Below are 110,941 nucleotides of genomic sequence, written 5' to 3'. Positions count from 1 at the left end.
CCTCGCGCACCTGCCGGCTGCGGTCCGACTCGAACGCCATGTCGCGGTTGGTGACGATGCCCAGCAGCTTCCCGGCGCCGTCCGTGACCGGCACACCGCTGATCCGGAACCGGCCGCACAGCTCGTCGGCCTCGCGCAGCGACGCGTCGGGACGGATGGTGATCGGGTCGGTGACCATGCCCGACTCGGAGCGCTTCACCCGGTCCACCTGGGCGGCCTGCTCCTCGATGGACAGGTTGCGGTGCAGCACGCCGGCCCCGCCCTGCCGCGCCATGGCGATGGCCATCCGCGCCTCGGTGACCTTGTCCATGGCCGCCGACAGCAGCGGGACGTTCACCCGTACGTTGCGCGAGATCAGCGACGAGGTGTCGATGTCGCCGGGGGCCATGTCGGCGGCGCCCGGCAGCAGCAGCACATCGTCGAAGGTCAGGCCGAGCGCGGCGAACTTGTCCGGGATTCCCTCGGTGTGATCACTCATGTCTGCCCTCTCCACGCTCGCGGCTCACGCGCTGCTCGATCACGCACGCATCCATCCGGCCTACGCACCCTTGCCCAGCCTGGCTGTCCATGCTAAGCGGAACCGGCGGTGTCCTCTTACCGCCCGCTTATCCCCCGGACGTGATCCTGGTGACGTCCGGGGATCCGGACGGGACGGCCGGCGGACGGCAGGCCGGTGCGCTCACCGCCCCGCGAGCGCCCGCAGCCGGCTGAGCGCACGGTGCTGTGCCACCCGTACGGCGCCGGGTGACATGCCCAGCTTCTGCCCGGTCTCCTCGGCGGTCAGTCCGATCGCGACCCGCAGCAGCACCAGCTCGCGCAGATGATCGGGGAGGTTCGCCAGCAGCTTTCTGGCCCACTCGGCGTCGCTGCTCAGCAGCGCCCGCTCCTCGGGCCCCAGCGAGTCGTCCGCCCGTTCGGGCATCTCGTCGGAGGGCAGGACGGTGGATCCGGGCCCGCGCATCGCCGCCCGCTGGAGGTCGGCGACCTTGTGCTGGGCGATGGCCACCACGAAGGCGTCGAAGGGCCGTCCGGTGTCGCGGTAGCGGGGCAGTGCGTAGAGCACCGCCAGGCACACTTCCTGTGCCAGATCGTCGACGAAGTGTCTGGCCTCGCCGGGCAGCCGGGCCAGCCGGGTGCGGCAGTAGCGCACCGCGAGTGGGTGCACATGGGCCAGCAGGTCATGAGTCGCCTGGGCATCGCCCTCGGCGGCCCGATGGACGAGGGCGCCGATCGCCGTGGTCTCGTCATCGCGCATCGGTCCATGGTGCACCGTCGCACCACGGTCCGGTGCACCGTGTGCGGAGTTGTGCACCGAAGCGTTATGTGAAGTGCGCGGAGTTGTCTTCGGAGCGTTCGAAGTGTTCGGAGCGGGAGTGCCGCTGCCCGTCATGTCCCGGGCCCTCCCCTCGCGCGTGGCCGGCTCGTCCCCAAGGAGCGTCATGCCTCAAGCATGCGGCACCGGGAAAAGTTTCAGGCCCGCTCCGTGCCGGACGGGGCGACAGACTCGGGCCGCCCCTCCCCGTCCGGTTCTCGTGGCCCGGCCGGCTCAGCGGACCAGGCCCCAGCGGAAACCCAAGGCCACAGCATGTGCGCGGTCGGAAGCGCCGAGCTTTTTGAACAGTCGGCGGGCGTGGGTTTTGACCGTGTCCTCGGAGAGAAAAAGCTCACGCCCGATCTCGGCGTTGGACCGTCCGTGGCTCATTCCCTCCAGCACCTGGATCTCCCGGGCGGTAAGGGTGGGGGCGGCTCCCATGTCGGAGGAGCGCAGCCGGCGCGGGGCCAGCCGCCAGGTCGGGTCGGCCAGCGCCTGGGTGACGGTGGCCCGCAGTTCGGCGCGCGAGGCGTCCTTGTGCAGATAGCCGCGGGCTCCGGCGGCGACGGCGAGGGCCACGCCGTCGAGGTCCTCGGCCACGGTGAGCATGATGATGCGGGCGCCCGGGTCGGCCGACAGCAGCCGCCGTACGGTCTCCACCCCCCCGAGTCCGGGCATCCGGACATCCATCAGGATGAGATCGGAGCGGTCGGCACCCCAGCGGCGGAGGACTTCCTCGCCGTTGGCCGCCGTGGTGACCCGCTCCACGCCGGGCACGGTGGCGACCGCGCGGCGCAGGGCTTCCCGGGCGAGCGGGGAGTCGTCGCAGACAAGAACGGACGTCATGGCCGGCCTCCGCAGCTGATGCGCATCACGTTGAGCCTCCAGGCTGTTGTGTGTCGTCACCTGTGCGATTGACAGCCCCGGACCCTGGTCCGGGCGGTGGTCTCTTCCGTCAACCGCCTCCGCCCTCTCAACGACGGTCACCCGAAAGAGTTACGGCTTCCGCACTTCACCTTCGATCGTCGTTGGGCTATCAACCCCACAGCCTTCAGCACTCTACGTGACGCTTCCGTCACGCGATAGGTGCTTCCATCCAACACGCCGAACATTCGTTTTTGCCCTATTTAGACGCGCTTGTTCATTTTGAGAGGTTTCCGGATATATTCGGCTGGTAGTCATATTTACATCTGCCCGACGGCGGCGGATGTGGACTGACCGAGCCAGGCCAGCACGACAGCTCGTATCCGATGGGACACTCTCATGGCAGATTTCTCCCGCCTCCCGGGCCCGAACGCCGACCTGTGGGACTGGCAGCTGCTCGCCGCCTGCCGGGGCGTGGACAGTTCCCTCTTCTTCCACCCCGAGGGCGAGCGCGGTGCCGCCCGCAGCGCCCGCGAGACGCAGGCCAAGGAGGTGTGCATGCGCTGCCCGGTGCGCTCGGAGTGCGCCGCGCACGCGCTGGCCGTCCGCGAGCCGTACGGCGTGTGGGGCGGACTGACCGAGGACGAGCGCGAGGAGCTGATGGGGCGGGCCCGCAGAGGTCTCGTCGACGCGAGCACGCCAACCCGCCGGGACTGAGCGGAGGCGACCGACTACCGTCTCCGCTTATGACAACTGCATTGGTGACGGGAGCCACCGCCGGGATCGGGGCCGCCTTCGCACGGCGACTGGCGCGCGACGGCCACAATCTGGTGCTGGTGGCACGGGACGCGCAACGGCTGCGGAGCACGGCGGCGGAGCTGCACGATCTGCACGGGATCGAGGCGGCCGTGCTGGTCGCCGACCTGGCCGAGGACGAGGGGATCGAGGCGGTCGAGGAACGGCTGGGCGACCGCCGCCACCCTGTGGACCTGCTGGTCAACAACGCCGGCTTCGGCCTCAAGGGGGTCTATCCGGAGGTCCCCATGGCGGACGAGCTGCGGATGCTGAAGGTGCACTGCGAGGCGGTGCTGCGGCTGACGACGGCGGCCGTCACCACCATGCGGCTGCGGCGGCGCGGCGGGGTGGTGAACGTGGCGTCGGTGGCGGCGTTCGTGCCGCGCGGCACGTACGGGGCGTCCAAGGCGTGGGTCGTCCAGTTCACCCAGGGCGCGGCCCGGGACATGGCGGGCAGCGGGGTGCGGCTGATGGCGCTGTGCCCGGGGTTCGTGCGCACCGAGTTCCACCAGCGGGCGCGGATGGGCACGAAGGCCATTCCGGAGTGGATGTGGCTGGACGCCGACAAGGTGGTGGACGCGGGGCTGCGGGACCTGGCCCGGGGTCGCACGGTCTCGATCCCCGATCCCCGCTACAAGGCCCTGATGGGCGCGGCCAAGCTGGTGCCGCGCGGGGCGCTGGGCGGGATCACGGGCCGGGCGGGGCGGAAGTACGGGCCGCGGCGGGAGGGCCCGGATACCCCCGGGGCGTAGGAGGAAATGACCATCCTCCCGGTTTTACGCTGGCAGTGTGAAGTGAATGCACTCTCCCGAGGGAATCCACCCATGACATTCGTGCAGGTAATTGATCTCAAAACCACACGGGTCGGTGAGATGAACCGCCTGATGGATCGCTGGACCGAGGCGACCCGCGGGAAGCGAACGGCCACTCACTCGATCGTCGGCAAGGACCGGTCGGATTCCACTCACGTCGTGGAGATCGTGGAGTTTCCCTCGTACGAGGAGGCGATGAGGAATTCGAAGCTCCCGGAGACCGACCGGATATTCAAGGAGATGATGGAACTGTGCGACGACGTCCCGCGCTTCACCGACCTGGACGTCGTCCGCGACGAGCAGCTCAACAAGCGAGCGGTACGCGCCTTCTTCGAGACCGTGATCAATGACCGGGAGCTGGAGGCGGCGGACGGGTTCATGAGCCCGGACTACGCCGACCACGACCCGGGCAATCCGGCCGATCCCCACGGGCTGCGGGAGTTCAAGGAGCAGGTGGGCATGTACATGAGCGCCTTCGAACCGGTGATCGTCATCGAGGACCAGATCGCGGAAGGGGATCTGGTGACGACCCGGTGGACGGTGACAGGCACCCACTCCGGTGAGTACCTGGGGCTCGAACCCACGGGCCGGGCGCTGACCATCACCGGCCACACCACTTTCCGTTTCGCGGACGGGAAGATCGCCGAGGGCTGGTGGAACTGGGACCAGCTCGGTGTGATGAGCCAGCTCGGCCTGGTCGAGACCTAGCCGGTCGCGGCCTGGCCGGTCGAAACCTGGCGAGCCGTATCGGGCGCGCCGCCGCTGTCACGGGAGAAGGCCCCCACCCCGCCCGGGAAACGGGCGAGCCGGGGGCCTTCCGTACGCACTGGTACCGGTGTCAGTGGCTGTGGCCGTGACCGCCGGCGGCCTCCGGCTCCTCTTCCTTCTTCTCCACCACGAGGGTCTCGGTGGTGAGCAGCAGGGAGGCGATGGAGGCGGCGTTCTCCAGCGCGGAGCGGGTGACCTTGACGGGGTCGATGACGCCGGCCTTCACCAGGTCGCCGTACTCGCCGGTGGCGGCGTTGAAGCCCTCACCCTTGTCCAGGTCGGCGACCTTGGAGGTGATGACATAGCCCTCCAGGCCGGCGTTCTCGGCGATCCAGCGCAGCGGCTCGACGACGGCGCGGCGGACGACGGCGACACCGGTGGCCTCGTCGCCCTCCTTGCCCAGGCCGCCTTCCAGCACCTTGGCGGCGTGCACCAGCGAGGCGCCACCACCGGGGACGATGCCCTCCTCGACCGCGGCGCGGGTCGCGGAGATGGCGTCCTCCAGACGGTGCTTCTTCTCCTTGAGCTCCACCTCGGTGGCGGCACCGACGCGGATCACGCACACGCCGCCGGCCAGCTTGGCGAGGCGCTCCTGGAGCTTCTCGCGGTCCCAGTCGGAGTCGGTGGACTCGATCTCGGCCTTGATCTGGTTGACGCGGCCGGTGACGTCGGCGGTGTCGCCGGCGCCGTCCACGATGGTGGTGTCGTCCTTGGTGATGGTGACCCGGCGGGCGGTGCCGAGCACGTCGAGCCCGGCCTGCTCCAGCTTGAGGCCGACCTCCTCGGAGATCACGGTCGCGTTGGTGAGGGTCGCGATGTCACCGAGCATGGCCTTGCGGCGGTCACCGAAGCCGGGCGCCTTGACGGCGACCGCGTTGAAGGTGCCGCGGATCTTGTTGACGACGAGGGTGGAGAGCGCCTCGCCCTCCACGTCCTCGGCGATGATCAGCAGCGGCTTGGAGGCCCCGCCGGCCTGCATGATCTTCTCCAGCAGCGGGAGCAGGTCCTGGATGGAGGAGATCTTGCCCTGGTGGATCAGGATGTACGGGTCGTCGAGGACGGCCTCCATACGCTCCTGGTCGGTGACGAAGTACGGGGAGAGGTAGCCCTTGTCGAAGGCCATGCCCTCGGTGAAGTCCAGCTCCAGGCCGAAGGTCTGGGACTCCTCGACGGTGATGACACCGTCCTTGCCGACCTTGTCCATCGCCTGCGCGATGAGCTCGCCGACCTGCTTGTCCTGGGCGGACAGCGCGGCGACGGCGGCGATGTCCTCCTTGGAGTCGATCGGACGGGCGGTGGCCAGCAGGTCCTCGGAGATGGCGCGGACCGCGGCGTCGATGCCCTTCTTCAGGGCGGCCGGGGAGGCACCGGCGGCGACGTTGCGCAGACCCTCGCGGACCAGCGCCTGGGCCAGGACGGTGGCGGTGGTGGTGCCGTCACCCGCGATGTCGTTGGTCTTGGTCGCCACCTCCTTCACGAGCTGGGCGCCGAGGTTCTCGTAGGGGTCCTCGATCTCCACCTCACGGGCGATGGTGACGCCGTCGTTGGTGATGGTCGGGGCGCCGAACTTCTTGTCGATGACCACGTTGCGGCCCTTGGGGCCGATGGTCACCTTCACCGCGTCGGCGAGCTGGTTGACACCGCGCTCGAGGGCGCGCCGGGCGTCCTCGTCGAACTTCAGGATCTTCGCCATGACGTGCGTATCCCTCGTAAAAGTGTGTGGAAGCTGGAAAGCCGGAGCGAGCTGGCTGGCTCAGCTCGGACGAAAAGGCAGCCGCGCCCCTACTTCCCGGCTTGTCGATGACGGGGGAGCCGGGGCGCGGCCGGGTGAAGCGAAGCGCTGGGGCTTACTTCTCGATGATGGCGAGCACATCGCGGGCGGAGAGCACCAGGTACTCCTCGCCGTTGTACTTCACCTCGGTGCCGCCGTACTTGCTGTACAGCACGATGTCGCCGACCTTGACGTCGAGCGGCAGGCGGTCGCCGTTCTCGAAGCGGCCCGGGCCCACGGCGAGGACGGTGCCCTCCTGGGGCTTCTCCTTCGCGGTGTCCGGGATGACCAGGCCGGAGGCCGTGGTCTGCTCGGCATCGAGCGGCTGGACGACGATGCGGTCCTCGAGCGGCTTGATGGCAACCTTGGAACTGGTGGTGGCGGTCACGTCCGACCTCCCCCTTCGGAGAGCTCTTGAGGGTCTGCTGTCTTGTGATAGCGCCCTGGAGGACCCGTCGTCGCGGGTGCCGGATCCGCCCGTCGCGCATGCTGGCACTCGCCGGTGGAGAGTGCCAGTCTTGAGAGTAGGCGGCGATTAGCACTCAGTCAACCAGAGTGCCAACACGCGCCCCTGCCGCGTCCCGTGGGCGTTCCCCGTGACCGACTCGGAGGGCTCAGAGATAGTCCTCCAGGCGGGCGACGGCGAAACCCTGGGAGGTGGCGGTGTCCAGGACTCGGCGGATCATGTCGGGCATCGTGCCCGCCCATTCCGAGCTGCCGCGGAAGTGGGTGAGGATGATGTCCCCGGGGTGGAACTCGCGGTCGGGGCGGCCCCATTCGATGCGGTCGGGGAATGCCTCCTCGGCCCACAGCGGGACCACCTCCACGCCGCAGGAGGCCGCCGCGCGCAGCGTCTCGCGGTCGTAGGCGCCGTAGGGCGGGCGGAACATCACGGGGCGTTCGCCCATCTCCTCCTCCAGGGTGTCCTGCTGGTCGCAGATCTCCTCGCGCTGCCCGGACGCGGAGAGCCGGGGCAGCTCACGGTGGTTGACGGTGTGGTTGTGGATGCCCCAGCCGTCGTCCCGGGCCTCGCGGAAGTAGTCGTAGTCGTCCCTGGCCACGTAGTCGGAGAGGAAGGCGCTGACGGGGACGTCGAGCTCGCGGAGCATCTCCAGCAGGCCGGGGTCCTTGTGGGCGCCGTCGTCGATGGTGAGGAAGACGACCTTGTCGTCGGTGGGCACCCGGGTGATGACGGCGGGCAGGCCGTCGCCGGTGATGTGCCCCGGCTCGGTGACGGGTTCGGCCTTCTTCGCGGGCGGGGCCGGCGGGCGCAGCGGCGCCTTGCGCAGGCCCCAGCTCTTGGCGGCGGCGAGCCGCTTGGCCTCGGCCTTCACCAGGCCCTCGGCGTAGGTGGCGAGCGCGTCGGCGGCGGTGCGGGCCTGGGCGCGCTGCGGCGTGCCCAGGGCGGCGACCGGGGCGGCGGCGTCCGCGCCGGAGGAGGAGGCGGTGGTGGCGGTGCCGCAGGACAGGAGGGTGAGTCCGAGTATGGCGAGACCGGTTCCGGTGACTCCGGTCCAGAAAAAAGACTTTTGTCTTACTTGTCTGATAATCCTCATGGAACGGATGCTGACACCGGCCGCCAGGGACACGCGGCACGACCTTCCGGCCCGCCAGGGAGAATGACCCACGTGGCCGCACCCGATTCCTCCGCCCGATCGACCTTCGACGCCCTGCTGAGCAGCGAGGGCCGGCAGTTGCTGGCCGAACTGCGGGACTTCGACCCGGCGGACGAGCTGACCCTCGCCACCCGGCTGCGCCGCGACCACCCCGCCGGGCTGGTGTCCGCCGCGCTCGGCCAGGCCCGGCTGCGGCAGCGCGCGGTGGCGAAGTTCGGGGCCGCCGACGCGGCCCGCATGTACTTCACGCCCAACGGCGTGGAACAGGCCACCCGGACCACCGTCGCGACCTGGCGGGCCCGGCGGATGGCGGGCCTGGGCATCCGCCGGGTGGCCGATCTGTGCTGCGGCATCGGCGGCGACGCGATCGCGCTGGCCCGGGAGGGTATCGAGGTCCTCGCCGTCGACCGCGACCCGCTGACCTGCGCCGTGGCCGAGGCCAACGCCGAGGCGCTGGGCCTGGACGGACTCATCGAGGTGCGCCGCGGCGATGTCACCGAGGTGGACACCAGGGGGTACGACGCCGTGTTCCTCGACCCGGCCCGGCGCGGCGGGCGCGGCCGGATCTTCGACCCCGAGGCGTACTCACCGCCGCTGTCCTGGGCGATCGCGGCGGCCACCGCCGCCCCGTACGCCGCGGTGAAGATCGCCCCCGGCATCCCGCACGAGGCGATCCCGGAGCAGGCCGAGGCGGAGTGGGTCTCGGACCGCGGAGAGGTCAAGGAGGCGGTGCTGTGGTTCGGCACCGGCGGGGCCGGCGTACGCCGCGCCACCCTGCTGCCGGCCGGGGACACCCTCACCGGCGACACCGGCCAGGCGCCTTCGGGGGCGCCGGGGCGCTATCTGTACGAGCCGGACGGGGCGGTGATCCGCGCCCATCTGGTGGCGGAGACGGCCCGGCGGCTCGGCGGCCGGCTGCTGGACCCCACCATCGCGTACATCACGACGGACGAGCCGGCCGGGGGCGCCGGGCCGGACGCGGCGGGCTCCCCGTACGCGAGCGGGTACGAGATCGACGAGGTGCTGCCGTTCCACGTGAAGCGGCTGCGGGCGCTGCTGCGCGAGCGCGGGGTGGGGACGGTCACCATCAAGAAGCGTGGCTCCGCGATCGATCCGGACGAGCTGCGCAAGCGCCTCAAGCCCAGCGGCCCGGGTCGGGCCACGGTCGTCGTCACCCGGCTCGCCGGCGCCCCGGTCATGCTGCTGGTCCGTCCGCTGCCGCGTCCTCCAGCGTGAGCAGGGCGCCCAGCAGGGCCGCGCAGCCCTCGGGGCCCAGCGGTGCCACCAGATGGCGGCGGAGCGCGCCGGCCAGGGCCCGGGCGGCGGCGGTGGCGGTGGCGGCGCCCTCCTCGGTGAGCACGGCGTAGACCACCCGGCGGTCGGTGCGGGAGGGGCGGCGGTCCACCAGTCCCTGCTGGGCGAGCCGGTCCACGACCTTGGTGGTGCCGGCGGTGGAGAAGCCCAGGGTCTCGGTCAGTTCGCGCATCGGGGCGGACCGTGAAGGGGCGGCCAGCAGATGCCACAGCACCTGGAACGAGGAGGCGGCGACGCCCGTACCGGCGGCGACCTCGGCCAGCAGCCGGTCGTTCAGGCGGCGGAAGCCGCTCTGCATGGCGTGCCAGTGCTGGAGGAGTTCACGATCCTCGGCCCCGGGGCAGTCCTCCTGGGGTCGCTCCGCCGGGGGATCCACCGGGGAGCCTTCGCCCTGTTCCGTCCGCATGCCGAACTCCGTCCTCTTGCGGAAGGATAACCGGCATCGTTAATATCTCGCTAGTTACCTAATAACCAGCAAGAGGATTGTCATGTCAGATGATCTTTCGTCCGGGCTGCTGGCCGGCCGCTGGACACTGGACGCCGCCCACTCCACCGTCCACTTCGCCCGCAAGGGACTGTGGGGGCTGATCACCGTCACGGGCACCTTCGGCGAGATCGCCGGTCACGCCGACGTACTGGCGGACGGCACCGCGCGCGGCACCCTCACCGTCGGCGCCGGATCGCTCGACACCGGCAACGCGCGGCGCGACCGGCATCTGCGGTCCGCCGACTTCTTCGGCGTCGCGGTGCACCCGAAGATCCTCTTCGCCGCCGAGCGGATCGCGCCCGAGGGCGACGCCGGGCAGGTCCGCGTCAGCGGCGAGCTGACCGTCACCGGCGTCACCCGGCCGCTCACCTTCACCGCCCGCGCCACCGAGGCCGCCCCCGACGGCGTCACCCTCACCGCGGAACCGGAGATCGACCCGGCGGCGCACGGCATGACCTGGAACCTCGCCCGGATGATGCGGGGCCCCGCCCGGCTCGCCCTCACCCTGCGCTTCGTGCACACACCGGCGGCGTCCGAGACGGCCGGCACGGCCGACACCACGAAGGCGTCGGACGCATAATCCGCCCGTGTCCGGGGCACCCGGCCGTCCGTACCCCATCCGCATCCGGAACCACGGAAACGAACACGATCCCGGAACACGGAACACGGACAAGCCGAAAGGATGTGACCGACGTGCGCGTCGCCTTCCTCATGGCGCCAGAAGGCGTGGAGCAGATCGAACTCACCGATCCCTGGGACGCCCTGCTCGCCGCCGGCGGCGAACCCCGCCTGATCTCCACCCACGGGGGCCGGATCCAGGCCTACAACCACCTGGACGCCGCCGACACCTTCGCCGTCGACGAGACCGTCGACGACGCCTCGGTGGACGACTACGACGGCCTGGTCCTGCCCGGCGGCGTGGCCAATCCGGACGCGCTGCGGCTCAGCAGCCGCGCCCTGGCGTTCATCAATGGCTTCTTCGCCACCGGCCGCCCCGTCGCCGCCATCTGCCACGCCCCGTGGACGCTGGTGGAGGCCGACGCCGTGCGGGGCCGGACCCTCACCTCCTGGCCCAGCCTGAAGACCGACATCCGCAACGCGGGCGGCAGTTGGGTGGACGAACAGGTCGTCATCGACAACAACGGCCCCAACACCCTCATCACCAGCCGCAAGCCCGGTGACCTGCCGGCCTTCGACGAGGCGTTCCTCGCGCAGTTCGCCGCCGCCACCAGCTGAGGTGAACGCCCGCCCGCGCGCCGGTGGCTGACATCCTCACCACCGTGTTGACGTTCCGTACCGGCTCATAAGATCGTCGTCGATTGATCGACACAACGATCAGCACGGAACTCAACGGATACATGGGGTGGGCGCATGCGCGGCCGGAGCCGGAAACACACAGTCGCGGTCGCGGTCGCCGTAGCGCTCAGCGGCACGCTGGCGCTCGGCGGCTGCACCGCCGAGGACTTCACCGACGCGGCGGACGGCGACCCGGCCCCGTCCGCGCCCCCGGCCGACGGCGCCCCGCCGGCCACCGACTTCATCGTCACGGCGCTCCCCGGTCTGCCCACCCCCGAGGACGCCAGGACCCAGCTCGGCGAGCTCACCGTGGCCGAACAGCGGCCCATGACGGGCTACGACCGGGACAAGTTCCCGCACTGGGCCTCCCAGGACGGCTGCACGGCCCGCCAGCAGACGCTGCTGCGCGACGGCGAGGACGTGGTCACGGACGACAAGTGCCAGCCCACCTCGGGCAGCTGGTACAGCGCCTACGACGGGGAGACCCTGAACGAGGCCAAGGACGTGGACATCGACCACATGGTGCCGCTCGCCAACGCCTGGCGCTCGGGGGCGGACAGCTGGGACAACGACCGGCGGGCCGCCTTCGCCAACGACCTGACCCACCCGCAGCTGCTGGGCGTCAGCGCCTCCTCCAACCGCTCCAAGGGTGACCAGGGCCCCGAGGACTGGCAGCCGCCGCTGGAGGAGTTCTGGTGCGAGTACGGGCTGGCCTGGACCCGGGTCAAGCACGAGTACGACCTGACGGTCACCCAGGACGAGCACGACGAGCTGAGCGCCATGCTGAACACCTGCCCGGCCTGAGGCCGGGGACCGGCGGCGCGGGGGACCGGCTCACCGGCCGGAGCGGTAGTTCTCGGCCTTGTCGAGAATGGCGGTGAAGCGCCGCCACTGCTCGGCGCCCTCCGCCGTGGGGCCCACGGTGAAGTCCTCCGGGTCGAGGAAGTCCATCCTCGCCCGGGTGGCCGGGTCCAGGTCCTGCCACGCCGCCTCGTCCTGTGGTGATCGCGCCACTGGGCGATGCTATCCCCTGGAACGGCCACCGGCCCCGTACCGCGCGGTACGGGGCCGGTCCGGTTCCGGGGGCCGTTCGCGGGGGCGCGGGTCGGCGGGGCGGATCAGCCCAGCCGGCCGAGCCTGGCCGTGAAGCCGGGCTCCGTCAGATCGTGTCGCAGCGCCACCGGGACGGTGGTCTCGCTGCCCCCGCTGCCGTCTCCGACGGTGAGCGTGCCGACCTCGGTACCGGCGGAGGCGGTGTGCGGCAGGGCCTCGTCGCCCTCGCCGCCGTTCAGCTCCAGCGTGAGCTTCAGGCCCGGCCAGCCCGCCGCCCGCACGTCCTCGGTGACGGTGACCGGGGTACGCCCGCCGAGCCCGTCGTCCACGTACCCGACGACATCGCCGGCGCTCAGCACCGTCTCCTCGATCAGTTCCTCCTGGGCGAAGGAGATCAGTTCCCTTCCAGCGTTGAGCGCCCCGGTGAGGATGGACAGGTCGACGGGGTCCGGCGGCTGGCGCAGCACCGCGCCGATGATCAGGCGGGTCTCCTCGCCCACGGTCTGCTCGGCGGCGAAGAGGAGGTTGCCCAGGGCGGTGGTCGTGGTGCCGGTCTTGATGCCGACCGTGCCGTTCATGGGCACGAGGTGGTTCCAGTTGCCCTGCCGCTCACCACTGCTGTCGTAGTACTCGGGCAGCCGCACGACCTGCCGGAAGACCGGGTCCTCCATGGCCGCCTTGCCCAGGATGACCTGGTCCTCGGCAGTGCTGACCGTGTCGGGGCTGAGGCCGGACGGGTCGGTGTAGGTGGTGTTCTTCATGCCGAGTTCGGCGGCGGTCTCGTTCATCTTGGCGACGAAGTCGGCCTCGGAACCGGCGTCCCAGCGGGCGACGAGACGGGCCACGTTGTTGGCGGAGGCGATCATGATCGCCTGCAGGGCCTCGCGCTGGGTGAGGACTTCGCCGCTGGTGACGGAGACGACGGACTCGTCGTCCGAGTCGCCCAGGGCCACCTCGTCCTCGGCCTTCTGGTCGACCGGGATCTCCGCGCCGGTGGACTCGGGATCGGACTCCATGGGGTGGTCCCGCATGAGGATGTAGGCCGTCATGACCTTGGCGACCGAGGCGATCGGCACCGGTTCCTGATCGCCCGAGGTGCCGAACGTACCGATGCCGTCCACGTCGAGCGCCGCCTGGCCGGAGGCCGGCCAGGGCGCTGCGGGCACCTCGCCGTCGAAGGTGAAGGACTCGGCGGCGGTGAGCCGGAGGGTGGGTTCCGGCAGCGGACGCAGGGACTGCGCCACGGAGAAGATCACCAGGAGCAGGACGACCAGGGGCGTCCAGATCTTGACCCGCCGCACGAAGGTGCGCAGCGGCGTGGGCGGCGGCGGGGGCGTGTTGGTGAGTGCGGCGAGCAGTTCGAGGGGCTCCCGCTCGGAGTCCGCCACGGGCGGCGGACCGGCGGGCGGCGGCGGAGCCGTGACGGGGGCGGCGGGCGCGGCCGACGCGGCAGGCTGAGCCTCGGGCTTCGCGGGCGCGTCAGCGGGCTTCGCCGGGGCGTCGGTGGGCTTGGCGGGGGTCGCGGGTCGTGCGTCGGGCTTGGCCGGTGCCTCGGTCCGGACGGCGGGGGACTTCCGCAGATCGGCCCCACCGCGGCCCGGACCGTCGCCACCGGAGGCGGGGGCGGGTTCGCCCGGGGTGTCCGGGCCGGAGTCGTCCTTCGGGGGCACGGCGCCCGAGGCGGAACGGGGGTCCTCCTTCGGAGCCTTGCCACCGGCGGCTGGCGCCGTGGCGGGCTTCGGCGGGACCTGGCCGGCACCGTCCGCCGGGCCCGGGGAGTCCTCCCCGGCGGCACCGGCCGGCTCCGCCGGTATGGAACGCGCGGCGTCCTTGTCCGGCGTGTCCTCCTCCGCCCCGGCGGGGGACTCGTTCGTGCCGGGAGCGGAACGGGGCTTCGGCGGCGGGGAATCCCCACCGTCCACGGCCCCGGCCGCCGCTGGCGCGGCGCTCGGCTTCGCCGGGGCGGGCTCCGAGCCGTCCGCGGCCTTCGCCGGGACGTCGCGACCGTCCGCGGTCGCGGCCCCGGCCGAGAACACCATCGTCGCGTCCGAGCCGGCGGGGGCACGGTCGTCCCGCTGCTCCGGCTCCGACGGGGTACCGGTGCTGTCCGTGGCGTCCGAGCCGGCGGGCTCGTCGTGCTCAGGCCGCACCGGCCCGGACGACTTTCCACCGGCGGTCTTCCGCCCGGCCGCGCCGGGCTTCGCCGGAGCGTCGCCGGCCTCGTCGGCGGACGCGTCGGAGCCCGCCGGTGTCGCGGCGTCCTTGTCGCGCGGCGCGGCAGCGGGCGAGAAGTGCAGCGTCGCGTCCGAGCGGTCGGTGCCCGCACCGGTGCCCGCTTCGCCCGCGTCGCCGCCGGACTTCGCCTCCTCCGAACCCCGCACGTCCGGCTTCGGCTTCGGCTTCGGCTGCTTCGGCGGGACCGGGCCCGCACCGTCAGCCGTGGCCGTCCCGGCGTCCTCGGCCTCGTCCGCCGGGGACGGCTCCCGCTCCGTGTCGGACGTCGGCGAGAAGCTCAGGGTCGCGTCCGGCGGAGTCGTCGCGCGGGGGTCCTCCGGGGTGGGAACTGTTTCCGGGGGGCCGGACGTCTTTCCCCCTGACTCCTGCTGATCCTGCTCCCGCTCCGCGATGTCCGGGGACTCGCCCGCCACCGTGCCTCCCTAGCAACCTGATCTTCATGTCGTTCGCCGCTGGCCCTAACAGTCTGCCGGGTGCTGTGCACCATGGCTGACCACTCCCGGGGTGGCGGAAAAACGCTCTCCCTCCCCTTTGACGGCGCCGACATATCTACGGGTTCCATCACAAATCAACCACGCACTCTCGACAGCAGCATGTGAGAGGCGTCACCCTGTCTTTCATCCACGCGGGGAGGCATGGATGAGCAGGAGTCGTAGGACCATTCCGGAGGAGCTGCTGCTGCTCGCTCTGGACCCGGCCACGGGTACCACCGCACAGCCGCAGTCACTCGACCTCGGCCTGGCCGGGGCCCAGCTTGTAGAGCTGGCTCTGGCAGGACGGATAGCCCCAGACGGGGACCGCATTGCCGTGGTACTGCCACGGCCGACTGGAGATCCCACTTTGGACTCCGCCCTGGAGCTGCTGCGCCGCCGTGGCAGCCCCGTGCGGGCGGTCAACTGGATCGGCGGGCCCCGCCTGGGGCTGCGCCAGACGTACCTATCGCATCTCGAACGCTGCGGCATGGTGCACGCGATCGAGAACCAGATGTGCGGCGTACTGCCGACGACCCGGTATCAGGCGACGGACACTGCCGTCAGCCGGCAGATCCGGGCGCGGCTGGACACCGCCATCCGCACCGGTACGCCGCCGGATGCCCGGACCGCCGCGCTCGCGGCGCTCGCGCATGCGGTGGGCCTCGGCAAGCATCTGTATCCCGGGAACGAGGGGCGGTCATCCCGCTCCCGGTTGCGGGATCTGATCCGGCACGACCCGATGGGCGGGCTGGTGGCTCACGCGGTGATGGATGTGCAGAACGGAGTGGCGGGCCAGGCCGCCGCCCGGCGCCAGGCACAGCAGCAGCAACAGCAGGTGACGGAGCGGACCCCCGCCACCGTCGGCCCTGCGCCGGCTGCCGCTGCCGCGGGCGCGGGCAAGGGCGCGGCGGCCCACGGCGGCGGCGTCCGCGTCCGGTCCCGTTCGCTCTCCCACTAGACCTACCGGGAGCCGCATTCGGCATGGGGTGCGACAGGGTGCAGACCGCACCCTGTCGTACCCCATGCCGGTGTTTCCCAGCGGGCGCACCTCCGTAGATGGCAGGCTGCTGAGCACCGGTCATATTGATCCACGTGATCGACGTGATCCACGCGATCTACGCAACGGAGGTGCACCGTCAGTGGCGGGCAATGTCAATCCCACTGTCCGGCGACGCAGACTCGGGCAGGAACTGCGGCGGCTTCGCGAGGACAAAGGCATGACGGCCGAGGAGGTCGCCGACCGTCTGCTGGTGTCGCAGTCCAAGATCAGCCGGCTGGAGAACGGCCGCCGGAGCATAAGCCAGCGCGATGTGCGCGATCTGTGCGGCGTGTACGAGGTCGATGACAAGAAGCTCATCGAGTCCCTCATGCAGATGGCCCGCGAGTCGCGGCTCCAGGGCTGGTGGCACGCGTTCGCCGAACTGTCGCCCACCTACAGCGTGTACATCGGCCTGGAGATGGACGCGTCCTCGTTGCGCGTGTACGAGCCGCAGGTCGTTCCCGGGCTGCTCCAGACGCACGACTACGCGGCGGCCGTGATCGCCGGCGCGCTGCCGGAGGTGGCGGCGGAGGAGGTGGACAGCCGGGTGCAGGTGCGGCTGCGGCGCCAGCACCGGATCCACGAGGACCGGGTCCCGTTGCGGCTGTGGGCGGTGGTGGACGAGGGCGCGCTCCGGCGCGCGGTGGGTGGCGCGGAAACGATGCGCGGTCAGGTCGAGCATCTGCTCGACTGTTCACGGCTGCCGCACGTGACACTTCAGGTGATGCCGTTCTCGGCGGGCGCGCATCCGGGGGTGAACGGGCAGTACACGATCATGGAGTTCCCGGAGAACTCGGATTCCACGGTGGTGTATCTGGAGGGGGTCACCAATGATCTTTATCTGGAGAAGCCCCATGACGTGCAGCATTACAGCGTGATGTACGAGCATCTGCGGGCGCAGGCGCTCAGTCCCGAGCAGACCAGGGACTTTCTGGAGGGGCTGCTCGAGGAGTTCGTCAAGCAGGCTTCGTAGCGCACCGCGATCGAGCGGGCGCATATTGTAGTGTCAAAACCCTTTTCAGTAAAGGGAATTACGCGCTCATCATTCGGTCGGGTGAAGGTCTCCGTCAGGTGTCCGGCCGGACGAGTACGGTCGCTCCGATGCGCCGCCGCATGATCACCCGGCGGCGCTCCCACCCCCACCGGGAGAGAGAGCCGGAGCAGCCATGGCAGTGAAGCAGGGCACCACCCCCACCTGGACGAAATCCTCGTATTCCGGCGGCAACGGCGCCTGTCTCGAGGTGAGGTCCGACGCCCCCGCACTGCTGAGCGTCCGGGACTCCAAAGTGCCGTACGGGCCACGGCTCGGGTTCGGTGCCGGACCCTGGACCGTGTTCGTCGGCGCGGTGACACGGACCACCGGGTTCCCGCCGCGCTGAGCCGCGCCACCGTGCCGGCACGGCACACCAGCGGTACGGGTGCCCTCCCGTTCTCTCCCACCACGCCGGGAGGGCACCCCCGGCCGGTCAGCCGCGCGGGTAGCGCTCCAGCCACGCCGCGGACGACTCCCCCGGGCCGTGCAGCGCCGGGCCCTGCGTCATCTCCAGGGCGAAGTCGTCCGCAAGTTCGGCGATCGCCGCCCTGCCCTCCAACTCCACCAGCCAGCCGGGCGGCAGCGCGGTCTCCCCGTGCAGCGCGCCCAGCAGATTGCCGCACACCGAGCCCGTGGAGTCCGAGTCACCGCCGTGGTTGACCGCCAGCAGCAGCCCGTGCTCCATGTCCTCGGCCACCAGCGCGCAGTACACGCCGATCGCCAGCGCCTCCTCGGCCACCCAGCCCTCGCCCAGCGACGCCACCCGTTCCGGGGACGGCAGCCCCTGCCGTACGGCGCCCAGCGCCCGTTTGAGGGCGTCCGTGGTCTCCTCGTGGTCCGGCCAGCTGCCGAGTTGCACCAGCGCCTTCTGCACCGCCGCGTCCAGACCCTCGCCGCGCACCAGCGCGTGCGTGATCGCCGCGAACGCCCCGGCCGCCAGCCGCCCCGTGGGATGCCCGTGCGTCTGCGCGGCGCACTCCACCCCCAGCTGGAACACCAACTGCGGCTCCCAGCCCACCAGCAGCCCGAACGGCGCCGAACGCATCACCGTGCCGCAGCCCTTGGAGTCGGGGTTCTTGGGCTTCTCCACCGTGCCCATCGCCTCGTCCGCCAGCCCGCTCAGACACGCGTTGCCCGGCGCCCGGCGCGCGTACAGCCACTCCTCGCGCGCCAGCCAGCCGTCCCCCTCCCGCCGCTCGTCGGGCCCCCACTCGTGCTGGGTGCGGTACCAGCGGCGGTACGCGGCGTGCACGTCGGTGGGCGGGTGCCAGGCGCCGGTGTCCCGCCGCACATGGGCACGGATCAGGCCGTCCACCGTGAACAGCGTCATCTGCGTGTCGTCGGTGACCGCCCCGCGCCGCCCGTACGCCTGGACGTAGTCGCCCACCCCCTGCGGGCCGTGCGTCGCGCGGATCGCCTCCAGCGAGTCGAACTCCACGCCCGCGCCGAGCGCGTCGCCGATCGCACCGCCCAGCAGACAGCCGCGCACGCGGGAGCGGAACTCCTGCTGCTCCGCCCGCCCCCATATGGCCCCGGCGACCGGCGCCGTCACCGGCCACCGCCGGTGCCCGTGCCCAGGACCGGCAGCAGCTCCGGCAACTGCCCGTCGCCCGCCCGGGCGGCCTCCGTACGCTCGGCGCCGACCGGCCCGTACAGCGTGGTCCGCAGCCGTGAGGGCCGACCGGCCGCCTCCGCGATCGCCCGCAGGTCCTGCACCGAGCGATAGGAGCCGTAAGCCGACCCGGCCATACGGGAGATGGTCTCCTCCATGAGTGTGCCTCCCAGGTCATTGGCGCCCGATCGCAGCATCTCGGCGGCGCCCTCGGCCCCAAGTTTCACCCAGCTGGTCTGGATATTGGTGATGTAGGGGTGAAGGAGCAGCCGGGCCATCGCGGTGACCGCGCGGTTGTCGCGCGCGGTGGGCCCGGGGCGGGCGATGCCGGCCAGGTAGACGGGGGCGTTGGTGTGGATGAAGGGGAGGGTCACGAACTCCGTGAAACCCGCCACACCCTTCTCCTCGTTGGCCCGCTGGATGCCGGCCAGGGTACGGAAGTGGCCCAGCCAGTGCCGGGGGCTGTCCACGTGCCCGTACATCATCGTGGAGGACGAGCGCAGCCCCACCTCGTGCGCGGTGGAGATCACCTCCACCCAGGTGTCGGCCGGCAGCTTGCCCTTGGTGAGGATCCAGCGCACCTCGTCGTCGAGGATCTCCGCCGCCGTGCCCGGGATCGAGTCGAGTCCCGCCTCCTTGGCGGCGATCAGCCACTCGCGGATGGACAGGCCCGTACGGGACGCCCCGTTGATGACCTCCATCGGGGAGAAGGCGTGCACATGGATGCCCGGCACCCGCTGCTTCACCGCGCGCACGATGTCGAAGTAGGCGTCGCCCGGCAGATCGGGGTGGATGCCGCCCTGCATGCACACCTCCACGGCGCCCACCTCCCACGCCTGGGCGGCGCGTTCGGCGACCTGGTCCAGGGAGAGGGTGTACGCGTCGGCGTCGGTGCGGCGCTGCGCGAAGGCGCAGAACCGGCAGCCGGTGTAGCAGACATTGGTGAAGTTGATGTTGCGGGTGACGATGTACGTCACGCCGTCCCCCACCACATCGCGCCGCAGATCGTCGGCGGTACGGCACAGCGCGTCCAGCGCCGGGCCCTCGGCGTGCAGCAGCGCCAGCGCCTGGGCGTCGGTCAGCCGCGTCGGATCGGTGGCCGCCACCGACAGGGCCTCCCGTACGTCCGCGTCGATCTTCTCCGGCACCATGCCGGGGGCCGCCGCCTCGCGCAGCGCGGACCAGTCCCCGTACACCTCGTCGAAGTCGGTACGGCGGTCCCCGGTCCGTCCCGCCGTGTCGATCTCGTGGTGCAGCGCGGTGCGGCCGGAGGCGGTCAGCGGCTCGTCCGGCTCCTGCCACGGCAGCCCGGCCGGCAGCGCGTCCGCGCGGGCCAGGCCGGTGTCCGGGTCGGCCAGCGCGCGGACGTGCGGCAGCAGTCGCGGGTCCAGCCACGGCTCCCCGCGCCGGATGAACTCCGGGTAGATCGTGAGCCGTTCGCGCAGCTCGAAACCGGCCGCCGCGGTCCGGGCGGCGAGTGCGTCGATCACCGGCCAGGGGCGCTCGGGGTTGACGTGGTCGGGGGTGAGCGGGGAGACGCCGCCCCAGTCGTCGATGCCGGCCCGGACGATGAGCGCGTACTGCTCGTCGACGAGGTTGGGCGGCGCCTGGATGCGGGCGGCCGGGCCCAGCAGCAGCCGGGCGGTGGCGATGGTGGCGGCCAGCTCCGCCACCTCGGCGTCCGGGGTGCCGCGCATCGCCGTGTCCGGCTTGGCGCGGAAGTTCTGCACGATGATTTCCTGGATGCCGCCGTACGCGCGGGCGGTGCGGCGCAGCGCGAACAGCGCGTCCGCGCGCTCGGCGTACGTCTCGCCGATGCCGATGAGAATCCCGGTGGTGAAGGGGACGTTGGAGCGCCCGGCGTCCTCCAGGACGCGCAGCCGCACGGCCGGCTCCTTGTCGGGCGAGCCGTGGTGCGGGCCGCCCGGCTCGGACCACAGGCGGGTGGCGGTGGTCTCCAGCATCATGCCCATGGACGGGGCGACCGGCTTCAGCCGCTGGAAGTCGGTCCAGGTCAGCACGCCGGGGTTGAGGTGCGGCAGCAGCCCGGTCTCCTCCAGGACCCGGATCGCCATCGCCCGGACATAGGCGAGGGTGTCGTCGTAGCCCTCGGCCTCCAGCCACTCGCGCGCCTCGGGCCAGCGGTCCTCGGGGCGGTCCCCGAGCGTGAACAGCGCCTCCTTGCAGCCGAGGGCCGCTCCCCGGCGGGCGATGTCCAGCACCTCGTCCGGGGACAGGAACATGCCGTGGCCCTCGCGGCGCAGCTTGCCGGGCACCGTGACGAAGGTGCAGTAGTGACAGCGGTCCCGGCACAACCGGGTCAGCGGAATGAAGACCTTCTTGGAATAGGTGATGACCCCGGGGCGGCCGGCGGCTTCGAGCCCCGCGTCCCGCACCCGGCCCGCGGCGGCCGCCAGCCGTTCGAGGTCCTCGCCACGGGCCTGGAGCAGCACCTCGGCCTCGGCGGCGTCCAGGGCCACCCCGTCGTCCGCCCGGCGCAGCGCGCGCCGCATCGCGTTCACTGTCGGTCCCTGCCCGGGTCCCTGCGCGCTTGTCGTCATTCCTCGAGCATACGAGCGTGAGCTGGACGAATCGCTGGGAAACCCCTTGCGCCCTCAGCGGATGTCTAACCCACTCTTTATCGGGGAGAGTTCAGACCGATAGACTCCAACGTTCGCCCGAGCAGCGGTTCACGAGCGGTTGAGAAGCAGAGGACACCATGGCCGAAGGCAAGGGGATCCCGGTGCGCACGCCCGCCTTGCGGTTCGCCGTGCTGGGCCCGGTACGGGCCAGGAACGGGGAGACCGAACTGCCCACCGGAAGCCCTCAGCAACGCGCCCTGCTGGCCGCGCTGCTGCTGCGCGGCGGGAGCACCGCCACCGCGCAGCAACTGGTGGACGCGATATGGGGGGAACAGGCGCCGCAGCAGGCGGTGGCCGCCCTGCGCACCTACGCCTCGCGGATGCGCAAGTCGCTGGGCGACCGGGTGGACGTCCTCGTCAGCGAGTTCGGCGGGTACGCGCTGCGGCTGGGGCCGCACGACGAGCTGGACCTCGACCACATGCGGCAGCTCGTCTCCCGGGCGGACGCCGCCGCGTCCGCGGGAGACCTGGACAAGGCGCTGGAACTGTACGGGACGGCCCTGGAGTTGTGGGACGGCGAGCCGCTGGCCGGGGTGCCGGGCCCGGACGCCGAGCTGCACCGGGCACGGCTGGCCGAGGAACAGGCGGTGCTGCTGGAGAACCGCCTCGACCTGGCGCTCCAGGCCGGGCTGCACGCCGAGTCCGTCTCCGAGCTGACGGCGCTGACCACCGTGCACCCGCTGCGGGAGCGACTGCGCGAGCTGCTGATGCTGGCGCTGTACCGCAGCGGCCGGCAGGCGGAGGCACTGGCCGTGTACGCGGACGCGCGCCGCATCCTCATCGACCAGCTGGGCGTCGAGCCGCGCGCCGAACTGTCCGACCTCCAGCAGCGGATCCTGAACGCCGACGCCTCGCTCGCGCAGCCCGCGGAGCCGGGATCGAGCGGCCCGCCGCTGGTGCGCCCCGCACAGCTCCCGGCCGCCGTACCGGACTTCACCGGCCGGGCCGCGTTCGTCTCCGAGCTGGGGCGGCAACTGGGAACGTCGGGCGGGCGGGTGATGGCGGTCTCGGCAGTGGCCGGGATCGGCGGGGTCGGCAAGACCACACTGGCGGTGCAGGTCGCGCACGAGGCGCGCGAACAGTTCCCGGACGGGCAGCTGTACGTCGACCTCCAGGGCTCGGGGTCCGCCCCCAGCGATCCGGAGGCGGTGCTCGGGGCGTTCCTGCGGGCCCTGGGGGTCGCCGACTCGGCCATTCCCAGCGGGGTCGCCGAGCGGTCGGGGCTCTTCCGTTCCCTGCTGGACGGGCGGCGGGTGCTGACCCTGCTGGACAACGCGCGCGACGCGGCCCAGGTGCGCCCGCTGCTGCCGGGCACTCCGGGCTGTGCGGCCCTGGTGACCAGCCGGATCCGGATGGTGGACCTGGCGGGCGCGCATCTGGTGGACCTGGATGTGATGAGCCCGGAGGAAGCGCTGACGCTGTTCACCCGCATCGTGGGGCGCGAGCGGGTCGGCGCGGAGCGGGACGCGGCGATGGACGTGGTGGCGGCGTGCGGCTTCCTGCCGCTGGCCATCAGGATCGCGGCGGCCCGGCTGGCGAGCCGGCGCACCTGGACGGTGTCGGTACTGGCCCGCAAGCTGAGTGACGAACGGCGCCGGCTCGACGAACTCCAGGCGGGCGACCAGGCGGTGGCGGCCACCTTCGAGCTGGGGTACGGGCAGTTGGAGGCGGAGCAGGCCCGGGCCTTCCGGCTGCTGGGTCTGGCCGAGGGCCCGGACATCTCGGTGGCGGCCGCGGCCGCTCTGCTGGACCGGGAGGCGCACACCACCGAGGATCTGCTGGAGTCCCTGGTGGACACCTCCCTGCTGGAATCGGCGGCCCCCGGCCGCTACCGCTTCCACGACCTGGTGCGGCTGTTCGCGCGTGCCTGCGCGGAGCGCGACGAACGTTCCTCGGGCGAAGGGGAGTCCGCGCCGACGCGGCTGCTGGACTTCTACCTGGCGACGACGGCGAAGGTGTTCGCCATGGAACGGCCGGGCGACCGCATGGTGGAGCATCTGGAGACCACGCACCAGCAGCCGGTCGCGTTCGCCGGCAACCAGCAGGCACTGGACTGGCTGTTCGCGGAGGCGGACTGCCTGCTGAGCGCGGCCCGCCAGGTGACGCGCATGGGCCGGGTGCGCTCGGGTGCGGATCTGCTGCTGATGGCGCGGGATCTGGCGGAGTCGGGAACGTACGCGCGTCAGTTCCTGCTCAGTTGCGAGGCCGTCCTGGCCGCGGCGCAGAAGTCGGAGGACGCGCTGGCCCAGGGGCGCGCGCACGTGTCGCTCGCCAGCGCGTACAGCCTCTCCGGGCGCTTCCGGGAGGGGGACGAGCACGCCCAGCACGCGATGCTGCTCGGTGTGGTGGCCGAGGACCCGGTGGCGGCTGCCCACGGGCTGCAGGAGCGCGGCATCATCGCCCACTACCACGGCCGTGCCCGGGACGCAGAGGAGTTCTTCCACCAGTCCCTCGGGGCGTTCCAGGAGGACGGCAATCAGGCGGGTGAGGCGAGCGCTCTGAGCAACCTGTCCCGGGTGCAGTCCCGGGGCGGGCAGAGCGCCAGCGCCGTGGAACTGGCCGGCCGGGCGCTGTCGATCTATCAGCGGCTCAATTCGATTCTGCGGCTGGCCAACGGGCATTACGCCCTGGGCGTGGCCCTGACCGAGGACGGCAGGCCCTCCGACGGCATGCGGGAGCTGTCCGCGGCACTTGCCATCTTCCGGGAGAACCGGCAGCCGTTGTGGGAGGGGATGACCCTGCTGCGGCAGGCCGAGGCGCTGCTGGCACTGGAGCAGCCGGCGGAGTCCGCGGCGAAGGCCGAGGACTCGCTGGCACAGTTGCGGGACATAGGCGGGCCGTGGCGGCGGGCCAAGGTGCTGACCGTTCTGGGGCGCGGACTGCACATCATCGGGCACTCCGACCGGGCCCGGGCCTGTTGGGAAGCGGCGCTGGAGGCGTTCGAGGAGAACGGGAGTCCCGAGGCCCAGGAGGTCAGGAACCTCCTCAGCCGGGTCGACGTCTGACACCGCGAATAAAAATCGGCCGGTCCATTCATCAAACGTTTATCGTGCTCTGGAATGTTCCGACCCGGCAGCCGCTAAGGGGGACTGCCGGGTGGTCGGCCGCGGGGAACTGGGGAAACGCGGCCTGGCTCGTCCGACCACCACCGCACTTCTCAAACGGGAGGGTTCCACCATGACCGACGTCAAGCCGCTGGGCGACACCCACATCACCTCCGAGCCGGCCCCGGCCGAGGACACCCACATCACCGGCGAGCCCACGAAGACCAAGGCCAAGCGGAAGGGTGCGGTCAAGCCGCTGGGCGACACCCACATCACCTCCGAGCCGGCCCCGGCGGGGGACACCCGCACCACCGGCGAGCCCGTCAAGTAAGGGAATCCGCGGGCCCGGACCTTCACGAGTGGAACCGGCTGCGCTGCCGCGAGACGCGACAGGCAGCCGGTTCTTGCTGTGCGGGACTGGGCATCTTTCACCCACAGCGGGCGCCGGCACCGTCCGTGTGCCGGTGCCTTTCAGGTCCCCGCACCAGCGGGGATCTCCTTCGTCATAGGAGGCACACATGACCCTGTCCAGGAGACTTCTGCCGGCGCTGGCGCTCGCCGCCGTGGTGGTCGGAGGGGCCGCGGCACCGGCGATCGCGGGTGGCGGTCAGCCGGCCGACGCGCCGCTCGGCGACGGCCACATAACCGATGTGACCCCGCTGGGCGACACCCACATCAGCTCGGAGCGCCCGCTGGGCGACACCCACATCAGCTCCGTGCGGCCGCTGGGCGACACCCACATCAGCTCCGTGCGGCCGCTGGGGGACACCCACATCAGCGACAGCTCCATCACCAGCACCCCGACCGCCGGGGACGCCCACATCACCGGCGCGGAATGACGGCCGGTACGGAGGTGAGGCCGGTCCCTTGACCGGCTGAGACGTCCGTGCGGACGGCAGGGGGACGGGCCCTTCGGGGCCCGTCCTTCCGCGTTTAGCAGTCGTTTATGCCGGGCTGTCATGCTCATCAGTGTCCGGCCGCACAGGGGTGCGCGGCCGGTCTCCAAGGGGGGATCTGTTCGGCGGACGCGGGGGAGCTGCTGAACAGATCCGGTGCCGATCGGCCCGGGTGGCGTGGAGGGGGCGCCATCCGGGCCGTTCTTCGTGTGCGGGCCGATCGACCGAGCCGACTGACCGGGCCCGTTGACCGGGCCGGAACCTAGGGGACGTAGACCGTGGCGGCCGGGGGGCTGGTGTCCGCCGGGCCGAACTCCAGCAGCTCGCGCGCGAAGATCCGGGACTCCCCCGCCGGGTGGAAGCCGGAATCCTCCGGCGAGGACACCCCGGCCCGCGGCAGGGCCAGCACCTGGGGTTCCTCCCTCAGCAGCGCGCCGAGCCCCGTACCGGCACCGACCCTCGAGGGCTCGCCGTCGGTCAGGGTCACCGTCAGCACGGCGTACGAGGGCCCCGCGGCGGTTTCGCTCACCGGCAGGCTCGTGAGGACCAGGGTTCCCGTCTGCCGGTCCCCCTCGTCCGCCGCCCACACCGCCTCGGCCGACAGCCGCTTCTCCAGCCACGCCGGAAGGTCGAGGCCGCCCGAGGCGACGGTGCCGCGCGGCACGCCGTGCAGGACGACCACGTGTGCGCCCGATTCCTGGATGCCGGTCAGCACCTCGGGGGGCGAGGCGCCGGCCACGTCCCAGTTGAGGACGCGGTACATGCCGCCCGCCGTGTCCACCGGCAGCGGGTCGGCCGCCGGGCGGGCGGCCCCGGCCAGCGGCGGCACCGCCAGCAGCACGCTGGCCGCCACCACCGGTCCGAACGGCCGCAGCAGCCGGGCCGGACCGGCGGCCTCCCCGGCCGCCCAGCCCAGCCCGATCGCCCCGGCCACCACCGGCCACGGGCTGGGCAGCAGCACCAGCGCACAGCCCACCCCGCACCCCGCCCCGGCCAGCGCCAGGTCGGCCAGCGCGCCGTGCCCGGTGGCCGCCGTGCGCTCCCAGGCGGTCAGCGCCCGGCGCACCACGTACGGCAGGACGGCCAGCGCCAGCAGCACGGCGGGGGCCGCGAGCGGCGAGGGCAGCAGGGCGAAGGCGACGGCCAGCGGCAGCACGATCACCACGCCGCGCGGCAGCGGTACGGACAGCGCCGCGACGCCGATCGCCGTGCCCATCGTGATCCACACCCCGGCCAGCGTGACCGGGATCCCGGCCCACACGGCGAGGAACGCCGGGGAGCCGAGCAGCGTGTACAGGCCGAGCGCCGGGCCGAGCAGCGCCACCTGGACGCCGCCGCCGACGGCGGGCGGCGGGGTGCCGAGGGTGGCCACCCAGGCGCCGGCGGCGAGCAGGGCGGTCAGCGCCAGGGAGAGCAGGACGGCGAGCGCCCCGCCGTGCCACAGCGGGTCCCACAGGTCGCCGAACAGACGCAGCGTCACATCGGCGGCCACCGCGAGCGCCAGCGCCCGCGCCAGCCGTCCCGCACCGTCCTCGGCGACGGCCGACAGCCGCCGCACGACCAGGACGAGCGTGGCCAGCGCGACGGCGAGCACCAGGCCGACGACGGGCGTGACACGTACCGGCTCGGCCAGCAGCAGCGTCCACAGCACGGCGAGCGTGCCGAGTGCGGCGGGCAGCGCGTGCCGCGGGCCCAGCCACCACACCAGCGGCCCGGCGACGGCGGCGCAGGCGGCGGCCGGCAGCAGAGCGGGCAGATCGGCTATGGAGGTCCCGATCACGGTCCCGGCCAGCCGCAGCAGGTGCAGGGTGACCAGGGAGACCACGGCGGCGACGAGCGTGAGCGCGGTGGGGGTGGAGCGTACGGCTACGGCCGGAAGGGGCACCATGGCCGCTGACCCTAGCCGGTGCCCCCGGGTGCGGATCAGCCGAGGTCGGGCAGGGGCGGGGGGCGGTGCGGCGCCGCGCGCGGGAAGCGGTGTCCGGCGGGGCGTCGCCGGTCCCGGCGGGCGGGGTGGAGATGCGGGGTCACTCGAACCGGCTTACGGTCGAGGCATGGTACGTAACGCATTCGGGGCCGTGCTCGCCGTCCTCGGGGCGGCGGCGGCCCTGCTCGGAGTCTTCGCGGACTGGTACGGGTCCCGCACCGGCCGCTCCTTCCGGATCACCCAGTTGTTCACCTCGACCGGGATCACCGGGGACAAGGCGGCACTGTTCAACGGCCTGTTCCTGGTGATGCTCGTGGCCGCGGTCGTCGCGGCGCTGGCGATCGTCCTGCGCTCGGGGTGGCTTTCCCTGCTCTCCTCGGTGCTCGTGCTGGGCTTCACCATCCTGTGGATGGTCCGCCAGTACCAGGTCGCCGACAGCCTCCTGTTCGGCCGGGGCGGTCTGGGATGGGGCTGGGCGAGCACCATGATCGGCGGCTTTCTGCTGCTGCTCTCGGCGGCGGCCATGGCCGGCCGGTCGGGACAGGGGCGGCACGCCCGGCCTCGGCACGAGCGGTACCCGGAGGAGCCGTCGCACGGTGAGGTGGTGGAGGGGCCCTGGGCGGCGGGCGACGCGCCGGGCACCGGCGCCGCTCCCCCGCCGCCCCAGGACCGCAGACCCCGGTGGCGGCCGGGCGACGAGGGTGAGGACGAGGGCGGCCGGGGGCGGGACGCCGCTTAGGCGGTCTCGTCCGGGACCCGGCCGTTCGCCCGGCACGCCGCCGCGCCGCCCCTGGGGGCGGCGCGGCGCTCTCCCGGGGCACGCGCCCGACGGACAGCGCCGGACCGCCCGGTGGGGGCGGTCCGGCGGCGGGTCCGGTTCCGGGGCCCGGTCAGCCGACGCGGATCATGCTGTCGATCATGCCGCCCCAGGCCTGGCCCTCCCAGCCGATGAACAGGCGGTTGCCCTCCTCGTTCAGCTCCAGGGTGCCGCGTACCCGGTTGGGGTTCTCGACGTCGCAGGCCAGCTCGATGACCGGCTCCGGGTCCGCCGCGCCTGTCACCGTGCCGGGACAGCTCAGCGGTCCGGTGGTCTCCACCGTGTCACCGGTGATGGTGAGGGTCTCGATGTCGTTGTCGTCGACGATGGACTCCCACACACCGTCCAGGCCCTCGCCCGTGATCGAGCGGGCCTCGTCCTCCGCGATCCGGTCGCGCGACTCCTGATCGCGCGCCTCATCGTCCGAGGCGGAGCCCTCCTCGTCCCCGTCGTCCCCGTCCCGCGCGTCCTGCTGCTCTTCCTGCTCCTGCTGCTTCGGCTCCTCGCCGGCCCCGTCGTCGCTGCCGCAGCCGCTCAGCACCAGCAGTGCCGCCACCGCCGCCGCTGCCGCCGTCCGCGCCGATCCCCGTGTACGCATGGTCATGCCGTCTGTGCCCCGTTCCCTCGATTCCCTGATGACCGTGTCCGGGCCCCTCTTCGGCGGACCGGCACGTCCGGCAGAGCGGGTCAGCCCTGCCGGGTCCCCCGCGCGGCGTCCAGCGCGTACACGCAGTGGTCCTTGCTGCACGCGAACACGACGCCGCCCGAGACCGCCGGGCTGCCCGTGATGGCGCCGCCGGTCTCCAGCTTCCAGGTGAGCCGGCCGCTGCTCGCGTCCAGCGTGTACAGACAGTGGTCCTCGGACCCGAAGTGCACCCGGCCCTCGCTCACCACCGGGCTGCCCACGATCGAGTCGCCCGCCGCGAAGCGCCAGCGCGGGGTGCCGCTCACCGCGTCCAGCGTGTACATGGCCGTCCCGCTGCCCAGATGCACCAGGCCGTCGGCCACCACCACCGCCTCCGTGGACTGCCGCGCCTCGGTCGCGATCCGCCAGCGGTCGTCACCGGTGGCCAGGTCCAGCGCGTAGACGGTGCCCAGGTAATCCGTGAAGTAGATCCCGGCCGCCCGCGAGGACGGCGGTTCGTAGGCGGGCGGCGCGAGGATGGCCGCCGGGGTGTCGAAGCGCCAGCGCTCCGCGCCGGTCGCCGTGTCCAGGGCGAGCACGCGCGAGCCGGCCGTCACGTACACCACCCCGTCGTCGGTGGGGCATATCCGCACCGGGACGCCGCCGGTGGCCGTGGCGTCGCCCACCGGGTACCGCCACAGCTCGCTGCCGGTGCGCGCCTCCAGGACGTACAGCTGGCCCTCTCCCCACGCGTAGACCGCGCCGCCGTGGATGAGGGGCGCGGTCTCACGGGTCTCGAAGTCGGTGTGCGCCCCGGACAGCTCCCACAGCTGCTCGCCGGTGCCGGCCTCCCACACCTGCACGCCGCCGCCCCGGGTCGCGGTCAGCACCGTGCCGCGTTCGGCGCGCAGGCCGTAAATCCAGCCCTCGGTGGGCACCCGCCAGCGGTCGGAGCCGTCGGTGGCGTCCAGCGCGTACAGGCTCGGGCCGTCCGAGGCCAGCACCCGCCCGCCGGTGACCGCCATCGACCAGGCGACCTCACGGGTCTTGAACTGTCTGCGTCCGCTGGCCACATCGAGGGCGTGCACCTCGAAGGAGGTGACGTACAGCAGCCCGTCGCGGACCAGCGGGGTGCCCCACAGGTCGTTCGTCATGCGGAAACGCCAGGGGCGCCAGTCCGGCGGCACCGTGACGGGGGCCGGAGCCGGCGTGGGGGCGGGCGCGGGGACGGCGGCCGGGCGCGGGCCCGGGCCGATGGGCAGCTGGGAGCCGGCCAGCCGGACGGTGGCCTGTTCCTTGATCTGCACCTGCACCTGCGGCTCCTCGGCGCGCGGCACAGGCGGCGGCGGAGTCGGAGGAAGGGGCGGCGGCGGGGTGGGCGGTGCCTGCGGCTCATCACGGCGCGGCGGCGGGGGCGGGGGCGGCGTCCCGCCCGGTGCCGGCGTACCGCGCCCGCGGTGCCGCCGCTCCTCGATCAGCGCGACGGCCCCCGCGGGCAGCCACGCGGACGCCGAGCCGCTGTCGTCGCCCGAGGAGGCGAACAGGTGCGGCGCCAGCCGCGCCTGGAGGTCGGCCGGGGTGGGCCGCTCCTCGGGCTTCTGGGTCATGAGGGAGTCGATCAGCGGGCGCAGCTCGTCGGGCAGCCCCTCCAGATCGGGGCCCTCGCGCAGCAGCATGAACACCGTCTCCACCGGGTTCGCGCCGTGGTACGGGGCGTGCCCGGTGGCCGCGAACACCAGCGTGGAGGCGAGCGAGAACACATCGGAGGCGCCCGTCACTCCGCGTGAGTCCCGGGCCTGCTCCGGCGACATGTACGCGGGCGTCCCGACCGCGACGTTGGTGAGGGTCAGCCGGGTGTTGGAGACCCCGGAGGCGATGCCGAAGTCGATGACCCGGGGCCCGTCCTCCACGACCAGCACGTTGGACGGCTTCAGGTCGCGGTGCACCAGGCCGGCCCCGTGGATGGACTGGAGCGCCTCGGCGATCCCGGCCGCCAGCCAGCGCACGGCCTGCGGGGGCAGCGGCCCGCACTCGCTGACGATCTCCTCCAGCGAGGGGGCGGGAACGTAGGCAGTGGCCAGCCACGGCACGGCGGCCCGCGGGTCGGCGTCCACGACGGCGGCGGTGTAGAAGCCGGAGACCGCGCGGGCCGCCTCGACCTCGCGCGTGAAGCGCACCCGGAACAGCTGGTCCTCGGCCAGCTCCGTGCGCACCGTCTTGATCGCCACCCGGCGCCCGGACGCCGAGCGGGCCAGGTAGACCAGCCCCATGCCGCCGGACCCGAGCCGCCCCAGCACCTCGAACGGCCCGATCCGCCGCGGATCGTGCTGCGTCAGCTGCTGCACCATCGTGCTGGACACCTCCCCGTCAGGACGCTCGTTCGTTCATGCCGCCCCCCGAGCAGCATCTCATTGCTCACGGCACCGGCGGACCGTCGAACCGATTCTTCCCTCCGCCACTGACAGTCGCGAATCCGGGGCCGGGTATGCCCCACTACCACCCCGCTACCCGTTCGGACGCGGCCGGATCGCGCCGTTCGGATACGTCGATAAGCTGACGGCATGACAGGACATGTAACGACTGTGGACGGCCGGGTCGCGGGCCGCCGCGGGCAGGCCACTCGGCAGAAACTGCTGGACTGCCTGGGCAAGATGCTCGCCAGCTCGCCGTACCGCGATGTCAAGGTGATCGACGTGGCCCGCAAGGCGGGCACCTCACCGGCGACCTTCTACCAGTACTTTCCGGACGTCGAGGCGGCCGTGCTGGAGATCGCGGAGGTGACGCTCCGCGAGTCCGCGGCACTCTCCGAACTGGTCGCGGGCCGCTCGTGGACCGGCAAGGCCGGCCGGCGCACGGCGGAGGAACTGGTCGACGGCTTTCTCGCCTTCTGGCGCCGGCACGACGCGATCCTGCGCGTCATCGACCTGGGGGCGGCGGAGGGCGACCGCCGTTTCGTCCGCATCAGGACCCGGATCCAGGGGGCGATCGTGAAGCCGCTGACCGAGTCCATCGACACGCTCCAGGCCAAGGGCCGTGGCGGCACGGCCATCTCCTCGGCGGCGCTGGCCGGTTCGCTGGTCACCATGCTCGCGGCGGTCTCGGCGCAGCCCAAGAGCCTGCAGTCGCTGGGCGCCAAGCAGAACGATCTCAAGCCCGCGCTGACGCAGTTGGTGCACCTGGGCGTCACCGGCAAGAAGCCGGCCGCCTGACCGGCGCCAGGGCGACTTTTCCACGGCGCGGGGGCGCCGGCGAGCCGGTTCCTGTCTCCGTCGGACCCGGTGTCCCCGCGGGCCGTTCTGCGTATCCTCAACGCCATGTCCACGTCCGAGTCCGCATCAGCCGTGTCCCTCCCCCCGGTCCATGTCATCGGCGCGGGTCCCGGCGGGCTCGCCGCCGCCGCGGCGCTCAAACAGCGCGGCATACGCGCCGTCGTGGTCGACAAGGCCGGTGATGTCGGCGCCTCCTGGCGCGGGCACTACGACCGGCTCCATCTGCACACCACCCGGCGCTGGTCCTCCCTGCCGGGGCTGCCCATCCCGCGTTCCGCCGGGCGCTGGGTCTCCCGCGACGACTTCGTGCGCTATCTGGAGCGGTACGCCATCCACCACCAACTGGACCTGGCGGCGGGCGTCGAGGTCTCCCGGGTGGAGAACGGCGGGGACTCCCCCGGCGAGTGGGTGCTGCACGCCAACGGCGGGCGCAAGCTGCGTGCCTCGGCCGTCGTCGTGGCGACCGGCTTCAACCACACCCCGTGGATACCGCCCTGGCCGGGCCGCGAGGAGTTCGGCGGGGAACTGCTGCACGCGCACCGTTACCGCAACCCGGGCCCGTACTCCGGCAAGGACGTCCTGGTGGTGGGCATCGGCAACACCGGCGCCGAGATAGCCGCCGAACTGTCCGGCAAGGGCGGCGCCTCGCGGGTGCGGCTCGCGGTGCGCACCCCGCCGCACATCCTGCGCCGCTCCACGCTGGGCTGGCCGGCGCAGGCCAGCGGGGTGCTGTTCCGGCGGCTGCCGGTGGGGATCGTGGACCGTGCGGCGCGCCCGGTGGCGCGGCTGCTGCCCGATCTGGCGCCGTACGGGCTGCCCCGCCCGTCCACCGGCCTGTACACGCGGGCCAGGGCGGGGGCCATCCCGGTGCAGGACGTGGGGCTGGTCCGGGCGGTGAAGAAGCGCAGGGTCGAGATCACCGGTGCCGTCGAAGGCTTCGAGGGGAACCGGGTCCTGCTGGCGGACGGCACCGCCATCACCCCGGAGGTGGTGATCGCGGCGACCGGCTACCGGCGCGGGCTGGAACCGCTGGTGGCGCATCTGGGGCTGCTGGACGGGGCCGGGCGGCCCCTGGTGCACGGCAGGGAGACCCATCCCACGGCACCGGGGCTGTACTTCACCGGCTTCACCAATCCCATCAGCGGCATGATCCGTGAACTGGCCAGGGACGCCCCGCGGATAGCCGCCGCGATAGCGCGCGGCCGGCGTTCCTGAGCCGTCGCCGCGACGGGGGCGCGGGCCCGCACGGGCAACCGCGCCCGGCCGGCTCCGGCCACCGCGCCGCGTCCGCAGCTGGCCGGATTCGTTCGGCGGCGCGGCGGGGGCCGTACGGTGGTTGGCCGTGCGGTGGAGGGCCGTGCGGTGGAGGGCCGTGCGGCCGGCGGTCACAGCCCGCTCGGGCAGTCCACCTCGCACCACACCCGCTTGCCGGCCGGCTCCTGCTGCCAGCCCCAGCGGTCGGCCAGCAGGTCCACCAGTTCCAGGCCGCGCCCGCAGGTGTCCTCCTGGGCGGCGCTGCGCGGCCGGGGCGCCAGGGCGCTGCGGTCGGCCACCTCAAGACGTACCGGATGACAGCAGGGCCCCTCGCGCACCACCAGCCGCAGCACGGCCGGGCGGCCCGTGTGCACCACGGCGTTGGTCACCAGCTCGGAGACCAGCAGCGTGAGCGTGTCGATCTGCTCCCCGGCCATGCCGGTGCGGGCCAGCCGCTCCCGCAGCCACTGCCGCGCGCGCCGCACCTCCGACGGCTGGGGGCCGACCTCCAGCTGGGTCCGTAGCACCTGCTCCTGTACCTGCACCGTTCACACCATTCCCACCGGCGGACAAACTCGGTGCAGCACAGCATGGTTGAGGGCGAGTCGGGCAACAAGCACTTCCCGCTTATTCCGACGCAAAGGAGTACGGGGTACTGCTTCTGTACGAGATCCGGGCGTTTTTATCGCACACCGGTCCGCACATGGCCGCACACAACAGAGCGGAACGGACCGGAACAGCGCGGAATCCCCGCTCAGGCGGGCAGCGGCTCGGCGGTCGCCGACTCCAGGTCGGGGTAGCAGTCGAACAACCGCCGCACCCCGAGCGCGGCCAGCACCCGGTTGACGTGCGAGCCGTCCTCCGCGCCCCGGTGCGGCAGGATCAGCCGCAGCTGCCCGGCGCACGAGCGCATCAGCCGCCGCGAGGCGACCAGCACCCCCACCCCCGAGGAGTCGCAGAACAGCACCTGCGACAGATCGAGCACCACACTGCGGCGCCCGTCGGCGACCGCGTCGTGGACGTGCTGGCGCACCACGGGTGAGGTCACCAGGTCGAGTTCGCCCGCGACCCGCAGTACGGCCCACTCGCCCCGCGACTCCGCATCCACCGTCAACGTCACGCCTGCGGCCTCTTCCCTCGGTTTTTCGGTTCTTCGGTCTTCCCTCGATCTTCCCTTGACACCCACATCGGCGTCTCCCCAGCGCCCCTGCCCACTTTCCGGCGTCTCAAGCGTCCCGGTGCTGCGTCGCCCGTCCGCCCCCGGTCATCCGGCCATCCGACCCGGACCGGATCCGGCGCGAACGCCCTCCTCCTGGAAAGAGCGGGCGCATACTGCCGTTCGGGGGCGCGCGGGAACAGTTCCTCGCACTACATTTGACGTACGCACGGGGTCGGAGGTTGTGCCGAGTGTGAGAACGCTTGGGGGCAGGGATGGCACATGAGACACCGCCGGAGTGGGATCGCGCCATGCGCCGGCGGCTGGAGCGCGGCGAGGCCGCGGCCCTGGCCGAACTGTATGACCGCTTCGCCTCCCTGGCGTACGGCATCGCCCAGCGCGTGCTGAGCGACGAGGACGCCACGGCCCGGGTGACCCGCGAGGTCTTCGGCCGGATCTGGGCGACCCCCGACAGCTTCGACCCCGAGCAGGGGCCGATGCGCTCCTGGATCGCCGACGAGGCGCACCGGCTGGCGGTGGCGCGGCTGCGCCGCCGGGAGGGCACGGGCGCCGGTTCGGCCGAGCGGATCCGTACCGCCTCCACCCTCGCCCGGGCCGACTACATCGTGACGGCCATGCCCGCGCCGCTGCGCGAGGCGCTGGAACTGGCCAGGGGCGGGCGCACCGACTACCGCGAGGTGGCGAGGGAGCTGGGCATCTCCGACGCCGAGGCGCGGCGCAGGCTGCGGCTGGGGTTGCAGTTGCTGTCCTCAGCCGCTACCTATCCGGATGGCGGCGCCGACGACGTACGACGGGAGCACCGCGGATGACGGCCGCACGGCCCGGTGGCCGGGAGCCCGGTGATCAGGAGCCGGCCGGCGGCGGCGCCGGGTCCACCGGGGCGCCCCGGGTGCCCACGCCGCGCGGCGGGCCCGGCGCGGGCGGCGGCAGCGGCGGCGGTGGCGGCCCCGGGGTGGGCCCCGCCCCGGTGAACCCGGCACGGCGGAGCACCGCACCGCGGCAGCGCACCGGGCCGCGCACCCCCAACCCCGTAGCAGCACCGGGTCCGGAAGGAGACGGGCGGCTGACGCATCAGGAGCTGATGTCGCTGCTGGGGGTGTGGGCGCTGGACGCCTGCTCCCCGGCGGAGACGGCATGTGTGGAGGCGCATCTCAACGAGTGCGCCCGGTGCGCCGAGGAGGCGCTGCGGCTGCGGGACGCGGTGACGCTGCTGGAGCCGCCGCGCAGTCTCGATCTGGATCCGCAGCTGCGGCCCCGGGTGCTGGAGAGCGCGCTGGCGCGCCGCCCGCCGGTGCTGCCGGTGCCGGGGTGGGCTGCCCCGTACGACGCCGAGGCGGCGCGACTGGACGCCCTGCTGCACGACATCAACGCGAATGAATGGGACATCCCGGTGCGGGTGCAGTGGTTCGCGGGGATGAACGGGCGCGCCGGTCGCTGACGATCGCGCAGGTGCTCGATCACCTGGTGGCCATGGACGGTCTGCTGGCCCGGGCCGTGGGGCTGCCCGATCCGCTGGGCGAGGGCGCGCCGGGCGATCCGCTGGAGCGGACCGAGGCGACGTGGCGGCTGGTGGCCGCCACCGCCGGCGGGACGGCGGCGGAGCCGGAGCGGCTCGCGGCGGCCCGGGCCTGGACGCGGTGGCGGGAGCAGAGCCGTGAGCTGGTACGGACAGCCGCGCGGCAGGGCGGGCGCACCGGGGAGCGGATGCTGCCGGCGACGGCGTGCGATCCGGGTCTCTTCCCGGGGCTCGGGGCGGCCACCGAGCCGCAGATCCCGCTGTCGGACGCGTATCTGAACCGGGCGTTCGCGTGCTGGACGCACGCCGGTGACATCGCGCGGGCGGTGGACTACCCGTACGAGCCGCCGCTGGGGTCGCATCTGCGGCTGCTGGTGGATCTCACGGCGCGGCGGCTTCCGGGGTCGATCGCCGGGCGGCGCCGGGCCGGGCTCGCCACCACGCGGGCGCGGCTGACGACGGCGGGGAGTCCGGGCCGTACCGTCCATCTGGAGATCGAGGGCGCGGGCGGCGGCGACTACTGGATTCCGCTGGACTCGCCGACCGCCGCCGTGACGCGGGTGGCGGCGCGGGACGCGGTGGCGCAGGTCGCGCTGGAGGATGTGGAGTTCTGCCAGCTGGCGGCGGGCGGCTGTCGCCGGCCGAGGCCGCGGCGGGCGGGGAGGGCGATCAGGCGGCGATCACGGATGTGCTGAACGCGCTGACCGCCCTCTCTCGGTTGTAGGCCGGGTCCGGGTCCGGGCCCTGGCCCCGGCGGTCAGTCGAAGACGACGGTGCGGGTGCCGTTGAGCAGGACGCGGCGCTCGCTGTGCCACTGGACGGCGCGGGCCAGGGCCTGGCACTCCACGTCGCGGCCGATGGCGACCAGTTGCTGCGGGGTGACGCCGTGGCCCACCCGGGCGACCTCCTGCTCGATGATGGGGCCCTCGTCCAGTTCGGCGGTGACGTAGTGGGCGGTGGCGCCGATGAGCTTCACGCCCCGGGCGTGCGCCTGGTGGTAGGGCTTGGCGCCCTTGAAGCTCGGCAGGAAGGAGTGGTGGATGTTGATGATCCGCCCCTCCAGCTTCTTGCACAGGTCGTCCGAGATGACCTGCATGTAGCGGGCGAGGACGACCAGCTCGACGCCCTCCTCCTCGACGATCCGCAGCACCCGCGCCTCGGCCTCGGCCTTGGTGTCGGCGGTGACCGGGATGTGGTGGAAGGGGACGCCGTAGGAGGCGGCGAGTTCGGCGAAGTCGGTGTGGTTGGAGATCACGGCGGCGATCTCGACCGGCAGGGCGCCGATGCGGGTGCGGAAGAGCAGGTCGTTGAGGCAGTGGCCGAACTTGCTGACCATCAGGACGATGCGCGTCCGCTGGTCGGCGCGGTGCAGCTGCCAGTCCATCTGGAACGAGTCGCCGATGGCGGCGAAGGAGGCGCGCAGCTTCTCCGGGGTGGAGGCGGCGCTCTCGGCGGTGAAGTGCACCCGCATGAAGAACAGGCCGGTGTCGCGGTCGCCGAACTGCTGGCTGTCCTCGATGTTGCAGCCGGTCATGAAGAGATAGCTGGACACGGCGTGCACGATGCCCGGTTTGTCCGGGCAGGAGAGCGTCAGCACATACTCATCGGGGGCGGCGGCGGCAGCAGCGGCATTCATACTGCCCAAGCGTGGCACATTCCGGGGCGGCGGCCCGACCGTGTCCGGACGGCGGTCGGGCCGGGCCGGCGCGGGCCACTGCGGCCTCCGGGTCAGACGGCGGCCACCGTCGCCGTCAGCTCGTCCAGGGATGTCGGCCGCACGTCCGGGTTGTCGCCGTCCGCCGTGGCCAGCCGCACGTGCGCCTCGCGGGCCGCCCGTACCGCCTCCGGCCAGCCGTGGTGCTGGAGGTACGCCGCCACCGGGGCGTCGGCGCCGACCTGGTGCATGATGCGCAGCACGCGCAGCACCGCCACATCCACCAGCGCGGCCTCCTGGGTGTCCCGGAAGACGGTGCCGATGTACTTCTCCGCCGACCAGTTGTCCAGCCAGGTGTCCTCGACCAGCCGGTAGACGGCGTCGGTGACGTCGCCGTAGCCGGGGAGGCCGGGCAGCCAGCACTCCTGGTGGAAGGCGGGGTCCGAGAGCATATGCAGCGCCGAGCGCACATTGGCGCGCCAACGCCACCAGGGCATGTCGTTGAGCGGCATGCCGCCCATGGTGGGGGAACGACGGGGGCGACGGGAAGGGGTTTCCGAATCTGACACAGGAGAGATCGTATGTTTGTGGGCTCGGCGTGCGGTCCGGGGGACCGTACGGCTCCCGCTCCCCCGGCGGCTCGCGCCCGCTCCCGCCGACCGGGTCAGAGCTGGCTCGCGTCCCGGGTGGGCAGCCCGTACTGGCCGGCCACGGGGTTCCACAGCGTGGCCGCCCGCTCCTTGGCGGAGGTGGCCTGGCCGCTGGACTGCTCGGCCTGCGAGGCGTTGTCGGTGTGCCGCGGCGACCCGCCCCGGCACGCCTTGCGGTTGTCCTTCAGCTCCTCGGCCCACGCGGCGTACGAATAGTCGGCGGCGGCGGACGCCTGCCACGCCTCGCGCAGCGCGTCCGAGAGCGACTGGTGGTCGGGCAGCCGGTCGAGCGCCAGTTCGTCGAGCCGGGTGACCAGGCCGTTGCGCTCCTCGCCCGCGGCCCGCAGGTCCTCGGCCGCCTCGCCGAGCCGGTCGCACGTCTTGATGTGGTCCACGGCGGCGATGACCGACTCGCGGCTTCCGCTGCTGTCCTCCAGGAGGTCGGACAGCGCCTGCGCCTGGGCCTGGGCCAGCGCGTGCTCGTCCTCGGGCGCCCCGGCGCCGTCCTCACGGGTGCCCTCGGCCTCGGGGCCGCCGTTGAGGATGCCGTCCTGCTCCGTGCTGCCGGGGCCGTCGTCCCCGGAGCCCTCACCGCCGCCGAGCAGCGCGCCGGCGGCCAGGCCCACGATCGCGCAGCCGATGACCACGGCCGCGATCAGCAGGGCGGGAGAGTTGCGTGCCGAGGGTGCCGGTCCGGCGGCCCGCCGCGCGGCGGCCCGGCCTCCGTGGGGAGGCCCCGCCGGTCCCGCGGGCGCCGCCCTTCTGCCGTGCGGGGCCGGCGGAGGGCCGGCGTCGGTGATCGGCGGCATCATCTGGGTGGCCTCGATGCCGGAGGAGGACGCCGGTCCGGCCGGCGGGGCCGCGTGGCCGGCCGGGCGGCCGTGCCGCCCGCCCCCTCCGGCGGGCCTGGTCACCGCGCGCAGCCGGGTCGTGGACTCCACGTCCTTGATCGGCGGGATGAGCTGGGTGGCGCCCTCCGAGTCCACCGCGCCGCCCGGCGCGGGCAGCTGACGCAGCTTGGCCGTCGAGGTGTCGGCCACCACCGGGGGTATGAGCTGGGTGGCGGCGCCGTGCGGGTCCGCGTCGGTGATCGGCTGGATGAGCTGGGTGGCCGCCTCGTGGTGCTGCGGGGGCGGCGGGGTGTCCCCGGTGATCTGCGGCACGAGCTGGGTGGCCGGGTGGTAGTCTCCCCCAGCCTCCGGCCGGGAGGTGCCCCCGGTGATCGGCGGGATCATCTGGGTGGCCGCCTCGTCCGGACCGGCCGGCGGGGTGCTGGGCATCGGCGGCGTGGCCTGCTGCGGCAGCGCGTGCCGCCCGGCGCCCGGCTGCTGCCGGGGTGGCTGCGACGGGTACTGCTGGTGCGGCTCGTACGGCTGCTGGGACGGGTGCGCCTGGTGTCCGGGCTGCGGCTGGTACGGGGCCTGCTCCGGCGGGTGGGCGGGCTGCGCCGTCACCGGGTTGCGCTGGTCGGGGCCCCACGGCTGTCCCCAGGGCTGCCCCACGGTCGGCGCCGTCACGGTCTCCGCACCCGGGTCGTCCCACGGCCCGCGATGCGAGGGCAGCACCACGCCCTCGCGGGCTTCATCGTCCCGACCGTTGCGGCTGGTCACCAAGGAACTCCTGTTCGCTGAACGCCGATCGCCGGTCACGCTACCGGTTCCGCGGCGCCCCTCACCACGATCCCGCCCCCGCACCGCTCGGATTGAGAAACCCGGGGGGTGATGTACCCCACGGAACCACGCGGCGCCGGGGCGGGACGGGGCTGTTCCGGGTCAGAAGCGGTACGGCTCCGGCTCGCTCGGCCGGACTCGCCGCCGTGGTCGTCGACGATCAGGCGGGGGACGGAGGCCGGGAAGGGGCGGTCGCGGAAGCCGGCCGGAGCGGCGCCGGCGGCCGTGCGAGCGCGCCGGGTCACCGCTCCCCTTCCTCCCCCCCGGCGAACGGGCCGTCCTGCGAGCCGCACCGGGAACGCGCGGCTACCCGGCCAGATCCCAGCGCAGGGTGAAGTCACGGACCTTGGGATCGTGCTGATGGGGATCCAGTCGGGTGCGGAAGTCCTCGAAGTACGTCGCGCCCCGGCCCGAACGCAGCGAGGACAGCGTCGTCACCGCCTGGTCCGCCGTCGCGCAGGCCGCCTCCAGCTCGCCCTCCTGAAGGTGCCCCGTCGCCAGCAGCACCAGCCCGATCGCCCGTCGCCTCGCCCGGCTCTCCGGGTGGGCCGCCAGCGCCTGTGTGGCCCGCTCCCGCAACCGTCCGCCCTGCCCCAGATCCCGGTGGCAGTGAGCCAGTTCGTCCGCCAGATAGGCCTCGTCGAAGTGCCGGATCCACTCCGGGTCCACGCCGCCCGAGGACCCGGCCCGCTCCAGCGCCCCCTCCGCGAGACCGGCCGCCCGGTGACAGCTCGCCGCGTCGCCCAACTGCGCGTGCCCGCGCGCCTCCGCCGCCAGGAACATCGCCTCCGCCCGCGGCCCGCACCGCCCCCGGGTGCCTTCCTGCGCCGCCCGCGCCAGCTGGATCACCTCACGCGGATTGCCCAGTTCGGCCGCCAGATGACTCATCCCGGCCGCCAGGACGTACCCGCCGAAGCCCCGGTCCCCGGCCGCCTGCGACAGCCGCAGCGCCTGGATGTAGTACCGCTGGGCCAGGCCCGGCAGCCCGCTGTCCACCGCCATGTACCCGGCCAGCTCCGTCAGCCGGGCCGCCGCACCGAACAACTGGCGCCCCACCGACTCCCGGTAGGAACCGGCCAGCAGCCCGGACACCACGCTGTTCAGGTAGTGCACCACCACGGGGCGCACATGCCCGGCCCCCCAGCGGCGGTCCAGGTCCACCAGCGCGGCCGTCGTCGCCGTCACCGCCGCCACGTCCGAGGAACCCACGCGCGGGCCGCTGGCCCGCGCCACCTCCGGGTCCGCCGGGGTGATCAGCCAGTCCCGGCTCGGCTCCACCAGCGCGGCGGGCGCCACATGCGCGCTGCCCGCACCGTACGCGCCCCCCGGGCCCCCGGCACCCACGCTCTCCCGGCGCGCCACGTCCGAACGCCACAACTCCGCCGCCTGCTCCACGCCTTCGGCGAGCCCGGTGGCGAAGTGCAGCCCGACGGCGGACGCCAGCTGGCGCGCGGTGCCCATGCCGATCTCGTCGACCGTCACCGTCCGCCCCAGCTTGCGGCCGATCGCCTCCGCGATGATGTCGGGGGCCCGGCCGCGCGGCTGCTGGCCTCTGATCCAGCGCGCCACCGAGGTCTTGTCGTAACGGAAATCGAGGCCGCGCTCGGCGGCACACACATTCACCCGCCGTGCCAACCCCGCGTTCGAGCAGCCCGCTTCGCGGATCAGCGACAGCAGACGCTCGTTCGGCTGCCGTGAATGGGGCAACCCTGGGGTCAGTCCGGGGGACACTGTTCTGGCAGTCATGACGTGGCTCCCTCGCTGGCCTGCACCCTGCACCAGGGAAGATCAATGCCCGGCCCCCGCCGGGTCCATCCCGTACGCCCCCACTGATGCTCCGATGCGCCCCACATGCCCGGGTCCCCCCGGGCGGACTCCGGGCGGGCATCGTCATCACCCAGGGTCGCTACCCGGACACGGGGAGCCCGTTACCCCCCGTGGAGAAGGTAGTTGTGATCAACGTGGAAGAAAAGATCAGCGTTACTTCAGCACCTGGCGTTCCGCAGCCGCGCGACGGCGGGATGGTCGACCATGCCGTCCGGTACGCGGACGAGCGGCACTGGGACGTGCTGCCGGGCACCTGGCTCGAATACGCGGACGGTGTGACGCGCTGCTCGTGCGCCCTCCCCGCCTGTGATGCGCCGGGTGCCCACGCCACCCGGACCAACTGGGTGGGCCACGCCACCGGCAGCGCCACCTCCGCCCGCCGCATGTGGGCGAAGGAGCCGCGCGCCTGCGTCCTGCTGCCCACCGGCCGCACCTTCGACATCATCGAGGTGTCCGAGACCGCAGGCTGCCTGGCGCTGGCCCGCATGGAGCGGATGGGCACCAACCTGGGCCCGGTCGCCAGTACGCCGCTGGGCCGGATGTACTTCTTCGTGCTCGCCGGCAACGCCGCCAAGGTGCCGGCCCTGGTACGGCAGCACGGCTGGTCGCCCGAGGCGATCGACCTGATCGCGCGCGGCGAGGGCGAGTACGTGCCGGCACCGCCGACCCGCATCGGCGTGCGCGGCTCGGTGCAGTGGGTGCGCCGGCCCACCGACGCCAACCGCTGGCTGCCGGACGCGGACGAACTCATGCCGCAGCTCGCGTACGCCTGCGGGCAGGAGAGCCGGTTCCGCCGCTGATCCACGGCACCCGGGGGCACCATCCGGACGAGGTCCGGGCAGAGGGGCGGGTTCTTTCCCGCCCCTTAGGGTGGGTTCATGACAGATACGGGGAATGCGGCGGCCGCTCCGGCCGCCGCGGTACGGGTACGGGGGCTGTGGAAGACCTTCGGGGAACAGGTCGCGGTCTCGGGAATAGATCTCGACCTGCCCGCGGGGCGGTTCATCGGCCTGGTCGGGCCGAACGGAGCGGGCAAGACCACCACCTTGTCCATGATCACCGGCCTGCTGCGGCCCGACGCGGGCACCGTGGAGATCGTCGGGCGTGATGTGTGGCGGGACCCGGTGGACGTGAAGTCCAGGATCGGCGTCCTGCCCGAAGGGCTGCGGCTCTTCGAGCGGCTGACCGGGCGCGAACTGCTCAGCTACCTGGGCCGGCTGCGGGGGATCCCGGCCGCCGAGGTGGAGCGGCGCGCCGACCAGCTGCTGGACGTCCTGGACCTGGCCGGCGCGCAGAACAAGCTGATCGTCGACTACTCCACCGGCATGCGGAAGAAGATCGGGCTCGCGGCGGCGCTGCTGCACAACCCCGAGGTGCTGTTCCTGGACGAGCCGTTCGAGGGCGTGGACCCGGTGTCGGCGCAGATCATCCGCGGGGTGCTGGAGCGCTACACCGCCTCGGGCGCCACCGTTGTCTTCTCCAGCCATGTGATGGAGCTGGTGGAGTCGCTGTGCGACTGGGTCGCGGTCCTGGCCACCGGAAGGATCCGGGCGCACGGCCCGCTGGCCGAGGTACGGGGCGAGGCGGACTCGCTGCAGAGCGCGTTCCTGGAGCTGGTGGGAGCCCGGGCCGGGGGCGGCGCGGACGACCGGCTCGACTGGCTGGGCGGAGACCGGGCGCGATGAGCACTCTCACCGAACCGGGGCCGGCACCGGCGAACGGGAACGGCGCCGGCGGCGGGAGCGACCCGGTGACCGCAGGCCCCGCCGGGGCCGCGGCGGCACCGCGCGGCACGTACGCCGACACCGCCGTCATCACCGCCACCTTCGTCCGACTCAAGCTCTCCCTGATCCGCAACGGACTGCGGCAGACGACCGGGCGCAAGGCCGGATTCATCTCCACCGCCATCACCGCCGCCCTGTTCGGCGGGCTCGGCATGCTCGGACTGCTGGCGCTGAGCGGCAACGCCCACATCGCGGCCCTGAGCACCGTCGTCGTCGCGATCACTGCGCTGACCTGGGCGTTCATGCCGCTGTTCCTGGGCGCGAGCGACGAGACGCTGGACCCGGGCCGGCTGGTCATGCTGCCGTTGAGCCCGCGTTCCCTGATGACGGCGCAGCTGGCCGCCTCGGTGGTGGGAGTCGGCCCGGTCTTCACCGTCATGCTGGTGGCGGGCGCCGCGCTCGGCACGGCGCGGGGCGCGGGCGGCTACGCGCTGGCGGTGTGCGCGATCGCCCTGATCCTGCTCACCTGCACCGTCGCCTCGCGCGCCATCGCCACCGCCAACGCCCGCCTGCTGACCAGCCGCAAGGGCCGCGACCTGGCGATCCTGTCCGGTGTCGTGATCGCGCTGGGCGTCCAGGGCATCAACCTGCTGGTGCAGAAGGTCGCCGGGGACGGCGGCTCGGCGCCGCTGCACACCATGGCCGACATCCTGCGCTGGCTTCCCCCGGCCACCGCGATCGAGGCGGTACGGGCGGCCTCGGCCGGCTCGTACGGCGTGGCGGTGGCCGCGCTGGCCGGCACCGTGGCGGCGCTGTCGCTGCTGGTGTGGTGGTGGCAGCGGACGCTGACCCGGCTGATGACCTCGCCGGACGGCTCCACGATCATGGCCCCCGAGACGGGCGGCAAGGAACGGCGGGGGCGCGCGGCGGGGGAAGGCGGCGGCCTGCTGACCCGGCTGCTGCCCGCCGGCCGCGACGGCGTCGTGATGGAGCGTGCCCTGCGCTACGCCTGGCGCGATCCGAAGGCCAAGATGAGCTGGGCGGTCGCGGTCGGCATGGGCGTGATGTTCCCGTTCATCTGGGCGGCCCAGGGCTCCGCCACCGTCTACCACGCGTGCTGGGGCGCGGCGCTGCTCGGACTGCAGATGTACAACCAGTTCGGGATGGACTACGGCGCCTTCTGGCTGATCACGCAGACCATCCACACGAAGCGGGACGCCTACCTGGAGTTGCGCGGGCGGCTGCTGGCGATCGCGCTGATCGGCGTGCCGTTCACGTGCGTGGTGGTGCTGGTGTCGGCGGCGGTGCTGGACGAGTGGGCGCGGCTGCCGGACGCCATGGGGCTGGCGCTGGCGCTGCTGGGCGTGCTGCTGGGCGGCGGGGCGGTCGCCTCGGTGCGCTTCCCGTACTCGATCCCGCAGGACAACGCGATGCGCAATGTGGCGGCCGGTCAGGTCTCGATGGTCTGGTACGGGGTGATCGGCGGGATGGTGGCGGGTGCGCTGCTGTGCGGTCCGCTGATCGGGCTGACCATCTGGCTGAACGTTTCGGCGGCCGGGTGGGCCTGGATCGTGCTGCCGCTGGGCGCCGGTTACGGCCTGGCGATGGCCTGGGCGGGACTGCGCTGGGCGGCCCCGCGGGCGGCGGACCGGCTGCCGGAGATCCTGGCGGCGGTCAGCAAGCCGTGACGTACGGGGTGGGGCCGACCGGTCGCCGTACCGGCCGGGCCCGCCCCTGCCGTAAGCCGGCGGTGCGGGTGTGCGTGACGGGCTCAGAACCCGCCGGGGGCACCGCCGTTGGCCAGTTCCTCCAGGTCGAGGACGAGATGGGCGGCCGGCTCGTCGAAGTCCACCGGGACATCGAAGTCGCTCATGGAGATGGCGTTGGTGGTGCCGCGCTCGGTCTGCTCCATGTGCATGAGGTAGGGCTCGCCCTCGGTGGCGATCAGCAGGGTGCTCTCCCGGGAGCTGCCGGGCTTGGGCACCTCGTGCAGGGCGATCACCGGAACGTTCAGGTGCGTGCTCTCCTCGCCCACGGAGACCTCGTCGGACGTCATGCCACTGACGTCACCGAAGTTGCCGAGGAACCCCTCCAGGTCGCACATCTCCGCCATGGCCCCGGCGTCCGGGTTGTCGGTGGTGCCATAGAGATACATGCCCGACAGCTCGGTCATGTCCGATCCGGTGACGGCCTGCCAGAACTCCGTGTCCGGCTGGTACCAGAGCTCGTTGCCGCGCTTGAGCAGTTCGAAGGAGCCCTCGCCCGCGACCGCGACGGTGCCGGCGCAGTCCCCCCGGACATCCATCAGCATGTCGATCTCCATGAGCTGACCGGGGCTCTCCTCGATGGTTCCGGACAGCCGCAGTGAGTCCGCCCCGGTCACCGCGTCCATCGCGCGGCTGACCATCTCCGGGGGCGGCAGATCGGTGACCCCGTTGCCCCCGGCGGCCGGTTTGTCCTCGGCACCGTCCCCACCGGTGCCCTCCTCGTCCTGCTCCCCACCGTCCGTGGGGATCCCCTCGCCGATGAAGGAAGGCCGTTCGCGGTCGGATCCGCACCCCGTGAGCGCCACCGTTCCGGCCAGCGCCGCCGCCACGAGGGCTGTCGTGCGCGTACCGCGTCTCATGTGCAACTCCCCCGTCTTTTCCCCGTTTGCTTGCGTGCGGGAAGACGCGACGGTCAGACGTACAGTTCCCCGAAGAAGTCGAAGAGCAGATCATCGGGCCCGTAGACGAGTTCCGGCGACGGCGCCTCGATCTCCACGGGGACGCCGAAGTCGCTCATCCACAGTTCCATGACACCCTCGGGCCCCGAGTCCACCAGCAGATGGCGCATGTAGGGCTCCCCCTCGGTGGCCACCAGGGCGCTGATCCAGCTCTCCCCGTCATTCCCGTCGATGGGAATGACCTCGGCCCCTTCATGGGTGGTCGGCTCACCCTTCTCGGCCCAGCGCCCATAGCCCCCGTCGGCGCCCGCGTCGTTGATCACGTCCATGAGGTCCAGGAACTCGTCAGACCGGCACATGGTGAGCAGTTCATCGGCTCCCGGCTCACCGGGGGTGACGTGCCGGTACCGGCCCTCGATCTGCTGCCGTATCAGGTCCGCCCATTCCGGTTCGGAGGCGATCAGGCTCTCCACGAACTCGCTGTCGGGCCTGACCCAGGCCTCGTCCCCGGTGACGATGAACTCCATACCCCCGTGGCCGTGCTCACTGAAGGTGGCCACGCAGCGGCCGGAGAGGTCGTAGTGCATGTCCATCTCGTACAGCCCGTCCTGGTCGTCGATCACCATGACGGCGCGCAGCGACTCCGCCGCGAAGGCCGTTTCCATCCCGGCGAAGAAGATCTCCTCGGCCGACCGGTCGAGCAGTGGGATCTCCTGCGGCGTCTCCGGTTCACCGTCCCGCTCCGCCGCCGTCTCCGAGAGCACCACGGTGCTGTCGTCCGGACGGCTCTCGCGCGCCTGCTCCTTGAAGAGGGTGGTCTGCGCGCATCCCGTCAGCAGCATCCCCGTCATGGAAGCGGCCAGCGCGGCATGCCATCGAACCGGCTTCATGTGCCCCCCACATGTCTCACACGATCGAAAAGAGATTCGTCAAGTCTAGTGTTCGACCTGAAGATCCGTCGGTCGAGTGACATACGGGCAGGCGTGATCCGGCCTCGTAACGGGGAGACATGGGGCAGGAGGAATGACCCTGGGAGCTCGGGGCTCCGGGTCGTCCCGCGGGGGGTGGGCGGTGGGCCGCCCGCCGGGGCGGGCGGCCCACCGCTCCCTGCCATCGACGCGCCGCGCGCGCCCACGGTGGAGTCCGGCGGAGCCGGTGATCAGCGTGCGCTCAGACCCGTCCGGCCGGAGCGACGAACACATGCATGGCCACGTCCGCCGACAGCTCGGCGGCCTCGCCACCACTGCCGACCTGGACGCCGCCGCCCGCCCCCGGGGTGACGCTGACCGACGCCCCCGGCTGCACCCCGGCCCGGCGCAGTGTGTGCATGACGGAGGTGTCCGTCTGGATCGGCTCCCCGATCCGGCGGACGATCACCGTCTTGCCGCCGCTGGTCTCCATGTCGGTCAGCGCGACCAGACCACGCCCGAGGAACGCGTCCGGCTCGCTCACCTTCTCGCCCAGCTCGGCCAGGCCCGGGATCGGGTTGCCGTACGGCGACTCCGTCGGGTGGTTGAGCAGCTCCAGCACGCGGCGCTCGACCGCGTCGCTCATCACGTGCTCCCAGCGGCACGCCTCCGCGTGCACCTGCTCCCACTCCAGGCCGATCACGTCGACCAGGAGACACTCGGCGATGCGGTGCTTGCGCATGACCCGCTCGGCGAGCAGGCGCCCCTCCTCGGTGAGCTCCAGGTGCCGGTCGCTGGCCACCGACAGCAGGCCGTCCCGTTCCATCCGGGCCACGGTCTGGCTGACGGTCGGGCCGCTCTGCTCCAGTCGCTCGGCGATACGGGCACGCATCGGGACCACGTTCTCTTCCTCAAGCTCCAGAATGGTGCGGAGGTACATCTCAGTGGTGTCGATGAGTCCGGACATAAGTGCCCCTCGATAGCTCGTGCGGTGGCCCTGAACCAATTCTGACGTATGGCGCCGACAATCGAGCCCACTGCGCGTTACCGCAGCCCTACAAGACCGCTGCCGCCGTATTGACACGGGCGTGCCCATGACCTCACCGTGACGCGTGACCGGCACCCACCCGGAAATGTACATCGTACGCGTACGGGGTGACGGCCTCGTACGACCGCGACGGGCACCCCGTCGCGCGCTGTACGCGGAGCACCGCACCACAGGGCACCGCACATCACCACACCGCACCCACGAGGGGACAGCGCAGATGAGCCCGCAGGCAGAGCAGCAGGACGCGCAGGACGGGATAGGCACCGGCGCCGACAGCCGGACCACTCTCGGTGACCAGTTCTTCGACGCCGCCGTGCGCCTGCTGCGCCGCGTCCAGGAAGAGGAACGCGCCGCCATCGGACAGGCCGGGGACCTGATCGCCGACACCATCACCTCGGGCGGGAAACTGTTCGTCTACGGCGCCGGGCACTCCGCGCTGCCCGCCCAGGACATCGTCTACCGGGCCGGCGGCCTGGCCCTGGTCAACCTGCTCGCCGTCCCCGGCACCACCGGCGTCAACGTCAGCCCCGCCCTGCTGGGCAGCGCCCTGGAACGGGTCAGCGGCCTCGCCCAGGCCACCCTCGACGCCAGCCCGGCACACGCCGGCGACCTGCTGATCGTCATCTCCCTCTCCGGCCGCAACAGCCTGCCGGTCGAGATGGCCGCGCACGCCAGGACCCGCGGACTGCGCGTCATCGGCGTGACCTCCCTCGTGTACACCGAGGGCACCGAGCCCAGGAGCGCGTCCGGCACCTTCCTCAAGGACCACTGCGACCTGGTCCTGGACAACAAGATCCCGATCGGCGACGCCGAGCTGACCACCCGCCGCATCGGCGCCCCGTTCGCACCCGCGTCCACGGTGGTGGTCTCCGCGCTGCTCCAGGCCGTGATGGCGGACACCGCGGGCAAGCTCTCCGACCAGGGCATCGAGCCGCCGCTGCTGCGCTCGGCCAACGTGGACGGCGGGCAGGAGTGGAACGAGTCGGTGTACGCGACGCACGCCGACCGCATCCTGTGGCGCCGGTAACGGCCCGCTGAGCGGCGGGGACGAAAAACATTTGCCGCCGCCCCGGACCGGTATTACGGTCGCAGGTACACAGAAGGGAGGTGGTTCGGCAGATGTATCAGATCCGGACGCGTGAGGTGGCTGCGGCCTAGAGCCGTCGTCCCACGGAAACGTGGCGCCGGCTCCGCCGGCCAATCCCAAGCAGTCACCCGACCCGCGAGCCGCCGGTAACGTCCGGCCGGCTCCCCCAGACGCCCCAGCGGCGCCGAGGGGAACCAGGCTCGCGGGTCGTTCCGTGTGCGGACGCGCGGGCGCGACCGCCCCCGGGCTGGGCGGCCACCCGCACGCCCCCGCCCACCCCTACGGGCAGAGCCGCTCGATCGTCCAGCCGGCCCCGCCCCCGGCGGCCCGTACGTACCGCAGCCGGTCGTGCAGCCGGTTCTCCCGCCCCTGCCAGAACTCCACGGTCTGCGGCACCACCCGGTACCCGCCCCACTGCGGCGGCGCCGGCACGTCCTCCCCCTCCGGGTAGCGCTCGGCCAGCTCCGCGTACAGCTGGTCCAGCTCCGCGCGCGAGGCGACCCGCGAGGACTGCTCACTCGCCCAGGCCCCCAGCTGGGACCCGTGCGGGCGGGTGCGGAAATACCCCACCGTCTCGTCCCGCCCGGTCCGCTCGGCCAGCCCGTTGACGATGACCTGCCGGGCGATGCCGTGCCAGGGGAAGAGGAGCGAGACCTGCGGGTTCGCCTCGATCTCCCGGCCCTTGCGGGACCCGTAGTTGGTGAAGAAGACGAAGCCCCGCTCGTCGAACTTCTTCAGCAGGACGGTCCGGGAGCTGGGGCGGCCCGCCGGGTCGGCGGTGGCGAGGATCATGGCGTTCGGCTCGTGCAGCCCGCTCTCGGCGGCCTGCCCGAACCACGCGAGGAACTGCGCGAACGGGTCGGCCGCGCTGTCCTTCTCCTCCAGCCCGGCCTCCCGGTAACGGGCCCGCATGACGGCGGGGTCGAGCTGCTCGGCGGCGGACGGCGTGGCGCTGGTACGTCGGGTGACATCGTCGGCGTGGGACACGCGCCATATCTTGCAGCATCCGTCCGACAGCCGTGGCCCGATCGGGGCGGTGCGCCGGGAGCGTGCTCCGGGATCAAAGCGGGTGATAGGAGGAGCGAGCGGGCGGGGAATATCCCGGCGGCGAATGCTTATCACATGAGCGATGACCGGCGGGAGAAATTCGCCGCTTCCCGGCAGGGAAAACCCTCGCTACGCTGCCTGCCATGAGCGATCGGGCCCCGCAGGGAATCCTGCCTTTCACCGTGCCACGCCATGCGTTCATACCGCGGCAGGCATGGGCCAACCCCGAAAAAGGGGAACGAGCGCTCTGGATCGACCGGGATATCGACCCTGATCTCTGGTGGAGCACGGTGTATTCGAACGCTGTCATCATCACGCAGATCGATGACGGCCGGACGGAACTCACACCGGAATCTGTGCGCACCACCTACAATTTCACCTGTTCTTCCTCCGCTCCGGCCCTCGTTTTCGCGTTTCTGGAGTCTCTTGAGGCGCGGCCGGGTGACAAGGTGCTGGAGATCGGCACGGGCACCGGTTGGACGGCGGCCCTGCTGGCCGAAGTGGCGGGCGACGAGCGGGTCTTCTCGATCGAAGTGGACCCGGCCCTCGCAGTGACCGCCGAGAAGAACCTCGCGGCCGCCGGCCGCTCCCCCCGGCTCATCGTCGGTGACGGCTCGCTGGGGGCTCCCGAGCATGGCCCGTTCGACCGGGTCCATGTGACCTGCGGGGTGCAGAACATCCCGTACACCTGGATCGCCCAGACACGGCCTGGCGGTCGCATCGTGCTTCCCTGGATGGCCGTCTACCGGATGGCCGCGCTCACGGTGGGGGAGGACGGTACGGCCTCCGGCCGGTTCCACGACAGTTGCGCTTTCATGATGCTGCGCTCTCAGAGGAGGCTGCCGGACAGCGAGGTCCCGCCCGAGGCGGAGGACGAGGAGTCCGGCACCACCGCCGATCCGCGCGCCGTGGCCGGAAACTCGCCCGGGCACAGGGCCTATCTGGCCGGAGCATTGCCAGGAATTCGTATCACCGGACACGAGAAAAAGGACGGCACTTACCGGGCGATTCTCCATGGTGGCCATTCCCATGCCCGTGTGCAGCATGACGGATATCGCACCATAGTGGAACAGCGGGGCCCTCGGAGGCTGTGGGAAGAGGCCGTGTCCGCCCACGAGAACTGGGTCGACCAAGGGTCCCCCGAGATTGATCGATTCGGCCTGACCGTCACACCTGAAGGCCAGTATGTCTGGCTCGATTCTCCCGAGAATCCACTGGAAGAAACGCGATGACGTGAGGAAATCTTCTCTTGGGAAAGCATGAGAAAGAGCGGCCCGACTGTCCCGTCTGCGGTGGGGAGGGTGAGGTGCCCGTCTCCGGTGATGGTTCCGCCGGCGGTAAGCCGGACATCGTGAGCTGCACGGTGTGCGGCGGCAGCGGCAAAAGCTGACCGGTGTTCCCCGGGGCGGGCCGCCCTATCGGGTCGTGCCAGCCGCGTGCCGTCACCATCGCCTCCGCCTCCGTCTCCGTCGCCGGGAAGGCGGCGCGCTCCGGTGCGGGCCGGTGAGGCACGGGCCGGAACGGGTGCGCACGGTGCCACCGGTGGGAAGCCGGTAGCGTACAAACACATGAGTGACACGTGGCCGCGGACCGTGCCCGATCTCGTACGCGCGTGGGTGCCGGGGTACGCCCTCTCCCGTGGGCTGCCGCCCGCCGTGGAGGAGCCGTGGGGCGCGCGGCTCGACGTGGGGCTGCCGCACCACCGGGCCCGGCACGTGCTGCCGGACGCCGACGAGATCACCGTCCGCAAGGCCGCCGCGCACATCGAAGCCGCCGGGGAGCCGTGCGTCTGGCTCAAGACATGCCTGCCGGACGAGACGGTGGCCGGCTGGCTCGGGGCGCAGTGGACCAGCAACAGCCCCGGATTCCTGATGAGCACCGCCGTGGAGCCCCGGGAGGCCACCGCCGCCGTCCCGGTACCCGCCGGGTACGCGCTGGTCAGCGGCTCCCAGCACGGGGTGACCGAAGTACGCCTCGTCACGCCCGACGGCACGGTCGCCGCGACGGGGCAGATGGCGCTGGGGCGGGGCGCGGCCACCGCCGTGATCGACCAGATCGAGACCGACCCCGACCACCGGCGGCGCGGTCTGGGCTCGGTGGTGGTCCGCACCCTGATCGGCGCGGCGGCCGGGGCCGGGGCAACCGACGCGGTGCTGTGCGCGAGCGTCGAGGGGCGCGGGCTGTACGAGGCGCTGGGGTGGCGGACACGGGCGCCGTTCACCAGCTTCATCCACCGGGCGATGTAGCCGAGCAGCCCAGTAGCCCAGTAGCCCAGTAGCCCAGTAGCGGAGTACCCGAAGGTCGGGCGGGACGCTACCTTCGGCCACTGCGCCCCACGGAGGCGGCTGCCTAGCCTGTGGGGGTGGACGAGACGACGACGAAGCTGGGCTTCCCGCGCGGTGAACTGCGGCTGATCCTGCTGGGGTTCCCGGCGCTGGGCCTCGCGCTGGCCTGGCTGCTGCCGGGGGCGGCGCGCTGGGCGACCGAGACGCTTCCCTGGATGCCGTTCGAGGGCCCGCTCACGTTCGTCGCCGGGCTCGACCAGCTGTGGCAGCGGGCCCTGTTCCTCGCGGTGGGCGTGGTGGCGGGGCTGGTCGTGGCGTTCATCGCGGTCGCCGAGTCGATGAAGCTGACGCTGACGGACGACGAGCTGACCGTCGAACGGGACGACACCACGCACCGCTTCGCGCGCGCCGACATCTCGGCGGTCTTCCCGGACGGCAAGGAACTGGTGGTGCTGGACCGCACCACCCGCCCGCTCATCCGAGGCGAACACCAGGCCCCGCTCGCGGCGGTGGCCGCCGCCTTCCAGCGGCACGGCTACCCCTGGTCGAAGGCCGACCCGCACGCGGCGGACTTCCGCCGCTGGGTGCCGCACGCGCCCGAACTGCCCGCCGAGGTGCACGTCGTGTTCGCCGCCCGCAAGGAGGCGCGGCGCCGCGACGCCAAGGAAGAGGCCCGCGATCTGACGGAGACCCTGGGGCAGTTGGGGTATGTGGTGCGCGATCACGAGGGGCAGCAGCACTGGCGTGCCGTCCCCGGCTGATCCGTGGCAGGGTGCGGTGTCATGCCGTTCGACCACAACGATCACTACCACCGGTGGCTGCTGCGCACCGCGCGCCGGCTGAGCGGTCCCGGCCCGGCCCTGGACGTCGGGTGCGGCACCGGCGCCTTCGCCCGGAAGCTGGCGGCGGCCGGGTACACGGTGGAGGGCATCGATCCCAGCCCCGAGGTCATCGCGGCGGCGCGCGCCGCCACCGTGGGCCCCAACCCGCGTTTCCGGGAGGGGGACATCACCACGGCCGCGCTCCGCCGGGACCATTACGCCGTCATCACCGCGCTGGCGAGCCTCCACCACGTGCCGTTCGAGACGGTCGCCAGGCTGCGGGACGCCCTCGCCCCCGGCGGCACCCTGCTGATCCTGGGCTGCGCCCCGGACCGTACCGCGCTGGACCACGCGTACGGCCTCGTCTCCGTCCCGCTGAACGCCGCCGCCCGCCTGGCCTGCTGGGCCCACGACCGCGCCACCGGCCGCCGGCCGCCACCGAAACCCCCGGTCAGGGACCCGACTGTCCCGCTCCCCGTCATCCGCCGCCGGGCCGCCGAACTCCTGCCCGGCGCCCGCGTCCGCCGCCGCTTGTTCTGGCGCCACACCCTCGTCTACCGCCGCCCGTGCGAGCCCGGCCCCGGCTCGCCGGCATGAGGCGCGGGCCGGGGCCGACTGTCAGTGGCGTCCGTCATCCTGAGGACGAGCACCACCCCGGCCGACTTTCCCGTTCCTCCCTGGAGCCCTGATGCCACGCTCCGCGCGACCGGCCCCGACGCCGCGCGAACTGTCCGACCTGCCGTACGCAGCGTTCCTCCAGCCCTTCGAGGGCGCGCTCGGACGGGAGGAGAACCTGGACACCGTCCACCTGGAGGGGCGGACCTTCGAGGAGACCGAAGCGGGCGGCAGCCTGTTCACCGAGTCCGCGCTCAGCTCGGTGACCTTCACGGAGGGGCGGCTGCGCAAGGCGCGGTTCGCCGATGTGTGGATGGACGCGGTGCGCTGGGTCGCCACCGATCTGGCCGAGACGAACTGGATGGACGTGGAGGTCAACACCAGCTCACTGGCCGGGCTCCAGCTGTTCAGCGCCCAGCTGCGGCGGGTGGTGTTTTTCCACTGCAAGCTGGACTCGGTGAACCTGCGGGCGGCGGCGCTGCGGGACGTGGCGTTCGTGGACTGCGTCCTGCGCGACGTGGACTTCGGCGGCGCCACACTGAACGGGATCACCTTCCCCGGTTCCACCCTGGAGGGCGTCCGGTTCGGCAAGGCCCGGCTGACGAAGGTCGACTTCCGCCAGTCCCAGCGCCTGGGCATCGCCGAGGGCCTCGACTCCCTGACCGGAGCCACCATCAGCACCCTCCAACTGATGGAAATGGCCCCCGCCCTGGCCCACTCCTACGGCATCACGGTCGCGGACGACTGAGCGGAACCATCATGCACGGAACGGCCCCGTCTCGTGAGCGGTCAGCCAACCTCGCTTCGCAACCGGTGACTTCTGTCGATGGAGAAGGCTGTTATTCCCACTGCCAGGACCACAACGGTCACGGCGAAAGCAGGAAGGTGGTCACCGGATTCCGGCAGGATCGCCCACGGCCGGGGCTGGCGGGCGGCGTCGTAGCCCTCCATGACTACCAGCAGAACATAGGCAATCGGCACCATAAGCGCTCTCGCTCCGATCAGCGGAAAGGCCAGGAGCATGAGGCCCGTCAGGAGGGCACTGTTGCGCCCCACGGCTGCAGCCGCCGGGGAATCGAGGATCAATCCGGAGGTCAAGCCGATCACCAGCGCCACCATTACGGTCGCACTCACGAGAAGCACATCACGGACCACGACGTTTCGCAGGGCGGACAGTTCCGCTTCCGGCAACCGGGAGGCCAGAGTCAGCATCAGGGCCACACAAACAGGTAGCGGCGCGAACAGCATGAGCAGTACCTCCGTGCCACCCGTGAAGGAAGGCATGCCCACCAGGAGTTCGCGAAATGTCCACACCAGAAGAGTAAATACTGCGAGACCGGCTGGCACGTAAAGATGAATCCTGCGGGCCTTGAACCACCACAACACGTCGGCCTACCTCGCGCAATCCGCAGCGGCGGCCATGGTGCCCCCAAACCACTCGCGCTGCTCCTCAAGGGGGAGCTCCATCAGTTCCCGAGCCGCCCGCACCAGCGGGTCGGAGCCGTAGCTCTCCGGGTCCACGCCTGCGGTGAGGGCCAGCCAGGTCTGGAGAAGCGCCGCCTCCTCGTACGGGAGGCAGAGCAGGGTCTCTTCAGGCATCGCAGCAAGGCCGACACTGCGCACGAGCTCTTGTTCGTCCGTGTGCGAGACGAACCACACGCGCCAGACGTCCGATTCCCCGCCGTCGGACATGCTCTCGTGGGTGACCTTGCGCGGAGCCGGAACACCTGCGCTTTCCAGGCGGCCGACTGCCTGTCGGACGACTCGGTCCACTCCAGGCAGACTTTGGGCGTACAGCTCCGGAACACAGACGACAAGCGAGGCCTGGCTGGTGCACTTCTCTTCCATTCCGGAGGAGGCCATCGGTGTGCGGTATTCCCAGTCGCGTGCCGTGGCCCAGGAGACACCCCCTCCCCCCAGAGCGACGGCCGTGGCCAGCAACACCCCGATCAGGCGTCGGCGTACACCCCACAGCAGCAGTCCGGCGCCGGCCAGCGCGCTGGTGAAGAGGAGAGGCACCACCAGCGCCGCCGGACTGACGACCTGGCTCAAGTCGGGGGTGCCCATCGCGTACGCGGTGGCGTGGCGCGTCCACACCATGCCGGGCACTTCGATGGAGCTATTGCCGGCGAAGCCAATCCAGAACCAGACACTCACCAGCACGAGCGGAGCCGACACCAGACGCGAAGGGATGAAGCATCCGACGGCGAACCCGAAGATCGTGTAGGGAATCGGCAGCGCCAAGACCACCAGGATCGATGGCATGGAAGCGGCATTCGGCCACACCGATGCGAGGACATGGAGCTGGACCACCGAGACCGTCATCAGGAGAACGCCCACTGCGGCGACCGGCGTCAGGGTATCGGCGGCAACACGGTATTGGCTGCGCCAGGCCCCCAGACTCCACACTCCGGCCTTGCGCAGCGTCCCGGCTTCCCATGCGGCGCATCCTGCGGTGATCGCGGCGACGAAGACAAGGAAACGGAAGGAATCGACGGCGACCGCCGGAGCGTACTGAGTTCTGTACTCTGGCGGAAGGCTGTTCGATGCGCCTGCCATGAGGGTCAGGACGAGAGTCGGAAGGGCCAGCCATGTGATCACCGATGTACGCATCAACGCGGCCAAGCGCATCACTCATCACCGCACAGCACCGCGTAGGCCATCTCCGCACGGCGGCCGATAACCACGTCTTCTGGAGCGTGTTCCAGAAATCCCGCGACGTCACCGTGGTAAACGATGCCGCCTCTGTTCAGAACAGTCACGTGTTCGGAATCTTCGGCCAGATCCGCCACATCGTGGGTGGAGATCAGCACGCTCACCTCGGGTGAAAGCGCTGCCAGCGTGTCACGAAAAACTCGCCGTTGGCGCGGATCCATCCCTGCGGTCGGCTCGTCGAGCAGCAGCACCTCGGCTTCGTGCACAAGAGCCTGCGCGACCCCGACGCGGCGTACCTGACCGCCGGAGAGCCTGGTAACTCTCTCGTCCTGCTTGCCGCTCAACTCGACCCGGGCCAATGCCTCAGCCGCCGCCGACCACGCGGCAGTCCTGGTCATGCCCTTCAACCAGCCAACGTAGGCGACCTGCTCGCGGGCTGTGAGACCGGGCATAGCGGTGACGTGTTGCGGCAGCCAGGCTACCCGCCGGCGATACTCCCGGTCAGAACTGTCGATGCCGCGATAACTGATGCTTCCGCGTTGCGGCCGACGCACGGATGCTGCGAGGGACAGGAGAGTGGACTTTCCGGCGCCGTTAGGCCCGAGCAGCACTGTGCGCTGCTCGGGTAAGACGTAGTCCACGCCCCGCAGGACCGGCCGTTTCCGATAGGCGAACCAGCAGTCGGATATCTCGACAGGCATTCATCTTTCCGTTCACCATCCGACCGGCAGGAGCCGGGTACAAACTGAGCATGACCTGCGGGGCGCATGTCAACTACTCGCTGACGACGACCTTATCAACTGACAGGCGACTGCCCGAAACGTCACCGTTGATGCGCGCTATCCTGAAATACACCCTCGCGCCGGTGCTGATGTCTCGCGAGAAAGTGGACGTGCTCCGATTGAAGCACGCAGTGAGTCGCGCATCGTTCCCGATTCGCACGTCCGGCTGAAGAGTGAGGTCCTGCCAGATACCCACGTGCGTCGAGTTGAGATCGGACCCGTACTCGGTCGACTGACAGCCCGTGAAATTCACCGTCGACGATCCACCCACCACGGTCCAGCGACGGGATTCGAATCCCGTAAGGGCGCCCGTTATGTGACTTTCCCACTGGACCGTGAAGTCACCCTGAGGCGCGGCGTCTGCTGCCGAAGCAGTCGGCGCGGTGATGAGCGACCCTGTGGCCGCGAGTGCGACGATTGCAAGGTGTAGCCCTTGCGCATGTCTCCCCTACTTGAAGGTAGTAGCGAACGTGTGACTGCAGCCGAGCATTTGAACCGGGCACAACTTAGTCACGAGTCGTTCAAACTTTCAAGCAGGCATTCTCCCTCTGCGCACTTGATTCTTTACTCCGAGTACCGTATAGCGTTGCATTATTTACCTTTTGACCCCCATGGGTAGATAATCACGCTCCCCGTACACTCCCAGCACGTCACACCATGAGCACGTTTCAGCCGGACCGGGGAGGAGTGTTTCACAGTTGGAATTCTTCTTCCGCCTCCGGACCGGTGGTTGCATCCGGTGGTCACAGGGTGGTGCGGGCCCAGGATGCGAAGGGAGTGGTGGGGAGGCCGAGGGTGCGGGCCGCTTCGGGGTGGGCCGGGGCGGAGTGGAGGCCCACGTACTCCTGGGAGGCGATGAACGCCTCGTGAAGGCCGGCGGCTCGTGCAACTGGCCGACACCCACTCCCCCCGGGACGCGGTCACCACCTGGCTCGACGAGCTGACCACCTACACCTCGACCACGCGCGGGGTGACCACCGCCCTCATGGCGGACCCGGAGGGCGGCATCGCCGTCGAGGACAGCTGCCACGGTCTGCTCCACGGCGCGGCGGCGCGGCTGGTCGCGGACGCGGCGGAGGCCGGCGTGGTGCGCGACGAGGTGACGCCGCTGGATCTCATCACCCTGGCCAACGCCCTGTCCCTGGCCTCCGACGGTGACGCCGATGCGGCCCGCCGCCTGCTCCATCTCGCCCTGGGCGGGGTGCTGTCGCGGACCGAGGCCGACTGAGAGACGGGGGCCGCTTCCTCCGGTGACAGCCAAGGGTTCCGAGGGTGCCGCAGGCGCCCCGGGTCTGTGGCGAGGGACAGCGGGAGGGTGCGCGGGCCGCGACCGGCGTTCGGCGCTTTCCCGTTGGGCTCGCGCCGACCGGCCGGGCGCAGGTCAGCCGTCCTGTTCGGGGGCGTCGACGTAACCGAGGCGCCGGTTCATCTCGATGGCGGCGGTGTTCGCCGGATGGTGGACGGTCCGGATGCGGTCCACGCCGCACCGCGCGGCGAAGCCGATGCCGAAGGTCTTCATCGCGAGGGAGATGCCTCTCCCCCGGAAGGCCGCCCGGACGCCGGTCATCTCGTTGAACACAAAGCCGGACGACCGGTGATCGGACGTCGCCGACATCCCGATCCATCCACCGTCGCCGTCCAGCGCGATCACCACCCCGCGAGGGTCGTACGAGGCGACCTCGATCCGCTGCCGGAGGTACGCCTCGTACGTGTAGAACTCCCCGCGCTCCGGGATGTCGGCGGCGCACTCCTTGTTGAGTGCGTAGAGCGCCCGCCGGTTCCGCGCCGTGTCCCCCAGCTCGTCCAGCGTGACCAGGCGGATCCCGGCCCCCAGGCACCGCTCCACGTACGGCGCGAACCGCTCGGCCTCGAAGCCGGTCACGTCCAGTTCAAGCCTGACCCACCGCGTCACCATGCCCGCGCCCTTCCCTACCGGTTCCCCGCTGTCGCGCCTGACGGCGATCTCCGGCAACCGTACGCACGGCAGGCGTCGGCGTTCGGCACGGGCAGGGAGGCTACGCGATCACACCGGCTGGAGCCGGGTGCGCAAAAGGCAGAATTCGCTACCTTCCGGGTCGGCCAGAACGTGCCAGCTCTCCTCGCCGGTCTGGCCGACATCGGCGGGCCGGGCGCCGAGGGCGAGGAGCCGTTCCAACTCGGCGTCCTGGTCGCGGTCGGTGGCGTTGACGTCCAGGTGCAGCCGAAGTTTGTGGGGCCGGGGGTCGGTGGTGGGACTGAGGACGAGGGTGGGCTGCGGGCCGCCGAAGCCGGTGTCGGGCGGCCCGATCTCGATGCTTCCGTCGTCCTCACGGCCGAGTTCGACGTAGCCGAGGACCTCGCTCCAGAACGCGGCGAGGCGCTCGGGATCAGCGACGTCGAGGACCAGTTCACTGATGCGGCATGCCATGGCCGGAGAGTGTAGGGAGGCTGGGCCGCACTCGCGACGGTGTTTTCCCAGACGGTACGGACCGGTTCGCACGGGTTCCGTACGGTATGAGAACGGCCCCCCATCCCTTGGAGTGGAGGGCCACGAAGTGCATCGGTCTCAGCCCAGTCGGCCGAACGTCCCCTGCTTGACCGCCAGAAGCAGCGCCTGAACACGCAGGGAGTCAGCCGCCGAGACCACATCGGGGTGATCGCTCTCCCGAAGGAGCAGTGCGCCACTGTAACGCCCCAACTCTATGCAGTCATTGTCACCCTGCGTCGAGTAGGAGGATTTCTGCCATGGAATATCCGACATCTTCCGCACTCTCAGAGTTGTTTCGAAATTTCGCGGACAAAATCCCGTGTCTTTTCCACAGGTAGAGACAGCTCTTCGAGTCTATCCATCATGCTGCGGTACTTGTGTGTGGCCGTTGGCGCATCGAGGAACTGGACGCCGGTGGGTGTGTCGAAGTGCACCGTGTCCAACTGCGACACCGCGCCCGACACGTAGGTGATCGATGCGCCGATACCCGGCAGGCCACCGAGGGAGAAGGGCAGAGCGCGGATGGTGACATTCTCCCGCTCCGAGGATTCCAGGATGCAGGTCAACTGCTCGCGCATGACAGCCGGTCCGCCGAACCCCAGGCGCAGAGCCGCCTCATGAATGAGCAGCGTGCACTGCGGCGCGTCTTCCTTGTCCAGGACATCGCGGCGGCGCATCCGGAACGACACCTTGCGGCGCAGATCCGTTGGGTCGGGTGCCGGGACGTCCGTGGACAGCACGGCCCTCGCGTAGGACTCGGTCTGGAGCAGTCCGGGCAGATGAGTCACTTGCGTGCCACGCAGGTGATCTGCGCGCTGTTCCAGTTCCACGAGGTCCAGCAGGGCAGCGTCGAACTTGCCCCGGAATTCCTCCCACCAGCCTTTGCCGCGCTCCTCGGCCATCATCCCGAGAGCGTCGACGTAGGCGCGATCCGCGCACTGATACACACCTGCGAGTGAACTCACGCTGTCGTGACTGAGACCGGTTCGCCCTGCCTCGATGTTGCTGATGCGGGTCCGATCCCACCCGAGTTTGAGCGCGGCGTCCGCCACACTGAGCCCCGCCGCCTGCCGCAGCCTGCGCATTTCGGTCCCCAGCCTGCGCTGCCTGGCTGTTGGCGCCGACCTCGCTGGCATCCCCCTGCTCCCCTCGCTCGGACGCCCTGTTTCGCGGACTATCTCATAGTCCAACTCACGAATCACGCATGATTCACCGTTCGATTCACATATGAGTCACAACACCCTATGGTGGCGGACAGTGACTCGGCGAACACGCTTCCCCGGGAGGGAACATGACGCTGCCCGCCATCCGCTCGTACCGCCTCACCGCGCCCAACGCGCCCGATACGCCGCGGCTCGCCCGCGACCATGTCGCGTACGTCCTGCTGGGCAACCGGCTGCTGGGGCTCGCCGACACCGCGCGGCTGCTGGTCAGTGAGGTGGTGACCAACGTCTACGAGCACACGGCCACTTCCGTCGTCGCCGTCGAGACCACCATCCGGCCGGGTCAGGTACTGGTCGCCGTGCACGACGCGTCGCCCCGGGGGATTCCGCCGCGCCGGGCGCTGCCCGAGGGCGAGGAGGAGTGCGGACGCGGGCTGTCGCTCGTGGAGTTGCTGGCCCGGTCCTGGGGCGTGACGCAGCTCGGGTACCCGGAGCCGGTCGGCAAATCGGTGTGGTTCGAGCTGCGGGACGCCTGATGGAGGACGCGACGCTCGGGCTCATCGGTCTCGCCACCCTCCTCGGCGGGACGGTCGGCGCCGTCGGTATCGCCGTGGCCCTGACGCCCCGCCCGCCGCGCGGCTGTCTGCCGCCGCCGCTGGAGCGGCCTGGGACCGTGTACACCTGCCGCTGCTGGCTCTACCCGGTGCGGGTCGGCGTGCTCGCCGAGGACGGGAACGGGGATTGTCAGACCCCGGCCGTAGGGTCCTGACCATGAACGGAGAAGTGCGACTGGTGCCCTGGAGCGACGAGGACTTCTGGGTGTTGGAGGCGTGCAACACTCCGGCCATGACCGCGAATCTCGGCGGTCCGGAGAGCGCGGAGAAGCTGGCCGACCGGCACCGCAGGTACGTCGCCCTGCGCGGTCCCGGGCGAATGTACCGGGTGGAGCTGGCGGCGACCGGGGAGACGGTGGGCTCCATCGGGTACTGGGAGCACCAGCAGGACGACGGCGAGACCGTGTGGGAGACGGGGTGGTCGGTGCTGTCCGCGTTCCAGGGCCGAGGACTGGCAGCGGCGGCGGCCCAGTCCCTCATCGAGGTGGTCCGGGCCGCCGGGGGGCCGCACCGCACGCTGCACGCCTACCCGCGCACGTCACACGGCGCCTCCAACGCCGTGTGCCGCAAGGCGGGGTTCCAGCTCGCCGGGACGCTCACCTTCGAGTATCCGAAGGGGCACTGGGAGACCTCCCACGACTGGTGGGTCGACGTGAGCGCCACGGCGCGGCCCACCGCCGCTACGCCGTGACCCTGCGGACCACCGCCAGCAGATAGTCCTTCCTGTTGAGCGGGTTGTGGTCCGTGCGCTCCCGGTGCGGTGGCGGCCCCTGGACGGGCCGGTGGTGGTCGAAGTCCGCCTCCAGGGACGCCTCGCCCCGGGTCAGTCCGGGGAGTTGCTGTTCCAGGCGGTGCACGGCCGCCGCCGGGATCGCGCCCTCCAGTACGCATCCGGTGTGCTGCGTGCGCGGGTTGTCCGGCACCGCACGCAGCCGGGCCAGGACCGACATGACGGGGCCGAGCGTGTCGGCCGGCAGGTCCAGGCGGAAGCGGTGCATCGGCTCGTGCGCCCGTGTTCCGGCCCGGCGCAGCGCCGCCATCAGTACCAGCGGGGTGAGGTGCCGGAAGTCCGCGCCCGTACTCGACATGCTCTTGTCGAAGATCGCGTGCGCGTGGCTCTGGCGCGGGGAGTACCCGGAGTGCGTCATGGTGACGACCACGTCGGGGATCTCCCAGCCGTACAGGCCCTCCCGCAGGGTGGACCGTACGGTGTCCTCCACCGCCGCCATGAAGGCGTAGGGCATGGAGCCGAGTTCGACGCCGAGCCGGTACGTCACCCCGCTGCCCACGGGTGCCGGCTCCACGCGCAGGCCGACCGTGGCCAGGAAGGGGTTGCCGTTCTTCTTGTTGAACTCGACGGCCTCGCCCGTTCCCGTGAGGCGTTCCACGTGGATCGTGGTCGTCTCGCGGAAGGTCGCCGCCACCCCGTACTCGTGCGCCAGGGTGGCCTGGATGACCTCCTTCTGCACCTCGCCGTACAGCGACACGGCGATCTCGCGGCGCAGGTCGTCCTGGCGCAGGTTGATCAGCGGGTCCTGTTCGGCGAGCTGGGCGAGTGCGGCGTGCAGCGTGCCCTTCTCGCCGGGGCGGCACGGCTCGACCACCGTCTCCAGGGTGGGGGCCGGGAAGTGGCCACCGGCGGCGCCCGCCGGGACGGTGCCGATGGGGTCGCCGACGCGTACCCCGCTCAGGCCCCACAGCTTCGCGATCTGCCCGGCCGTCACGGACGCGCGGCGGATGTCCGTGCCGCGTTCGCGGTCGAAGACGCCGATCGCCGTCACCTTCTCCTCCGGGCCGCCGGGCAGCCGGTCGCGGACGGCCAGGGTGCCCGCGAACAGCCGCGCGTACGCGATCCGTTCCCCCGCCGGGCCGCGTTCGACCTTGAAGACCCGGCCGGAGACGGGTGCCCCGGGGTCGCCCGCGCTCGCCGGGAGGAACTCCCGGATGCCGCTGAGCAGCGCGTCCGTGCCCTCCCCGGTGATGGCCGAGCCCTGGTACACCGGGTGGACGCGGGCGCGGCCGGTCTGGGCGGCGAGGGCGGCGCGCAGCCGGGCACGCGGGAGGGGCCCGTCCGCGTCGAGGTAGGCGGCGAGGAGGTCGTCGTCCCGCTCGGCGAGGATCTCGGCCAGTTCGTCGTCCGGTGCGGTGGGCGCGACGACAGCCGGGGTGAGCCGGGTGCGCAGTTCGTCCAGGACGGCTTGCGGCCGGGCGCCGGAGCGGTCGGTCTTGTTGATGAAGACGAGGGTGGGGATGCGCAGCCGGCGCAGGGTGCGCATCAGGACGCGGGTCTGCGCCTGGACGCCCTCCACGGCGGAGACGACGAGCACCGCGCCGTCGAGCACGCCGAGGACCCGTTCCACCTCGGCGATGAAGTCCGGGTGTCCGGGGGTGTCGATGAGGTTGACCGTGGTGTCCTCGTCGAGGGCGAAGGCGACCACCGCGGATCTGATGGTGATGCCGCGCTGCCGTTCGAGGGACATCGAGTCGGTCTGGGTGTTGCCGTCATCGACGCTGCCGATCGCGTCGATGACTCCGGCGGCGTACAGCAGCCGCTCGGTCAGGCTGGTCTTTCCGGCGTCAACATGGGCGAGGATTCCCAGGTTCACCATACGCACTGAGCGTCATGTCCTCCGTGTAGGCGGTGATGAGCTGCTGGGGCGTGCGCGTTGTCCTCATGGTGGTCTCCTCGCGTGGTGAGGGGTCGATGTGCCGGTGCAGAAGTGCAGCAGACGCCCGCCGGGCGGGCAACCGGTTTAGGGGCGGGCGCGGAGCAGCCTGACTCCGGTCCGGAGCAGGTCGACGAGCATGATGTACGTCCAGATCTTGCCCGCGCCGTAGATCCAGCCGGGGGCACCGTCGTCCGGGGTGCCGCCGTTGAGGGTGGTGAGCAGGTCCTCGGTGAACAGGTCCTGGATCCAGGACAGGTCCAGGGCGAGGAGGACGAGCTGGGCGGCGGTGAACAGGGCGAGGTGGCCGACCAGGGCGCGGGTGGAGGGCGGCGGTTTCGGGGCGGGTGACGGCTCGGGCTCCGGCTCCGGGTCGGGTGCGGCGTCCGGTACGGGGACGGGGACGGGTGCGGGCGCGGGCGCGGGTGGCGGGGTGTCCGCGACGCCCATGCGGCGCACGGCGGCCGGGGAGATCACCGCGCCGGACAGCAGGATCGCCGCCGCGACGAGGCAGCAGGCCGTCCAGCCGGCCCGCTCGTACAGCACGCCGGCCGCGAGCGCGCCGAGCAGGGCGCCGAACAGTCCGGCCGACTCGTACACCCCCATGCCGCGTCCGACGCGCGCCCCGGACGCCTCGGCGACCACCGCCTGCTGGATCGGCATGACGGCGGCCCAGGACAGGCCGCTGAGGATCCACAGGGCGGCGATGACGTACGGGTTGGGCGCCCAGGCCAGGCCGGTGGCGAAGGCCGTTCCGGACAGCGAGGCGGCCATCAGGACGCGGGCGCGGCCGAACCGCACCACGTACGTGTGCATGCGTTCGGCGGCCAGGCTCATGGCGATGGCGCCGGGGAGGAAGACGAAGGCGATGCTCATGACGTCCAGCCCGAACTCGCGCTGGAGCAGGAACAGCAGGAGGAGCGAAAGGGCGGCCTCTGCGGTCGTGGTCAGCGCGACGGCCAGCAGCATGGGGCGCAGCCGGCGGCTGACGGCCCGGATGCCGCCGTGGGCCGCGTCCGTCTCCCCGGGCGCGGTCGGCGGGCCGCCGGGGGCGCGCAGCAGCAGGACGGCCGCTGTCACGCAGGCCGCCGCGCACAGCAGGAAGACGCCGGTGTAGTCGATCCTGACGAGCAGCACGAAGCCGGTCACGAAGGCGACCCAGGAGCCGGTCTCCTGGGCGGAGAACAGGCGGGGGAAGACGGCGGAGTCGGCGGCGAGGCGTTCGCTGACGATGGCGCTGACCGCGACCCACAGCAGGGCGCCGCCGATGCCGCCGAGCGCGGCGGCCAGGTAGGCGGGGGCGGGGCCGGTGGCGAGGGCGTAGCCGGTGGCCGAGGCGGCGTACAGCAGGGCGCCGGCGGCGGCGACGCGGCGGCGGTCGCGGGTGTCGGCGAGGACGCCGGCGAACGGGCGGGCGACGAGCGAGGACAGCATCTCGACGGCGAGCAGGACGCCGACCTCGGTGGCGCCGAGGCCGAGGGCGGCGCCGGCCCACAGGGGCAGGAGGAAGTCGAGGAGTTCGGCGGGTCCGCTGGTGAGGGTGGCGGCGAGCAGGGTGAGGCGTTCGCGGCGGGGTCCGCGCGGGTGGTCCGCCGCCTCCGTTCCGGTGTCGGTGGTCATGGCTGCCGTCCCCGCCCCCTGTCGCGTCCTCGTCCCGTCCCCACGGGATACGCCGAACGTCGTTCGATGATATTACGCCGAACGATAGCCTGAGCGTCGAGATGAGTGCGAAGGACAACCAGCGGCGCATCCTGGGGCTGCTCTGGAACGACCCCGCCACCGCGCCGCGCGGTGCGCGCGGGCCCGAGCGCGGGCTGACGCTGGACCAGATCGTGGCCGCCGCCATCGAGGTGGCCGAGGCGGAGGGCCTGGCCGCGCTGTCCATGCGGCGGGTCGCGGCCGAGGTGGGCGTGGGGACGGCCTCCCTGTACACCTACCTGCGCGGCAAGGCGGAGCTGGAGGCGCTCATGCTGGACGCGGTCGCCCTCGGCCCGACGCTGCCGCACGAGTGGCCCGGCGACTGGCGGGCGAAGCTGGAGGCGTGGGCCCTGGACGACTGGGAGGCGATCCGCCGCCACCCCTGGACCCTGCACCTGCACGGCGCCGACCGGGTGCCGGGGCCCAACCAGCTGCGCTGGCTCGACTCCATGCTGCGGGTCTTCGAGGGCACCGGGCTGACGGAGGCCGAGAAGCTGGCCGCGATCGAGTCGCTGGACGCGTACAGCCGGGGCCTGGGGCTGCTGCGGGCGGAGATCGAGCAGCCGGCCGGGACGGAGGCACAGGCGTACGACGTGGCCGACCGCAACGCGGGGCTGCGGGAGCTGGTCGACTTCTCCGCCTACCCCGCCCTGCGCACCGCGATCCTGGCCGGCGCCGCCCCGTACTCCGGCGACCCGTTCCGCTTCGGCCTGCGCCTGCTCCTGGACGGCATCGAAACCCTGATCGCCGCCCGCCGCGCCGCGCCGCCCGGGGACGCGTGAGGGCGGGCCGGACACGGCATCGATCAGCGCGGGCCGGTGGGCACCTCGGTGAGGAAGAAGAGGACGGCCATCCCGGTCGGCGGCGCCTCAAAAGCAGTGCTGGTCCGATCCCTCAGCCCGTACCGCCTACCAGTGCCTCGCCGAGCGGGGTGCGCCGGTAGAGCACCGACCGTCCGGACCGGGCGCGGACGAGCAGTCCCGCGCCTCGCAGGATGGCGAGGTGGTCTCCCACCGCGCCGGTTGTCATGGCGAGGCTTCGGGCGAGGTGGCTGGTACTGGCCGGGGCGTCCAGCGCCAACAGCAGCCGGGCTCGGGACCGGCCGATCAGAGCGGTCAGCGTGTCCGGCCGGGGGACGGCCTCCTGTTCGCCCCACAGGGCGGCGGTGCCGCGGGCACGGTAGACCAAGGTTCTGGGCCAGGGCCAGGGGTCTGAAAGGTGGGCGGCGATATTCGCGACGAAGACCGAAGGGATCAGCAGGAGTCCGTCGCCGGTGAGGTGGACCGGTTCGACGTGGGCGAAGTGGCCGATCTCGATACCGCCGGCTTGCCAGGTGATGCTCGGGTGCAGGCTCTCGATGGTCGTGACCCATCCGTGTTCGCCGATCGCCCCCACCCGGTGCACGACGTCGCGCTCACAGATCGCGCGCAGTTGCGGCCAGTCCGCGGCGAGCAGCTCGTGCCAGGCCCGGTCCATCGCCTCGGCGATCCTGGAGACGGCGTCCGGCGAGTCCAGCACCGCGCGTACGCGGGGATCACGGGCGGACGCGCCGGTCGCGTGGGTGGTGATCTCGTGGCGGGCCGCTTCCAGCGGTGTGGCCCGGATCGTGGCCAGGTCGTCTGCCCAGGTCTGGTTGAGGCCGCGAGGGGGCGGAGCGACGAAGCTCGGTCCGGATCGCGGGTTGTGCAGGGCGAGGGCGGCGTTCAGTTCACTCTCCCGGCGAAGCCGTTCAAAGGCCGGGAGGAGCCGGGAGGCCCAGGCTCGCGGCAGCGGTCTGTCCTGGCCGGCGAGTGAGCGCAGCAGCAGGCAGAGGTCCAGCGCGGGCGACAGCGCGAAGCGGCTGCGCAGCAGGTCCTCGACGGAGACTTCGAAGCGGAGCACCGCGCCATGCTAGCGAGGGATGTCTGTTCCGATTCGTCCAGCGACGAATCATTGGTGAGTGACGTGGGAGCACGGTGAGGCTGGGCGGTACCGAACAGCGTGCGTGCGGTTCTCCCGCGCGGCGACCGTCGCCGGTCGGGTCGGTGGAGAGCGGTCACGCACCCCGCCCTCACCCCACGTCTCCCTGACAGAGAGTCATCCCCACGGGCCTCGGCTCTGCCGGCCGTCGCGGACCACGTACGGGATCTTGAGACCACGAACAGCCCATGAAAGGTTCATGCCACATGATCGATGAATTCGCGAAGGACAACAGCGAGCGCCAGGAGCTTGTGATGTCCGTCAGGCTGGCCTCGCCGGCCGCGGTGGGTGTGGATCCGCCGAAGGTCAATGATTACAACAGCTTCGCCCAGGCGTACGCGGCCGTGAACGAGACCAACCTGGTGAATGCCTACTACGAGCGTCCGGCGATGCTGGCCCTGGTCGGGGAGGCGGCCGGGCGGCGGATCCTCGACGCCGGCTGCGGATCGGGGCTGCTGTGTGCCGCGTTGCGCGATCGTGGTGCCCTGGTGAGTGGCTTCGATTCGAGCGCCGAGATGCTGGAGCTGGCCCGGCGGCGGCTCGGCGACGGTGCGGACCTGCGGGTGACGGACCTGGGTGGCCCGCTTCCTTACCCTGATGACGCGTTCGACGATGTCGTCGCGTCCCTGGTCCTGCACTACCTGGAGGACTGGGGGCCCGCTCTGGCCGAGCTGCGGCGTGTCCTCAGGCCCGGCGGTCGGCTGATCGCTTCGGTCGACCATCCCTTCGCCGTCACCCTCATGCACCGCGAGGTCGGCCGGGAGGCCGAGTGCGACTACTTCGACACCACCAACTGGACCACGGAGTGGACCATAGGCAGCCAGACCGCCCTGGTGAGTCGCTGGCACAGGCCGCTGCACGCGACGATCGAGGCGTTTACCGGCGCCGGTTTCCGGATCGAGGTCATCAGCGAGCCGGATCCTGATCCCGCCGCCCACGAACGGTTTCCCGAGGCCATCGCGGCCATGCCGCGCTTCCTGTCCTTCCTGTTCTTCGTCCTGCGGTCCGAGTAGCCACCGGAACAACCAGTTGCTGCGGAACGGTCAGCCGTCCTCGTCGTCGGCCGCCAGGCCGCAGAGCCTCGCGCTGCCGGTCCTCCACCAGCTCGACCGGGCAGACCTCCAGGGACCGGCGGAGGGAAAGGGCGGGTAAGTGGTCAGACATACGCCTTGCACCTTTCCTTTGCTTTCACATCAGGTCGGTAGAGAACATGGGGGTATGTGACAGGCCCGGATGGGCACATCTTCCGCTGTGCCGCCCGTAACGGGGGACGGCATCCACAGCGGAAGAAAGCAGTGAGCACATGCGCAACAGCTGTACGAAGGTGCTGATGGCGGTCGCCGCCGGTCTCCTCCTCACCGGCGCCTCCGTCGGGCCCGCCGTCGCCGCGCCGCAGAGCGCGCCCGCCGCCCCCGCAGCGGCCACGATGGCCACCGGCAACATCACGACGTGGGTCCAGGGCAACGTCCGCAAGGGCGCCTCCACCAGCTACAACATCGCCTACACCGTCAAGGCCAACCAGCAGCTCATGGGCGTGTGCTGGCTGACCGGCGGAACGGTGGACGCCAACGGGATCAGCCACAACAAGTGGGTGAAGCTCTCGGACGGCAACTACATCTGGGGCGGCCTGCTGAAGGGGAACGAGACGGGCGGGATCTCCACCAAGTGCTGAGCCCCTGACCCAACGCTCCGACCGGGAAACGGGGGCAGGCGCGCCCTCGATCAGGTGAATACGGGGAAAAGTCCACTCCGGGCGGTCTGATCGGTTCTGACGCTCCGCGTCGCTCCATCCGTTTTCCGTACTGGAGAGAACATGCGTATTCGTACCACCATCGCCGCCACCGCCCTGGCGGCGGCCGGTGTCCTCGGTTCCGCCGGTGTCGCCTCCGCCGACGCCGAGGCCTTCGGCGTCGCGTCCCACTCCCCGGGCGTGCTGTCCGGCAACGTCGTCCAGATCCCGGTCGAGCTGGGCGTGAACCTCTGTGGCAACACGATCAACGTCATCGGGCTGCTGAACCCGGCGTTCGGCAACGTCTGCGTCATCGACTGACGTTCTGCCCCACGCATGCGGCCGCCCGCACCCTCACGGGTGCGGGCGGCCGTTCGTGCGGACGGGTTACGCGACCAGCTGCCGCGTCGCCTTCCCCTTGCGCGCCTTGCGGATCCGGTTCACCGTCGTCAGGGCGATGGCCGCCGCCAGCAGCGTGTACAGCGTCACGGCGATGCCGCTGTCGAACAGGATCCCGACGCTGCCCTCGCTGACCGCGAGCGCCCGCCGCAGCTCCGTCTCGGCCAGCGGGCCCAGGATGACGGCGATCAGCACCGGCGCCAGCGGCAGCTCGTAGCGCCGCATCATGAAGCCCAGCAGGCCGATGCCCAGCAGCAGCATCAGGTCGAACGCCGACGCCGAGGTGGCGTAGATGCCCAGGCCGCAGAAGACCGTGATGCCCGCGTACAGGTAGTGGCGCGGCACCAGCAGCAGCTTCGCCCACATCGGGGCGAACGGCAGGTTGATGATCAGCAGCACGATCATGCCGATGAACAGCGAGGCCAGCAACGTCCACACCAGCTCGGTGTTCCGCTCGAACAGCAGCGGGCCCGGCTGCATCCCGTACTGCTGGAACGCGGCCAGCATGATCGCGGCCGTCGCCGATGTCGGCAGGCCGAGCGCCAGCAGCGCGCCCATCGCCGAACCGGCGGTCGCGTTGCCCGCCGCCTCGGGACCGGCCACACCCTGGATGGCGCCCTTGCCGAACATCTGCTTCTTGCGCCGCTTGTCGAGCTTCTTCTCCGTCGCGTAGGAGAGGAAGGTCGGGACCTCGGAGCCGCCGACCGGGATCACACCGAACGGCACACCGAAGCCCGCGCCGCGCAGCCACGCCGGCCAGGCCAGCTTCACATCGCCGCGGCTCAGCCACGGACGCCCGGTGAAGGCCACCCGCGCCGTGGGCGGGTCGCGGTGGATGCGGGAGGCCACGAACAGCACCTCGCCCAGGGCCAGCAGACCGACCGTGATGACGACGATCGACACCCCGTCGAACAGCGGTGGCAGATCCATCGTGAAGCGCGAGGCCCCGGAGGAGCCGTCAATGCCGATCAGCGCCAGCGACAGGCCGATGACCAGGGATATCGAGCCCTTGATGACGGAGTCGGCGACCACTGTCGCCGTGGCCGCGAAGGCGAAGACGGCCAGCGCGAAGTACTCGGCCGGGCCGAAGAGCCCGGCGAGGTCGGCCAGGCGCGGGGCGAAGAACACCACCAGGGTGGTGGCGATGATGCCGCCGATGAACGCGCCGATGGCGGAGGTGGCCAGTGCCTGTGGCGCGCGCCCCGCCTTGGCCATCTTGTGGCCCTCGATGGTGGTGGCGATGGCCGAGCTGTTGCCGGGTGTGTTGAGCAGGATGCCGGTCGTCGAGTCGCCGAACAGGCCACCGTAGTAGACGCCGGCGAACATGATGAACGCGCCGGTCGGGTCCAGGCTGAAGGTCACCGGCAGCAGCAGCGCCACCGCCATCGCCGAGCCCAGGCCCGGCAGCACGCCGACGGCCGTGCCGAGCATGGCGCCGACGACGACCCACAGCAGGTTCATCGGGGTGAACGCCCCGGCGAACCCGTCGAGGAGATGCGATATCGGGTCCATCACAGCACCCCTCCCAGAATGCCGGCGGGCAGGTTGAGGCCGAGCCCGGCGGAGAAGGCGAGCTGAACGATGGCGGAGAAGGCGAGCGACAGGCTCATGTCGAACAGCGGGCGCTTGCCGTCGAGGGCGTAGGCCACTCCGAAGAAGAGGAGGGCGGCGGAGAGCAGCCAGCCGACCGGTTCGAGGGCGACGGTGAACAGCACGAAGGTGCCGATGATGATGCCGACGCTGCGCCAGTCGGTGTGGGTGCGGTGCTGCGGCGTCGTGGTGCGGGGCCGCTGCGCGGGTGCGGGCGCGGGCGCGTCGGTGTGCGCGGCGGCCTCGGTGTCAGGGGCCTCGGTTCCGGTTGCGGCCTCGTCGCCGGGCGCCTCCGCGCCCGGCGGCAGCGGCGGCGCGCTCGGGTGGCGGATGACCTTCCAGGCGAGGACGGCGGTCAGCAGGTAGGCCAGACCCGTGACGATCCACGGGAAGAACTGCGGCCCGGGCGAGCCGGCGGTGGGGGGCACGGTCATGGTGAGCGTGCCGTGGGTGAGGAAGACGGCGAGCGCCAGCAGCACGGCCACGACGATGAATTCGCTGCGGCCCTTCCAGAAGGACGGTGTGTCCGGCGCGGCGGACGCCGGCGTCCCGGTTCTCTCGGTCGTGGTGGTCACAGTCCCAGCTCCTCCACGATCTGGTCGATGCGGGCGGTCTCGGTGGTGAGGAACTCCTCGAACTCCTCGCCCACCATGAAGGTGTCCTTCCAGCGGTTGCGGCTCACCGCGTCCGTCCACTGCTCGGAGGCGGCCATCTCGGTGACGATGTCCCGCAGTTCCTGGGTCTCCTCCTCGCTCAGGCCGGGGGGAGCGACCACGCCGCGCCAGTTGGGCAGTGCCACCTGCACGCCCTGCTCGATGAAGGTCGGCACGTCGATGCCGTCGATCGGTTCCTCGGCGGACAGGCCCAGGGCGCGGAAGCGGCCGGTCTGGATCTGGTCGGAGAAGTCGTTGTAGCCGCTGATGCCGGCGTGCACGGTGTGGGAGAGCAGCGCGGTGGTGACCTCGCCGCCGCCGGAGTAGGCGAGGTAGTTGAGCTGCCCGGGGTCGATACCGGACTCGCGGGCGAGCAGCCCGGCCAGCAGGTGGTCGGAGCCGCCGAGCGAGCCGCCGCCGATGGTGGTGCCGCCGGGGTTCTGCCGCCACGCCTCCAGCAGGTCATCGATCGTCTGGAACGGCGAGTCGGCGGGCACCACGACGACGAGGTAGTCGTCGGCGAGCCGGGCGATGGGGGTCACGTCGCTCATGGCGTAATCGGAGCCGGTGACGTTGATGGCGCCCAGCATGACGGTGCCGGTGACCATCAGCAGCGACTCGTCGCCCTCGCGGCCCACGGTCTGGCTGAGGCCGATGGTGCCACCGGCGCCCGGCACGTTGACCACCTGGACGTTGTTCACGACGCCGGAGGAGCGCATCGCCTGCTGCGATTCGCGGGCCGCGAGGTCCCAGCCGCCGCCGGGGGCGGCCGGGGCCATCAGCGTGAGGTTGGTACGGGCGCTGCCGCCGCCGGCGTGGGAGGAGGCGTCGACGACGGCCAGGGCTACCAGGGCGAGCACGACGACCCCGTACAGGCCGGCGAACACCGGCCGTCGGGGGCGCCGGAGGCCCAGTCGGCCCTGCCACACCTCCCTCGCGGCGCTGCGCGGGTGGTGTTCCGGATTACTCATGTGCACCTCAGACAGTTCAACGCGTCGCGCCGCTGTCCCACAGTCCCGTTCGTGGGGGCGGCGTAAGCGGTCATGCTGCCTGCCGGGTCAGCGCCTGTCTGCGGTCTCGGGGGTTAGGTCAGTTAGTGAGGGTTTTGGTCTTTGTGTTAGGCGGCTCGGGGTCGGGGTCCGTGTTCAGGGAGTCGATCAGGGCGTCACGTTCCGCACTGGGTTCGGGGCGCAGCAGCCCGACGACGGTGTACAGGACGAGGGAGGTGGCCAGCGGCAGGCCGACGATCGCGGACTCGCTCGCGCCGTCCACGACGTAGCGCACGACGTACCAGACGCCCAGGCCGCCCGCCCACGAGACGATGGCGGCGGTGGGCCCGACCCGGCGGAACCAGGGCAGCAGGCCGAGCATGAGCGGGATGGAGATGGGTCCCATGGTGGCGGCCACCAGCTGGACGACGGTGTCCAGGACGAATCCCTCGCCGCCGGTGGTGATGGCGATGGTCATGCTGAGGGTCACGAACAGCACGGTGGTGACGCGGGCCATCACCAGCTGGGCCGCCGCGCCCAACCGCTTGACGCGGGGTACGAGGACGGGGGCGATGTCGCGGGTGATGACGGCGGTGATGACGTTGCAGTCGGAGCCGACCATCGCCATGGTGTGGGAGAAGAACCCGGCGAGCATGAGGCCGATGAGTCCGGCCGGGAGGAGTTCGACGGCGAGCGCGACGTAGGACTCCTCGCCGTTGGTGAGGCCGGGCACGATGAGCGGGGCGGCGAACATCGGCAGGAAGAGGATGAAGGGCCACACCAGCCACAGGGCGCTGGAGAGCAGGGCGGAGCGGCGGGCGGCGGAGCCGGAGGGGGAGGCCATGTACCGCTGGGCCAGGTTCCACATGCCGCCGTTGTACTCGAACGTCTTGACCAGCAGGAACGCCAGGATGAGGGTGGTGGTGACGGGTCCGGCGATGGGGTCGCCGTGGCCGTCGGGGAGGTCGCCCCACATGGCCCAGGGGTAGTCGAAACCCAGGCGTGCGCCGACGGCGACGAGCATGACGAATCCGGCCACCGCCTGGATGACGAACTGGCCCATGTCGGTGAGGACATCCGCCCAGATGCCGCCGATGGCGACGTACGCCATGGTGCCGATGCCGGCGATGACGATGCCCCAGACGAGGGGGATGTCGGCGAAGCCCTGGAGGAGGACGGAGATCGCGACCCATTTGGCGGCGATGTCGACGACCTTGAGCGCGGCGCCGCTGTAGGCGAGTACCTGCTGGGTGGGCAGGTTGTAGCGGCGGGCGAGGTATTCGAGCGGGGAGTTGACGCCGTGCTTGGCGCGCAGCCGGTTCCAGCGGGGTGCGAAGACGAACGCGCCGATGCCGATGCCGAGTCCGATGGTGAGCGCCCACCACACGTACACGGTGAAGCCGTAGTCGTAGGCGACGGCGGCGAAGGCGACGAACATGACGGCGCTGTAGCCGGACATGTGGTGCGAGATGCCCGAGAGCCACCAGGGGATGCGCCCTCGGGCGGTGAAGAAGTCGGCGACATCGTGCACGCGGTTCTTGGACCACCAGCCGATGCCGACGATGACGAGGAAGTACGCGGCCACCACGGCCCAGTCCAGAACTGACATAGAGGCGCCCTCATTCACGGATATAAACGCGGGACATTGTCATGAACGGATCGGCGCAACCGTAGTGCCGGACGTGGGCGCTGAAAAGCCCCCGCGGTTCCTGTTGTTGTGCCGGAACCGCGGGGGCTTCCCGCAGGCGGTGTGTCAGTCGCGCGTTCCCCGGTGGAAGAGGGGGATGGCGATGGCGGCCACCGCCGTGTGCATCAGGGCGAGGGTGGCCTTCGTACCGCCGCTGGCGTCGAGGAACACCAGCGGTAAGAAGGAGGCGGCCAGCACGCTCAGCGCGACGATCGTCCATATCCGCAGGGCGCGGGGGGTCCGGCGTTCCAGGAGCACCAGCAGGCCCCAGCCGAGCGCGGCGCCGAGCGCGCCGAGGGCGATGGAGCGCGGCCAGGTGATGGTCAGGGGGTCACCGCCGTTGGACGGCATAACGGCCAGCGCGGCGCCGCCCGCGTTGGCGATGATCCAGATCAGGGCGGTGGAGAGGCCGGCCGCCGCCACCGCAAGCGCTCGGGGCTTCCAGGGGCCGGTGCGTGCGGCGGCGGGGGCGGGGGCGGACGCGGGGGTCGGATGGGCGTCGGTCGTCATGTGTCCTCTTCCTCGATGGGTGGAGTGGACCGCGGGCCGGCCGCCGGCCGGGCGGGCGCGCCGGGACCGGGGGTGCGGCGGGGGCGGGGCCGGGAGCCGGGGCACGGAGGGGCGGCGGGCGCGCGGCCGGGGCGGGCGGGGCCCGGGGCATCGGCGCGGCGGGGGCCACCGCGATCGTCTGTCACCTAAGGGCTCGGCGGCACGGTCGCGCTCCCGCGCGGGCGAGCGATCGCACGGACGGGCTCGGACATGCGAACGCCTCCTGGGGGTCTCCGCGGCCGGGTGGGACCGTACCATGCCGTCCCGTTCGGCATCATCTATTTCGGAACTATTCGCATGCGGAACAACTCCCCTGCCAATGAGGGGAGTTGATCGCAAAGGCAATCGTTCCGCGCCGAGGCTTTCCCGGCCGGTGGCATCTGCCTACGATGGGCGGCGTGAGCGACACCGCACCGGACACCACCTCATCCGGCGCCGACCTGATGTCCCTGCTGTCCTGGAGCGATCGCGCGCTGTCGGCGGAGCTGGCCGCGAACCTGGCCGACCTCGGCATCACCCCCCGGGCCCACCGCGTACTCGCCAAGGCACGCCCGGGCGAACTGACGCAGTCGCAAATCGCCGAGGCCACCGGCCTCGACAAGACCACGATGGTGGTGCTCACCGATCACCTGGAGCGGGAGGGACTGGCCGAGCGCACCCCCTCCCCCAGCGACCGGCGCGTCAAGATCCTGGTCCTCACCGACAAGGGGCGCCGGCTGGTGCGCCGCTCCCAGGAGATCGTGGACCGGACGCACCGCGACGTACTCGACTCCCTGTCACCGGAGTTGCGGACCGGCCTGGTGGAGGCCCTCACCCGGCTCACCACCGGCCGGCTGTCCACCTTCGCCCCCTCCGAACAGCCGCCCCGGCGCCGCCCCGTGCGGCCGTGACCCGGCGGCCGTGACCCGGCGGGCGTCACCCGCCGGGACCGGCGAGCGCCCCGGTCACAGGCCGTCCGCCAGGAGTTCGGCGAGATGGCGGGCCTTGCGGCCGGCCAGCTGATCCAGCTGGGTACGGCAGGAGTAGCCGTCCGCGACCAGCTCGGCGTCCTCGGGGGCGCGGCGTACGGCGGGCAACAGCTGGTCCTCGGCACAGGCCACCGACACGTCGTAATGGCCCTTCTCGAACCCGAAGTTTCCGGCCAGCCCGCAGCAGCCCGCCGACAGCTCGCCGCTGAGACCGGCGCGTTCGCGCAGCCGCCGGTCGGCGGCGTCGCCCAGGATCGCGCTCTGATGGCAGTGGGTCTGCCCGGCCACCGGCCGGTCCAGGCGCGGCGGCTCCCACCCCGGCGCACACTGCTCCAGGGTCTCGGCGAACGTACGGACGGCGTCGGCCAGTTGCCGGGCGCGCGGGTCATCGGGCAGCAGCTCGGGGATGTCGGTGCGCATGGCGGCGGCGCACGGCGGCTCCAGGACGGTCACCGGCAGCCCGGCGTCCAGCGCGGGGGCGAGGTGGTCCAGGGTGCGGCGCATCACCGTGCGGGCGGTGTCGAGCTGGCCGGTGGTCACGTACGTCAGCCCGCAGCACACCGGGCGCGGCGGGACCGTCACCTCCACACCGGCCGCGTCGAACACCCGGACCGCCGCCCGGCCCGCCTCCGGGGCCAGGTAGTTGGTGAAGCTGTCGGGGAACAGCACGATCCGCTCGCGGTCGCGGTTCCCGTCGGCTCCCCGGGCGGCGGCGGGCAGCCGCCGGCCCTGCGCGCGCCACCAGCGGGTGAACGGCTCGGTGGCGATCGCCGGAATGGGACGTTCGGGGGCGATGCCGCCCAGCCGCTTGGCGAGTGCGGCCAGCGGCGGCACCTTGGCGCCCGCGTTGGCCAGCGGTGCCGCGCGCAGCGCCGCCGTCAGCCGCAGCCACTGCGGCAGCCGGCCCATGGCGTAGTGCGCGGCGGGCCGCCGCCGCCCCCGGTAGCGCTGGTGCAGGAACTCCGCCTTGTAGGTGGCCATGTCCACCTCCACCGGGCAATCGCCCCGGCAGCCCTTGCACGACAGGCACAGGTCGAGCGCGTCGGCGACCTCGGAGGACTGCCAGCCGTCCGTGATCACCTCGCCCACCAGCATCTCGTGCAGCAGCCGGGCCCGGCCACGGGTCGAGTGCCGCTCCTCCCCCGTGGCCCGGTAGGAGGGGCACATCACCTGACCCGGACTCGCGGTGGATTCGCGGCACTTGGCGACGCCGACGCAGCGCCGTACGGCGGCCGAGAAGTCCCCGCCGTCGTGCGGGTATCCGAACGCCACCGGCACCGGCTCCTTGGGCAGCCCCGTGAACCGCAGCTGATCGTCCAGCCGGTCCGGGCGGGCCAGCACACCGGGGTTCAGGCCGCCGTCCGGATCGCACAGATCCTTGAACGCGTGGAAGGCGTCCACGAGTTCGGTCCCGTACATGACGGGCAGCAGTTCGGCGCGAGCCAGCCCGTCACCGTGCTCCCCGGACAGCGAACCACCGTGCGCGGCCACCAGCCGCGCCAACTCCGTGCTGAACTCCCGGAACCTGGCGATACCCGGCGCGGTCAGCAGATCGAAGTCGATCCGCACATGGATACAGCCGTCACCGAAGTGCCCGTACGGCAGCCCGCGCAGACCGTAGTCACGCAGCAGGGAGCGGAACTCGCGCAGATAGCCGGCCAGCCGGGCGGGCGGCACCGCGCAGTCCTCCCAGCCCGGCCACGCCTCGCCGCCGTCGGAGAGCCGGGTGGCGGTGCCGGAGGCGTCCTCGCGGATCCGCCACAGGGCGCGCTGCCCGGCCGGGTCGGTGATCAGGGTGTGGCCGGTGGCGCCGTCGGCCACGGCGGCGTCGATCAGCCGGCGGGCGGCGGCCCCCGCCTCGGCCGGGTCGGCGCCGCCCATCTCGACGAACAGCCAGGCGCCGCCGCGCGGCAGGGCGTCCCGGGCGGCCGGGCTGGTGACCAGGTCCTTGGCCATGCCCTCGACGGTGAGCGGACCGTGCGGGAGCAGACCGGCCGCCGCCTCCGCCGCACCCGACTCGTCGGGGTAGCCGAGCACCGCGAGCACCCGGGCGGCCGGGGTCTCCACCAGCCGTACGGTGGCCTCGGTGAGCACGCCCAGGGTCCCCTCGCTGCCGGTGAAGGCGCGTGCCCAGTCCCGGCCGCGCTCGGGCAGCAGCTCGTCCAGGGCGTACCCGGAGATGCGGCGCGGCAGTTCGGGGAAGCCGGTGCGCAGCAGCGCCAGTTCGCGGTTGACGAGGTCCTCGGCGGCCGTCCGCAGGTGGTGCGGCAGGTCGCGTCCGCCCCGGGTGAGCGGCAGCCGTTCGCCGCGGTAGGTGAGGGCGTCCAGGGCGTGCACATTGTCGGCGGTGGTGCCCCAGGCGACGGAGTGCGAGCCGCAGGAGTTGTTGCCGATCATGCCGCCGATGGTGCAGCGGGAGTGGGTGGAGGGGTCGGGCCCGAAGGTCAGCCCGTGCGGCGTGGCGGCGTCGCGCAGCGTGTCACAGATGACGCCGGGCTGGACGACGGCGGTACGGGCCCCGGCGTCCAGGGAGAGGATCCGGTTCATGTGGCGGGTGAAGTCGAGGACGACGCCCACCCCGGTGGCCTGTCCGGCGATGGAGGTGCCGCCGCCGCGCGGGACGACGGGCACGCCGTGCTCGCGGCAGACGGCGAGCGCGGCGGCCACGTCATCGGCGTCGTACGGGGCGACCACCCCGACCGGCACGCGCCGGTAGTTGGAGGCGTCCATGGTGGTCAGGGCCCGGGCGGCGGCGTCGAACTCCACCTCACCGCGCATCACCGCCCGTAGCCCCGCCGCGAGTTCCGTTGTCCCGGTGCTGTGCTGGTGTGCCATGCACCCCAGCGTGCACCGTCGCACCGCACACCGGGAACCGCCGCACCGGCCGGAGGTGACCGACCACCGCCCCGCCGGGTCACAGCAGGAGCAGGGTCTTGCCCAGCGCGGTGCGGTCCTCCATGGCCGCGTGGGCGGCGGCGGCGCGGTGCAGGGGGAAGGTCTGGCCGATGACGGGGCGGATCTCGCCCGCCGCCGCGCGGGTCATCATCCGCCGGGCCCAGCGGCCGGTGTGCGGTCCGAAGCCGTACAACTGCTCGATGCCGATCACCTCCACGCCGCGCCGCCGTGCCTCGTCCGGGCCGATGACCGTGGCCTCGCCGCCGGCCGCGCCGTGCACCGAGAACCGGCCGCCGCGCGCCGTGACTGTGAACGCCTCCCGTCCGATCCGGCCGCCCACCCCGTCGAAGACGAGGTCGGCCCCCGTACCGCCGGTGGCCTCGCGGACCCGTGCCGTCCAGTCCGGCGCGGTGTAGTCGACGGCCACCTCCGCGCCCAGTTCGCGGGCCAGCGCCAGCTTGCGCCCGCCCCGCGCGGCGGCGATGACGCGCGCGCCCGCCGCACGGGCGAGCTGCACCAGCAGGCTGCCGACCCCGCCGGCCGCCGCCTCCACCAGGACCCACTCGCCGCGGTGGAGACCGGCCCGCTCGGCCAGGCCCTGGGCGGTGGCGCCGTCGCTGTACAGGGCGGTGGCCTCGGGCAGGCCCAGCCCGTCCGGCACCCGGAAGAGGTCCCGCTCCGCCACGGCCGCCCGCTCGGCGAAGCCCCCGGTCTCGCCCGTGCCGGCCAGCACACGGCGCCCGCGCCACCGCGGGTCCACTCCCGCGCCGACGGCGCCGACCCGGCCCGCGACGAGGCCGCCGGGGATGTACGGCAGCCGCGGTGTGGCGTGCCAGGGGTCGGTGCCCTGCCGGATCCGCGTCTCGACGAACGTCATGCCCGCCACGGCGGCGTCCACGACCACCTGCCCCTGCCCGGCCACCGGGTCGGGTGCCTCACCGGTCACGAGTACCTCGGGGCCCCCGAAGCGGACCACCCGCACCACTCTCATCGCACGTGCTCCCGTCCGTTGTGTCCTGCGCTGTCGTTCTCCGGCCGAGCGTGCGACATCAAGTGCGGTTGAGGTCAATCCGGGGAGGCGGGGTGCGTTGGCATATACCCGCAGCCGATGATCAAGCCCGAATCATTTCCATTGCCATGAGAACCCAAAAGGACGCAGAACTCTCCTATAGTGTTCGGCAATTGATCGAGGTGGTTCCGCTCCACCGTCCCCGACACCGACACCGACACGCCCGCTCCGCATCTGTCCGAGGTCTTCGATTGATGACAGCGCATTCCCCCACCGCGCACCCCGGGACGGAGCGTTCCCCGCTGCGGCAGGCACTGCTGGTCCTGGCGGCAGGCGCCCTCACCATCGGCGTACTCACCGCCGCCGGCTGGCTGCTGCTCGGTGACGGAGTCCTGGAGCGGCCCAGCACCTGGGTCGCCCAGGCCATCGCCGCCGGCCTGGTCATCACTCTCGCCGTCGCCACCCACGCCCGCCACACCGTCGCCGCGCTCCGCGCCGAGCTGGCCGAACGCGAGCGGCGCGCCCAGCATTTCGCCGGCCACACCGTGCCCGCGCTCGCCGCCCGGCTGCGCACCGGCACCTCCGCCGCCACCGCGCTGGCCACCGCCGAGACCCCGGCCGACGACGCCCACCGCCGCGTCATGACGCTGCTCGCCGAAGAGATCAGCCGCAGCGAGACCAGCAAGGCCGCCGCCATGGCCGCCTGCGCCAACGCCGCCGGACGGATGCAGGCGCTCGCCACCTCCATGCTCGCCGACCTGCGCGAGATGGAGCACCGGCACACCGACGAGGCCGTCCTCGGCGACCTCCTCCACCTGGACCACCGCACCGCCCAGGCCGGGCGGCTCGCCGACTCCATCGCCGTACTCACCGGGGCCCGTTCCGGCCGCCGCTGGGCCAAGCCCATCGTCATGGAGTCCATCCTGCGCGGCGCCATGGGCCGCATCGGCGGCTACCAGCGGGTGCGGCTGCACTCCGCCAGCCGGCTCTCGGTCGCCGGGCACGCCGCCGAGGGCGTCATGCACGCCCTCGCCGAACTCCTGGACAACGCCGCCAACTTCTCCCCGCCCACCGCCGAGGTCCACGTCTACGTCGAAGAGGTCCCCTCCGGGGTCATCATCACCGTCGAGGACTCCGGGCTGGTGATGAGCGAGGTCGCGCTGCGCCGCGCCGAACGCGCCGTCTCCGCCGCCCCGCTGGACCTCACCGCCCTGTCCGGTACGCGGCTCGGCCTGGCCGTGGTCGGCGCGCTCGCCCGCAAGCACGGCATGTCGGTTTCCTTCCGGCCCTCCGCCCGCGGCGGCACCGGCGCGCTCATGATGATCCCGCAGGAACTGATCTCCCGCCCCAAGCCGGACGCCACCCCGGCCGTCGCGCCGCCCGAGCCGGCCACCACCGGCTCCGGCCGCACCCGCGGTGCCCGTACCGAACGCCCGGCGCTGCGCGAGGTCACCGCCGTTCCGGCGCCGACCGCCGAGCACGCCCCGGCCGGCCAGGAGCCGGAGGACGCCCCGGCGCCGCCGGACGGCACCGAGTACGGCGAGAGCGGCCTGCCCAAGCGGCGCCGCGGCCGTACCCTCGCCGCCGCGCACACCGACCACGATCCGCCCACCCGCAAACTGCGGCCCCGCGCCAACCACTCCCCGGCCGAATCGGCCGCCCGCTTCGGCACCTTCCGCCGCGCCGTACGGGGCGAGACCCCGGCCGCGAAGGACGCTCCCGCCCGCGACCTCGCCCCGGGCCGGGACGCCCAGGGCACCGGCTCCGCCGCCGGCGACGACACCGGCCCCGGCGCCGACACCCAGACACTCCAGCCGGAGGACGAGAACCGATGACCGCACGAGCCATGGGGGAATACACCGATGCCCGGCAGTAGTACCGCAGCCACCTCAGCCACCGGGGACGACGAGCTGAACTGGCTGCTGGAGAGCCTCCAGCAGCGCACGCCGGGCACCCGGCACGCCCTGGTGCTCTCCCGCGACGGCCTCAAGCTGTTCCACACCCCCGAACTCTCCGAGGACCAGGCCGACCAGCTCTCCGCCATCGCCTCCGGCGTGCAGAGCCTGTCGTACGCCGCCTCCATCGAGTTCGGCGACGGGACGGGCGGCGTACGGCAGTCGATGACGGAGTTCCACGGCGGGCTGCTGTTCATCGTCGAGGCCGGGGACGGCGCCCATCTGGCCGTCGTCGCCACCGAGAACGCCGATGTCGGCCTGGTGGGGCACAACATGAACGAACTGGTCGAGCAACTGGGCGACCACCTCAGCTCGCCACCGCGCGAGCAGCCCGACGGCGGCGGGCGGCCATGAGCCGCCCGGGCCGGGACGAGGACCCCGACCGGCTCTACACCCTCACCGGAGGGCGCAGCCGGGCGGGCTCCGCCGCCGCGTTCGACCTGGTCACGCTGGTGGTGAGCGAGGGGGAGCCGACCGCGGGCATGCAGTCGGAGCACGCCACCATCCTGCGGCTGTGCCAGTTCCCCACGGCCGTGGTCGAGATCGCGGCCGAACTGAAGCTGCCCATCAGCATCGTGAAGATCCTGCTGTGCGATCTCCTCGACGAGGGCCGCATCACCGCCCGCCATCCGCGTACCGCCGCGGTCCCGCCCCCGAGGTCGGGACCTGGCCGCACCGCGATGGCGGCCACCGGCACCGGCGGCCCGGCCGCCGCGCACGCCGCCGCCCCCCTACCCGATCCACATCTCCTTGAGCAGGTGCTCGTTGGACTCCGCAACCTCTGACCATCCGCCGCTGCCCGAGCGGCGAGAGCGGCGCATCCCGCTGGGCGGCAGCGCCGACAACGGGCTGAAGATCGTTGTCGTCGGCGGCTTCGGGGTCGGCAAGACCACCATGGTCCGCTCGGTCAGCGACATCCGGCCGCTGAACACCGAGGAGGTCATGACCCAGGCGGGCGCGGACGTGGACGACCTGTCCGCCGTGCGCGGCAAGACCTCCACCACCGTGGCCTTCGACTTCGGCCGGATCTCCCTCAACGAACAGACCGTGCTGTACCTGTTCGGGGCACCCGGGCAGGAACGGTTCTGGTTCCTGTGGGACCGGCTGTTCGCCGGCACGCTCGGCGCCGTCGTCCTGGTGGACACCCGCCGGCTCGCCGACTCCTGGTACGCGATCGACCGCCTGGAGCAGCACGGCACGCCGTTCATCGTGGCCCGCAACGACTTCGGCGGACCGCCGCACACCCAGCAGCAGATCAGGGACGCCCTGGACCTGCCCGAGCACATCCCGCTGCTCGACTGCGACGCCCGCTCCCGGCAATCCAGCAAGCAGGTCCTGATCACCCTCGTCGAGCATCTGCACGCTCTGTCCACGTCCACCGCCGGCCGGCCGGTTCAGGAGACGACCACACCGTGACCTCACCCCAGCACCCGCCCACCGCCGGCGGGACCACCCCGCCCCCCGGCTGCCCCGCGCACGCCGGAGCCGTACCGCTGTCCGGGCCCCGGTTCCAGACCGAACCGGCCGAGCTGTACCGGGAGATGCGGCGCGACCACGGCGCGCTGGCCCCGGTGACGCTGGCCGGTGACGTCCCCGCCTGGCTGGCGCTGGGCTACCGCGAACTGCACCAGATCTACAGCGATCCGGTGCTCTTCAGCCGCGACTCGCGGCACTGGCGGCTGTGGGACACCATCCCGGCCGACTGGCCGCTGCGCCCGATGGTGGACCACTCCTTCGATTCGGTGCTGTGGACGACCGGCGAGCGGCACTCCCAGCGGATCGCCATGACCGAGAACGCGCTGGAGGGTGTCGACGGCTTCGAACTGCGCCGCACCGCCGAGGAGATCGCCGACCGGCTGATCGACGCGTTCTGCGGGCAGGGCGAGGCCGAGCTGATCTCGCAGTACGCCACGCTGCTGCCCGCGCTGACGCTGGTGCGGGCGTGCGGCTACCAGGACGACGAGGGCCCGGGACTGGCGCACTCCATCAACGAGTTCCTCAACGGGACCGAGGAGTCGCTGAAGGCGTTCCGCCACTTCCACGCCGCCACGTACGCGCTGGTGGACGCGCGCCAGCAGGCCGCCTCCGCCGACATCGCCTCCCGGATGCTGGCCCACGGCGGGTACGGGCGCGAGGAGATCGTGCAGGACCTGGCGGTCATCATCGTCTCGGGCCAGCAGCCCACCGCCGACTGGATCGGCAACTCGCTGCGGCTGATGCTCACCGACGACCGCTTCGCCGCCTCCCTCACCGGCGGCCGGCACTCGGTCAACGAGGCCATGAACGAGGTGCTGTGGGAGGACGCCCCACTGCAGAACTCGGTGGCCCGCTTCGCCACCCGCGACGTGCAGCTGGGCGGGCAGCACATCCGGGCCGGCGACATGGTGATCATGGGCATCGCCTCCGCCCACCACGACCCGCAGATCCGCACCGGCGGCACGTCGTTCACCGGCGGCAACAACGCCAACTTCGCCTTCGGGCACGGCGACCACCGCTGCCCCTACCCCGCGCAGGAAATCGGCGAGACCATCGCCAGAACCGGCATCGAGGTGCTCCTGGACCGCCTGCCGGACGTCGAACTGTCCATCCCCGAGGCCGCCCTGGTGTGGCGCCCCTCGGTGTGGATGCGTGGCCTGACCGCGCTGCCGGTGCGCTTCACCCCGGCACCGGCGGCACGGTCAATCAGATGAGAGGTACCCCCGTGAGACCTGACTCAGTGAGAGGTTCCCGATAGATGACCTGCCCCGTGCAGCACAACGGCTCCGCCCCCTTCGTACTCGACCCCTACGTCAAGGACCTGCTCGGGGAGGGCGAGCGGCTGCGCGCCGCGGGGCCGCTCGTCCGGGTGGAACTGCCCGGGGGCGTCACCGCCTTGGCGGTCACGCACCTCGCCGAGGCCCGCAAGCTGCTGACCGACCCGCGGCTGGTGAAGGACGTGAACCAGTGGGGTCCGTGGCAGCGGGGCGAGATCGGGGCCAACTGGCCGCTGCGCGCGCTGGTCGACCCGGGGCCGAGCATGCTGGTGGTCGACGGTGAGGAGCACCGGCGGCTGCGTACCCCGGTCTCCCAGGCGTTCACCCCGCGCCGGGTGGAGGCCATGCGGCCGCGGGTGGCCCGGATCACCGAGGAGCTGATCGAGGAGCTGGCGGCCCGGGACAACGGGGAGCCGGTCGATCTGAAGCCGGCGTTCGCGTACGAGCTGCCGATGCGGGTCATCAGCGACCTGATGGGCCTGGAGGCGGCGGGCGACAACCGGCTGCGCGAGCTGTTCGACTCGCTGTTCTCCAGCTTCACGCCGCCCGAGGGGCTGCCGGCGGTGCTGGAGGAGCTGTCCACCCGCTTCACGGCGATGGTGGCGGAGAAGAAGCGCAACCCGGGCGATGACCTGTCCAGCGCGCTGCTGAACGCCGCCGAGGAGGGACTGGCGCCGCTGGCCGACGAGGAGGTGGTCGCCACCATCCAGGTGATCATCGCCGCCGGTCACGAGACGACCATCTCGCTGCTGCTCCAGGCCGTGCGCGGGCTGCTCAGCCACCCCGAGCAGCTGGCGCTGGCGACCTCGGGGAAGGTCGGCTGGGACGCGGTGGTGGAGGAGGCGCTGCGCTGGTCGCCGCCGATCACCCATGTGCTGATGCGGTTCGCGTCCGAGGATGTCGAGATCGGCGACACGGTGATCGCGAAGGGCGAGGGCCTGGTGCTCTCACTCGGGCCGATGGGCATGGACGAGGCCCAGTTCGGTCCCACGGCGCGCGAGTTCGACATCACGCGGGAGCAGCCGATCCGGCATCTGTCGTTCGGGCACGGCACGCATGTGTGCCCGGGGGCGCCGCTGTCGCGCCTGGAGGCCGAGCTGGCGCTGCCCGCGCTCTTCGAGCGGTTCCCGGACATGCGGCTGGCGGTGCCGGCCGAGGAGCTGCACAACAATCCGTCGGTCACGCAGAACGACCTGGCGTCGCTGCCCGTGCTGCTGTCCGGCCGGAACTGAGCCGGAGCACCCTTCACCCCCGTCAACCGGGTGCCCGCCGCCCTCACCCCCGCGACCTGCGGGGGTGAGGGTGGTACGCGGGCGTACGCAGGCTCCGGAGCCACTCGCGGACCGTCCGCCTGGTGATGATTTCCGTCTCACCGGACGGACAAGGTACGGATGGACCCCCCGGACGGACTACGCTCCGCTCGTGGCCGACATCGAGATTCCCGCTGACATCAAGCCCGCCGACGGCCGGTTCGGCGCTGGCCCCTCCAAGGTCCGCACCGAGGCGCTGAACGCCCTCGCGGCGACCGGCAGTTCCCTCATGGGCACCTCACACCGGCAGGCTCCGGTGAAGCGCCTGGTGGGGCGGGTGCGCGAGGGTGTGCGCGAGCTGTTCTCGCTCCCCGAGGGGTACGAGGTGGTGCTCGGCAACGGTGGCTCCACCGCCTTCTGGGACATCGCGACGCACGGCCTGATCGAGGCGAAGTCGCAGCACCTGACGTTCGGCGAGTTCTCGTCGAAGTTCGCCAAGGCGGCGCGCCTGGCGCCGTGGCTGGACGAGCCGACGGTGATCAGCTCCCAGCCCGGCACCCACCCGCTGCCGCGCGCCGAGCGGGGCGCGGACGCGTACGCCCTGACCCACAACGAGACCTCGACGGGTGTCGCGGCACCGATCGAGCGGGTGGCGGGCGCCGACGAGGGCTCGCTGGTGCTGGTCGACGCCACCTCGGGCGCGGGCGGGCTGCCCGTCGACATCACCGAGACGGACGTGTACTACTTCGCGCCGCAGAAGTCGTTCGCGTCGGACGGCGGACTGTGGATCGCGGTGTTCTCCCCGGCCGCCCTGGCGCGGGCCGAGCGGATCGCCGCCTCCGGCCGGCACATCCCCGAGTTCTTCTCGCTGCCGACCGCCATCGACAACTCCCGCAAGGACCAGACGTACAACACCCCGGCGCTGGCCACGCTGTTCCTGCTGGCGGAGCAGCTGGAGTGGATCAACGGCCAGGGCGGCCTGGAGTGGTCCACCGCCCGCACCGCCGACTCGGCGGCGCGGCTGTACGGCTGGGCGGACAAGTCGGAGCGGGCCACCCCGTTCGTGACCGACCCGGCGCAGCGCTCGCAGGTGATCGGCACCATCGACTTCGCCGACGACGTGGACGCGGCGGCGATCGCCAAGGCGCTGCGCGCCAACGGCATCGTGGACACCGAGCCCTACCGCAAGCTGGGCCGCAACCAGCTGCGGATCGCGATGTTCCCGGCGATCGACCCGGCGGACGTCGAGGCCCTGACGGCGTGCGTCGACTACGTGATCGAGCGCCTGTAACCGGCGGGCTGTTTTACCGGTCGTCCCGGTCGACGGGTTCGACCGGCTGACGCAGGACCGTCCTCAGCTTCTCGGGGGCGGTCCTGCGCGGGTCTTTGAGGTACACCTCGTGGTGCGCGCCGGCCGGTCGCAGGCCGTGGGCGGCGAGGTAGGTGGCGTGCAGCTGCGTCATCAGCGGTGTCTCGTCGTCGTAGGACCCGATGTGCAGCACCTGGGCGCTGCGGCCCTCGTGGAGGGTGAGCGGGCGGACCTCGGAGATGACGGGGTTCTTCTTCTTGGCGAGGGCGGTCTCCCTGGCGTCCTCGATCATCCCGTCGGTGATCCAGGAGGGCAGGCTGATGAGCATCGTCCAGTTCCAGGCGTCCTTGGCGCGGCTGGTGAAGACCCCGGGATCGGGTGACCACCACAGTCCTTCCAGCGGGCCGACGACGAAATCGCCGTCCGGGGTGCCCTTGCTCGCGAACTTGAGGGTGTACGCGACCCCGTAGAGCGCTTCGACCGCGCGGGCGTAGGCGGGCGCGGTGTTCGGGTCCCCCGTGCCGTCGACGGCGAGGAACCGCTGCTCGGGGACGTCCACGAGGTCCCAGGTGGTGTTCTTCGGGGCGTAGAGCGCCTTGTGCTCGCGCTTGACGTCGTACGGTGCCACGGCTGTCTCTCCCTGTGCTCGGTAGCGGTCCAGCCACGCCTGTTCGGCGGTCAGCTGGCCGAGGGTGTAGTCGAAGATCGCGCGGACGAACTCCGGGGCGTGCCGGTCCTCGTGGGCCGCCCGGCGGACGGCCTCGACGCGCTCGGCCAGCGCGGCGGCCCGCCGGTCGAGGGCGGCGCGTACGTCCTCGGGTGCGACGGCGGGCTGGTTGGCCAGCCCGACCAGGACGCGCGGGAAGACCGGGTGGATCTCCGCGATCGCCAGTTCGGCGGCGAGCGCGCACACCCGGCGGCCTTCGTCGGTGGCGGCGTACACCTTGCGCGCCTTGCCGCCGGCCGGGGGCGCGTCCCCGGCGGGGGCGATCAGTTCGCGCTCGCGGAGTTTGGTCAGCAGGTAGTAGATCGAGCTGAACCCGATCTCCGTCCACTCCCGCATCCCGCGTTCGGTGATCACCGCTTCCAGCTCGTATCCGTGTCGGGGTCGCTCCACCAGCAGCCCGAGCAGCGTCAGCTCGGCGGCGGACAGGTCCGGCTTCATGCCGACTATCCTAGCGCTAGAATAAGCGGTGGGAATCACGGCCGGCGAGGAGTCGGGGAGATCAGCCGCCCGGCAAGCCCGAAGACCACTGTCGGCGCCGACGGCGGTAGAGGAACGATCGTTCTTGACTGATCATTCCCGAACGTCATAGGGTCATGTCATGGGAAGACCAAGGGCGTTCGACGAGGACGTGGCGGTCCGCGCAGCCGTGGATCTGTTCGGCAGCCGTGCCTACGACGGGGTGTCCGTCGACGATCTCGTGGCGCACCTCGGTGTGCACCGCAACAGCCTGTACAAGACGTTCGGCAGCAAGCGCGGTCTCTACATGGCCGCCCTGCGCCGCCACCTCGCCGATGACGTCCGCCCCCTGGTGGACACGCTCGCCACCGCTGCGGACGCGGCGACCGCGCTGCGGCTCATCACCTCCGCCGACCTCGGTCTGCTGCTGCTCGCGGTGGCCGAACGGGCGCCGGCCGACGAGGAGGTCGCCGCCGAGGTGACGGCCGCGCTCGACGCGGTCGACCGGGCGATCGCCGACGCCCTCGGCATTCCCGCCCCCCTGGCCGCCGCCCTCACCGCCACCGCACTGGGCCTGCTCCTGCGCGGAAGCTCCGACAGCGTCGGCGCCACGCTGTCCCAACGCCTCGATCTTCTCGTCTGACAAGGAAACCCACATGGCACTGGTTCGCATCGACGGCGACGACCTCGTCGTCGTGATCGAGGGACTCCACAAGGTCTGGGCGCTCAAGAGCAGCCTGACCATCCCCCTGGCGCACGTGCGGGGCGCGACCGCCGACCCCGGCATGATCGCCGAGCCCAAGGGGATCCGCGCACCGGGCACCCGCGTCCCCGGCCTCATCACGGCGGGCACGTTCCACCTCAATGGCGAGAAGGTGTTCTGGGACGTCAGGGATCCGGCGAAGACCGTCGTGGTCGAACTCGCCGATCAGGAGTACGCGCGGCTGGTCCTCCAGGTCGACGACCCCCGCGCCACCGTCGCACTGGTCGAGAACGCCCTTACCTGAGCCGAAGGAGACACCCGATGTTCCTCCGTTTCGCCGCGGTCGCGATGGCCCTGGCCTTCACGACCGTCACCCCGGCCGAGGCGGCTCCGCGCCTGGTGCCCGCCGCCGACCGCGAGGTCGTCTTCACCGTTGACGGGACGACGACGTACGGCACCCTGCACGTCCCCGAGCACCGGCCCGGGCAACGACTGCCGGCCGCGCTGCTGCTGCCCGGCAGCGGGCCCACCGACCGCGACGGCAACCAGCCACCCGCGCTCACCCCGAACACCCTGGCCCTGGTGGCCGAGGCCCTCGGCGAAGACCAGGTCGCCACGCTGCGGTTCGACAAGTACGGCACCGGCCGCACCGGCCTCGGCGCCTATGAGGACCGCCCCGAGGAGCTCGATCACCCGGCCTTCGTCCGCCAGGCCCAAGCCGCCTACGGGGTGTTGCGCGACCAGCCGGAGACCAACCGGCACGCGCTGACGATCGTCGGGCACAGCGAGGGCGCGATGACCGCGCTGCAACTGGGCGGCACCGTCCACCCGCGCCCCACCGGCCTGGCACTGCTGCAACCGCAGGCGATACGCCTGCTGGACCTGGTCACCCTTCAACTGAAGGACCAGATCGCCGAGGCGACCCGGCAGGGGCAGTTCACCCCCGAGGAGCAGCGCGTCATCAACACGGCGATCGACGCCGCCGTCACCGCGATGCGCGAACGCCGTCCGGTCGACACCACAGAGCTGCCGGCCCCCATCGCCCAACTCTTCGAAGCCTTCCAGGGAACGAGCCATCAGTTCGTGATGACCTCCGACGCCATCCACCCGCCGGACACCGTCGCCGCACTCCGGCCCGGGACCAGGGTGCTCGTGACCTGCGGCACGAACGACCCCCAGGTCCCGTGCGCCACGACCGACGCCCTGACCACAGCCCTGCGCCACGCACACGTCGGCACACCGGGCCGGGTGACCCTGCACGGAGTGGACCACCTCCTGCACGACGACGCCCACCCGGACACCCTCGCCCCGGCCGTGCTCAACGCCTTGCACCGCTTCACGAAGTGCTGAGACGGCGGCCCATGAGCGAAGCCCCGAACGGCCTCCACTCCCCCGCCGCCCAGCCGCGAACGCCCCGTTGAGCACGCGCCGTTGACCGCGCCATGAACGCCGTGGCGCGGTCGGGATGTACGAGCCTCGCGATTCAGGTCACCCGACCGATTCCGCGACGGGGCGTCGTCCACACGTTGTCCGCAGAGCCGTTGGCCCTGTGGACAACGGAGGTTGAGGACGTCAGGAAACGCGGCCAGGCGGCGCTTCCCGCCCGGTGATGAGCCGGTGCCACAGGCGGCCGAGGGCTGTGCGGGGACGGCGGTGGCGGGTGCGGCGGTAGTTGATCGGTTCGGGGCGGGGCGGGTCCTCCGGGGCTATGTACAGCGGGACCTTGAACCCTGAGGCGTCGGTGGGGGCTTCGCGCATGGCGTCGGCGTAGTCGATGATCGTGTGGTGCAAGCGGGCCAGGCACGGCTCGCAGACGTAGAACTGGGCGTAGTGCCCGGCGGTGGATGCCGAACCCAGCCACAACACCCACGTGCAGCGGTTTCCGCACCACAGCCAACAGCGACCCAGCACCCATTCCGAGCGGTCGCCCACGCGGGGCGGGGCGGGCCGGGTGTCGGCGAACGTCAGGTCCGGCAGCCGGGGAACGGACGTCATGACCGCCGCCTGCTGTTGAGGCGCGTCCCGGTCAGCCGCGAACGGGCGTGCAGGGTCAGTGCCTCCCCCGTCGCGAACTCCAGCCGGCGTCCGCCCCGCGTCGTGAGGATCAGATCGGCCACCACCAGCGCCCGCCCGCCGACCTGGATCACGTCACCGACCAGCACCGTCTCAGCGGTGATCTCGACCACCTCCGGAACGCTCATGCCGACTCCCCCGGCATCACGGCCGCCAACTGCCGCACCGTCGCGGGCCGCAGATCAGCAGCCGGTGTGTGGTTCTCGAACGAGGGGTCCCCGTACGCCCGCACCCGGATGAGCGCGCCGGCTGTGTAGACGACCACCACGACGCGCTCCAGCTCGGCACTCCACATCACCGCCCCCGGCGACAGATGCTGACGGGCGAGCCCGCAGACCAGGTCAGGCACGAGCCGCCGCACAATGCCCAGCGACATCCGATGGACCGAGATCGTGGGCGAGAGCCCGGGATTGAGGCTGACCTGTGTCGTGGAGACGCCCAGCAGGGCCAGGGCCTCGCGCAGTTGAAGGAGTTCCATCGGGACTTGGGGGAGTTCCAGCCGTTCGGTCGTACGCACGACCGCTCCTCTCCGTAGTGAATCCACTACCAGCGGGATTTAGCGTCGCCCAGGTCCGGGAAGTCTTCAACTTGCATTTACTGCACAGACGGTTGGGGCAACTGTTGAACCGAAAAGAGCTGGATCCCGATGAATCACCGAGCGCGGCCTTCGGAGAGCGTCTGCGCACGTTGCGCGACGAACGCGGTTGGACCCAAGACGAGCTGGGCGAACGCCTTGGGTACTCGGGAACGCACATTTCGGCCATCGAAACTGGGCGCCGTCCTCCAACTCGCCGCTTCACTTCATCCGCTGACAAGGTGTTCGGGACAGGTGACCGACTCGAACGCCAGGGCCAGGCGGTGCGGCGTACCGCCATACTCGAAGGCTTCCCGGAGTACGTCTCCAACGAAGGGCGCGCGACGGAGATCCGGTTCTTTGAACTGGGTATCGTCCCGGGACTCCTCCAGACTCCGGAGTACGCATCGGCCATCACCACGGGTGCCGTGCGGCGTGGAGCGATCACCGAACAACAGGCGGACGAGCGGCTGGCACTGCTCGCGAAGCGACAAGCGTCCCTGGAACGGATCCCGACGCCGCAGGTCTACGCGGTGCTGGACGAGAGTTGCATCCGGCGGCAGGTAGGCGACTCCAGGGTGATGGCCGCGCAGCTGGATCGGCTTGTCGCATTCGCCGAGCTGCCCTCCACCGTGCTTCAGGTGGCGTCATACGATCTCGGCGAGCGACGCGCGTTCGACCTCCCGCTCTATGTGTTGACGATGCCGGACCGTTCGCTCATGTCGTACGCGGAGTCCGCTCACAAGGGTCATCTTGAGCGAGAAACTGCGTTCGTGATGCCCATGTTGACGGCATACCATCAACTACAGGCCGAATCCTGTTCGCAGGTGGAATCCGTGGCCTTGGTCAATCAGGCACGAAAGGGAACCCGGTGATGACCGAAACTGCCCGCTGGTTCACGTCCTCCTACAGCAGTAACGGCGGCGCCTGCATCGCGGTCGCCACGAACCTCGCCTCATCCCACGGCGTGGTTCCCATCCGCGACTCCAAGCAGCACGACGACGGGCCCGTGGTGGCCTTCCCCACCACCGCCTGGGCCACGTTCGTCAGCTCCCTGAAGCACTGACGGCGAAAAGACACCCCGTGACGACCGCACCCGAGTCCCCCCGCTGGTTCACGTCCTCCTACAGCAGCAATGGCGGCCAGTGCATCGAGGTCGCCGCCAACCTCGCCGCTTCCCACGGCGTGGTCCCCGTCCGCGACTCCAAGCAGCACGACCACGCGCCCGTGGTGGCCTTCCCCACCACCGCCTGGGCCACGTTCGTCAACTCCCTGAAGCAGTGACGTCGAAGGGCATCACATGACGACCGAGTCCCCCCGCTGGTTCACGTCCTCCTACAGCAACAACGGCGGCAACTGCGTGGAGGCTGCGGCGAACCTCGCCTCATCCCACGGCGTGGTCCCCGTCCGCGACTCCAAGCAGCACGACCACGGGCCCGTGGTGGCCTTCCCCACCACCGCCTGGGCCGCGTTCGTCACCGCGCTGAAGCGGTGATCCGCCTCGCTGCCCCCTGCCGGAGCCGGCAGGGGGCGAGCGCGAGCAGCAGCGGTTGAGGCGGACCCTTCCGGCGGTCCCGTCCCCCGCGTCCCTCCGCTGAACCAGGCCGTGTGGTGCGTGGTCAGCCGCTCAGGCGCTGGTATTTGCGGATGGCCAGGGGGAGAACGACGGCCGTGATCAGCAGGGGCCAGACCACCGCCATCAGCAGGGCGTTCTCCTCGATCCAGCTGCCGCCGGTGGGCATCGGGTTGCCGAAGAGTTCGCGGATGGCCCCGGCGGTGGCCGAGACCGGGTTCCACATCGCGATGGTGCCCAGCCAGTCGGGCATCAGCGAGGGCGGGGTGAAGACCGAGGAGACCATGCCGAAGGGGAACGCGACGGCGAACAGGTTCCCCGCCGCCTCGGTGTTGGGCACCAGCAGGCCCAGCAGCACGCCGATCCAGATGAGCGCGAAGCGCAGCAGGAGCAGCAGGCCGAAGGCCGCCAGCGAGGCGAGCGGGCCGCCGTCCGAGCGCCAGCCGATGACCAGCGCGATGCCGGCCAGGATCAGCAGGTCCAGCCCGGCGTGCAGCACATCGGAGACGCCGCGCCCGGTGACGACCGCCGAGGGCGCCATGGGCATCGAGCGGAACCGGTCGATGACCCCGCGTTCCTTCTCGACGGCCACCGCCATCGCGGTGTTCATGAAGCCGAAGGCCATGGTCATGGCGAACATGCCGGGCATGGCGTACGAGACGTAGTCGGCGCCGTCGCCGACGTCCATGGCGCTGCCGAAGACGTACACGAACAGCAGCACCGAGACGATGGGGAAGCCCAGTTGCCAGGCGATGACGGCGGGCTCCCGCACCAGGTGGGTCAGTTCGCGGCGGACGAGGGTCCAGCAGTCGCGGACGGCCCAGTGCACGCGGCGTTCCGGGCCGTCGAGGGTGGGGATGTCGGTGCTGCTCATGCGGGGGTCGGCTCCTCGTTCGGCGCGTCCGGCGTGGTGTCGGTGTCGGTGTCGGTCAGCCGCAGGTACACCTCGTCGAGGGTGGGGCGGCGCAGTCCGATGTCGGTGACGGCGATGCCCTGGTCCTGGAGGGTGCGGGCGACCTCGGTGAGCGCGGGCACGCCGTCGCGGACGGGGGCGGTGACCCGCAGTCGTTCCGTGTCGTGTTCGGGCTCCGCGCCGTCGGTGGCGACGCGGGCGACGGCCTTGATCGCGGCGGGCAGGTCGGCGGGTCCTGCCACCACCACCTCCAGGCGGTCGCCGCCGAAGGCGCGCTTGAGGGCGGCCGGGGTGTCCTCGGTGACCTTGCGGCCGTGGTTCATGACGACGATCCGGTCCGAGAGCTGGTCGGCCTCGTCCAGATAATGGGTGGTGAGCAGCACGGTGGTGCCGGTGGTGGTGAGCCGGCGGACCGCGTCCCACACCTCGCCCCGGCCGCGCGGGTCGAGCCCGGTGGTGGGCTCGTCCAGGAAGAGCACCTCGGGCGCCAGCACCATGCTCGCGGCGAGGTCGAGGCGGCGGCGCATGCCACCGCTGAAGGACTTGGCGGGGCGGTCGGCGGCCTCGGTGAGGCTGAACTGCTCCAGCAGCGCCTCGGCGCGGGCGTCCGCCCGGCGGGCGTCGAGGTGGAAGAGCCGGCCGAACATCCGCAGGTTCTGGCGGGCGGTGAGGATCTCGTCGACCGCCGGGTGCTGGCCGGTGAGTCCGATCCGGCGCCGCACCGCGCGCGGGTCGCGCCGTACGTCGACGCCGGCCACCTCGGCCCGGCCGCCGTCGGCGCGGATGAGGGTGGTGAGGATGCGCACGGCGGTGGTCTTGCCGGCGCCGTTGGGCCCGAGCAGTCCGCAGACGGTGCCGCTCGGCACGGCCAGGTTCAGGCCGTCCAGGGCCGTCTTGGCCTGCTTCCCGTAGGTCTTGCGCAGATCTTCCGCGCGGATGGCGATCATGGCCCCCCTCTACTGAGTACAGTGTACGCGGCACAGCGTACGCCGTACCCAGTAGAGGGGGACAGTGATTAAATGGGCCACACCATGAGCACGGCACACAACGGCGGCAGCGAGGACATCACGCGCAGCCTGCGTCTGATGTGGGAGGGGCGGGAGACCCCGAACCGCGGCCCGCGCCCCGGGCTCAGCCTGGACGCCATCGTCACCGCCGCCATCGAACTCGCCGACCGCGACGGGATCGCCGCCCTGTCCATGCGCAAGGTCGCCGCCGAACTCGGCGTCGGCGCCATGAGCCTGTACCGGTACGTCCCGGGCAAGGAAGAACTCCTGGACCTGATGCTCGACCGGGTCAACGGCCCCGACCCCGGCGAGACCATGGAGCCCGCCCCCGGCACCGGCTGGCGCGAACGCCTCGAACAGGTCGCCCGCGGCTCCTACGCCACCTACCTGCGCCACCCCTGGCTGCTCCAGGTCAATCAGTCACGCCCGCTGCTGGGCCCCAACGCCCTGCTGGGCTTCGAGTTCTCCCTCACCGGGCTGCGCGGACTGCCCCTCAGCGGCCGGGAGAAGGTCGCCGTCATCCAGACCCTCGACGCCTACGTCACCGGGCTGGCCCGCACCCACGTCCTGGCCCAGCAGCTCTCGGAGCAGAGCGGCATGAGCGACCAGGAGTTCTGGGACACCCAGGCGCCCCTGATGGAGATCGCCCACCGCTCCGGCGCCTACCCCGAGGTCTTCGCGCTGTCCGAGGACGCCTTCGACATCACCGGGGACGAGATCTTCGCCTTCGGCCTCGACCGGGTGCTCGACGGCCTCGCCCGCTACTTCACCCGTCCCGCCGACGACGGCTGAACAGCAGGCGGCGCAGCGCCACCACCAGGACCGTTCCCAGCGCGAAGGTCGCCAGCAGCCGGGTGAACGCGGCGGAGTCCTCCTCCGCCCCGCCCTGCGCGTCCGGGTCGGCCGGGTCATTGCCCTGCGCGGGCGGTACGGCACCGGAGTCCGCCTCCCCCTCGTCCTCCCCGTCGCCCTCCGGCTCCTCCTCCCGCAGGCTCTCCGGCAGCAGCTCGCCCTTCAGCTCCACCGGCACCACCTCACTGCGCTCCCCCTCCGAGCCGTACATCAGGTACCGCCCGTCCGGCGTGAACGTCATCGACTCGCCCTGCGGCTGCGCCGGGATCAGCAGCTGCCGGTTGATCTGCTCCCCCAGCCCCTCCTCCGTCCACTCATACATCCGGGCGGTGAAGTACCCGCGCAGCGCCAGCCGGGTACCGTCCGGTGAGAACGCTCCGTCCGTCATCCACAGGTCGATGTCCGCGACCCGCTCGAAGGTGTTGACCTCCGTCGTCGACAGCGTCTCGGGCCCGGCGTACAACGCCCCAGGCTCCTTGCGCTTCTTGCTGGCGATGTAGACCCGCCCGGTCTGCGGATGCACCATCAGTGACTCGGCGTCCCGCGGCCCGTCGTCGTACCGCACCCGGTAGACGTCCGGCACGACCGTCGCGTCCGCCAGCACCTCCGGTTCGGGCACCCGGTAGATCCACACCTCGTCCCAGCCGCCGTCGAAGTTGTCCCCGATGTCCCCGACGTACAGCGCCCCGTCCGGGCCGAAGTGGATCGCCTCCACATCGCGCATCTCGGCGCCCTGGAGGGTGAGGGTGGCCACGGTCCGCCCGGTGGCCGCGTCCACGGCGTACAGGTACGGGCCGTACCCGCTGTCGTTGTGCGTCCAGTACACCCCGGGGTGCCGGGTGGAGGCAGCCAGACCGCTGGACTCCGTGATCCGCTCGTCCTCGATGGTGAACCGCTGGGGCGCCTCGTCCTGCGTCGGGCGCGCCCCGGGCGCCGCCGCCAGCAGCACCGCGCTCATCACTCCGGCAGCCGCACTCCAGACCGTCATGCGCCCAAGAGTGCCAGAACACGCTTGCCTGGAGCGCACTCCAGGGAGTTCAGTGGCGATCATGAAGTACACACAGCTGGGCCGCACCGGCCTCAAGGTCAGCCGTCTCGTCCTGGGCACCATGAACTTCGGCCCGTTCACCGACGAGGCGGGCTCGCACGCCGTCATGGACGCCGCCCTGGGCGCCGGCGTCAACTTCTTCGACACCGCCAACGTCTACGGCTGGGGCGAGAACAAGGGCCGCACCGAGGAGATCGTCGGCTCCTGGTTCGGGCTCGGCGGCGGGCGGCGCGAGAAGACGGTGCTGGCCACCAAGGTGTACGGCTCGATGCACCTGGGCGAGGGCGACCCCTGGCCGAACGAGGACCGGCTGTCCGCCCTCAACATCCGGCGCGCCGTCGAGGCCAGCCTCAAGCGGCTGAACACCGACTACATCGACCTCTACCAGTTCCACCACGTGGACCGGCACACCCCGTGGGAGGAGATCTGGCAGGCCATCGACGTCCTCGTCCAGCAGGGCAAGATCCTGTACGCCGGCTCCAGCAACCACGCCGGCTGGCACATCGCGCAGGCCAACGAGGCCGCGGCGCGGCGCGGCTCGCTCGGCCTGGTGAGCGAACAGTGCCTGTACAACCTGGTCGAGCGGCGCGCCGAGATGGAGGTGATCCCGGCCGCCGAGAGCTACGGGCTCGGCGTGATCCCGTGGTCCCCGCTCAGCGGCGGGCTGCTGGGCGGCGCCATCCGCAAGGAGAACGAGCGCGGTGAGCGCCGCAGCGGCGGCGGCCGGGCGGCCGAGGTGCTGGCCGACCCGGTACGGCGGGCGCAGGTGCAGGCGTACGAGGACCTGGTGGCCGAGCACGGCCTGGAGCCGGGCGAGGTGGGTCTGGCCTGGCTGCTGACCCGGCCCGCCGTCACCGGGCCGATCGTCGGGCCGCGGGTCGCCGAGCAGCTGGAGTCCGCGGTGCGGGCGGTGGAGCTGGAACTGAGCCCGGAGCTGCTGGCCAAGCTGGACGAGATCTTCCCCGGCCCGGGCCCCTCCCCCGAGGCGTTCGCCTGGTAGGCCGCGCGCGGCCCGTCAGCCGAAGAGGGCGGACAGCGCCACCACGGCCAGGATGAGCACGAGCGCGCCGCTGACGATGCGGGTTCGGGTCTTGGTGTTCACGCGCTCAAAGGTAGCTCAGCCGCCGGCGCCGCCACCCAGCGGCCACGACGCCTCCGTGCTGTAGCGGGAGCCGTCGGGACCGGTCTCGCTGCGCACCAGCACCAGCTCGCCGGCCGCCCACGGGCGGCCGGCGAAGGCGTCGAGGCGCTCGGCGTACGGGGCCAGCGCGGTGCGCGCGCCGCGCCGGGCGAGGGCGACCGTCAGGTGCGGTACGTACCCGGGCCGCTCGTCGGGCAGCAGGCCCAGGGTGGTGCCCGTGTCGCGGGCCGCCGTCGCCAGGGCGGTCAGGGGTTCCGTGTCCCCGTCCACCCCGGCCCACAGCGCGCGGTCGCCGAACCGGCCACCGCCCGCCAGCCGCAGGGTGAGCGTGCTCCCTGCGGCGGCCACCGCCCCCAGGCGCTGCCGCAGTTCGGGGACGAGTTCGTCGGGGACCTCGCCGTAGAAGGCGAGCGTGAGATGCCACCCGGCCACCGGCGTCCAGCGCACGCCCTCCGCGTCCTCGCGGCGCAGCGGGCGCACCGCCCGTTCCAGTTCCCGTAGCGCCCCGTCGTCCGGGAAGAGCGCGGCGAAAAGTCTCATGGGTGCGATGTCCCCCCTGGTTAGGATCGGGCCACATGAAGATCCGATCGGGTGGCAGTGACGATATTCCCCTCATACTCGGCATGCTGGACGGTGCCGTGGAGTGGCTGGCGGCCGGCGGACGGACGGGGCAGTGGGGCAGCGAGCCGTGGTCGGGGCGGCCCAGGGCGGTGGCGCGGGTCGGGGAGATCGTCGCGGAGGGGACTCCGTGGGTCGCCGAGATCGACGGGGAGCCGGCCGGGACGATGACGCTCACCCCGGGCCCGGGACCGTACATCGCGCCCGCCGGGGAGCCCGAGGTGTATGTGCATCTGCTGGTGACCGACCGGCGCTTCGCGGGGCGGGGCGTGGGGGCCGCGCTGCTGGAGCACGCCGTGGCCGAGGCCCGGCGGCAGGACATCTCGCTGCTGCGCGTCGACTGTTACGCGGGGGACGACGGGCGGCTGCTCGCCTACTACCTCGCGCAGGGGTTCGGGCTGGTGGAGCGGTTCACCGCGAACGGGGACTGGCCGGGCGCCCTGCTGGCCCGCCGGATCTGACGGGGCCTGGCCCGCACGACGGTGGGGCGGTGGCCCGTACGGAGTGCGTCCGTGCGGGCCACCGCCCCACCGGGTGGCCGGTATCGCGGGCCGGTCAGGCCGTGGTGGCCACCGGCTGCGGATCGCGGGGCACCAGCGCCAGCGCCCGGCGCCCGGCCCGCAGGTCGATGCGCAGCCGCAGGCCGCCGATTCTCGCGAGCACCAGGGCGAGCGCCATCGTGCCCAGCAGGCAGATCGCCCCGCCCGAGGCCATGCCGACCCGGGGGCCGAAGCTGTCGGTGACCCAGCCGACCACCGGCGCGCCGATCGGCGTGCCGCCGAGGAAGACCATCATGTAGAGGCTGATCACCCGGCCCCGCATCTCCGGGTCGGTGTTCAGCTGGATGCCGGCGTTCGAAGACACCTGGAAGGTCATCGCCACCAGGCCCATCGGCACCATCAGCACCGCGTAGACCCAGAAGAACGGCGCGGCCGAGGACAGCATCAGCACCGCGGAGAACAGCGCCGCGGCGGCGAAGGTGAAGCGCATCCGCCGGCTGCCGCGCCGGGCGGCCAGCAGCGCGCCGACGACCGAGCCGGCGCCCATCAGGGTGTTCAGCAGGCCGTAGCTGCCGGCCCCGGCGTCGAAGACGCCGTCCGTGAAGGCGATGGCCCACACCGGGAAGTTGAACCCGAAGGTGCCGATGAAGCCGACCAGCACGATCGGCCACAGCAGTTCGGGGCGGCTGCCGACGTAGCGCAGCCCCTCGCGCAGCTGGCCCTTCCTGCGTGGGGCGCGGAGGGAGGCGTTCAGTTCGGAGGAGCGCATCATCATCAGGCCGACGATGGGCGCGGCGAACGAGAGCCCGTTGACGATGAACGCCCAGCCACCGCCCACGGCGGTGATCAGCACACCGGCGACGGCGGGGCCGATGAGGCGGGCGGAGTGGAAGTTCGCGGAGTTCAGGGAGACCGCGTTCGGCAGCAGCCGGGGGCCGACCATGTCGGCCACGAAGGTCTGGCGGGTGGGGTTGTCGACCACGGTGACGACGCCGACCACGAAGGCCAGGGCGTACACGTGGTACACGTTCACATGACCGGTGATGGTCAGGGCGCCCAGCAGCAGGCCGGTCAGGCCCAGCGAGGACTGGGTGACGAACAGGAGCCGCCGCTTGTCGAAGCGGTCGGCGAGGACTCCGCCGTAGAGGCCGAACAGCAGCATCGGCAGGAATTGCAGGGCGGTGGTGATACCCACCGCGGCGGCGGATCCGGTCAGCTCGTGCACCAGCCAGTCCTGGGCGATCCGCTGCATCCAAGTACCGATGTTCGATATCGAGGACCCGAAGAAGAACATCCGGTAATTGCGGACCGCGAGGGAGCTGAAGGTCGTGAGGGGGGCGTCGTGGTGATCGTCGGTCGGTGCGGGTGCGGAGTCTGCTCCGGGTCCCGAACTCAAGAGGACACTCCTTTGTGCGGTGGTGCCAGTGGTGCGGTTCGTGCGGTTCGTGCGCGTCGTGCGGGTGATGCGGTCGTGCGGGTGTCGTGCGGTGGTGCGTGGCTCCGTGCGGCGGTACGCGGTGCGGAGCCGGCTAGAGGTGCGCGAGCTTGTGCAGGACGGGGGCGGCCTCGCGCAGGGCGGCCCACTCCTCCTCGTCGAGTTCCTCGGCGAGCTGCGTCAGCCAGGCGTTACGCTGGCTGCGGCTCGCCTCCAGCACCGCCTCGGCCTCGTCGGTGGCGGCGACCAGCTTCTGCCGCCGGTCCTCGGGGTGCGGTTCGAGACGGACCAGGCCCCGGTCCACGAGCAGGGCGATGATGCGGGTCATGGACGGCGGCTGGACGTGCTCCTTGCGGGCCAGCTCGCCCGGGGTCATCGCGCCGCAGCGGGCCAGGGTGCCCAGGGCCGACATCTCGGCGAGGCTGAGCGTGCGGTCCACCCGCAGATGGCGCAGGCGGCGGGAGAGCCGCAGGACGGCGATGCGCAGGGTGTTGACCGCTTCGGCATCGTCGGCGCGGGCGGCCGGCGTCACGTTGGGCATGTACACCACCATAGCTCATTAGCTTGCCTAACGAAATATACGCGCATGCCACGCCGCCGCGCACCAGGAACACCCCCCAAGACCACCCTTTCGAGTGACCCTGTACGGAAAGCAGTTGCGCGCCGCCGGGCGGCCGGGACCGTATTTCCCATGACATCCCCCACACCCGTCCCGGGAACCTCCTCCTCCGTCCTCAGCATCCGGATAGCGGACGCCCTGCTGGCCCAGCTCACCGCACACGCCGCCCGGCGCGGACTCCCGCTCCAGGACTACGTGCTGCGGATACTCGCCCGCGAGGACTTCGACGAACGGTTCCACTCCTGCGTCCAGCGCAGCGCCCTGCTCGCCAGGGGAGTGCCGACCGGACCGGGTCCGGGAGAGGGTCCACCACACAGTCCCGGGGGGACCACCTCATCCCGCCGCGTCACCGCCCCCGGTTACGCTGAGCACCGCTACCTCGGGGACGGGACGGGATAGGACGGGAAGGCACGGCATGCGGCTGGGCGATTGGACCGACGGCAAACGGGTGGCACCGGAGCCGCTGGAGGGCAATGTGGTGGCGACCATCACGGTCGGCACCCTCATCTGGGGCGCCCTCTTCGTGGTCCAGGTCCCCTTCTACAGCTGGTTCAGCGACCACGATCACACGTGGTGGGTGTGGACCTGCCTGGCCGGAACCGGTCTGGGACTGCTGGGTCTGTGGATCGTACGGAGGCGCGAAGCCGCCCTGTACGCTGCCCGGAACAGCGGCCGGGACGCGCACGGACCGTCCGCCGATGGCGGGCCCAGTGAGCAGCCCGCCCCTTAGAGGGACGGAAGCCATGAGTCAAGGGGCAGGCGGGGGCCGTACTCCCGTCACGCGAATCGCGGACGACCAGCCGGGTGGGGGGCCAGGAGGCACGGACCGGCACACCGGTCTGACCAGCGCCGAGGTCGCCGAGCGGGTCGCGCGCGGCGAGGTCAACGACGTACCGGTACGGGCGTCACGATCCGTCGGCGAGATCATCCGCGGCAATGTATTCACACTCTTCAACGCCATCATGGGCGTGCTGTTCGCCGTCATCCTGGTGGTCGGACCGCTCAAGGACGGCCTGTTCGGCGGCGTCGTCCTCTTCAACGCGCTGATCGGCATCATCCAGGAGCTGCGCGCCAAGAAGACGCTCGACAGCCTGGCGGTCATCGGAGAGTCCCGGCCCACCGTCCGGCGCGACGGCGCGGCCAAGGAGGTCGCCAACGCCGAGATCGTGCTGGGCGACCTCATCGAGCTCGGCCCCGGCGACAAGGTCGTGGTCGACGGTGTGGTCACCGAGTCGGACGGCCTGGAGATCGACGAGTCGCTGCTGACCGGCGAGGCCGACCCGGTGGTCAAGCAGCCGGGCGACACCGTGATGTCCGGCAGCTTCGTGGTGGCCGGCGGCGGCGCGTTCACCGCCACCAAGGTGGGACGGGAGGCGTACGCGGCCCAGCTCGCCGAGGAGGCGTCCCGCTTCACGCTGGTCAACTCCGAGCTGCGCAACGGCATCGCCAAGATCCTCAAGTTCTGCATCATGCTGATGATCCCGGCCTCCATCGGCCTGATGATCAGCCAGCTGCTGGTGGAGCGGGCCGACACCTTCGAGGCGATCCGCCGCACCGTGGCCGGCATCGTGGTGATGGTGCCCGAGGGCCTCGTGCTCATCACCTCCGTCGCCTTCGCGATCGGCGTGATCCGGCTGGGCCGCAAGCAGTGCCTGGTGCAGGAACTGCCCGCCATCGAGGGCCTGGCCCGCGTCGATGTGGTGTGCCTGGACAAGACCGGCACCCTCACCGAGGGCGGCATGGACGTCACCGACCTGCGGGTGCTGGACGGCGGCCGGGACGAGACCTACGCACGCGGCGTGCTGGCCACGCTCGGCGCCAGCGACCCGCGCCCGAACGCCTCGCTCGCCGCGATCATCGACGCCTACCCGGCGGACAGCGCCGGGGACGGCTGGCGGCACGGCGAGACACTGCCCTTCTCCTCCGCCCGCAAGTACAGCGGCGCGGAGCTGACCGAGCCGGACGGCGCGCGCCACACCTGGCTGCTGGGCGCCCCCGACGTCCTGCTGCCCCCCGGCGACCCGCAGCTGGCCGCCGTCGACGAGCTGAACACCCAGGGGCTGCGGGTGCTGCTGCTGGCCCGCGCCGAGGGCCGGCTGGAGGACGTCCGGGCCTCGGCGGCACCGGAGTCGCTGACCCCGGCCGCGCTGGTGATCCTGGAGCAGCGGCTGCGCCGCGAGGCCCCCGACACCCTGCGGTACTTCGCCGAACAGGGCGTGGACGCCAAGGTCATCTCCGGGGACAACGCCGTGTCGGTGGGCGCGGTCGCCGGAAAGCTGGGGCTGCCCGGCGCGGACGCCCCGGTGGACGCCCGGCAGCTGCCGCAGGAGCGGGAACAGATGGCGGAGGCCGTCGAGGGCGGCGCCGTCTTCGGCCGGGTCTCCCCGCAGCAGAAGCGGGAGATGGTCGGCGCGCTCCAGTCCAAGGGCCACAACGTGGCGATGACGGGCGACGGCGTGAACGACGTGCTCGCTCTGAAGGACGCCGACATCGGTGTCTCGATGGGCTCGGGCTCGGAGGCCACCCGCGCGGTCGCGCAGATCGTGCTGCTGAACAACAGCTTCGCGACCCTGCCGGACGTGGTGGCCGAGGGACGCCGGGTCATCGGCAACATCGAGCGGGTCGCGAACCTCTTCCTGACGAAGACGGTCTACTCGGTGTTCATGGCGTTCGCGGTGATCGCGGCGCAGGTGCCGTACCCGTTCCTGCCGCGCCACTCCACACTGCTGTCGGCGCTGACCATCGGCACCCCGGCGTTCTTCCTGGCGCTGGCGCCGAACAAGGAGCGGGCCCGCCCGTACTTCGTGCGCAGGGTGCTCAGACTGGCCGTCCCCTTCGGTCTGCTGGCCGGTGCCGCCACCTTCGGCACGTATCTGCTGGCCAGGGCCCACTACGGGGCCACGGCCGCGACCCGTGAGGCGGAGACCACGGCGGCGACGCTGACACTGTTCCTGATCGCGCTGTGGGTGCTGACGATCATCGCCCGGCCGCTCACCTGGTGGCGGGTCGGCCTGATCGTCACGATGGGCACCGGCTTCCTGCTGGCGATCAGCATCCCGTTCGCCCAGGACTTCTTCGAGCTGCAACTGGTCGGCACCCAGATGCCGCTGACGGCCGTGGGCATGGCGGTGGGCGCCGGTGTGCTGCTGGAGGTGGCGGCGCGGATCGCCCCGAAGACGGTCCCCGACCTGCCGAAGTCGATGATGGAGGAGGAGAAGGAGCCGCAGGCCCAGCCGGCCGGCTGAGCCCACGTATCCCTTCCCTCTCCGCACCCCGAGGCCCCCGCCGGCAGCACGCCGGCGGGGGCCTCGTCGTGGGCGGGCCCGGCCCGCCCACGAGGGAGCGGGCGGACCGATGAGTTCCGCGCCCCGCCCCGGTCCACCCTCCGGCGGCACGTGCCGCCACGACCAGGGGAGTTGACGAACGTGTCCGCGACGAGTGAGAACACGGCCCGTACGGAATCGGCCGTCGTTTCGGCCGACGGCACCACGATCGCGTTCCAGCGGTCCGGCAGCGGACCAGCGGTGATCCTGGTGGCCTCGGCACTGGCCGACCGGTCCGACAGCGCCAAGCTCGCCGGGCTGCTGGCCCGGCACTTCACCGTCATCAACTACGACCGCCGGGGCCGCGGGGCGAGCGGTGACGGCGCGCGGTACGCGGTCGAGCGCGAGATCGAGGACATCGCGGCGCTGCTGGAGCACTGCGGCGGGTCGGCCGCGGTGTTCGGCAGTTCCTCCGGCGCCGTGCTGGCCCTGCGCGCCGCGGCGGCCGGTCTGGACATCCCCCGGCTGGCGCTCTACGAGCCGCCGTTCGCGGTCGACGGCGACGCCTTCGGCCCGCCGGCGGACTTCGCCGGTCGGATCGACGCGCTGCTCGCCGAGGACCGGCGCGGGGAGGCGGTGAAGCTCTTCATGACCAAGGCCCAGGGCATGCCGGGGCTCCTCGTCGCCTCGATGCGGCTGATGCCCGGCGTGTGGTCCGGCCTCACCGCGCTCGCCCCCACCCTGCCGTACGACATCGCCGTGATGGGCGACACCCAGCGGGGCGAGCCGCTGAACGCCGACGAGTGGTCGTCGGTGCCCTCCCGGACCCTGGTGCTCACGGGCGGCAAGAGCCCCGAGGGTTTCCACCGGGCCGCGCGGGCACTCACCGAGGTGCTGCCCCACGCCGAGCACCGCACGCTCGACGGCCTCAACCACGGGGCGGTGGTCATGGCACCCAAGAAGCTCGCACCGAGCCTCGTCCCGTTCCTGGGCGGCTGACCCCACCGGCGCGGTCAGGGCCCTAGCCGGCGAACGCCATCGCGGCCGTCATCACGCACAGCAGGGCCAGGTACGCCCAGGCGTGGGCGCGGTCGGGGATGTGGGGCGGGCGACGGCGCAGCAGGGCGATGACCGGGAGCGCGCCGAGCAGCAGGGCCCCGGCGGCGCGCAGGTCGACGAGGCCCACCAGTTGGGCGTGCGCCTGCGCGGCGGCGCTGTCCACGGTGCCGCCCAGCGAGACGGCGGTGGCCGGCAGCGTCATGACGAGGGTGAGCGGGTTGGCCAGCACGGTGGCCAGCCGCATCGGGTGTCCGGCCCGCCGCATCGCGGGGACGGTCAGCACGCTGCCGCCCACGCCGAGGAAGGCCGCCACGGCGCCGATCGGCAGGCCGAGGGCGGCGGGCAGCGGGCCACGGGCGGGCGCGGTGGTGTCCGCCAGAGGTCGGGGACGGGGACGGGGGTGCGGGCGCAGGAAGCCGGGGCGCAGCGCCAGGTCGGCGATGGTGAGGGCGAGGTAGCCGAGGAAGGCCCAGCGCACCGGCCCGGCCGGGGCGTACCGCACGGCGAACGCGCCGGCCGCCGCCCCGGCCGCCAGCAGTGCCAGCAGTGGTCCGCCGCCGCGCAGCGCGGCCAGGGTGCGGCGCGGGGTGACGGCGGTCGCGAATCCCGCGTTCACCACCATCACCAGGGCGGAGGTGGCCACCGCCACCCGCATCGCGTCCGGTCCGAGGGCGGCGTCCGCCCACACCACGACCGGGACGGCGACGAAGCCGCCGCCGAATCCGAACAGTGCCGTCGTCACGCCGGTGAGCAGCCCGATGCCGAGCAGAGCCATGAAGTCCACGCGGACCAGCCCATCAAGGGGACGGTGCGTCCCGCATGCGATGGTCGGCACCGTACCTTCGCGTTCCGGCCAGGAGGCGTCCTAGGGTGACCCGGGTGAGGAACATCGCGCTGGCCGACGTCGACCACCTGGACCGGGACGTCCTGCCGATCGGCACCGACTATCCGCCCGGGCACGTCCTGGACTGGCACGAGCACCGGCGGGCGCAGTTCCTGTACGGCGCCACCGGGGTCATGATCGTGGACACCGCCGAGGGCACCTGGACCGTGCCGCCGCAGCGCGCCGTCCTGATCCCGGCGGCCACCCGGCACCGGGTGCGGATGCTCGGGGTGAGCACCGGGAGCCTGTACGTCGAGCCGCGCGCCGTCCCCTGGTGGCCCGTGGCCTGCCGGGTGGTGGACGTGCCGCCGCTGCTGCGCGAACTGCTGCTGACCGCCACCGGGTTCCCCGCCGATTACGACCGCTCGGGGCGGGCGGGGTGCGTGATCGCGCTGCTGCTGCACGAGATCGCGGCGCTGCGCCCGCTCCCGTTCCAGGTGCGGATTCCGGCCTCGGCCGCGCTGGCGGCGCTGTGCCGGGCGTATCTGGCCGCTCCTGACACCGGCGTCAGCAACGCGGAGTGGGCGGCGCGGGCGGCGATGAGCGAGCGGGCCCTCACCCGCCGGTTCCGGGCCGAGACCGGCGACAGCCCGGCCGTGTGGCGGGCCCGCGCGCGGATGCTGACGGCGGTGCCGCTGCTGGCCACCGCCTCGGTCACCGAGGTCGCGGGGCGGCTCGGATACGCCACCCCCGCCGCGTTCACGGCGGCCTTCACCCGTACCTTCGGCGTCCCGCCGTCCCGCTTCGCGGCGGAACGGGCGCCGTACGGCGGACCGTACGGCGCTGCCCCGCCGTACGGGTGACCGCAGGGCGGGGCAGCGGGGGAACGGCCGGGCGGGCCCGGCTCAGCAGGTGGCGCGCCAGGCGTCCAGGTCCCAGTTCTTCTGGAGGGAGCTGAAGCCCAGCGGCTGGGTGACCGGGCAGAACTCCTCGGTCGTCATCTCGTACTCGACGTGGAAGACCGCCTTGCCCGCCTCGATGAAGGGGCTGACCTTGCCGCACTCCTTGTAGTACGCGCACTCCTCGTTGACGGCGAAGTCGAACGCGTCCACCAGCTCGGGGACCTGGTCCACGCCGTTCTTCAGGCCGACCGACAGGCCCCGCTCATGGGCCAGCTCGGAGATCATCAGGTTGTACGCGACCTGGTCCTCCTTCGTGAGCGGGAAGCCGGGATCGTTGATGTAGCCGTCCATGTTGTCCGGCTCGACGGCGTCGAAGCCCTTGTCCGCGCACATGTCGAAGCGGGCAGCCATCAGCGGGCGCAGCGTGTCCAGCTGACGGACGTCCAGCCACTGCTCGCCCTCCCACTCGTCCAGCGGGTTGCCGATCACGCTGTCGGGGAAGTCGCCGGCGTCGGGGCGCCAGTCCTCCCAGGAGCCCACGCTGATGTAACAGATGACCTTGCGGCCCTCGCTGTGCAGCGTGTCGACGACGGCGGCCGAGTTGTCGAAGCCGTCGATGTCGTAGACGGGCACATCCACCGAGGTGTCCACGGTGCCGATCAGCTGCCACTGCCAGTCGGTGCCCGGCTCCGGGGTCCAGAACTCCCGCTCCGCCGCCGTGTCCCGCGAGGTCGTGGGCCCGCCCGCCCGGTTCTCCCGGTCCTCGTTGGCGTTCGCCGCCGAGCAGGCGCTCAGGGTCAGCAGCGTGGCGGCCGAGGCGGCCAGCACGGTCAGGGGCTTGCGGGACATCCATCGGCGCATCAGTCGAACCACCTCGCGGTCGCCAGTTCCTCGGAGCGTGTGGGGTCTTCGAGCAGTGCCGCCAGCTCGAAGCGTCGTTGCCACTGGCCGGTGGCCCAGGAGAGACCGGCCGCCAGACCCTCGACGGTGGAGGCGTGGACCCGTGGGTCCGCCCCGTCCGCCGGGTAGCGCCAGGTCACTTCCGTGCCATCGATCATCAGTTCATTGTGTTCGACGTAGGTGCGGGGTGTCCCGGCCCCCAGAAGAGTTCGCGCCACCTCGGGCACCTCCCGCTCCACCCCGCCCTCCGGAGGCGCCGCGGGCAGCACCGCGCTCAACGCGGGCACATCGAGCACCGCCGCCAGCGCCGCCGCCCCGGCCGGCGGGACCGGAAGCAGGGCCCGTCCGGTCGCCAGCGGCAGCAGATCGGGCGCGTCCGCCACCACCGCGTCGGCGGCGTGCACCACTTGCGGTACGTCGTCCACCACCGCCCGCAGCTCCTCGGGCAGCGTCACCTCGTCCGGATCCAGCTCCGCCAGCAGCGCGTACAGCCGCACCAGCCGGGCGGCGGTGACCGTACGCTCCGGGTCGGCGAGCCGGGCCAGCAGCTCGGCGGCGCCACCCGGCTCGGCCAGCAGGGCGCGGGCCGTCGTCCGCACCCCCAGCGCGCGCAGGATCTCCTCGTCCACGTCCGCCACCCGGGCCTCCTCGTAGAGGCCGGCCAGCAGCGGATCGGCGTCGGCGGCCCGCAGACCCGCCGGGCGGCGGCCCTCCAGCACCGGGGCGCCGCGCAGCCACCAGGCGGTGTACGGGCGGGCGGTGGTCACCGTGCCGTCCGGCAGCCGGATCTGCACCGGTGCCGTCAGCGCCTCCCGCCACGGGTGCCGTGCCAGCAGCGACAGCGCCTGCGGCCAGCACGCCTCGTCGATCAGCTCCAGGTCGCGGATCGCCACCAGCTCCAGCGCCACCGGCGGCAGATCCGTCTGCGGCAGCGCGTCCAGCAGGTCCTCGCACCACACGTCGACCGCGTCGAGCACCCCCGCGTCGTCCGGCTCGGGGAAGTCCGTGTCGCGCGGCTCCAGCTCATCGGGGTCCAGGACCACATCGGTGGCCCGTACCAGCGCGAACGTCGCCTGCACGCCCACCGCGGTCAGCGGCTGCTCACCCCAGCGGGCCGCCAGCTCGGCGTCGCAGGCGGCCAGCTCGCCGGGGCGGATCAGCCGCTGGAACGGGCTGTCCGGGTAGACCAGCTCCCCGGCCGGGGCCAGCTCGCCGTCCTCGTCGCGCAGCGCCAGCGCGGCCAGCCACGGCTCGTCCCCCGGCGCGAGATCGGCGTCGCGCACCAGCGACAGCACCAGCTCGGCCAGTTCGGTGGCGGGCAGCGCGTCCTCGTGCCACAGGTCGAAGTCGGCGGAGGCCGCCACCGCGCCGCGCACCTGCGGGGTGCTCAGCACGGCGCGCGGGGTCGCCGGGTTGGCGCCGAGCTTCTCCAGCAGCGGATGCGCGGCGTCCGGGTGCGTGATCTTCAGCCCGAGCCGGCCCAGACCGGCCGCCTCGGTGCCGGGCACCGGCAGCAGGACCCGGCGCGGCCCGATCGTCGTCCGCCCGTCCGCCAGCGGCACCGGCAGCCCGGACAGCAGCTCCGGGTCCACCCCGGAGAGCGAGTCGTACAGCCGCCACCACCAGGCGGCGGGCCGCTCGACACCGGCCAGCCGGTCGATCATCTCCCCCAGCGGGACCCGGCTCACCTCCAGGATGCGCAGCTCGGCGCGGCGCTCGTGCCCGGCCGGCAGCAGGGTCGGGAACAGCTCGGCGAGCACGGCGACGGTCTCCGCGCCGGCCCGCTCCAGCAGTTCGGCCTGGTCCGGGCGGAGCGCCTGGGGCGTCTCGGTGCCGTCCTCGCCCGTCTCGGGCGGCGCGGCCAGCGGCAGGAACGCGGTCCCCGGCAGCCGCTCCAGCAGCAGCGCGCGCAGCGCCCCGTCGATCTCGCCGCGGGCCAGCGGCCCGGGGACGAGGTCGAGGATGCCGGCGGTCACCGGACGCCAGTCGGCCAGCAGCGACGCGTACAGGTCGGCGGCCTCGTGCAGCAGATGCTCCGTCAGCGGCCCCGGCGCCACATGACGGCGGGTCGGCTCCAGCGGGAAGGTGGCGATGAGCAGCGCCGGCAGTCCCAGCGCCTCGTCGGTGGGGGTCGGCGCGTGCAGCACCGGCGGACTGGTGGGCGGCACCGGGGCGCCTTCGGCGTCCACCGGGACGGCCCAGGTCACCGCCCAGCGCGGCCGGTGGCGCTCCTCGACGGGCCGGTCGGCCAGCAGTTCGGGGGCGGCCTCGCCCTCGGCGGTGGCCACCCGCCAGCGGGTGGAGCGTACGGCGCTGCCCGCCGGGCCCGGCTCCTCGGTGATCTGGGTGTACGGGCCGAACGTGCGGT

Annotated in this window: 111 protein-coding genes and 1 pseudogene (2 of these 112 running past the window's edge); 58 read left to right on the top strand and 54 right to left on the bottom strand. The window is 71.9% G+C overall.

Annotated elements, in window-relative coordinates:
• The 3 genes from guaB to SXIM_RS16490 form a co-directional block, all read right to left on the bottom strand.
• Positions 1-478, bottom strand: partial view of an IMP dehydrogenase gene (guaB, locus tag SXIM_RS16500; RefSeq protein ID WP_046724532.1) — the 5' portion only. Its footprint begins 1,028 nt before the window's first position; only the first 478 of its 1,506 coding nucleotides appear in the window; its start codon is at positions 476-478; the stop codon falls past the left edge of the window.
• A gap of 201 nt (positions 479-679) precedes the next feature.
• A complete protein-coding gene (gene shbA, locus SXIM_RS16495) occupies positions 680-1,255 on the bottom strand; it encodes an RNA polymerase sigma factor ShbA (protein ID WP_019431594.1) in 576 nt (191 codons plus the stop codon).
• A gap of 291 nt (positions 1,256-1,546) precedes the next feature.
• Positions 1,547-2,158: a response regulator transcription factor gene (locus tag SXIM_RS16490; protein ID WP_019431595.1), complete on the bottom strand. Its 612-nt coding sequence runs from the start codon at positions 2,156-2,158 to the stop codon at positions 1,547-1,549.
• 417 nt (positions 2,159-2,575) lie between these two features.
• Between SXIM_RS16490 and SXIM_RS16485 the strand changes: the two genes are divergently transcribed.
• The 3 genes from SXIM_RS16485 (at position 2,576) to SXIM_RS16475 (ending at position 4,491) form a co-directional block, all read left to right on the top strand.
• Complete coding sequence (locus tag SXIM_RS16485; RefSeq protein ID WP_030729142.1) at positions 2,576-2,893, top strand: WhiB family transcriptional regulator; 318 nt, start codon at positions 2,576-2,578, stop codon at positions 2,891-2,893.
• A gap of 29 nt (positions 2,894-2,922) precedes the next feature.
• A complete protein-coding gene (locus SXIM_RS16480; RefSeq protein WP_030729147.1) occupies positions 2,923-3,723 on the top strand; it encodes an SDR family NAD(P)-dependent oxidoreductase in 801 nt (266 codons plus the stop codon).
• Between the two features lie 72 nt (positions 3,724-3,795).
• Entirely contained in the window at positions 3,796-4,491 is a 696-nt protein-coding gene (locus SXIM_RS16475; protein WP_030729149.1) for an ester cyclase, read from the top strand.
• A 130-nt stretch (positions 4,492-4,621) separates the two neighbouring features.
• Here SXIM_RS16475 and groL read toward each other — a convergent pair whose 3' ends face one another.
• From groL to SXIM_RS16460, 3 genes are all read right to left on the bottom strand, one after another.
• Positions 4,622-6,244, bottom strand: a complete 1,623-nt coding sequence (gene groL / locus SXIM_RS16470) for a chaperonin GroEL (RefSeq protein ID WP_030729150.1) — start codon at positions 6,242-6,244, stop codon at positions 4,622-4,624.
• A gap of 154 nt (positions 6,245-6,398) precedes the next feature.
• A complete protein-coding gene (gene groES, locus SXIM_RS16465) occupies positions 6,399-6,710 on the bottom strand; it encodes a co-chaperone GroES (RefSeq protein ID WP_019431600.1) in 312 nt (103 codons plus the stop codon).
• A 226-nt stretch (positions 6,711-6,936) separates the two neighbouring features.
• Entirely contained in the window at positions 6,937-7,878 is a 942-nt protein-coding gene (locus SXIM_RS16460; protein WP_078847095.1) for a polysaccharide deacetylase family protein, read from the bottom strand.
• A 63-nt stretch (positions 7,879-7,941) separates the two neighbouring features.
• Between SXIM_RS16460 and SXIM_RS16455 the strand changes: the two genes are divergently transcribed.
• Positions 7,942-9,174: a THUMP-like domain-containing protein gene (locus SXIM_RS16455; protein WP_046724530.1), complete on the top strand. Its 1,233-nt coding sequence runs from the start codon at positions 7,942-7,944 to the stop codon at positions 9,172-9,174.
• Here the strand turns inward: SXIM_RS16455 and SXIM_RS16450 are convergent.
• Positions 9,134-9,658 (bottom strand): MarR family winged helix-turn-helix transcriptional regulator, encoded by a 525-nt coding sequence (locus SXIM_RS16450; protein WP_078635348.1) that lies wholly within the window; start codon positions 9,656-9,658, stop codon positions 9,134-9,136. The genes SXIM_RS16455 and SXIM_RS16450 overlap by 41 nt on opposite strands.
• 82 nt (positions 9,659-9,740) lie before the next feature.
• Here SXIM_RS16450 and SXIM_RS16445 point away from each other — a divergent pair, with 82 nt between their 5' ends.
• The 3 genes from SXIM_RS16445 (at position 9,741) to SXIM_RS16435 (ending at position 11,839) form a co-directional block, all read left to right on the top strand.
• Entirely contained in the window at positions 9,741-10,319 is a 579-nt protein-coding gene (locus tag SXIM_RS16445; protein ID WP_046724528.1) for a YceI family protein, read from the top strand.
• A 113-nt stretch (positions 10,320-10,432) separates the two neighbouring features.
• A complete protein-coding gene (locus SXIM_RS16440) occupies positions 10,433-10,975 on the top strand; it encodes a type 1 glutamine amidotransferase domain-containing protein (RefSeq protein ID WP_030729164.1) in 543 nt (180 codons plus the stop codon).
• A 135-nt stretch (positions 10,976-11,110) separates the two neighbouring features.
• On the top strand, positions 11,111-11,839 hold the full coding sequence (locus SXIM_RS16435; RefSeq protein WP_046724526.1) for an HNH endonuclease family protein: 729 nt from the start codon (positions 11,111-11,113) through the stop codon (positions 11,837-11,839).
• A 30-nt stretch (positions 11,840-11,869) separates the two neighbouring features.
• Here SXIM_RS16435 and SXIM_RS16430 read toward each other — a convergent pair whose 3' ends face one another.
• Together SXIM_RS16430 and SXIM_RS28165 are read right to left on the bottom strand one after the other, a co-directional pair.
• Entirely contained in the window at positions 11,870-12,049 is a 180-nt protein-coding gene (locus SXIM_RS16430) for a hypothetical protein (protein WP_053116221.1), read from the bottom strand.
• A gap of 104 nt (positions 12,050-12,153) precedes the next feature.
• Entirely contained in the window at positions 12,154-14,736 is a 2,583-nt protein-coding gene (locus SXIM_RS28165; RefSeq protein ID WP_030729169.1) for a D-alanyl-D-alanine carboxypeptidase, read from the bottom strand.
• A 226-nt stretch (positions 14,737-14,962) separates the two neighbouring features.
• Between SXIM_RS28165 and SXIM_RS16420 the strand changes: the two genes are divergently transcribed.
• The 3 genes from SXIM_RS16420 (at position 14,963) to SXIM_RS16410 (ending at position 17,214) form a co-directional block, all read left to right on the top strand.
• Positions 14,963-15,754, top strand: a complete 792-nt coding sequence (locus SXIM_RS16420) for a GOLPH3/VPS74 family protein (RefSeq protein WP_046724524.1) — start codon at positions 14,963-14,965, stop codon at positions 15,752-15,754.
• Between the two features lie 181 nt (positions 15,755-15,935).
• Positions 15,936-16,808, top strand: coding sequence for a helix-turn-helix domain-containing protein (locus tag SXIM_RS16415; RefSeq protein ID WP_030729174.1), 873 nt, complete (start codon positions 15,936-15,938; stop codon positions 16,806-16,808).
• A 193-nt stretch (positions 16,809-17,001) separates the two neighbouring features.
• Positions 17,002-17,214 carry a DUF397 domain-containing protein gene (locus tag SXIM_RS16410; protein WP_030729178.1) on the top strand — a complete coding sequence of 71 codons (213 nt, stop codon included), beginning with the start codon at positions 17,002-17,004 and terminating at the stop codon, positions 17,212-17,214.
• An 87-nt stretch (positions 17,215-17,301) separates the two neighbouring features.
• On the opposite strand, the gene SXIM_RS16405 is transcribed toward SXIM_RS16410, so the two are convergent.
• Positions 17,302-18,420, bottom strand: coding sequence for an ADP-ribosylglycohydrolase family protein (locus SXIM_RS16405; protein ID WP_046724521.1), 1,119 nt, complete (start codon positions 18,418-18,420; stop codon positions 17,302-17,304).
• Positions 18,417-21,041: a bifunctional FO biosynthesis protein CofGH gene (locus SXIM_RS16400; RefSeq protein ID WP_046724519.1), complete on the bottom strand. Its 2,625-nt coding sequence runs from the start codon at positions 21,039-21,041 to the stop codon at positions 18,417-18,419. Before SXIM_RS16400 ends, SXIM_RS16405 begins: the two co-directional genes overlap by 4 nt.
• A 158-nt stretch (positions 21,042-21,199) precedes the next feature.
• Here SXIM_RS16400 and afsR point away from each other — a divergent pair, with 158 nt between their 5' ends.
• From afsR to SXIM_RS16385, 3 genes are all read left to right on the top strand, one after another.
• Positions 21,200-24,127 carry an SARP-family global regulator AfsR gene (gene afsR / locus SXIM_RS16395; protein WP_030729186.1) on the top strand — a complete coding sequence of 976 codons (2,928 nt, stop codon included), beginning with the start codon at positions 21,200-21,202 and terminating at the stop codon, positions 24,125-24,127.
• Positions 24,128-24,299: 172 nt separating this feature from the next.
• Positions 24,300-24,497 (top strand): hypothetical protein, encoded by a 198-nt coding sequence (locus SXIM_RS16390; protein ID WP_148236124.1) that lies wholly within the window; start codon positions 24,300-24,302, stop codon positions 24,495-24,497.
• 187 nt (positions 24,498-24,684) lie between these two features.
• Positions 24,685-25,005: a hypothetical protein gene (locus tag SXIM_RS16385; RefSeq protein ID WP_030729192.1), complete on the top strand. Its 321-nt coding sequence runs from the start codon at positions 24,685-24,687 to the stop codon at positions 25,003-25,005.
• A gap of 319 nt (positions 25,006-25,324) precedes the next feature.
• On the opposite strand, the gene SXIM_RS16380 is transcribed toward SXIM_RS16385, so the two are convergent.
• Entirely contained in the window at positions 25,325-26,950 is a 1,626-nt protein-coding gene (locus tag SXIM_RS16380; RefSeq protein ID WP_030729195.1) for a hypothetical protein, read from the bottom strand.
• A gap of 166 nt (positions 26,951-27,116) precedes the next feature.
• Here SXIM_RS16380 and SXIM_RS16375 point away from each other — a divergent pair, with 166 nt between their 5' ends.
• Positions 27,117-27,728: a hypothetical protein gene (locus SXIM_RS16375; RefSeq protein WP_030729198.1), complete on the top strand. Its 612-nt coding sequence runs from the start codon at positions 27,117-27,119 to the stop codon at positions 27,726-27,728.
• Positions 27,729-27,879: 151 nt separating this feature from the next.
• Here the strand turns inward: SXIM_RS16375 and SXIM_RS16370 are convergent, their stop codons facing one another.
• Both SXIM_RS16370 and SXIM_RS16365 read right to left on the bottom strand, forming a co-directional pair.
• Positions 27,880-28,404 (bottom strand): hypothetical protein, encoded by a 525-nt coding sequence (locus tag SXIM_RS16370; protein ID WP_168222773.1) that lies wholly within the window; start codon positions 28,402-28,404, stop codon positions 27,880-27,882.
• 89 nt (positions 28,405-28,493) lie between these two features.
• Positions 28,494-30,779, bottom strand: a complete 2,286-nt coding sequence (locus SXIM_RS16365) for a serine/threonine-protein kinase (RefSeq protein WP_030729203.1) — start codon at positions 30,777-30,779, stop codon at positions 28,494-28,496.
• A gap of 213 nt (positions 30,780-30,992) precedes the next feature.
• Here SXIM_RS16365 and SXIM_RS16360 point away from each other — a divergent pair, with 213 nt between their 5' ends.
• Positions 30,993-31,640: a TetR family transcriptional regulator gene (locus SXIM_RS16360; protein WP_030729206.1), complete on the top strand. Its 648-nt coding sequence runs from the start codon at positions 30,993-30,995 to the stop codon at positions 31,638-31,640.
• Between the two features lie 105 nt (positions 31,641-31,745).
• Positions 31,746-32,915 carry a flavin-containing monooxygenase gene (locus SXIM_RS16355; RefSeq protein WP_046724517.1) on the top strand — a complete coding sequence of 390 codons (1,170 nt, stop codon included), beginning with the start codon at positions 31,746-31,748 and terminating at the stop codon, positions 32,913-32,915.
• A gap of 170 nt (positions 32,916-33,085) precedes the next feature.
• Here the strand turns inward: SXIM_RS16355 and SXIM_RS16350 are convergent, their stop codons facing one another.
• Together SXIM_RS16350 and SXIM_RS16345 are read right to left on the bottom strand one after the other, a co-directional pair.
• Positions 33,086-33,499: an ATP-binding protein gene (locus SXIM_RS16350; protein ID WP_030729212.1), complete on the bottom strand. Its 414-nt coding sequence runs from the start codon at positions 33,497-33,499 to the stop codon at positions 33,086-33,088.
• Between the two features lie 209 nt (positions 33,500-33,708).
• Positions 33,709-34,074 carry an STAS domain-containing protein gene (locus tag SXIM_RS16345; RefSeq protein ID WP_030729215.1) on the bottom strand — a complete coding sequence of 122 codons (366 nt, stop codon included), beginning with the start codon at positions 34,072-34,074 and terminating at the stop codon, positions 33,709-33,711.
• A gap of 311 nt (positions 34,075-34,385) precedes the next feature.
• Between SXIM_RS16345 and SXIM_RS16340 the strand changes: the two genes are divergently transcribed.
• Positions 34,386-34,940 (top strand): RNA polymerase sigma factor, encoded by a 555-nt coding sequence (locus SXIM_RS16340; RefSeq protein WP_030729218.1) that lies wholly within the window; start codon positions 34,386-34,388, stop codon positions 34,938-34,940.
• Positions 34,937-36,371, top strand: a pseudogene (locus SXIM_RS28830) (anti-sigma factor family protein). Before SXIM_RS16340 ends, SXIM_RS28830 begins: the two are co-directional and overlap by 4 nt.
• A 33-nt stretch (positions 36,372-36,404) precedes the next feature.
• Here SXIM_RS28830 and purU read toward each other — a convergent pair.
• The 4 genes from purU to SXIM_RS16315 form a co-directional block, all read right to left on the bottom strand.
• Positions 36,405-37,283 carry a formyltetrahydrofolate deformylase gene (purU, locus tag SXIM_RS16330; protein ID WP_030729220.1) on the bottom strand — a complete coding sequence of 293 codons (879 nt, stop codon included), beginning with the start codon at positions 37,281-37,283 and terminating at the stop codon, positions 36,405-36,407.
• A 92-nt stretch (positions 37,284-37,375) separates the two neighbouring features.
• Complete coding sequence (locus SXIM_RS16325; protein ID WP_030729223.1) at positions 37,376-37,822, bottom strand: SCO4402 family protein; 447 nt, start codon at positions 37,820-37,822, stop codon at positions 37,376-37,378.
• A gap of 143 nt (positions 37,823-37,965) precedes the next feature.
• Positions 37,966-39,561: a hypothetical protein gene (locus tag SXIM_RS16320; protein ID WP_052385109.1), complete on the bottom strand. Its 1,596-nt coding sequence runs from the start codon at positions 39,559-39,561 to the stop codon at positions 37,966-37,968.
• 366 nt (positions 39,562-39,927) lie between these two features.
• Entirely contained in the window at positions 39,928-41,367 is a 1,440-nt protein-coding gene (locus SXIM_RS16315) for an NsdA family TPR-like regulatory protein (RefSeq protein WP_078635288.1), read from the bottom strand.
• A gap of 206 nt (positions 41,368-41,573) precedes the next feature.
• Here SXIM_RS16315 and SXIM_RS16310 point away from each other — a divergent pair, with 206 nt between their 5' ends.
• The 3 genes from SXIM_RS16310 to SXIM_RS16300 all read left to right on the top strand — a co-directional run bounded on the left by SXIM_RS16310 (position 41,574) and on the right by SXIM_RS16300 (position 44,860).
• Complete coding sequence (locus tag SXIM_RS16310; protein ID WP_030729232.1) at positions 41,574-42,248, top strand: bifunctional DNA primase/polymerase; 675 nt, start codon at positions 41,574-41,576, stop codon at positions 42,246-42,248.
• Positions 42,249-42,326: 78 nt separating this feature from the next.
• On the top strand, positions 42,327-43,133 hold the full coding sequence (locus tag SXIM_RS16305) for an ABC transporter ATP-binding protein (RefSeq protein ID WP_030729235.1): 807 nt from the start codon (positions 42,327-42,329) through the stop codon (positions 43,131-43,133).
• Positions 43,130-44,860 carry a transporter gene (locus SXIM_RS16300; RefSeq protein WP_174864323.1) on the top strand — a complete coding sequence of 577 codons (1,731 nt, stop codon included), beginning with the start codon at positions 43,130-43,132 and terminating at the stop codon, positions 44,858-44,860. Before SXIM_RS16305 ends, SXIM_RS16300 begins: the two co-directional genes overlap by 4 nt.
• Positions 44,861-44,943: 83 nt before the next feature.
• On the opposite strand, the gene SXIM_RS16295 is transcribed toward SXIM_RS16300, so the two are convergent.
• The 3 genes from SXIM_RS16295 to SXIM_RS16285 all read right to left on the bottom strand — a co-directional run bounded on the left by SXIM_RS16295 (position 44,944) and on the right by SXIM_RS16285 (position 47,712).
• A complete protein-coding gene (locus SXIM_RS16295; protein ID WP_148236123.1) occupies positions 44,944-45,798 on the bottom strand; it encodes a hypothetical protein in 855 nt (284 codons plus the stop codon).
• Positions 45,799-45,851: 53 nt separating this feature from the next.
• A complete protein-coding gene (locus tag SXIM_RS16290; protein ID WP_046724515.1) occupies positions 45,852-46,679 on the bottom strand; it encodes a hypothetical protein in 828 nt (275 codons plus the stop codon).
• A gap of 328 nt (positions 46,680-47,007) precedes the next feature.
• The gene (locus SXIM_RS16285) at positions 47,008-47,712 is read right to left on the bottom strand and encodes an iron-dependent transcriptional repressor DtxR (protein WP_030729245.1); all 705 of its coding nucleotides are present in this window, start codon (positions 47,710-47,712) and stop codon (positions 47,008-47,010) included.
• Between the two features lie 298 nt (positions 47,713-48,010).
• Here SXIM_RS16285 and SXIM_RS16280 point away from each other — a divergent pair, with 298 nt between their 5' ends.
• On the top strand, positions 48,011-48,820 hold the full coding sequence (locus SXIM_RS16280) for an SIS domain-containing protein (protein ID WP_246156891.1): 810 nt from the start codon (positions 48,011-48,013) through the stop codon (positions 48,818-48,820).
• Between the two features lie 339 nt (positions 48,821-49,159).
• Here the strand turns inward: SXIM_RS16280 and pdxH are convergent, their stop codons facing one another.
• Positions 49,160-49,792, bottom strand: a complete 633-nt coding sequence (pdxH, locus tag SXIM_RS16275) for a pyridoxamine 5'-phosphate oxidase (protein ID WP_107046988.1) — start codon at positions 49,790-49,792, stop codon at positions 49,160-49,162.
• 278 nt (positions 49,793-50,070) lie between these two features.
• On the opposite strand from pdxH, the gene SXIM_RS16270 reads away from it, so the two are divergent.
• The 5 genes from SXIM_RS16270 to SXIM_RS16250 all read left to right on the top strand — a co-directional run bounded on the left by SXIM_RS16270 (position 50,071) and on the right by SXIM_RS16250 (position 54,396).
• Entirely contained in the window at positions 50,071-51,159 is a 1,089-nt protein-coding gene (locus SXIM_RS16270; RefSeq protein WP_046724513.1) for a methyltransferase domain-containing protein, read from the top strand.
• 336 nt (positions 51,160-51,495) lie between these two features.
• Entirely contained in the window at positions 51,496-52,173 is a 678-nt protein-coding gene (locus SXIM_RS16265) for a GNAT family N-acetyltransferase (RefSeq protein WP_046724511.1), read from the top strand.
• 116 nt (positions 52,174-52,289) lie between these two features.
• Entirely contained in the window at positions 52,290-52,973 is a 684-nt protein-coding gene (locus SXIM_RS16260) for a YqeB family protein (RefSeq protein ID WP_148236122.1), read from the top strand.
• 21 nt (positions 52,974-52,994) lie between these two features.
• Positions 52,995-53,630: a class I SAM-dependent methyltransferase gene (locus tag SXIM_RS16255; RefSeq protein WP_046724507.1), complete on the top strand. Its 636-nt coding sequence runs from the start codon at positions 52,995-52,997 to the stop codon at positions 53,628-53,630.
• Between the two features lie 91 nt (positions 53,631-53,721).
• Entirely contained in the window at positions 53,722-54,396 is a 675-nt protein-coding gene (locus tag SXIM_RS16250; RefSeq protein ID WP_030729264.1) for a pentapeptide repeat-containing protein, read from the top strand.
• Positions 54,397-54,437: 41 nt separating this feature from the next.
• Here the strand turns inward: SXIM_RS16250 and SXIM_RS16245 are convergent, their stop codons facing one another.
• Genes SXIM_RS16245 through SXIM_RS16235 form a run of 3 tightly spaced genes read right to left on the bottom strand, consistent with a single transcriptional unit; the run spans position 54,438 to position 57,004 of the window.
• The gene (locus SXIM_RS16245; RefSeq protein ID WP_052385112.1) at positions 54,438-55,034 is read right to left on the bottom strand and encodes a hypothetical protein; all 597 of its coding nucleotides are present in this window, start codon (positions 55,032-55,034) and stop codon (positions 54,438-54,440) included.
• Positions 55,035-55,040: 6 nt separating this feature from the next.
• A complete protein-coding gene (locus tag SXIM_RS16240) occupies positions 55,041-56,273 on the bottom strand; it encodes a DUF7224 domain-containing protein (protein ID WP_148236121.1) in 1,233 nt (410 codons plus the stop codon).
• Between the two features lie 5 nt (positions 56,274-56,278).
• Entirely contained in the window at positions 56,279-57,004 is a 726-nt protein-coding gene (locus SXIM_RS16235) for an ABC transporter ATP-binding protein (protein ID WP_030729270.1), read from the bottom strand.
• A gap of 964 nt (positions 57,005-57,968) precedes the next feature.
• Here SXIM_RS16235 and SXIM_RS16230 point away from each other — a divergent pair.
• Positions 57,969-58,313 carry an SbtR family transcriptional regulator gene (locus tag SXIM_RS16230; protein WP_052385113.1) on the top strand — a complete coding sequence of 115 codons (345 nt, stop codon included), beginning with the start codon at positions 57,969-57,971 and terminating at the stop codon, positions 58,311-58,313.
• Positions 58,314-58,466: 153 nt separating this feature from the next.
• Here SXIM_RS16230 and SXIM_RS16225 read toward each other — a convergent pair whose 3' ends face one another.
• The 4 genes from SXIM_RS16225 to SXIM_RS16210 form a co-directional block, all read right to left on the bottom strand.
• On the bottom strand, positions 58,467-59,000 hold the full coding sequence (locus SXIM_RS16225; protein WP_030729274.1) for a GNAT family N-acetyltransferase: 534 nt from the start codon (positions 58,998-59,000) through the stop codon (positions 58,467-58,469).
• A 108-nt stretch (positions 59,001-59,108) separates the two neighbouring features.
• A complete protein-coding gene (locus SXIM_RS16220) occupies positions 59,109-59,492 on the bottom strand; it encodes a VOC family protein (RefSeq protein ID WP_046724503.1) in 384 nt (127 codons plus the stop codon).
• 138 nt (positions 59,493-59,630) lie between these two features.
• Positions 59,631-59,825: a DUF397 domain-containing protein gene (locus SXIM_RS16215; protein WP_030729276.1), complete on the bottom strand. Its 195-nt coding sequence runs from the start codon at positions 59,823-59,825 to the stop codon at positions 59,631-59,633.
• An 11-nt stretch (positions 59,826-59,836) separates the two neighbouring features.
• The gene (locus SXIM_RS16210) at positions 59,837-60,688 is read right to left on the bottom strand and encodes a helix-turn-helix domain-containing protein (protein ID WP_030729278.1); all 852 of its coding nucleotides are present in this window, start codon (positions 60,686-60,688) and stop codon (positions 59,837-59,839) included.
• Between the two features lie 155 nt (positions 60,689-60,843).
• Here SXIM_RS16210 and SXIM_RS16205 point away from each other — a divergent pair, with 155 nt between their 5' ends.
• The 3 genes from SXIM_RS16205 to SXIM_RS16195 are packed head-to-tail and all read left to right on the top strand — an operon-like array spanning position 60,844 to position 62,020.
• A complete protein-coding gene (locus SXIM_RS16205) occupies positions 60,844-61,251 on the top strand; it encodes an ATP-binding protein (protein ID WP_030729282.1) in 408 nt (135 codons plus the stop codon).
• Positions 61,251-61,484, top strand: coding sequence for a hypothetical protein (locus tag SXIM_RS16200; RefSeq protein ID WP_030729286.1), 234 nt, complete (start codon positions 61,251-61,253; stop codon positions 61,482-61,484). Before SXIM_RS16205 ends, SXIM_RS16200 begins: the two co-directional genes overlap by 1 nt.
• 2 nt (positions 61,485-61,486) lie before the next feature.
• The gene (locus SXIM_RS16195; RefSeq protein ID WP_046724501.1) at positions 61,487-62,020 is read left to right on the top strand and encodes a GNAT family N-acetyltransferase; all 534 of its coding nucleotides are present in this window, start codon (positions 61,487-61,489) and stop codon (positions 62,018-62,020) included.
• Here the strand turns inward: SXIM_RS16195 and SXIM_RS16190 are convergent.
• Both SXIM_RS16190 and SXIM_RS16185 read right to left on the bottom strand, forming a co-directional pair.
• Positions 62,010-63,938 carry an elongation factor G gene (locus tag SXIM_RS16190; RefSeq protein ID WP_425473467.1) on the bottom strand — a complete coding sequence of 643 codons (1,929 nt, stop codon included), beginning with the start codon at positions 63,936-63,938 and terminating at the stop codon, positions 62,010-62,012. The genes SXIM_RS16195 and SXIM_RS16190 overlap by 11 nt on opposite strands.
• Positions 63,939-64,082: 144 nt before the next feature.
• The gene (locus SXIM_RS16185; RefSeq protein WP_053116218.1) at positions 64,083-65,615 is read right to left on the bottom strand and encodes an MFS transporter; all 1,533 of its coding nucleotides are present in this window, start codon (positions 65,613-65,615) and stop codon (positions 64,083-64,085) included.
• 101 nt (positions 65,616-65,716) lie between these two features.
• Here SXIM_RS16185 and SXIM_RS16180 point away from each other — a divergent pair, with 101 nt between their 5' ends.
• Positions 65,717-66,475 carry a TetR/AcrR family transcriptional regulator C-terminal domain-containing protein gene (locus tag SXIM_RS16180; RefSeq protein ID WP_046724497.1) on the top strand — a complete coding sequence of 253 codons (759 nt, stop codon included), beginning with the start codon at positions 65,717-65,719 and terminating at the stop codon, positions 66,473-66,475.
• 112 nt (positions 66,476-66,587) lie between these two features.
• Here SXIM_RS16180 and SXIM_RS16175 read toward each other — a convergent pair whose 3' ends face one another.
• Entirely contained in the window at positions 66,588-67,574 is a 987-nt protein-coding gene (locus tag SXIM_RS16175) for an ArsR/SmtB family transcription factor (protein WP_046724496.1), read from the bottom strand.
• A gap of 284 nt (positions 67,575-67,858) precedes the next feature.
• Between SXIM_RS16175 and SXIM_RS16170 the strand changes: the two genes are divergently transcribed.
• From SXIM_RS16170 to SXIM_RS16160, 3 genes are all read left to right on the top strand, one after another.
• Positions 67,859-68,665, top strand: coding sequence for a class I SAM-dependent methyltransferase (locus SXIM_RS16170; RefSeq protein WP_174864322.1), 807 nt, complete (start codon positions 67,859-67,861; stop codon positions 68,663-68,665).
• Positions 68,666-68,955: 290 nt separating this feature from the next.
• A complete protein-coding gene (locus SXIM_RS16165; protein ID WP_043177080.1) occupies positions 68,956-69,324 on the top strand; it encodes a hypothetical protein in 369 nt (122 codons plus the stop codon).
• 141 nt (positions 69,325-69,465) lie between these two features.
• The gene (locus SXIM_RS16160) at positions 69,466-69,702 is read left to right on the top strand and encodes a chaplin (RefSeq protein WP_030729309.1); all 237 of its coding nucleotides are present in this window, start codon (positions 69,466-69,468) and stop codon (positions 69,700-69,702) included.
• Positions 69,703-69,768: 66 nt separating this feature from the next.
• Here the strand turns inward: SXIM_RS16160 and SXIM_RS16155 are convergent, their stop codons facing one another.
• The 5 genes from SXIM_RS16155 to SXIM_RS16135 all read right to left on the bottom strand — a co-directional run bounded on the left by SXIM_RS16155 (position 69,769) and on the right by SXIM_RS16135 (position 75,209).
• The gene (locus SXIM_RS16155; protein WP_030729312.1) at positions 69,769-71,292 is read right to left on the bottom strand and encodes a tripartite tricarboxylate transporter permease; all 1,524 of its coding nucleotides are present in this window, start codon (positions 71,290-71,292) and stop codon (positions 69,769-69,771) included.
• Positions 71,292-71,945 carry a tripartite tricarboxylate transporter TctB family protein gene (locus tag SXIM_RS16150; protein ID WP_046724492.1) on the bottom strand — a complete coding sequence of 218 codons (654 nt, stop codon included), beginning with the start codon at positions 71,943-71,945 and terminating at the stop codon, positions 71,292-71,294. The genes SXIM_RS16155 and SXIM_RS16150 overlap by 1 nt, the downstream gene beginning before the upstream one ends.
• A complete protein-coding gene (locus tag SXIM_RS16145; protein ID WP_078635290.1) occupies positions 71,942-72,994 on the bottom strand; it encodes a tripartite tricarboxylate transporter substrate binding protein in 1,053 nt (350 codons plus the stop codon). Before SXIM_RS16145 ends, SXIM_RS16150 begins: the two co-directional genes overlap by 4 nt.
• A 118-nt stretch (positions 72,995-73,112) precedes the next feature.
• The gene (locus SXIM_RS16140; RefSeq protein WP_046724491.1) at positions 73,113-74,621 is read right to left on the bottom strand and encodes a sodium:solute symporter family protein; all 1,509 of its coding nucleotides are present in this window, start codon (positions 74,619-74,621) and stop codon (positions 73,113-73,115) included.
• A 144-nt stretch (positions 74,622-74,765) separates the two neighbouring features.
• Positions 74,766-75,209 carry a DUF6069 family protein gene (locus tag SXIM_RS16135; protein WP_043177081.1) on the bottom strand — a complete coding sequence of 148 codons (444 nt, stop codon included), beginning with the start codon at positions 75,207-75,209 and terminating at the stop codon, positions 74,766-74,768.
• 437 nt (positions 75,210-75,646) lie between these two features.
• On the opposite strand from SXIM_RS16135, the gene SXIM_RS16125 reads away from it, so the two are divergent.
• On the top strand, positions 75,647-76,138 hold the full coding sequence (locus SXIM_RS16125; RefSeq protein ID WP_030729325.1) for a MarR family winged helix-turn-helix transcriptional regulator: 492 nt from the start codon (positions 75,647-75,649) through the stop codon (positions 76,136-76,138).
• A gap of 54 nt (positions 76,139-76,192) precedes the next feature.
• Here the strand turns inward: SXIM_RS16125 and SXIM_RS16120 are convergent, their stop codons facing one another.
• Together SXIM_RS16120 and SXIM_RS16115 are read right to left on the bottom strand one after the other, a co-directional pair.
• Entirely contained in the window at positions 76,193-79,051 is a 2,859-nt protein-coding gene (locus SXIM_RS16120) for an FAD-binding and (Fe-S)-binding domain-containing protein (protein ID WP_046724489.1), read from the bottom strand.
• 79 nt (positions 79,052-79,130) lie between these two features.
• Positions 79,131-80,102 carry a zinc-binding dehydrogenase gene (locus tag SXIM_RS16115; RefSeq protein ID WP_046724487.1) on the bottom strand — a complete coding sequence of 324 codons (972 nt, stop codon included), beginning with the start codon at positions 80,100-80,102 and terminating at the stop codon, positions 79,131-79,133.
• Between the two features lie 272 nt (positions 80,103-80,374).
• On the opposite strand from SXIM_RS16115, the gene SXIM_RS16110 reads away from it, so the two are divergent.
• The 7 genes from SXIM_RS16110 to serC all read left to right on the top strand — a co-directional run bounded on the left by SXIM_RS16110 (position 80,375) and on the right by serC (position 87,369).
• A complete protein-coding gene (locus SXIM_RS16110; protein WP_046724485.1) occupies positions 80,375-81,955 on the top strand; it encodes an ATP-binding protein in 1,581 nt (526 codons plus the stop codon).
• Positions 81,956-81,982: 27 nt separating this feature from the next.
• Positions 81,983-82,429 (top strand): roadblock/LC7 domain-containing protein, encoded by a 447-nt coding sequence (locus tag SXIM_RS16105; protein ID WP_030729336.1) that lies wholly within the window; start codon positions 81,983-81,985, stop codon positions 82,427-82,429.
• Positions 82,426-82,860: a DUF742 domain-containing protein gene (locus SXIM_RS16100; protein ID WP_046724483.1), complete on the top strand. Its 435-nt coding sequence runs from the start codon at positions 82,426-82,428 to the stop codon at positions 82,858-82,860. Before SXIM_RS16105 ends, SXIM_RS16100 begins: the two co-directional genes overlap by 4 nt.
• Positions 82,841-83,491 (top strand): GTP-binding protein, encoded by a 651-nt coding sequence (locus SXIM_RS16095; protein WP_046724481.1) that lies wholly within the window; start codon positions 82,841-82,843, stop codon positions 83,489-83,491. Before SXIM_RS16100 ends, SXIM_RS16095 begins: the two co-directional genes overlap by 20 nt.
• Positions 83,488-84,765, top strand: coding sequence for a cytochrome P450 (locus SXIM_RS16090; RefSeq protein WP_425473466.1), 1,278 nt, complete (start codon positions 83,488-83,490; stop codon positions 84,763-84,765). Before SXIM_RS16095 ends, SXIM_RS16090 begins: the two co-directional genes overlap by 4 nt.
• Before the next feature lie 44 nt (positions 84,766-84,809).
• Positions 84,810-86,060: a cytochrome P450 family protein gene (locus SXIM_RS16085; protein WP_046724479.1), complete on the top strand. Its 1,251-nt coding sequence runs from the start codon at positions 84,810-84,812 to the stop codon at positions 86,058-86,060.
• A gap of 190 nt (positions 86,061-86,250) precedes the next feature.
• Complete coding sequence (gene serC / locus SXIM_RS16080; protein ID WP_046724477.1) at positions 86,251-87,369, top strand: phosphoserine transaminase; 1,119 nt, start codon at positions 86,251-86,253, stop codon at positions 87,367-87,369.
• 13 nt (positions 87,370-87,382) lie between these two features.
• Here serC and SXIM_RS16075 read toward each other — a convergent pair whose 3' ends face one another.
• Positions 87,383-88,552, bottom strand: coding sequence for a GyrI-like domain-containing protein (locus SXIM_RS16075; RefSeq protein ID WP_046724475.1), 1,170 nt, complete (start codon positions 88,550-88,552; stop codon positions 87,383-87,385).
• 160 nt (positions 88,553-88,712) lie between these two features.
• Here SXIM_RS16075 and SXIM_RS16070 point away from each other — a divergent pair, with 160 nt between their 5' ends.
• The 3 genes from SXIM_RS16070 to SXIM_RS16060 are packed head-to-tail and all read left to right on the top strand — an operon-like array spanning position 88,713 to position 90,623.
• A complete protein-coding gene (locus SXIM_RS16070) occupies positions 88,713-89,213 on the top strand; it encodes a TetR/AcrR family transcriptional regulator (protein WP_046724473.1) in 501 nt (166 codons plus the stop codon).
• Positions 89,214-89,226: 13 nt separating this feature from the next.
• Positions 89,227-89,577 carry a hypothetical protein gene (locus SXIM_RS16065; protein WP_046724471.1) on the top strand — a complete coding sequence of 117 codons (351 nt, stop codon included), beginning with the start codon at positions 89,227-89,229 and terminating at the stop codon, positions 89,575-89,577.
• A 17-nt stretch (positions 89,578-89,594) separates the two neighbouring features.
• Positions 89,595-90,623: an alpha/beta hydrolase family protein gene (locus tag SXIM_RS16060; protein WP_046724469.1), complete on the top strand. Its 1,029-nt coding sequence runs from the start codon at positions 89,595-89,597 to the stop codon at positions 90,621-90,623.
• Positions 90,624-90,845: 222 nt separating this feature from the next.
• Here SXIM_RS16060 and SXIM_RS16055 read toward each other — a convergent pair whose 3' ends face one another.
• The 3 genes from SXIM_RS16055 to SXIM_RS16045 are packed head-to-tail and all read right to left on the bottom strand — an operon-like array spanning position 90,846 to position 91,863.
• Positions 90,846-91,268 (bottom strand): hypothetical protein, encoded by a 423-nt coding sequence (locus SXIM_RS16055; protein WP_053116217.1) that lies wholly within the window; start codon positions 91,266-91,268, stop codon positions 90,846-90,848.
• Positions 91,265-91,474 (bottom strand): hypothetical protein, encoded by a 210-nt coding sequence (locus tag SXIM_RS16050; protein ID WP_030729360.1) that lies wholly within the window; start codon positions 91,472-91,474, stop codon positions 91,265-91,267. Before SXIM_RS16050 ends, SXIM_RS16055 begins: the two co-directional genes overlap by 4 nt.
• Positions 91,471-91,863 (bottom strand): hypothetical protein, encoded by a 393-nt coding sequence (locus SXIM_RS16045; RefSeq protein ID WP_030729361.1) that lies wholly within the window; start codon positions 91,861-91,863, stop codon positions 91,471-91,473. Before SXIM_RS16045 ends, SXIM_RS16050 begins: the two co-directional genes overlap by 4 nt.
• Before the next feature lie 101 nt (positions 91,864-91,964).
• On the opposite strand from SXIM_RS16045, the gene SXIM_RS16040 reads away from it, so the two are divergent.
• The 4 genes from SXIM_RS16040 to SXIM_RS16025 are packed head-to-tail and all read left to right on the top strand — an operon-like array spanning position 91,965 to position 93,415.
• On the top strand, positions 91,965-92,795 hold the full coding sequence (locus tag SXIM_RS16040) for a helix-turn-helix domain-containing protein (RefSeq protein WP_030729363.1): 831 nt from the start codon (positions 91,965-91,967) through the stop codon (positions 92,793-92,795).
• Entirely contained in the window at positions 92,795-92,986 is a 192-nt protein-coding gene (locus tag SXIM_RS16035) for a DUF397 domain-containing protein (RefSeq protein ID WP_030729365.1), read from the top strand. The genes SXIM_RS16040 and SXIM_RS16035 overlap by 1 nt, the downstream gene beginning before the upstream one ends.
• 17 nt (positions 92,987-93,003) lie before the next feature.
• Positions 93,004-93,204: a DUF397 domain-containing protein gene (locus tag SXIM_RS16030; protein ID WP_030729368.1), complete on the top strand. Its 201-nt coding sequence runs from the start codon at positions 93,004-93,006 to the stop codon at positions 93,202-93,204.
• 16 nt (positions 93,205-93,220) lie between these two features.
• A complete protein-coding gene (locus tag SXIM_RS16025; protein ID WP_030729371.1) occupies positions 93,221-93,415 on the top strand; it encodes a DUF397 domain-containing protein in 195 nt (64 codons plus the stop codon).
• Positions 93,416-93,539: 124 nt separating this feature from the next.
• On the opposite strand, the gene SXIM_RS16020 is transcribed toward SXIM_RS16025, so the two are convergent.
• Positions 93,540-94,367 carry an ABC transporter permease gene (locus SXIM_RS16020; RefSeq protein ID WP_046724467.1) on the bottom strand — a complete coding sequence of 276 codons (828 nt, stop codon included), beginning with the start codon at positions 94,365-94,367 and terminating at the stop codon, positions 93,540-93,542.
• Entirely contained in the window at positions 94,364-95,353 is a 990-nt protein-coding gene (locus SXIM_RS16015) for an ATP-binding cassette domain-containing protein (RefSeq protein ID WP_046724465.1), read from the bottom strand. The genes SXIM_RS16020 and SXIM_RS16015 overlap by 4 nt, the downstream gene beginning before the upstream one ends.
• 84 nt (positions 95,354-95,437) lie before the next feature.
• Between SXIM_RS16015 and SXIM_RS16010 the strand changes: the two genes are divergently transcribed.
• Positions 95,438-96,205: a TetR/AcrR family transcriptional regulator gene (locus tag SXIM_RS16010; protein ID WP_046725703.1), complete on the top strand. Its 768-nt coding sequence runs from the start codon at positions 95,438-95,440 to the stop codon at positions 96,203-96,205.
• Here SXIM_RS16010 and SXIM_RS16005 read toward each other — a convergent pair.
• On the bottom strand, positions 96,180-97,253 hold the full coding sequence (locus tag SXIM_RS16005; RefSeq protein ID WP_046724463.1) for an esterase-like activity of phytase family protein: 1,074 nt from the start codon (positions 97,251-97,253) through the stop codon (positions 96,180-96,182). The two genes, SXIM_RS16010 and SXIM_RS16005, sit on opposite strands and share 26 nt — an antisense overlap.
• Before the next feature lie 61 nt (positions 97,254-97,314).
• On the opposite strand from SXIM_RS16005, the gene SXIM_RS16000 reads away from it, so the two are divergent.
• The gene (locus SXIM_RS16000) at positions 97,315-98,313 is read left to right on the top strand and encodes an aldo/keto reductase (RefSeq protein WP_046725702.1); all 999 of its coding nucleotides are present in this window, start codon (positions 97,315-97,317) and stop codon (positions 98,311-98,313) included.
• Positions 98,314-98,430: 117 nt separating this feature from the next.
• On the opposite strand, the gene thpR is transcribed toward SXIM_RS16000, so the two are convergent.
• A complete protein-coding gene (thpR, locus tag SXIM_RS15995; protein WP_030729389.1) occupies positions 98,431-98,994 on the bottom strand; it encodes an RNA 2',3'-cyclic phosphodiesterase in 564 nt (187 codons plus the stop codon).
• 35 nt (positions 98,995-99,029) lie between these two features.
• Between thpR and SXIM_RS15990 the strand changes: the two genes are divergently transcribed.
• Positions 99,030-99,533, top strand: coding sequence for a GNAT family N-acetyltransferase (locus tag SXIM_RS15990; RefSeq protein WP_046724461.1), 504 nt, complete (start codon positions 99,030-99,032; stop codon positions 99,531-99,533).
• Positions 99,534-99,627: 94 nt separating this feature from the next.
• Here SXIM_RS15990 and SXIM_RS15985 read toward each other — a convergent pair whose 3' ends face one another.
• Together SXIM_RS15985 and SXIM_RS15980 are read right to left on the bottom strand one after the other, a co-directional pair.
• Positions 99,628-100,968 carry an MFS transporter gene (locus SXIM_RS15985; protein WP_030729395.1) on the bottom strand — a complete coding sequence of 447 codons (1,341 nt, stop codon included), beginning with the start codon at positions 100,966-100,968 and terminating at the stop codon, positions 99,628-99,630.
• Positions 100,969-101,101: 133 nt separating this feature from the next.
• Positions 101,102-101,548, bottom strand: a complete 447-nt coding sequence (locus SXIM_RS15980; protein ID WP_030729398.1) for a MarR family transcriptional regulator — start codon at positions 101,546-101,548, stop codon at positions 101,102-101,104.
• A 150-nt stretch (positions 101,549-101,698) separates the two neighbouring features.
• Between SXIM_RS15980 and SXIM_RS28160 the strand changes: the two genes are divergently transcribed.
• From SXIM_RS28160 to SXIM_RS15960, 4 genes are all read left to right on the top strand, one after another.
• Positions 101,699-102,025, top strand: coding sequence for a hypothetical protein (locus SXIM_RS28160; protein ID WP_043177086.1), 327 nt, complete (start codon positions 101,699-101,701; stop codon positions 102,023-102,025).
• A 16-nt stretch (positions 102,026-102,041) separates the two neighbouring features.
• Positions 102,042-102,356: a DUF2530 domain-containing protein gene (locus SXIM_RS15970; protein ID WP_030729401.1), complete on the top strand. Its 315-nt coding sequence runs from the start codon at positions 102,042-102,044 to the stop codon at positions 102,354-102,356.
• Positions 102,357-102,369: 13 nt separating this feature from the next.
• Entirely contained in the window at positions 102,370-104,871 is a 2,502-nt protein-coding gene (locus tag SXIM_RS15965) for an HAD-IC family P-type ATPase (RefSeq protein ID WP_053116215.1), read from the top strand.
• Positions 104,872-105,051: 180 nt separating this feature from the next.
• Complete coding sequence (locus tag SXIM_RS15960; protein WP_046724459.1) at positions 105,052-105,888, top strand: alpha/beta fold hydrolase; 837 nt, start codon at positions 105,052-105,054, stop codon at positions 105,886-105,888.
• A 22-nt stretch (positions 105,889-105,910) separates the two neighbouring features.
• On the opposite strand, the gene SXIM_RS15955 is transcribed toward SXIM_RS15960, so the two are convergent.
• Positions 105,911-106,732, bottom strand: a complete 822-nt coding sequence (locus SXIM_RS15955) for a sulfite exporter TauE/SafE family protein (RefSeq protein WP_199811773.1) — start codon at positions 106,730-106,732, stop codon at positions 105,911-105,913.
• A gap of 95 nt (positions 106,733-106,827) precedes the next feature.
• Here SXIM_RS15955 and SXIM_RS15950 point away from each other — a divergent pair, with 95 nt between their 5' ends.
• Positions 106,828-107,634 (top strand): AraC family transcriptional regulator, encoded by an 807-nt coding sequence (locus SXIM_RS15950; protein ID WP_030729411.1) that lies wholly within the window; start codon positions 106,828-106,830, stop codon positions 107,632-107,634.
• A gap of 42 nt (positions 107,635-107,676) precedes the next feature.
• Here the strand turns inward: SXIM_RS15950 and SXIM_RS15945 are convergent, their stop codons facing one another.
• Positions 107,677-108,522, bottom strand: coding sequence for an endo alpha-1,4 polygalactosaminidase (locus SXIM_RS15945; RefSeq protein WP_030729414.1), 846 nt, complete (start codon positions 108,520-108,522; stop codon positions 107,677-107,679).
• An 11-nt stretch (positions 108,523-108,533) separates the two neighbouring features.
• Positions 108,534-110,941: the 3' portion of a sacsin N-terminal ATP-binding-like domain-containing protein gene (locus tag SXIM_RS15940; protein WP_030729417.1), read on the bottom strand. The gene runs 751 nt beyond the window's last position; the window shows 2,408 of its 3,159 coding nt (coding positions 752-3,159); its start codon lies beyond the right edge, outside the window; the stop codon is at positions 108,534-108,536.

The organism is Streptomyces xiamenensis (genome assembly GCF_000993785.3).
Taxonomy (GTDB): Bacteria; Actinomycetota; Actinomycetes; order Streptomycetales; family Streptomycetaceae; genus Streptomyces; species Streptomyces xiamenensis.
The sequence above is the reverse complement of the archived record's forward strand: the minus strand, read 5'-3'. Positions and strand labels throughout refer to the sequence as shown.

Bases quoted from the DNA above. Each gene is read 5' to 3' on its own strand.
- shbA (WP_019431594.1), bottom strand. From the start codon at position 1,255: ATGCGCGATGACGAGACCACGGCGATCGGCGCCCTCGTCCATCGGGCC.
- SXIM_RS16490 (WP_019431595.1), bottom strand. From the start codon at position 2,158: ATGACGTCCGTTCTTGTCTGCGACGACTCCCCGCTCGCCCGGGAAGCC.
- SXIM_RS16485 (WP_030729142.1), top strand. From the start codon at position 2,576: ATGGCAGATTTCTCCCGCCTCCCGGGCCCGAACGCCGACCTGTGGGAC.
- SXIM_RS16480 (WP_030729147.1), top strand. From the start codon at position 2,923: ATGACAACTGCATTGGTGACGGGAGCCACCGCCGGGATCGGGGCCGCC.
- SXIM_RS16475 (WP_030729149.1), top strand. From the start codon at position 3,796: ATGACATTCGTGCAGGTAATTGATCTCAAAACCACACGGGTCGGTGAG.
- groL (WP_030729150.1), bottom strand. From the start codon at position 6,244: ATGGCGAAGATCCTGAAGTTCGACGAGGACGCCCGGCGCGCCCTCGAG.
- SXIM_RS16460 (WP_078847095.1), bottom strand. From the start codon at position 7,878: ATGAGGATTATCAGACAAGTAAGACAAAAGTCTTTTTTCTGGACCGGA.
- SXIM_RS16455 (WP_046724530.1), top strand. From the start codon at position 7,942: ATGACCCACGTGGCCGCACCCGATTCCTCCGCCCGATCGACCTTCGAC.
- SXIM_RS16450 (WP_078635348.1), bottom strand. From the start codon at position 9,658: ATGCGGACGGAACAGGGCGAAGGCTCCCCGGTGGATCCCCCGGCGGAG.
- SXIM_RS16445 (WP_046724528.1), top strand. From the start codon at position 9,741: ATGTCAGATGATCTTTCGTCCGGGCTGCTGGCCGGCCGCTGGACACTG.
- SXIM_RS16435 (WP_046724526.1), top strand. From the start codon at position 11,111: ATGCGCGGCCGGAGCCGGAAACACACAGTCGCGGTCGCGGTCGCCGTA.
- SXIM_RS16420 (WP_046724524.1), top strand. From the start codon at position 14,963: ATGAGCAGGAGTCGTAGGACCATTCCGGAGGAGCTGCTGCTGCTCGCT.
- SXIM_RS16410 (WP_030729178.1), top strand. From the start codon at position 17,002: ATGGCAGTGAAGCAGGGCACCACCCCCACCTGGACGAAATCCTCGTAT.
- SXIM_RS16400 (WP_046724519.1), bottom strand. From the start codon at position 21,041: ATGACGACAAGCGCGCAGGGACCCGGGCAGGGACCGACAGTGAACGCG.
- afsR (WP_030729186.1), top strand. From the start codon at position 21,200: ATGGCCGAAGGCAAGGGGATCCCGGTGCGCACGCCCGCCTTGCGGTTC.
- SXIM_RS16390 (WP_148236124.1), top strand. From the start codon at position 24,300: ATGACCGACGTCAAGCCGCTGGGCGACACCCACATCACCTCCGAGCCG.
- SXIM_RS16385 (WP_030729192.1), top strand. From the start codon at position 24,685: ATGACCCTGTCCAGGAGACTTCTGCCGGCGCTGGCGCTCGCCGCCGTG.
- SXIM_RS16380 (WP_030729195.1), bottom strand. From the start codon at position 26,950: ATGGTGCCCCTTCCGGCCGTAGCCGTACGCTCCACCCCCACCGCGCTC.
- SXIM_RS16375 (WP_030729198.1), top strand. From the start codon at position 27,117: ATGGTACGTAACGCATTCGGGGCCGTGCTCGCCGTCCTCGGGGCGGCG.
- SXIM_RS16370 (WP_168222773.1), bottom strand. From the start codon at position 28,404: ATGCGTACACGGGGATCGGCGCGGACGGCGGCAGCGGCGGCGGTGGCG.
- SXIM_RS16365 (WP_030729203.1), bottom strand. From the start codon at position 30,779: ATGGTGCAGCAGCTGACGCAGCACGATCCGCGGCGGATCGGGCCGTTC.
- SXIM_RS16360 (WP_030729206.1), top strand. From the start codon at position 30,993: ATGACAGGACATGTAACGACTGTGGACGGCCGGGTCGCGGGCCGCCGC.
- SXIM_RS16355 (WP_046724517.1), top strand. From the start codon at position 31,746: ATGTCCACGTCCGAGTCCGCATCAGCCGTGTCCCTCCCCCCGGTCCAT.
- SXIM_RS16340 (WP_030729218.1), top strand. From the start codon at position 34,386: ATGGCACATGAGACACCGCCGGAGTGGGATCGCGCCATGCGCCGGCGG.
- purU (WP_030729220.1), bottom strand. From the start codon at position 37,283: ATGAATGCCGCTGCTGCCGCCGCCGCCCCCGATGAGTATGTGCTGACG.
- SXIM_RS16325 (WP_030729223.1), bottom strand. From the start codon at position 37,822: ATGGGCGGCATGCCGCTCAACGACATGCCCTGGTGGCGTTGGCGCGCC.
- SXIM_RS16315 (WP_078635288.1), bottom strand. From the start codon at position 41,367: ATGACTGCCAGAACAGTGTCCCCCGGACTGACCCCAGGGTTGCCCCAT.
- SXIM_RS16305 (WP_030729235.1), top strand. From the start codon at position 42,327: ATGACAGATACGGGGAATGCGGCGGCCGCTCCGGCCGCCGCGGTACGG.
- SXIM_RS16300 (WP_174864323.1), top strand. From the start codon at position 43,130: ATGAGCACTCTCACCGAACCGGGGCCGGCACCGGCGAACGGGAACGGC.
- SXIM_RS16295 (WP_148236123.1), bottom strand. From the start codon at position 45,798: ATGAGACGCGGTACGCGCACGACAGCCCTCGTGGCGGCGGCGCTGGCC.
- SXIM_RS16290 (WP_046724515.1), bottom strand. From the start codon at position 46,679: ATGCTGCTGACGGGATGCGCGCAGACCACCCTCTTCAAGGAGCAGGCG.
- SXIM_RS16285 (WP_030729245.1), bottom strand. From the start codon at position 47,712: ATGTCCGGACTCATCGACACCACTGAGATGTACCTCCGCACCATTCTG.
- SXIM_RS16280 (WP_246156891.1), top strand. From the start codon at position 48,011: ATGAGCCCGCAGGCAGAGCAGCAGGACGCGCAGGACGGGATAGGCACC.
- pdxH (WP_107046988.1), bottom strand. From the start codon at position 49,792: ATGCGGGCCCGTTACCGGGAGGCCGGGCTGGAGGAGAAGGACAGCGCG.
- SXIM_RS16270 (WP_046724513.1), top strand. From the start codon at position 50,071: ATGAGCGATCGGGCCCCGCAGGGAATCCTGCCTTTCACCGTGCCACGC.
- SXIM_RS16265 (WP_046724511.1), top strand. From the start codon at position 51,496: ATGAGTGACACGTGGCCGCGGACCGTGCCCGATCTCGTACGCGCGTGG.
- SXIM_RS16255 (WP_046724507.1), top strand. From the start codon at position 52,995: ATGCCGTTCGACCACAACGATCACTACCACCGGTGGCTGCTGCGCACC.
- SXIM_RS16250 (WP_030729264.1), top strand. From the start codon at position 53,722: ATGCCACGCTCCGCGCGACCGGCCCCGACGCCGCGCGAACTGTCCGAC.
- SXIM_RS16235 (WP_030729270.1), bottom strand. From the start codon at position 57,004: ATGCCTGTCGAGATATCCGACTGCTGGTTCGCCTATCGGAAACGGCCG.
- SXIM_RS16225 (WP_030729274.1), bottom strand. From the start codon at position 59,000: ATGGTGACGCGGTGGGTCAGGCTTGAACTGGACGTGACCGGCTTCGAG.
- SXIM_RS16220 (WP_046724503.1), bottom strand. From the start codon at position 59,492: ATGGCATGCCGCATCAGTGAACTGGTCCTCGACGTCGCTGATCCCGAG.
- SXIM_RS16215 (WP_030729276.1), bottom strand. From the start codon at position 59,825: ATGTCGGATATTCCATGGCAGAAATCCTCCTACTCGACGCAGGGTGAC.
- SXIM_RS16210 (WP_030729278.1), bottom strand. From the start codon at position 60,688: ATGCCAGCGAGGTCGGCGCCAACAGCCAGGCAGCGCAGGCTGGGGACC.
- SXIM_RS16205 (WP_030729282.1), top strand. From the start codon at position 60,844: ATGACGCTGCCCGCCATCCGCTCGTACCGCCTCACCGCGCCCAACGCG.
- SXIM_RS16200 (WP_030729286.1), top strand. From the start codon at position 61,251: ATGGAGGACGCGACGCTCGGGCTCATCGGTCTCGCCACCCTCCTCGGC.
- SXIM_RS16195 (WP_046724501.1), top strand. From the start codon at position 61,487: ATGAACGGAGAAGTGCGACTGGTGCCCTGGAGCGACGAGGACTTCTGG.
- SXIM_RS16190 (WP_425473467.1), bottom strand. From the start codon at position 63,938: ATGGTGAACCTGGGAATCCTCGCCCATGTTGACGCCGGAAAGACCAGC.
- SXIM_RS16185 (WP_053116218.1), bottom strand. From the start codon at position 65,615: ATGACCACCGACACCGGAACGGAGGCGGCGGACCACCCGCGCGGACCC.
- SXIM_RS16180 (WP_046724497.1), top strand. From the start codon at position 65,717: ATGAGTGCGAAGGACAACCAGCGGCGCATCCTGGGGCTGCTCTGGAAC.
- SXIM_RS16170 (WP_174864322.1), top strand. From the start codon at position 67,859: ATGATCGATGAATTCGCGAAGGACAACAGCGAGCGCCAGGAGCTTGTG.
- SXIM_RS16165 (WP_043177080.1), top strand. From the start codon at position 68,956: ATGCGCAACAGCTGTACGAAGGTGCTGATGGCGGTCGCCGCCGGTCTC.
- SXIM_RS16160 (WP_030729309.1), top strand. From the start codon at position 69,466: ATGCGTATTCGTACCACCATCGCCGCCACCGCCCTGGCGGCGGCCGGT.
- SXIM_RS16155 (WP_030729312.1), bottom strand. From the start codon at position 71,292: ATGGACCCGATATCGCATCTCCTCGACGGGTTCGCCGGGGCGTTCACC.
- SXIM_RS16145 (WP_078635290.1), bottom strand. From the start codon at position 72,994: ATGAGTAATCCGGAACACCACCCGCGCAGCGCCGCGAGGGAGGTGTGG.
- SXIM_RS16140 (WP_046724491.1), bottom strand. From the start codon at position 74,621: ATGTCAGTTCTGGACTGGGCCGTGGTGGCCGCGTACTTCCTCGTCATC.
- SXIM_RS16135 (WP_043177081.1), bottom strand. From the start codon at position 75,209: ATGACGACCGACGCCCATCCGACCCCCGCGTCCGCCCCCGCCCCCGCC.
- SXIM_RS16120 (WP_046724489.1), bottom strand. From the start codon at position 79,051: ATGGCACACCAGCACAGCACCGGGACAACGGAACTCGCGGCGGGGCTA.
- SXIM_RS16115 (WP_046724487.1), bottom strand. From the start codon at position 80,102: ATGAGAGTGGTGCGGGTGGTCCGCTTCGGGGGCCCCGAGGTACTCGTG.
- SXIM_RS16110 (WP_046724485.1), top strand. From the start codon at position 80,375: ATGACAGCGCATTCCCCCACCGCGCACCCCGGGACGGAGCGTTCCCCG.
- SXIM_RS16105 (WP_030729336.1), top strand. From the start codon at position 81,983: ATGCCCGGCAGTAGTACCGCAGCCACCTCAGCCACCGGGGACGACGAG.
- SXIM_RS16100 (WP_046724483.1), top strand. From the start codon at position 82,426: ATGAGCCGCCCGGGCCGGGACGAGGACCCCGACCGGCTCTACACCCTC.
- SXIM_RS16085 (WP_046724479.1), top strand. From the start codon at position 84,810: ATGACCTGCCCCGTGCAGCACAACGGCTCCGCCCCCTTCGTACTCGAC.
- SXIM_RS16075 (WP_046724475.1), bottom strand. From the start codon at position 88,552: ATGAAGCCGGACCTGTCCGCCGCCGAGCTGACGCTGCTCGGGCTGCTG.
- SXIM_RS16070 (WP_046724473.1), top strand. From the start codon at position 88,713: ATGGGAAGACCAAGGGCGTTCGACGAGGACGTGGCGGTCCGCGCAGCC.
- SXIM_RS16065 (WP_046724471.1), top strand. From the start codon at position 89,227: ATGGCACTGGTTCGCATCGACGGCGACGACCTCGTCGTCGTGATCGAG.
- SXIM_RS16060 (WP_046724469.1), top strand. From the start codon at position 89,595: ATGTTCCTCCGTTTCGCCGCGGTCGCGATGGCCCTGGCCTTCACGACC.
- SXIM_RS16055 (WP_053116217.1), bottom strand. From the start codon at position 91,268: ATGACGTCCGTTCCCCGGCTGCCGGACCTGACGTTCGCCGACACCCGG.
- SXIM_RS16050 (WP_030729360.1), bottom strand. From the start codon at position 91,474: ATGAGCGTTCCGGAGGTGGTCGAGATCACCGCTGAGACGGTGCTGGTC.
- SXIM_RS16035 (WP_030729365.1), top strand. From the start codon at position 92,795: ATGACCGAAACTGCCCGCTGGTTCACGTCCTCCTACAGCAGTAACGGC.
- SXIM_RS16025 (WP_030729371.1), top strand. From the start codon at position 93,221: ATGACGACCGAGTCCCCCCGCTGGTTCACGTCCTCCTACAGCAACAAC.
- SXIM_RS16020 (WP_046724467.1), bottom strand. From the start codon at position 94,367: ATGAGCAGCACCGACATCCCCACCCTCGACGGCCCGGAACGCCGCGTG.
- SXIM_RS16015 (WP_046724465.1), bottom strand. From the start codon at position 95,353: ATGATCGCCATCCGCGCGGAAGATCTGCGCAAGACCTACGGGAAGCAG.
- SXIM_RS16010 (WP_046725703.1), top strand. From the start codon at position 95,438: ATGAGCACGGCACACAACGGCGGCAGCGAGGACATCACGCGCAGCCTG.
- SXIM_RS16005 (WP_046724463.1), bottom strand. From the start codon at position 97,253: ATGACGGTCTGGAGTGCGGCTGCCGGAGTGATGAGCGCGGTGCTGCTG.
- SXIM_RS16000 (WP_046725702.1), top strand. From the start codon at position 97,315: ATGAAGTACACACAGCTGGGCCGCACCGGCCTCAAGGTCAGCCGTCTC.
- thpR (WP_030729389.1), bottom strand. From the start codon at position 98,994: ATGAGACTTTTCGCCGCGCTCTTCCCGGACGACGGGGCGCTACGGGAA.
- SXIM_RS15990 (WP_046724461.1), top strand. From the start codon at position 99,030: ATGAAGATCCGATCGGGTGGCAGTGACGATATTCCCCTCATACTCGGC.
- SXIM_RS15980 (WP_030729398.1), bottom strand. From the start codon at position 101,548: ATGCCCAACGTGACGCCGGCCGCCCGCGCCGACGATGCCGAAGCGGTC.
- SXIM_RS28160 (WP_043177086.1), top strand. From the start codon at position 101,699: ATGACATCCCCCACACCCGTCCCGGGAACCTCCTCCTCCGTCCTCAGC.
- SXIM_RS15970 (WP_030729401.1), top strand. From the start codon at position 102,042: ATGCGGCTGGGCGATTGGACCGACGGCAAACGGGTGGCACCGGAGCCG.
- SXIM_RS15965 (WP_053116215.1), top strand. From the start codon at position 102,370: ATGAGTCAAGGGGCAGGCGGGGGCCGTACTCCCGTCACGCGAATCGCG.
- SXIM_RS15945 (WP_030729414.1), bottom strand. From the start codon at position 108,522: ATGTCCCGCAAGCCCCTGACCGTGCTGGCCGCCTCGGCCGCCACGCTG.